At 47.7% G+C, this 115,343-nt stretch carries 93 protein-coding genes and 1 riboswitch (2 of these 94 cut by a window edge); of the genes, 46 read left to right on the top strand and 47 right to left on the bottom strand.

The window, feature by feature from the left end; translation table 11 throughout:
* Together BCT27_RS09775 and BCT27_RS09770 are read left to right on the top strand one after the other, a co-directional pair.
* Positions 1-70 carry the end of a class II aldolase/adducin family protein gene (locus BCT27_RS09775; RefSeq protein ID WP_198597535.1) on the top strand. It extends 704 nt beyond the left edge of the window, so the window shows 70 of its 774 coding nt (coding positions 705-774); its start codon lies off the left edge, out of view; it ends in the stop codon at positions 68-70.
* Positions 71-129: 59 nt separating this feature from the next.
* Positions 130-1,305 (top strand): mandelate racemase/muconate lactonizing enzyme family protein, encoded by a 1,176-nt coding sequence (locus BCT27_RS09770; RefSeq protein ID WP_017010089.1) that lies wholly within the window; start codon positions 130-132, stop codon positions 1,303-1,305.
* Positions 1,306-1,417: 112 nt separating this feature from the next.
* Here BCT27_RS09770 and BCT27_RS09765 read toward each other — a convergent pair whose 3' ends face one another.
* Together BCT27_RS09765 and BCT27_RS09760 are read right to left on the bottom strand one after the other, a co-directional pair.
* Positions 1,418-2,263, bottom strand: a complete 846-nt coding sequence (locus tag BCT27_RS09765) for an amidohydrolase family protein (RefSeq protein ID WP_102317773.1) — start codon at positions 2,261-2,263, stop codon at positions 1,418-1,420.
* A gap of 2 nt (positions 2,264-2,265) precedes the next feature.
* A complete protein-coding gene (locus BCT27_RS09760; protein WP_102260298.1) occupies positions 2,266-2,994 on the bottom strand; it encodes an SDR family NAD(P)-dependent oxidoreductase in 729 nt (242 codons plus the stop codon).
* 194 nt (positions 2,995-3,188) lie between these two features.
* Between BCT27_RS09760 and uvrB the strand changes: the two genes are divergently transcribed.
* The 3 genes from uvrB (at position 3,189) to BCT27_RS09745 (ending at position 7,325) form a co-directional block, all read left to right on the top strand.
* Positions 3,189-5,213 carry an excinuclease ABC subunit UvrB gene (gene uvrB / locus BCT27_RS09755; RefSeq protein WP_017010086.1) on the top strand — a complete coding sequence of 675 codons (2,025 nt, stop codon included), beginning with the start codon at positions 3,189-3,191 and terminating at the stop codon, positions 5,211-5,213.
* A 304-nt stretch (positions 5,214-5,517) separates the two neighbouring features.
* Complete coding sequence (gene luxO, locus BCT27_RS09750) at positions 5,518-6,972, top strand: quorum-sensing sigma-54 dependent transcriptional regulator LuxO (protein WP_017010085.1); 1,455 nt, start codon at positions 5,518-5,520, stop codon at positions 6,970-6,972.
* Positions 6,973-6,974: 2 nt separating this feature from the next.
* Entirely contained in the window at positions 6,975-7,325 is a 351-nt protein-coding gene (locus tag BCT27_RS09745; protein ID WP_102395663.1) for an Hpt domain-containing protein, read from the top strand.
* Here BCT27_RS09745 and yvcK read toward each other — a convergent pair.
* Positions 7,318-8,208: a uridine diphosphate-N-acetylglucosamine-binding protein YvcK gene (yvcK, locus tag BCT27_RS09740; RefSeq protein ID WP_017010083.1), complete on the bottom strand. Its 891-nt coding sequence runs from the start codon at positions 8,206-8,208 to the stop codon at positions 7,318-7,320. The genes BCT27_RS09745 and yvcK overlap by 8 nt on opposite strands.
* Before the next feature lie 184 nt (positions 8,209-8,392).
* On the bottom strand, positions 8,393-8,959 hold the full coding sequence (locus tag BCT27_RS09735) for an LON peptidase substrate-binding domain-containing protein (protein WP_026024593.1): 567 nt from the start codon (positions 8,957-8,959) through the stop codon (positions 8,393-8,395).
* A 500-nt stretch (positions 8,960-9,459) separates the two neighbouring features.
* Positions 9,460-9,595: riboswitch (molybdenum cofactor riboswitch) on the top strand.
* Between BCT27_RS09735 and moaA the strand changes: the two genes are divergently transcribed.
* The 5 genes from moaA (at position 9,584) to moaE (ending at position 12,288) form a co-directional block, all read left to right on the top strand.
* Positions 9,584-10,570: a GTP 3',8-cyclase MoaA gene (gene moaA / locus BCT27_RS09730; RefSeq protein ID WP_102395673.1), complete on the top strand. Its 987-nt coding sequence runs from the start codon at positions 9,584-9,586 to the stop codon at positions 10,568-10,570. (Overlaps the previous riboswitch by 12 nt.)
* Positions 10,571-10,608: 38 nt before the next feature.
* Positions 10,609-11,121 (top strand): molybdenum cofactor biosynthesis protein B, encoded by a 513-nt coding sequence (gene moaB, locus BCT27_RS09725; protein WP_017010079.1) that lies wholly within the window; start codon positions 10,609-10,611, stop codon positions 11,119-11,121.
* A gap of 3 nt (positions 11,122-11,124) precedes the next feature.
* A complete protein-coding gene (gene moaC / locus BCT27_RS09720) occupies positions 11,125-11,604 on the top strand; it encodes a cyclic pyranopterin monophosphate synthase MoaC (RefSeq protein WP_017010078.1) in 480 nt (159 codons plus the stop codon).
* On the top strand, positions 11,601-11,846 hold the full coding sequence (gene moaD / locus BCT27_RS09715; protein WP_017012809.1) for a molybdopterin synthase sulfur carrier subunit: 246 nt from the start codon (positions 11,601-11,603) through the stop codon (positions 11,844-11,846). The genes moaC and moaD overlap by 4 nt, the downstream gene beginning before the upstream one ends.
* A gap of 1 nt (position 11,847) precedes the next feature.
* Entirely contained in the window at positions 11,848-12,288 is a 441-nt protein-coding gene (moaE, locus tag BCT27_RS09710) for a molybdopterin synthase catalytic subunit MoaE (RefSeq protein ID WP_102395662.1), read from the top strand.
* Between the two features lie 142 nt (positions 12,289-12,430).
* Here moaE and BCT27_RS09705 read toward each other — a convergent pair whose 3' ends face one another.
* Positions 12,431-14,944 carry a glycosyl hydrolase family 18 protein gene (locus BCT27_RS09705; RefSeq protein WP_102395661.1) on the bottom strand — a complete coding sequence of 838 codons (2,514 nt, stop codon included), beginning with the start codon at positions 14,942-14,944 and terminating at the stop codon, positions 12,431-12,433.
* Positions 14,945-15,783: 839 nt separating this feature from the next.
* Between BCT27_RS09705 and BCT27_RS25645 the strand changes: the two genes are divergently transcribed.
* The 6 genes from BCT27_RS25645 (at position 15,784) to oppF (ending at position 22,063) form a co-directional block, all read left to right on the top strand.
* Positions 15,784-15,942: a hypothetical protein gene (locus tag BCT27_RS25645; RefSeq protein ID WP_017010074.1), complete on the top strand. Its 159-nt coding sequence runs from the start codon at positions 15,784-15,786 to the stop codon at positions 15,940-15,942.
* Between the two features lie 594 nt (positions 15,943-16,536).
* Complete coding sequence (locus tag BCT27_RS09700) at positions 16,537-18,174, top strand: ABC transporter substrate-binding protein (protein ID WP_102317769.1); 1,638 nt, start codon at positions 16,537-16,539, stop codon at positions 18,172-18,174.
* Between the two features lie 72 nt (positions 18,175-18,246).
* Complete coding sequence (oppB, locus tag BCT27_RS09695; RefSeq protein ID WP_102317768.1) at positions 18,247-19,167, top strand: oligopeptide ABC transporter permease OppB; 921 nt, start codon at positions 18,247-18,249, stop codon at positions 19,165-19,167.
* A gap of 11 nt (positions 19,168-19,178) precedes the next feature.
* Positions 19,179-20,093, top strand: coding sequence for an oligopeptide ABC transporter permease OppC (gene oppC, locus BCT27_RS09690; RefSeq protein WP_017015927.1), 915 nt, complete (start codon positions 19,179-19,181; stop codon positions 20,091-20,093).
* Between the two features lie 9 nt (positions 20,094-20,102).
* Positions 20,103-21,068: an ABC transporter ATP-binding protein gene (gene oppD, locus BCT27_RS09685; RefSeq protein ID WP_102391142.1), complete on the top strand. Its 966-nt coding sequence runs from the start codon at positions 20,103-20,105 to the stop codon at positions 21,066-21,068.
* Positions 21,068-22,063 carry a murein tripeptide/oligopeptide ABC transporter ATP binding protein OppF gene (gene oppF / locus BCT27_RS09680; RefSeq protein ID WP_017015928.1) on the top strand — a complete coding sequence of 332 codons (996 nt, stop codon included), beginning with the start codon at positions 21,068-21,070 and terminating at the stop codon, positions 22,061-22,063. The genes oppD and oppF overlap by 1 nt, the downstream gene beginning before the upstream one ends.
* A 97-nt stretch (positions 22,064-22,160) precedes the next feature.
* Here the strand turns inward: oppF and BCT27_RS09675 are convergent, their stop codons facing one another.
* The 5 genes from BCT27_RS09675 to BCT27_RS09655 form a co-directional block, all read right to left on the bottom strand.
* Entirely contained in the window at positions 22,161-23,294 is a 1,134-nt protein-coding gene (locus tag BCT27_RS09675) for a ribosomal protein uL16 3-hydroxylase (protein WP_102391143.1), read from the bottom strand.
* A 137-nt stretch (positions 23,295-23,431) separates the two neighbouring features.
* Positions 23,432-24,802, bottom strand: coding sequence for an adenylosuccinate lyase (gene purB, locus BCT27_RS09670; RefSeq protein ID WP_102395660.1), 1,371 nt, complete (start codon positions 24,800-24,802; stop codon positions 23,432-23,434).
* Between the two features lie 21 nt (positions 24,803-24,823).
* Positions 24,824-25,444, bottom strand: a complete 621-nt coding sequence (hflD, locus tag BCT27_RS09665) for a high frequency lysogenization protein HflD (protein WP_102317763.1) — start codon at positions 25,442-25,444, stop codon at positions 24,824-24,826.
* A gap of 13 nt (positions 25,445-25,457) precedes the next feature.
* A complete protein-coding gene (gene mnmA, locus BCT27_RS09660) occupies positions 25,458-26,570 on the bottom strand; it encodes a tRNA 2-thiouridine(34) synthase MnmA (RefSeq protein ID WP_102395659.1) in 1,113 nt (370 codons plus the stop codon).
* Between the two features lie 85 nt (positions 26,571-26,655).
* Positions 26,656-27,315, bottom strand: a complete 660-nt coding sequence (locus BCT27_RS09655) for a pseudouridine synthase (protein ID WP_102395658.1) — start codon at positions 27,313-27,315, stop codon at positions 26,656-26,658.
* 224 nt (positions 27,316-27,539) lie between these two features.
* Here BCT27_RS09655 and icd point away from each other — a divergent pair, with 224 nt between their 5' ends.
* Positions 27,540-28,790 carry an NADP-dependent isocitrate dehydrogenase gene (icd, locus tag BCT27_RS09650; protein ID WP_102395657.1) on the top strand — a complete coding sequence of 417 codons (1,251 nt, stop codon included), beginning with the start codon at positions 27,540-27,542 and terminating at the stop codon, positions 28,788-28,790.
* Between the two features lie 236 nt (positions 28,791-29,026).
* On the opposite strand, the gene BCT27_RS09645 is transcribed toward icd, so the two are convergent.
* Both BCT27_RS09645 and cspD read right to left on the bottom strand, forming a co-directional pair.
* On the bottom strand, positions 29,027-30,514 hold the full coding sequence (locus BCT27_RS09645) for a cytochrome-c peroxidase (protein WP_102395656.1): 1,488 nt from the start codon (positions 30,512-30,514) through the stop codon (positions 29,027-29,029).
* A 453-nt stretch (positions 30,515-30,967) separates the two neighbouring features.
* A complete protein-coding gene (gene cspD, locus BCT27_RS09640; RefSeq protein ID WP_017012120.1) occupies positions 30,968-31,189 on the bottom strand; it encodes a cold shock domain-containing protein CspD in 222 nt (73 codons plus the stop codon).
* 825 nt (positions 31,190-32,014) lie between these two features.
* Between cspD and clpS the strand changes: the two genes are divergently transcribed.
* A complete protein-coding gene (clpS, locus tag BCT27_RS09635; protein WP_017012119.1) occupies positions 32,015-32,335 on the top strand; it encodes an ATP-dependent Clp protease adapter ClpS in 321 nt (106 codons plus the stop codon).
* Between the two features lie 58 nt (positions 32,336-32,393).
* Positions 32,394-34,655 carry an ATP-dependent Clp protease ATP-binding subunit ClpA gene (clpA, locus tag BCT27_RS09630; protein ID WP_102395655.1) on the top strand — a complete coding sequence of 754 codons (2,262 nt, stop codon included), beginning with the start codon at positions 32,394-32,396 and terminating at the stop codon, positions 34,653-34,655.
* A gap of 72 nt (positions 34,656-34,727) precedes the next feature.
* Here clpA and infA read toward each other — a convergent pair whose 3' ends face one another.
* The 7 genes from infA to ald form a co-directional block, all read right to left on the bottom strand.
* Complete coding sequence (infA, locus tag BCT27_RS09625) at positions 34,728-34,946, bottom strand: translation initiation factor IF-1 (protein WP_016961517.1); 219 nt, start codon at positions 34,944-34,946, stop codon at positions 34,728-34,730.
* Positions 34,947-35,179: 233 nt separating this feature from the next.
* Positions 35,180-35,881 carry an arginyltransferase gene (locus BCT27_RS09620; protein WP_102395654.1) on the bottom strand — a complete coding sequence of 234 codons (702 nt, stop codon included), beginning with the start codon at positions 35,879-35,881 and terminating at the stop codon, positions 35,180-35,182.
* Positions 35,874-36,590, bottom strand: a complete 717-nt coding sequence (aat, locus tag BCT27_RS09615; RefSeq protein WP_102395653.1) for a leucyl/phenylalanyl-tRNA--protein transferase — start codon at positions 36,588-36,590, stop codon at positions 35,874-35,876. The genes BCT27_RS09620 and aat overlap by 8 nt, the downstream gene beginning before the upstream one ends.
* A 102-nt stretch (positions 36,591-36,692) precedes the next feature.
* A complete protein-coding gene (gene cydC, locus BCT27_RS09610) occupies positions 36,693-38,414 on the bottom strand; it encodes a heme ABC transporter ATP-binding protein/permease CydC (RefSeq protein ID WP_102395652.1) in 1,722 nt (573 codons plus the stop codon).
* Positions 38,407-40,176 (bottom strand): heme ABC transporter permease/ATP-binding protein CydD, encoded by a 1,770-nt coding sequence (gene cydD / locus BCT27_RS09605; RefSeq protein ID WP_102391150.1) that lies wholly within the window; start codon positions 40,174-40,176, stop codon positions 38,407-38,409. Before cydD ends, cydC begins: the two co-directional genes overlap by 8 nt.
* A gap of 80 nt (positions 40,177-40,256) precedes the next feature.
* Positions 40,257-41,219, bottom strand: coding sequence for a thioredoxin-disulfide reductase (trxB, locus tag BCT27_RS09600; protein ID WP_102395651.1), 963 nt, complete (start codon positions 41,217-41,219; stop codon positions 40,257-40,259).
* Positions 41,220-41,339: 120 nt separating this feature from the next.
* Entirely contained in the window at positions 41,340-42,455 is a 1,116-nt protein-coding gene (gene ald / locus BCT27_RS09595) for an alanine dehydrogenase (protein ID WP_017015938.1), read from the bottom strand.
* Between the two features lie 165 nt (positions 42,456-42,620).
* On the opposite strand from ald, the gene lrp reads away from it, so the two are divergent.
* From lrp to BCT27_RS09565, 6 genes are all read left to right on the top strand, one after another.
* A complete protein-coding gene (lrp, locus tag BCT27_RS09590) occupies positions 42,621-43,115 on the top strand; it encodes a leucine-responsive transcriptional regulator Lrp (RefSeq protein ID WP_016961524.1) in 495 nt (164 codons plus the stop codon).
* Between the two features lie 259 nt (positions 43,116-43,374).
* A complete protein-coding gene (locus BCT27_RS09585) occupies positions 43,375-46,344 on the top strand; it encodes a DNA translocase FtsK (protein WP_102395650.1) in 2,970 nt (989 codons plus the stop codon).
* Between the two features lie 14 nt (positions 46,345-46,358).
* On the top strand, positions 46,359-46,955 hold the full coding sequence (lolA, locus tag BCT27_RS09580) for an outer membrane lipoprotein periplasmic chaperone LolA (protein WP_102391152.1): 597 nt from the start codon (positions 46,359-46,361) through the stop codon (positions 46,953-46,955).
* Between the two features lie 15 nt (positions 46,956-46,970).
* A complete protein-coding gene (locus BCT27_RS09575) occupies positions 46,971-48,305 on the top strand; it encodes a replication-associated recombination protein A (protein ID WP_102395649.1) in 1,335 nt (444 codons plus the stop codon).
* A 172-nt stretch (positions 48,306-48,477) separates the two neighbouring features.
* Positions 48,478-49,764, top strand: a complete 1,287-nt coding sequence (serS, locus tag BCT27_RS09570) for a serine--tRNA ligase (protein ID WP_017012108.1) — start codon at positions 48,478-48,480, stop codon at positions 49,762-49,764.
* Between the two features lie 326 nt (positions 49,765-50,090).
* Complete coding sequence (locus tag BCT27_RS09565) at positions 50,091-51,653, top strand: methyl-accepting chemotaxis protein (RefSeq protein ID WP_102317749.1); 1,563 nt, start codon at positions 50,091-50,093, stop codon at positions 51,651-51,653.
* 122 nt (positions 51,654-51,775) lie between these two features.
* Here BCT27_RS09565 and BCT27_RS09560 read toward each other — a convergent pair whose 3' ends face one another.
* Together BCT27_RS09560 and metG are read right to left on the bottom strand one after the other, a co-directional pair.
* A complete protein-coding gene (locus tag BCT27_RS09560) occupies positions 51,776-52,576 on the bottom strand; it encodes a hypothetical protein (RefSeq protein WP_102395648.1) in 801 nt (266 codons plus the stop codon).
* Between the two features lie 264 nt (positions 52,577-52,840).
* A complete protein-coding gene (gene metG / locus BCT27_RS09555; RefSeq protein WP_102395647.1) occupies positions 52,841-54,886 on the bottom strand; it encodes a methionine--tRNA ligase in 2,046 nt (681 codons plus the stop codon).
* A gap of 217 nt (positions 54,887-55,103) precedes the next feature.
* Between metG and apbC the strand changes: the two genes are divergently transcribed.
* The 4 genes from apbC to BCT27_RS09535 all read left to right on the top strand — a co-directional run bounded on the left by apbC (position 55,104) and on the right by BCT27_RS09535 (position 60,247).
* Positions 55,104-56,195 (top strand): iron-sulfur cluster carrier protein ApbC, encoded by a 1,092-nt coding sequence (gene apbC, locus BCT27_RS09550; protein ID WP_102317774.1) that lies wholly within the window; start codon positions 55,104-55,106, stop codon positions 56,193-56,195.
* Between the two features lie 176 nt (positions 56,196-56,371).
* Complete coding sequence (gene udk / locus BCT27_RS09545; RefSeq protein ID WP_102317746.1) at positions 56,372-57,013, top strand: uridine kinase; 642 nt, start codon at positions 56,372-56,374, stop codon at positions 57,011-57,013.
* Between the two features lie 205 nt (positions 57,014-57,218).
* The gene (gene dcd, locus BCT27_RS09540) at positions 57,219-57,806 is read left to right on the top strand and encodes a dCTP deaminase (protein WP_017011610.1); all 588 of its coding nucleotides are present in this window, start codon (positions 57,219-57,221) and stop codon (positions 57,804-57,806) included.
* A gap of 284 nt (positions 57,807-58,090) precedes the next feature.
* Positions 58,091-60,247 (top strand): AsmA family protein, encoded by a 2,157-nt coding sequence (locus tag BCT27_RS09535; RefSeq protein ID WP_102395646.1) that lies wholly within the window; start codon positions 58,091-58,093, stop codon positions 60,245-60,247.
* Between the two features lie 93 nt (positions 60,248-60,340).
* Here the strand turns inward: BCT27_RS09535 and BCT27_RS09530 are convergent, their stop codons facing one another.
* Positions 60,341-60,784 (bottom strand): CBS domain-containing protein, encoded by a 444-nt coding sequence (locus BCT27_RS09530; RefSeq protein WP_102395645.1) that lies wholly within the window; start codon positions 60,782-60,784, stop codon positions 60,341-60,343.
* 236 nt (positions 60,785-61,020) lie between these two features.
* Between BCT27_RS09530 and BCT27_RS09525 the strand changes: the two genes are divergently transcribed.
* Positions 61,021-62,055: a metal-dependent hydrolase gene (locus BCT27_RS09525; RefSeq protein ID WP_102395644.1), complete on the top strand. Its 1,035-nt coding sequence runs from the start codon at positions 61,021-61,023 to the stop codon at positions 62,053-62,055.
* A 79-nt stretch (positions 62,056-62,134) separates the two neighbouring features.
* Here the strand turns inward: BCT27_RS09525 and cobO are convergent, their stop codons facing one another.
* Positions 62,135-62,725, bottom strand: coding sequence for a cob(I)yrinic acid a,c-diamide adenosyltransferase (gene cobO / locus BCT27_RS09520; RefSeq protein ID WP_102317742.1), 591 nt, complete (start codon positions 62,723-62,725; stop codon positions 62,135-62,137).
* A 246-nt stretch (positions 62,726-62,971) separates the two neighbouring features.
* Here cobO and BCT27_RS09515 point away from each other — a divergent pair, with 246 nt between their 5' ends.
* From BCT27_RS09515 to BCT27_RS09505, 3 genes are all read left to right on the top strand, one after another.
* Entirely contained in the window at positions 62,972-63,706 is a 735-nt protein-coding gene (locus tag BCT27_RS09515) for a dienelactone hydrolase family protein (RefSeq protein ID WP_102317741.1), read from the top strand.
* Positions 63,707-63,843: 137 nt separating this feature from the next.
* Positions 63,844-64,335: a low molecular weight protein-tyrosine-phosphatase gene (locus BCT27_RS09510; protein ID WP_102395643.1), complete on the top strand. Its 492-nt coding sequence runs from the start codon at positions 63,844-63,846 to the stop codon at positions 64,333-64,335.
* 199 nt (positions 64,336-64,534) lie between these two features.
* Positions 64,535-65,509, top strand: a complete 975-nt coding sequence (locus BCT27_RS09505) for a LysR substrate-binding domain-containing protein (protein WP_017011603.1) — start codon at positions 64,535-64,537, stop codon at positions 65,507-65,509.
* Positions 65,510-65,581: 72 nt separating this feature from the next.
* On the opposite strand, the gene BCT27_RS09500 is transcribed toward BCT27_RS09505, so the two are convergent.
* Positions 65,582-65,989 (bottom strand): hypothetical protein, encoded by a 408-nt coding sequence (locus tag BCT27_RS09500; RefSeq protein WP_102395642.1) that lies wholly within the window; start codon positions 65,987-65,989, stop codon positions 65,582-65,584.
* Between the two features lie 9 nt (positions 65,990-65,998).
* The gene (potE, locus tag BCT27_RS09495; RefSeq protein WP_102395641.1) at positions 65,999-67,318 is read right to left on the bottom strand and encodes a putrescine-ornithine antiporter; all 1,320 of its coding nucleotides are present in this window, start codon (positions 67,316-67,318) and stop codon (positions 65,999-66,001) included.
* A gap of 529 nt (positions 67,319-67,847) precedes the next feature.
* On the opposite strand from potE, the gene adiA reads away from it, so the two are divergent.
* Positions 67,848-70,142, top strand: coding sequence for an arginine decarboxylase (adiA, locus tag BCT27_RS09490; RefSeq protein WP_102317737.1), 2,295 nt, complete (start codon positions 67,848-67,850; stop codon positions 70,140-70,142).
* 53 nt (positions 70,143-70,195) lie between these two features.
* Here adiA and BCT27_RS09485 read toward each other — a convergent pair whose 3' ends face one another.
* The 9 genes from BCT27_RS09485 to BCT27_RS09445 form a co-directional block, all read right to left on the bottom strand.
* Positions 70,196-71,662, bottom strand: a complete 1,467-nt coding sequence (locus tag BCT27_RS09485) for a multicopper oxidase domain-containing protein (RefSeq protein WP_102395640.1) — start codon at positions 71,660-71,662, stop codon at positions 70,196-70,198.
* A gap of 260 nt (positions 71,663-71,922) precedes the next feature.
* Positions 71,923-73,110: a M20 metallopeptidase family protein gene (locus BCT27_RS09480; protein WP_102317735.1), complete on the bottom strand. Its 1,188-nt coding sequence runs from the start codon at positions 73,108-73,110 to the stop codon at positions 71,923-71,925.
* Positions 73,111-73,560, bottom strand: a complete 450-nt coding sequence (locus tag BCT27_RS09475) for a hypothetical protein (protein ID WP_017011598.1) — start codon at positions 73,558-73,560, stop codon at positions 73,111-73,113.
* A gap of 3 nt (positions 73,561-73,563) precedes the next feature.
* Positions 73,564-74,388, bottom strand: coding sequence for a DUF3100 domain-containing protein (locus tag BCT27_RS09470; RefSeq protein WP_102260279.1), 825 nt, complete (start codon positions 74,386-74,388; stop codon positions 73,564-73,566).
* A gap of 354 nt (positions 74,389-74,742) precedes the next feature.
* Positions 74,743-76,047: an ABC transporter substrate-binding protein gene (locus BCT27_RS09465; protein ID WP_102317734.1), complete on the bottom strand. Its 1,305-nt coding sequence runs from the start codon at positions 76,045-76,047 to the stop codon at positions 74,743-74,745.
* 10 nt (positions 76,048-76,057) lie between these two features.
* Positions 76,058-78,031, bottom strand: a complete 1,974-nt coding sequence (locus tag BCT27_RS09460) for a methyl-accepting chemotaxis protein (protein WP_102317733.1) — start codon at positions 78,029-78,031, stop codon at positions 76,058-76,060.
* A gap of 403 nt (positions 78,032-78,434) precedes the next feature.
* Positions 78,435-79,721 (bottom strand): ABC transporter substrate-binding protein, encoded by a 1,287-nt coding sequence (locus tag BCT27_RS09455; RefSeq protein WP_102317732.1) that lies wholly within the window; start codon positions 79,719-79,721, stop codon positions 78,435-78,437.
* A 10-nt stretch (positions 79,722-79,731) separates the two neighbouring features.
* Complete coding sequence (locus tag BCT27_RS09450) at positions 79,732-81,705, bottom strand: methyl-accepting chemotaxis protein (protein ID WP_102317731.1); 1,974 nt, start codon at positions 81,703-81,705, stop codon at positions 79,732-79,734.
* 674 nt (positions 81,706-82,379) lie between these two features.
* The gene (locus BCT27_RS09445) at positions 82,380-83,135 is read right to left on the bottom strand and encodes a DNA repair protein (protein WP_102317730.1); all 756 of its coding nucleotides are present in this window, start codon (positions 83,133-83,135) and stop codon (positions 82,380-82,382) included.
* Positions 83,136-83,463: 328 nt separating this feature from the next.
* Between BCT27_RS09445 and cysB the strand changes: the two genes are divergently transcribed.
* The 3 genes from cysB to BCT27_RS09430 all read left to right on the top strand — a co-directional run bounded on the left by cysB (position 83,464) and on the right by BCT27_RS09430 (position 86,548).
* Positions 83,464-84,438 (top strand): HTH-type transcriptional regulator CysB, encoded by a 975-nt coding sequence (cysB, locus tag BCT27_RS09440; protein WP_102395639.1) that lies wholly within the window; start codon positions 83,464-83,466, stop codon positions 84,436-84,438.
* Between the two features lie 98 nt (positions 84,439-84,536).
* Positions 84,537-85,757: a methyltransferase gene (locus tag BCT27_RS09435; protein ID WP_102395638.1), complete on the top strand. Its 1,221-nt coding sequence runs from the start codon at positions 84,537-84,539 to the stop codon at positions 85,755-85,757.
* 65 nt (positions 85,758-85,822) lie between these two features.
* Entirely contained in the window at positions 85,823-86,548 is a 726-nt protein-coding gene (locus BCT27_RS09430) for a sulfite exporter TauE/SafE family protein (RefSeq protein WP_102317728.1), read from the top strand.
* A gap of 112 nt (positions 86,549-86,660) precedes the next feature.
* On the opposite strand, the gene BCT27_RS09425 is transcribed toward BCT27_RS09430, so the two are convergent.
* Complete coding sequence (locus BCT27_RS09425; RefSeq protein WP_102317727.1) at positions 86,661-87,545, bottom strand: DUF3943 domain-containing protein; 885 nt, start codon at positions 87,543-87,545, stop codon at positions 86,661-86,663.
* Between the two features lie 149 nt (positions 87,546-87,694).
* Positions 87,695-88,879 (bottom strand): aromatic amino acid transport family protein, encoded by a 1,185-nt coding sequence (locus BCT27_RS09420; RefSeq protein WP_102395637.1) that lies wholly within the window; start codon positions 88,877-88,879, stop codon positions 87,695-87,697.
* 242 nt (positions 88,880-89,121) lie between these two features.
* Here BCT27_RS09420 and BCT27_RS09415 point away from each other — a divergent pair, with 242 nt between their 5' ends.
* Positions 89,122-90,381 carry a CinA family nicotinamide mononucleotide deamidase-related protein gene (locus BCT27_RS09415; protein ID WP_241908544.1) on the top strand — a complete coding sequence of 420 codons (1,260 nt, stop codon included), beginning with the start codon at positions 89,122-89,124 and terminating at the stop codon, positions 90,379-90,381.
* 106 nt (positions 90,382-90,487) lie between these two features.
* On the opposite strand, the gene glsA is transcribed toward BCT27_RS09415, so the two are convergent.
* From glsA to BCT27_RS09385, 6 genes are all read right to left on the bottom strand, one after another.
* Positions 90,488-91,429 carry a glutaminase A gene (gene glsA, locus BCT27_RS09410; RefSeq protein WP_017011587.1) on the bottom strand — a complete coding sequence of 314 codons (942 nt, stop codon included), beginning with the start codon at positions 91,427-91,429 and terminating at the stop codon, positions 90,488-90,490.
* Positions 91,429-92,985: a glutamine/gamma-aminobutyrate antiporter GadC gene (gene gadC, locus BCT27_RS09405; protein WP_017012843.1), complete on the bottom strand. Its 1,557-nt coding sequence runs from the start codon at positions 92,983-92,985 to the stop codon at positions 91,429-91,431. The genes glsA and gadC overlap by 1 nt, the downstream gene beginning before the upstream one ends.
* A gap of 154 nt (positions 92,986-93,139) precedes the next feature.
* On the bottom strand, positions 93,140-94,519 hold the full coding sequence (gene gad / locus BCT27_RS09400; protein ID WP_102395636.1) for a glutamate decarboxylase: 1,380 nt from the start codon (positions 94,517-94,519) through the stop codon (positions 93,140-93,142).
* A 306-nt stretch (positions 94,520-94,825) separates the two neighbouring features.
* The gene (locus BCT27_RS09395; protein WP_198597534.1) at positions 94,826-96,112 is read right to left on the bottom strand and encodes a TRAP transporter large permease; all 1,287 of its coding nucleotides are present in this window, start codon (positions 96,110-96,112) and stop codon (positions 94,826-94,828) included.
* A gap of 9 nt (positions 96,113-96,121) precedes the next feature.
* Positions 96,122-96,598, bottom strand: coding sequence for a TRAP transporter small permease (locus tag BCT27_RS09390; protein ID WP_102317721.1), 477 nt, complete (start codon positions 96,596-96,598; stop codon positions 96,122-96,124).
* Positions 96,599-96,665: 67 nt separating this feature from the next.
* Positions 96,666-97,679, bottom strand: a complete 1,014-nt coding sequence (locus tag BCT27_RS09385; RefSeq protein ID WP_102317720.1) for a C4-dicarboxylate TRAP transporter substrate-binding protein — start codon at positions 97,677-97,679, stop codon at positions 96,666-96,668.
* Between the two features lie 282 nt (positions 97,680-97,961).
* Between BCT27_RS09385 and BCT27_RS09380 the strand changes: the two genes are divergently transcribed.
* Together BCT27_RS09380 and BCT27_RS09375 are read left to right on the top strand one after the other, a co-directional pair.
* The gene (locus BCT27_RS09380) at positions 97,962-98,675 is read left to right on the top strand and encodes a glycerophosphodiester phosphodiesterase family protein (RefSeq protein WP_102395635.1); all 714 of its coding nucleotides are present in this window, start codon (positions 97,962-97,964) and stop codon (positions 98,673-98,675) included.
* A gap of 8 nt (positions 98,676-98,683) precedes the next feature.
* Positions 98,684-99,430: a DeoR/GlpR family DNA-binding transcription regulator gene (locus BCT27_RS09375; protein ID WP_102317718.1), complete on the top strand. Its 747-nt coding sequence runs from the start codon at positions 98,684-98,686 to the stop codon at positions 99,428-99,430.
* 74 nt (positions 99,431-99,504) lie between these two features.
* Here the strand turns inward: BCT27_RS09375 and yfaE are convergent, their stop codons facing one another.
* The 5 genes from yfaE to ubiG all read right to left on the bottom strand — a co-directional run bounded on the left by yfaE (position 99,505) and on the right by ubiG (position 105,126).
* Entirely contained in the window at positions 99,505-99,795 is a 291-nt protein-coding gene (gene yfaE, locus BCT27_RS09370) for a class I ribonucleotide reductase maintenance protein YfaE (RefSeq protein WP_017009632.1), read from the bottom strand.
* Positions 99,792-100,925 (bottom strand): class Ia ribonucleoside-diphosphate reductase subunit beta, encoded by a 1,134-nt coding sequence (nrdB, locus tag BCT27_RS09365; RefSeq protein WP_017009633.1) that lies wholly within the window; start codon positions 100,923-100,925, stop codon positions 99,792-99,794. Before nrdB ends, yfaE begins: the two co-directional genes overlap by 4 nt.
* Positions 100,926-100,992: 67 nt before the next feature.
* Positions 100,993-103,272, bottom strand: coding sequence for a class 1a ribonucleoside-diphosphate reductase subunit alpha (nrdA, locus tag BCT27_RS09360; protein ID WP_102395634.1), 2,280 nt, complete (start codon positions 103,270-103,272; stop codon positions 100,993-100,995).
* A 401-nt stretch (positions 103,273-103,673) separates the two neighbouring features.
* Entirely contained in the window at positions 103,674-104,330 is a 657-nt protein-coding gene (locus tag BCT27_RS09355) for an HAD family hydrolase (protein WP_102391176.1), read from the bottom strand.
* Positions 104,331-104,412: 82 nt separating this feature from the next.
* Positions 104,413-105,126 carry a bifunctional 2-polyprenyl-6-hydroxyphenol methylase/3-demethylubiquinol 3-O-methyltransferase UbiG gene (ubiG, locus tag BCT27_RS09350; protein WP_017015949.1) on the bottom strand — a complete coding sequence of 238 codons (714 nt, stop codon included), beginning with the start codon at positions 105,124-105,126 and terminating at the stop codon, positions 104,413-104,415.
* Positions 105,127-105,850: 724 nt separating this feature from the next.
* Between ubiG and BCT27_RS25405 the strand changes: the two genes are divergently transcribed.
* From BCT27_RS25405 to aroA, 6 genes are all read left to right on the top strand, one after another.
* Entirely contained in the window at positions 105,851-106,297 is a 447-nt protein-coding gene (locus BCT27_RS25405) for a hypothetical protein (RefSeq protein WP_133153377.1), read from the top strand.
* A gap of 736 nt (positions 106,298-107,033) precedes the next feature.
* Positions 107,034-109,733, top strand: coding sequence for a DNA topoisomerase (ATP-hydrolyzing) subunit A (gene gyrA, locus BCT27_RS09340; RefSeq protein ID WP_102317714.1), 2,700 nt, complete (start codon positions 107,034-107,036; stop codon positions 109,731-109,733).
* 236 nt (positions 109,734-109,969) lie between these two features.
* Positions 109,970-111,052 carry a 3-phosphoserine/phosphohydroxythreonine transaminase gene (gene serC / locus BCT27_RS09335; protein ID WP_102317713.1) on the top strand — a complete coding sequence of 361 codons (1,083 nt, stop codon included), beginning with the start codon at positions 109,970-109,972 and terminating at the stop codon, positions 111,050-111,052.
* A gap of 321 nt (positions 111,053-111,373) precedes the next feature.
* The gene (locus tag BCT27_RS09330; protein ID WP_017009641.1) at positions 111,374-112,750 is read left to right on the top strand and encodes a uracil-xanthine permease family protein; all 1,377 of its coding nucleotides are present in this window, start codon (positions 111,374-111,376) and stop codon (positions 112,748-112,750) included.
* A gap of 227 nt (positions 112,751-112,977) precedes the next feature.
* The gene (locus BCT27_RS09325; RefSeq protein ID WP_102391178.1) at positions 112,978-114,105 is read left to right on the top strand and encodes an ion channel; all 1,128 of its coding nucleotides are present in this window, start codon (positions 112,978-112,980) and stop codon (positions 114,103-114,105) included.
* A 115-nt stretch (positions 114,106-114,220) separates the two neighbouring features.
* Positions 114,221-115,343: the 5' portion of a 3-phosphoshikimate 1-carboxyvinyltransferase gene (aroA, locus tag BCT27_RS09320; protein ID WP_102317711.1), read on the top strand. The gene runs 161 nt beyond the window's last position; only the first 1,123 of its 1,284 coding nucleotides appear in the window; its start codon is at positions 114,221-114,223; its stop codon lies beyond the right edge, outside the window.

The following is a 115,343-nucleotide window of genomic DNA, read 5'->3' as shown; positions in this document are numbered from 1 at the left end:
AGGGGGGCAAAAAGCATGGCCTTCCTTACTGCGCAAAGCGTGGCGTCTCGACCCAAGTTTTATGGAATAAGAATCTATACCCATCGTATTGTGTGGGTGTAGAAATTGATGAATTCAAGGAGAGAATAAATGAAAGTCACGTCAGTAGAAGTGTTTGATATTCATTGCCCAGAACGCCCACCGTGGAACCCGGTGTTTGTGCGTATACATACCGACGAAGGGATCAGTGGTGTGGGTGAAGCTGGCCTTGCTTACGATCTAGGCCACAGTGCTGCTGCACATATGATAAAAGAAATGGCGGAAGCCTTCTTGATTGGCCATGATCCTTTCCAAACCGAACAGCTTTGGGCGCGTATGTTGCGTGAAAGCTTTTGGGGATTAGGCGGTGGCCCAGTGGTTTATGCCGCAATGAGTGCCATTGATACCGCACTTTGGGACATCAAAGGTAAAGCACTGAATCTACCTGTCTACCAACTGTTGGGTGGTAAGGTAAATGACAAACTTCGTACCTATGCTTCCCAACTTCAGTTTGATTGGGATAAAGACTTCAAAGCACTTTCAAAGCCAGAAGAATACGCAGAAGCGGCATTAAAGGCCGTGGCAGAAGGCTATGACGCGGTGAAAGTCGATCCGATCATGTACGACAAAGATGGAAACACGTATTACGAACGTACAAAAATCATCTCGCGCGCTGAAATGAAGCTTTATCGTTCTCGAATGAAAGCCATTCGTGATGCGGTTGGCGATGAAGTAGACATCATCTTTGAATGTCATAGCTTACCGGGTGCGACAACGGCGATTCAGTTGGGAGCGATTGCGGAAGAGTTCGACTGTATGTACTACGAAGAGCCAGTGAATTACCTCAATCACTCATTGCATGCGAAAGTCGCTGACAAAGTAAATGTGCCTATTGCGGGTGGCGAACGTCTTTATAACCGCTGGCAAGTAAGACCGTACCTAGAAGACCAAAGTGTTGATGTGTTACAGCCTGACATTGGTTTGTGTGGCGGTTTCACGGAAACCAAAAAAGTGTGTGATTACGCTGATATCTTTGATGTTCGCATTCAAGCGCACGTATGTGGTGGCCCGGTGGCTACGGCGGCGTCATTGCACCTTGAAACCGCGATTCCTAACTTTTTAATCCACGAGCACCACACCTATGCGATCAAATCGTGGAACCGTGAATTGTGCCTTCAAGATCCGCAGCCGAAAAATGGCTTCTTTGAAGTCTCTGAAGCGCCGGGTATTGGCATTGAGTTGAACGACGAGATTGTAATGCGATCGCCAAGATTGACGATTAAATAAATCATATAGCACCAACCACTGAGTGCGACATATTAAAAGCCCCTGCCAAACTGGCGGGGGCTTTTTGTTTTATTTCCCGAAGACGGATAACGCAGAGAAGACGGGATCTGAACTAAAAACGATAGAACTGTTGAGCGTTAGAAAAGCAAAGCTTCGCCATGACTTCTTTCGTGAACGGTAAAGATGCATATTCCTGCCATACCTCTTTGTATGTCATACGCAGCTCGCTCAGTGGGAAATTACTTGCAAGCATGACTTTATCTTCACCAAACCAATTCATCAGTTCTGTGATGCGATTCGCCACAGCTTCTACGCCATAGGTGCGGTTCGTCATCTCCCAGCCAGACGCTTTGATATACACGTTAGGTTGAATGGCAAGACTTTGAAGATTCTTAGCCCATTGTTCATGATCGTTTTCAGGTGGGAAACCAGCATGGTTAAAGGCAGTACGTAGTTTGGGCGTTTCATTGCAAAGAGACAGGAAAGCATCCATGGCATTGCCATCTGCACCGTCAAACTGGGCTTCAAATATCAAGCCTGAATCCGCGATAACACGAAGGTTGCTTATCACCTGAGGGTCTCGGAGTAACTGTGCGGCATCTTCATCAAGGATATGGCGAACACCTGCCGCTGATTTGTGGCGCCTTAGCTTTGCGAGGTGCTGAGTGAATGTGTCTGAATCTAACGTCAGGTCAACACAACCGATGCTTCGAAAAGGCATGCGTACAGTGTCTTCCAGCCATGCGATCTCTCGCCACGGCTCTTCATTGTCAAAGCCAGCTTCCACGTGGAGAAAACCTTCGATCTTGTGATCGTTGTTCAAGACCAAATCAGTTTCCGCCCAATCACGGCAAATCGTGACTTTGTCATCCCAGTTGGGTGGATTTCCTTCCCTAAGCCAACCGTATTTACCGCGCTGTAAATCAATAAGATGGAGATGAGCGTCAATTATTCGCATTATTATTGTGCCGTATAGCCGCCATCTGCGGCATGTAAACTGCCCGTAATAAAGCTGGCTTTATCACTGGCCAAGAACACAACCAAGTGGGCAATCTCTTCTGGTTGAGCAATTCGCCCTAATGGTTGAAGCTTGCCTTCTTCTTTATGTATTTCTTCTTTATCTGCACCAGACCGTGCGCAGTAAGCATTTATTGCATTGTGGTAGAGCGGCGTTTCCGTTGTGCCAGCGCATACAGCGTTGGCGCGAATATTATATTTCGCATAGTCAATCGCGGTTGTTTTCGCCATTGATGCAATTGCGTGCTTACTTAAGTTGTAGGCAAAAGAGTTAGGTTTCGCCACAGTGCATTGATCTGACCCAAGTAAAACAATGCTCCCTTTTTCAGCCACTTTCATGGCTGGGAGGCAGGCGCGGATAGCGTGATATGCGCCTTTCACATTGATATCTAGCACACGGTCCAAATCCGCTTCTTCGGTGTTTTCAATGGTTGAGCTGAAGTGAATGCCAGCATTGCATACGAGCGCATCCAGTTGCCCTTCGTTTTCCATCAGTGTCTCCACTGCGTGTTGCAACGCTGTCGCGTCCGTTACATCGCACGCCAGCCAGTGTCCCTTCGGGCCTTCTTGACGGTCAGCGTTGTAAACGGCGTAACCTTCTTCAATGAACCCCTCGACGATGGCAAGACCAATGCCTGCGGAACCGCCGGTCACGAGTGCGACTTTTTTCATTTTTATTTTCCTCAACACTGATGCGCTACGTGAGCGCGAGATGTTTGGATCATCCTTGGTAATAAAAATATGTCAATAAAGGAGAGAGAGCAGAGAAAATCGAAGCCACTGATGCACTTGCTGGCTTTGTCAGTTGACTTACCTCGACGAGGGCGCAAAATGGGAGGTTTGGTAAGCATTGTCACGGACGCGTCATGGGCAAGAATTTCAAACTCCATTCCCCCTTTAAACCCTCAGGTGATCAGCCGACGGCGATTAACCAACTGCTTGAAGGCTTGGATTCCGGTCTCGCGCATCAAACGCTATTGGGCGTAACGGGTTCAGGTAAGACCTATACGATTGCGAATGTGATTGCGACGGCTGATAGGCCGACTATGATCATGGCGCCCAATAAAACCTTGGCCGCTCAGTTATACGGTGAAATGCGTGAGTTTTTCCCAGATAACGCGGTTGAGTATTTCGTGTCTTACTACGATTACTATCAACCTGAGGCGTATGTTGCGTCGACCGATACATTCATCGAGAAAGATGCGTCGATCAATGAATATGTCGAGCAAATGCGTCTGTCGGCGACGAAAGCACTGTTGGAAAGACGCGATGTGATCATTGTTGCATCGGTGTCTGCGATTTATGGTTTGGGTGATCCTGATTCTTACTTGAAGATGATGCTGCACTTGCGCCGAGGTGATGTGATTGACCAGCGCAGCATACTGCGACGTTTGGCTGAGATTCAGTACACCCGAAATGACCAAGCCTTCACGCGAGGTACGTTTCGTGTTCGTGGCGAAGTGATTGATGTCTTCCCTGCCGAATCTGATCGTGATGCCGTGCGCATCGAGCTGTTTGATGATGAAGTGGAAAACATCAGCATTTTTGATCCACTGACGGGATCCATTTCTGAGCGAAACTTACCGCGCTGTACGATTTATCCGAAAACACACTATGTGACGCCGAGAGAGCGTATTTTGGAGGCGATCGAGCACATCAAAGAAGAGCTGGTTGATCGCAAGAAGGTACTGTTAGAAAACAACAAACTCATCGAAGAACAGCGCATCTCCCAACGTACCCAGTTTGATATCGAAATGATGACTGAGCTAGGTTATTGCTCTGGCATCGAAAACTACTCGCGCTATTTGAGTGGTCGTGCGAATGGCGAGCCGCCTCCGACCTTGTTTGACTACCTGCCCTCTGATGGTTTGCTGATCATCGACGAATCGCACGTCACCGTGCCTCAGATTGGCGCAATGTATAAAGGTGACCGATCTCGAAAGGAAACGTTGGTGGAGTATGGTTTCCGTCTTCCTTCTGCGCTCGACAATCGCCCAATGAAGTTCGATGAGTTTGAAGCGCTCGCACCGCAGAGCATTTATGTTTCCGCTACGCCTGGTAAGTATGAAATAGAAAAATCAGACGGCGAGATTGCGGATCAGGTTGTGCGTCCAACAGGCTTGCTTGATCCTTTGATTGAAGTACGCCCAGTGGCAACACAAGTGGACGATTTGCTGTCAGAGATCCGAATTCGAGAGAAGATCAATGAACGCGTATTGGTCACGACACTGACTAAACGTATGGCGGAAGACCTGACCGAATACCTTGAAGAGCATGGTGTACGCGTCCGTTATCTTCACTCTGACATTGATACCGTTGAACGTGTCGAAATTATTCGCGATTTACGTCTTGGTGAGTTTGATGTGTTGGTCGGCATCAACTTGCTTCGTGAAGGTTTGGACATGCCAGAAGTGTCGCTGGTGGCGATTCTGGATGCTGACAAAGAAGGTTTCTTGCGTTCTGAGCGTTCACTGATTCAGACGATTGGTCGTGCCGCAAGGAACTTAAATGGCCGCGCCATACTCTATGGTGACAAGATCACAGGCTCAATGGCCAGAGCCATTGACGAAACAGAGCGTCGTCGTGTCAAACAGGAAGCGTACAATGAAGCGCATGGTATTACGCCACAACGCTTGAACAAGAAAATCATGGATGTGATGGAAATGGGCGGCAAGCGTAAGTCGCATAAGCCAAAAGTCAGCACAAACTTGAAAGCCGTTGCAGAAGCGGATGCGGAATACAGTACCAAGTCGCCACAGCAGATTGACGCACAGATACAATTACTAGAAAGCAAAATGTACGAAGCTGCACAAAATTTAGAGTTCGAAACGGCGGCATCACTGCGTGATGAGATTGCGGCGTTGAGGAATCTGTTTATTCAAAACAGCTAAAAAAAAAGCCAACCGGAAAGCATTCGGTTGGCTATCTTGTTTCAGTGAACGAAGTGCTCACAAACAACGTCAGTTGGCTAGGTGACCCCGAAGGGTCGATGTATATAAAGCACATACCGTGCCAGCTTTAATTATCAAAGAATCAGTCAATATATTGCGGATTTTGTTCATTTATTTGCAAAACCTTTTGCAATTTGCAATGCAAAACGCACCCAAAACAACGTTGTGAGAGAAAATCAGCGTTATACTTGGGCAGTATTTTAAATATTAGAAACAGTTTTTAGGGATCTAAGCCGAGGATCGAATGCAAGAATCTGGCGCTAAAAAGCGAATTTTGATGGTAGAAGATACTGCCTCTGTCGCCGCACTGTATAAGTCCTATTTGAATCCACTCGACGTCGATGTCGAGATAGCAAGCACAGGCCAACAAGCGATAGAGCATTTTGCAGCAGGGCATCAGTTCGCCTTGATACTGCTTGACCTTCGCCTGCCTGATATTTCTGGTTTTGAGGTATTGGCGGAAATCCGTAAACACCAACCAGACATTCCTGTGGTGATCATGACAGCCCATGGCTCTATTGATGCTGCGGTGGAAGCGCTACGCTATGGTGCGAGCGACTTTTTGATCAAACCTTGCGAAGCAGACTTGTTGCGTGTCACGGTCAACAAGGCGCTTAAACCGAAGAGCATTGTCGACGGTAATAAACCGGAGGGTGCTTACTACGGATTCATAGGCCGAAGTGTGCCTATGCAGGCCGTGTATCGCGTTATCGATTCTGCAGCGCCGAGTAAGGCGACCGTCTTTATTACGGGCGAGAGCGGTACAGGTAAGGAAGTGTGTGCCGAAGCGATTCATGCGGCCAGCACACGCGCGAAGCATCCGTTTGTCGCGATTAACTGTGCTGCCATTCCAAAAGACCTCATTGAGAGTGAGTTGTTTGGTCACGTGAAAGGTGCCTTTACCGGTGCGGCGGCAGAACGCGAAGGTGCGGCTGAAATGGCCGACGGCGGTACCTTGTTCCTTGATGAGATCTGTGAAATGGACTTGGATCTTCAATCCAAGTTATTACGCTTCATTCAGACGGGCACGTTCCAAAAAGTGGGTTCTTCCAAGGTCAAACAGGTCGACGTTCGCTTTATTTGTGCAACGAACCGAGACCCTTGGAAAGAAGTGGTAGCAGGAAACTTCCGCGAAGATCTTTACTACCGCCTCCACGTTATTCCTCTGTCTTTGCCGCCACTGCGTGAGCGTGGGGCCGATGTTGTTGAGATTGCTCAATCCTTATTAGTCATGTTCGCGATGGAAGAGGGGAAGGACTTCCGCGAATTCAACGACGAAGTCACACAACGCCTGTTGACCTATGATTGGCCCGGCAATGTGCGCCAGCTTCAGAACGTGATCCGTAATACTGTTGTGCTTCATAATGCACGTGAAGTCACAGAAGAAATGCTTCCTCCACCGCTTTCTAACGTTTCTGGTGTCAAAATTGCATCTCCTTTCGTGAGAAGTAACGCCACATCGACGATTGCACCTGCTCACGATGACAATGTCGCATTTAATTCGACCCTGCCAAAGCAAGGTTCAGTGACTAAAGCAGACATTGAGCCTCTATGGCTTACTGAGAAACGTGCAATCCAGATTGCGATAGATGCCTGTGATGGCAACATCCCACAAGCCGCTGGTTTGTTGGAAGTCAGTCCATCCACCATTTACCGTAAACTGCAGAGTTGGCAAGAATCACAAGAAAAAAGGAACTAGGTATGGCGACGACAGTGAATCATGAAACATTACGGCGATTGGCTGTTGAAGTTGGCGAAGAAACGGTATCAAGCCTTCTCGTTGTCTTTAGCGATGAGCTTAGCCGTTATTATGATCAACTCGCAGAAACGCCAAGTACGAACCAAGTTCGTGAAATCAGCCATGCAATTAAAAGCAGTGCTGCCAGCTTTGGCGCTGATGAATTGGCAGAGCTAGCCCGTGAATGTGAATCACGCGTAAAGCTCGGGCAGGAATCGTGGGTGCATGAACAGCTTCCTCGACTAACGTCAATGCTTCAAGGGACAGCCTCTGAATACAAAGCGTTAGCCGATCGGGAAAATTTGTTCAACTAACCATGATGTCTTTAATGGCCTGCGACAACCTGTCGCGGTCATGACGCCACTGGTGGTTTGCAGACGCTAATTCTGCATCCACCTGTTGGTAAACCTCGTCTAATGTGTCATCGGTGTTCGGACCGAGAACAACATCAATCTTTCTCCCACCCATCGAACGTTCGCACCACGTTAACATTGTGTCTAACGACATTTTCCCTGCAGGTCCTGCTTCTTTCCCCAAATTTCTAACGAACACTATCTTTGCAGTTGTGGTTTTGAGTGCGCGATTTATTTCGGGTAAAAGAAGGGGTGGCATGATGCTCGTTAAAAAGCTACCTGGCCCTAAAATTACAATGTCTGCTTCTTGAATCGCGCAGACCGCTTCGCGCGTTGCTGGAACAACAGGCTCAAGCATCAAACGCGCTGGTGGCTCGTCCAAATCATCAACATCCGTTTCACCAGATATCATCAAGCCTGAATGGGTTTGTGCGGCGAGATCGGCCGGGTGTTCTGACATGGGAACGATTTGTGTGGAAACCTTGAGCATGTCTCGAATCAAGTTGATTGCTTCAAGAGGGCGAATCGACAAGTTGTCTAAGGCGGTCAGCATAAGGTTGCCGAGGTTATGGCCATTGAGTTCGCCATTTCCTCTAAATCGGTATTCGAAAATCATAGAGCCGATAGACGGTTCGGTGATGAGCTGATTAATGCAATTACGTGTGTCGCCCCAAGCAATACCACCTTGGCAGGCACGAATGCGACCTGTTGAGCCACCATTATCTGTGGTGGTGACAATGCCAGTCACATTATCGCCAAATTCACTAAGTGCAGAAAGAATGCGGCCAAGCCCGTGTCCGCCGCCGATGGCGACGATTTTTTGTTGTTGGTTGTTATTGTTCATTGAGTGCCATTAACCGTAGAACCTATTAAAAATAATAAGGTATAACTCGAAGAAACATGACAATCTTCTTCCTTTAGACTGTGTTTTTTGAACGGGTGGTCACGCGGAGAATAAAAAAAGACCAGCGAAAGGCTGATCTTTTTGGGTTTTTTAGCTGTGAGATTAACGTGTTGATGTAAGCAAATTAATGCGGGTCTTTCATAAGGCTCAACAAGTATTCACAGGTATCGCTGCACGAATTTGCCGCCATGAGCACTTGTTTTTCGCTGGCCGGAATGGGAAGCAATTCTAACCAGCGTTGGCACAACCAAGTAAGGCTCTCAAAGTGCGGACGCTTGTGCAATGAACTCAGTTCAGGGTAACGATCGAACATGATTTGTAAACGCTCTGCCAGTGGTGCAGCATCGTTGCTCACTTCACGCTCTGGCCATGTTGGTAAGGTCTGACAGACTGCAACAACAACGCCTTCTTCATTTTCTTTGATACTGTCGATAACAAAACTTTCGTGTCCACAAACGGTGATGGTTAGTACGCCATCTTCGCCTGAGGTATTAAAGTCTTCAACAGTGACACGCGTACCGATTCCTGCACCAATCGGACTCGTTTCATCCATGCATACTCCAATATCCAATCCATGCTGCATTGCATATTTCACGGTATTGAGTTGCTCTCCCGGCACCACACGCAGTGGAAGTCGGCCAGAAGGGAGGATATGACGATTATTGAAAAGTATAGGTAGAGTAATGGTCATAGTGAGCTCCCAGTCAATTTTTGTCTGAGCGTGTGACTGCCGTGGCAATGGTCTTTGTGATTGCCCCTACACGCTTCCTTCGTTATTCATTTTTCATTCGGAACTGCTTGTGTACCCATCACTGCAAATTCGATGCCTATTTTTTTTAACGCAAGACGGCTGGTTTAACAGACGACGTTTGCATTTTGCATTTCGAAATTGCGATACCTTTGTCATTTGACACGCAAAGGCCATCTACCTTGTCTATCAATCATAGAGGTTTAAACCCGTGCGTGTATGAGTACAATCCGTTTTATTGTTTTGGTATGTCCTTAACGGCAATAAGAAACTGCCGCAATTCGATTGTGCTTTAAGGTTAATGGTCAGATCTGTATGTGTTTTGAGACGGTAACAAAATAGTTATTGTTCGATAATATAATGAGAAAAGCGTCACCAATTCTTGTTTGCTCACCCCAAGGTTTGCTAAATTGGTGGAGATTGCTGACGCTTTTTGATTTTTTCAGCAGTCGTAACTCCGAAGCCTCTGTCCCTAAGTTCACCAGAATACGGGGCATTGGCCGTGACATAAGGTCACCAGGGCGGTCATAGAAATGTGCCCGTCTCCCGATATTGGAAAGGTGTTTCGTGACAGTACAATTTGAAGATTCCTACAGCCGTAAGTTTTATTACTTACGTTTGTCTATTACTGATGTTTGTAACTTCAGGTGCACCTATTGTTTGCCTGATGGTTATAAGCCTGCCCATAAGAATTCTGGCTTTCTGTCCATTGACGAACTGAAACGTGTTGTTTCAGCGTTCGCGCATTGTGGTACGTCAAAGGTACGTATTACTGGCGGTGAGCCATCACTTCGCAAAGATTTCACAGATATCCTTTCGATGATTTCTTCTCAAGAAGGCATTGAAAAGGTCGCCATGACCACCAATGGATATCGACTTGCAAAACATGCGCAATCTTGGCGTGACGCGGGACTGACGAACCTTAATGTCAGTGTCGATAGTCTAGACGCTCGCATGTTCCACCAAATCACCGGTGAGAATAAATTCCGCGAGGTGATGGCGGGCATTGATGCAGCATTCGATGCAGGTTTTGAACAAGTCAAAGTGAATGCGGTTCTGCTGAAAGATCTCAATAGCAGTGAATTGCCTGCTTTTCTCCGTTGGATCAAAGACAAACCTATCCAGCTTCGTTTCATCGAACTGATGCAAACGGGCGACATGACTTCGCTTTTTGGAAAACATCACCAATCGGGTGTTTCTATCCGGAACCATCTCATTGCGAATGGTTGGCTAATGAAAGTCCGAGAGCGCAGTGATGGGCCTGCGGAAGTATTTTGCCACCCAGACTATGTGGGAGAGATCGGCCTGATCATGCCGTACAAAAAAGATTTCTGTGATTCTTGTAACCGTCTGCGAGTGTCGGCGCTTGGCAAACTGCACATGTGTTTGTTTGGTGATTATGGTGTTGAACTGCGCGATTTGTTGCAAGAAGACAAGCAAGAAGCGGAATTGATCGCGCGTATTCAAGGTCAACTTGCAGATAAGAAACAAAGTCATTTTCTCGACCAGGGACATACCGGCATGACGCCGCACCTGGCATCCATCGGCGGTTAATACCGTTAATAGACATTACTCGTTGAGGTTCACATTTTATGGGTCACGCTGTCACTGAATTTTCGCCAGCTAACATTGCCGTATTAACCGTTTCAGATACGCGCACAGAAGAGAATGACACGTCGGGTCAGTTCTTGGTGGATGCATTAAAAGAAGCCGGGCACACACTGGCAGACAAGAAAATTGTTATCGATGATATCTATCAACTCCGTGCGATTGTGTCGCAATGGATTGCAGATCAAAACGTGCAAGCTATCTTGATCACCGGCGGTACAGGCTTTACGTCTCGTGATAGCACGCCAGAAGCGATCAAACCACTTTTCGACAAAGAAGTGGAAGGCTTTGGTGAATTGTTCCGTGCTATCTCATTCCAAGAAATTGGCACATCTACCATTCAATCTCGCGCGATTGCGGGCTTTGCTAACCACACAGTTATCTTCGGTATGCCTGGTTCTACGGGTGCGTGCCGTACGGGTTGGAACGGCATCATCAAGCAACAGCTTGATGCGAGCCATCGCCCATGCAACTTCATGCCGCACTTAGGTCAATAACCCATGAGTCAGTTCACGCACATTAATGCTTCTGGTGAAGCCAACATGGTGGATGTGTCTGCAAAAGCAGAAACCGTTAGAGAAGCGCGCGCTGAAGCTTACATCGATATGGCACCAGAAACCCTTGAACTGATTGTTTCGGGTTCGCACCACAAAGGCGATGTGTTCGCGACTGCCCGTATTGCGGGTATTCAAGCAGCAAAACGCACGTGGGATTTGATCCCGCTTTGTCATCCACTGATGCTGACGAAAGTGGAAGTGCAGCTTGAAGCCTTACCCGAAACGTCACAGGTGCGTATTGAATCTGTGTGTAAGTTAAGCGGTAAAACCGGTGTTGAAATGGAAGCACTGACGGCTGCATCTGTCGCGGCATTAACCATTTATGACATGTGTAAAGCCGTGCAAAAAGACATGGTCATTGGCCAAGTACGTCTGCTTGAGAAAACAGGCGGTAAATCAGGACACTTTAAGGTAGAACAATGATACGAGTGCTTTTTTTTGCGCAAGTAAAAGAACTGGTCGGCATGGGTTCTCTGGAACTTGAAGGCACATTTTCTACCGCAGAAGAGATTCGCTCGCATCTTGCGACTCAAGGCGACAAATGGTCACTTGCGCTAGAATCGGGCAAATTGCTGGTGGCCATTAACCAGACGATTTCTCCGCTAACAACCGCGGTTTCTGATGGTGATGAAGTGGCATTCTTCCCGCCAGTCACCGGAGGTTAATATGATTTCAGTGCAGTGTGACGACTTCTCTGTTGCAGAGGAATACCAATGGTTGAACGACAATGCCAGTGATGGTGCTGTTGTCACTTTTGTCGGCAAAGTGCGAGACATGAACCTGGGTGACAATGTGACAGGCTTGACCCTAGAGCATTACCCGGGCATGACCGAAAAGTCACTTGAAGAAATCTGCAACGACGCCAAAGCGCGCTGGCCGTTAGGTAAGGTGCGTGTGATTCACCGTGTAGGTGCGTTGAATCTGGGTGACCAGATTGTGTTTGTTGGTGTGAGCAGTGCTCACCGCAAAGCCGCGTTTGATGCGTGTGAGTTCATCATGGATTTTCTAAAAACCCGAGCACCGTTCTGGAAGAAAGAAAAATTGGTTGATGACGAGCGTTGGATCGAAGCGCGCGACAGCGACGATGAAGCCGCGAACCGTTGGTGATTCAACGATCCTGAACTGAGTTACGACGGAATAAACAATAAAAAGGGATGCAGTTGCATCCCTTTTGCTTTGTGGTTCTCTAGAGAAAGTTACCTGAGCAAGACGACGCTCTCTAGGTAACAGCCTTCAGTTCTAAGTACCATTACTGACAGTTAGCAGCACCTAACTCTTTCCAAACACCCCATTGACCGGTTGTGCCTGGCTCTTCGTTTTGCGTCCACCATTTCGCCGAGTATTCTTTGCCGTTGTGAGTCACGACATCACCAGAGTTATATACAACACCTTCTTTCCAAGCATTTGCACACACAGGATCATTCGTGTTTTTCGCGACAGTGACTGTCACTGAAGCACCATCGTCCAATTTTCCATCAGACACGGTAACAGCAAAGGTGAAGTTCTTCGTTGTTGCATAGCTGTCGGCAACAAAAGTAAGAGACGCACCGTTAACCGTCGCGTTTACGCCTTCTGGGATGTACCAGTTATACGTTAGGGTATCGTTTTCAGCATCGGTTGAAGCACTTGCATCAACAAGGACAACATCGCCCGCTTTTACTACGCCAGGGGCCGAAACCACAGCAACAGGTGCAGTGTTAACTGGATCAGTGCCACCTTGTTTCTTCGCGGTGACTGTCACAACGTCTGATGCTTTCGCACCTTCGTTGTCAGTCACGGTCAGCGTGAAAATAAACTGCGTATCAACGGTGACAGCAGGAATCTCCGCAGAAGCGACTGATGCGCTCGCATTGGTCAACGAAACACTTGGACCGGACGTTTGTGCCCAGCTGTATGAAACAACCTGACCGTCTGCATCCGAAGAGTTTGAACCATCCAGAGCAACAGCGCTTGCTGCATCGACGGCAACGTCAGCGCCAGCATTTGCTACAGGTTTCTTGTTCAATACTGGTGGTGTGCCAGTCAAAGACTCTTGCATCGCGTTAAGAATATCGCCGTTATCCGCATCGATTTCCCATGCGAACAGACCAGCAAGACCCAATGAGCGCACGTAAGCACCTTTTGCCATGACAGAACGCTTATTGTCATAGGTGACTAGGTCGCCGTTCGACGGATCCCATGCCCATGGTGCTTCAGCGATTTCGTCATAACCGACAACAACACCTGCTTTGTTCTCATAGTCTGAAACAATGTCTTTGTAATCGATGACACCCGCTTCCCACGAACCTGCAATTTTGCCATTACCTACGCCCGTCATTGGGTTTGAAGGATCAGTCATGCTTGCTTCAGTTACACCCGTCCAGCCTCGGCCATACATCGCTGCACCAACAACAAGCTTGTCTGCAGGCACACCTTTTTCCATGAGTAAGTTGATGCCGTTAACGGTTGAGTAAGCAGGGCCTTTACGTGGTTTGCCTTCGTCGTCAAGACCGATGCCAGCACATTCGTCAGCACTGATGTGGCTACCACAGTTAAGGGCAGTCTGGTGACCTACCACGTTGTTCCAACCACCGTAGTAGTCGTAAGTCATTGCGAAGATGTAATCCATGTACGGTACAGCTTCCGCATAGTTGACGTCTTCAATCTTGTCGTAACCCACACCCACGGCAGAGGTTAGTTCGTACGTACGACCTGTATCGGCGGAAAGCTCATCCAACATGGCACGCAGTTCGCGCATCAGAATGGCATAGGCATCACCGTCTGACGGATCGCCAAGATTAGGGTTAGCGCCTTGGCCACCTGGATATTCCCAGTCAATGTCTACACCGTCATAGAATTTCCACGTTTGAAGGAAGTTCTTCACAGAGGCTACGAAAACATCACGGTTCGCTTTTACGCCAAAATCATAGAACGGGTCTGAAAGTGTCCAACCACCAATAGAAGGGAGGATTTTCAGGTCGGGATAGCGCTGCTTTAGCGCCATGATCTGACCGTAAGTACCTTTGTAAGACGAAGAGTGGCTTTGACCTGATTGTGGGTGAGGCATTTGAACCGCCGCCCATGGGTCATGGATAACCACTTCATAGTCAGGCATACCTGCACATGCACGGTTCAATGCGGCAAGTGGGCCATCTTCTAAAGAGGGGTTGTTCCCACAGATTGGCACGAAGCCATAAATGATGTGAGTCAGATTCTGAGCGGGTATTTTGTCGACAGGGAATTTCCGGCCGTACACGCCCCATTCCACAAAGTAAGCACCAACGACAGTATCAGCGGGTGTTACATAACTGCCGTTGTTCGGATCGACATTCATGGCGAGTGGTTCGAGGTGGCTACCATCAGTGTCAGCAACAAGAATTTGTTTTGGCGCACTTGGCGTACAGGCCTGTGCTGCGCCAGTGCCGCTACAAAGTTCGACAACCATGTCGTATTTGCCGCCTTTTGCGACTTGCAGAACAGTTGATTCTTTTTGGCTGGCGGATGGTGTCACGCTGGCTTCATGCGCAACGACGCCGTTCAATAATACACGCCACGTATCGCCAGGTTCGCCTGACCAACGATCCCAAGTGACAGGCACTTCTGCGAAAGGTTTTACAGTAACAAGATCTTTGTATGCAGAGGCAGCGTCGTTCACTTCGATGATGGAGAAGTTCGATTCCATCCAAGAAATCTGAGGAGCACCAGGCGCAGCGATTGCGGGCAATGCTAAGGCGCTCGCAATTGATGCAGAGGCTAGTCCTCTAAGAAATACACGTTTGTTCATCCTTTTTATCCCTCAAAAATTTATATCGCGAAATATCTATTCACCGCGTAAATATGAGCCGTGTTTAATAAGCTCATCACAGATACTTGTTCTGAATGGGAAATATGGCAAAAAATCTCGACGAGGATTTAGAAGCAACAGAGATAAAGGATTAACAATCTCGTTACATTGCGGTTATTTTTCGGACAGGATGTCACAAAAAAACAGGACTTATTCACCGAGTGAAATTAAGAGGCAACACTTCAATGGCCGCTTTTTCAGTGAGGCGTTGGCATGTCAGACGTACTTTTTTTAGCGGGTTTTATTGAGTTTAAGATGAAAAAATAGCCTCTCAAAGAGAGGCTATCAGTCGATGTCTGGCTGTGTTTCAACGGCTACCTAGTTGCTTTTCTTCTTTTACCTGCTTCTTGGGAGCAGTGGGAATAAAGCCGTGTCGGACGCGAGAGCACAGGGGTCTTGAGTTGGCACCAGCGGGTCTCATTTTATCGTTTCTCTTTCTCTGATCGTTAATATAGTTAGTTGTTTTTTGCGAACAATGCACCTCTGTGACGAAAAAGCGAGGCTTCATTACATCGATACAGGCGCTATATTGCTCAAAAAATAAGACTTTAACAATTGAAACAGAGTCACTTTTGTGTTGATCGTGAATATATTCTAACCAGCAAAATTTTTATTCCGTTTAGTTATTAAAAACTTACCGATTGGGGGGAGTATGGCGTTGTTGTGGTCGACCTCTCAATGTGTCAAATGTGGATCAATCATGATCCTAGGCTTTGCTACGCTTAGTAAGCACTAGCAGTATTTGTGCCTGAGAGGACATTACAATCAGGAGGATCGCTATGGGACACAAACGCATTAGTAATAAACGTATGAAGCAAATGATGGATGACATCTTGCCGGAAGAGATGAAGCATCAAAAAGATGACTCGCTCGTAGAAGGGAAGAGTCAGAGCAAATCGGACGACAATGCGCTCGAACTTCAGGACCAGCAGAAATAGTTCTGTCGTCACATTCCAGAATGACATTCATAAAGAGCCAGTTAATCACTGGCTTTTCTTTTTATACGCAGAATGAAATGTTACGAGTTGTGTGTGTTTGTTGTTAATGCGCGCGGCGTTAATTAATTGAGTAAAAAATCAATATCCCTCCTTTAAATGCGTGTTCTACGCTAAATCCCCCTAATAACTATGCGTAAAAAATGATTTATTAGACATTTTTATTATCTTCCTGATATCGAGTTGTTAACGATTTTTGTTGTAAATAATTCATTCAATTGCAGTTTTTAATGCTTAATTAATGCGCTGATTAGGTTTTTTGTACGATTTTTCTCTTTGAATATGTGTTCGGTTGAAGTTTATGTTCACTTGTTGAAGATGAATTGGAGTTATGTGCTGGTATTTCGTCTAATGTTGGGTTTATGTGACTTTTATTGTGTATTTTGTGGCAAATTAATTTGATGCTTGGTAATGTTTCAAACAATTCTCCGTACAGTGTGCGAATTAGAATCGGCTCATTTGCTTCATTAAGACGATTTTTTTCATGCTGACAGAGAGTGCCATGGATGCAACTTAAGGATAGATTGGAGTATCTGCATGTATAAGAACAAAATCACTCAGGCGCTGTTATTGGGCGCAGGTATGGCAGTCACCGCCACGTCATTCACCGCAGTAGCAGATGTGCCTGCTGATGTGAAATTGGCTCCTCAACAAGAGCTAGTTCGTGGTAACGGTACCGAAGTCGCTTCACTTGACCCTCATAAAGTGGAAGGTGTGCCGGAGTCTCACGTTCTTCGTGACCTGATGGAAGGTCTTGTGATTCAAGATGCTTTGGGGAATACCATTCCGGGTACCGCTGAATCTTGGTCAACAGAAGATAACCAAACCTTTACCTTTAAAATTCGCAAAGACGCGAAATGGTCAAATGGTGATCCTGTCACTGCGCAAGATTTCGAATACAGTTTCAAACGTGCAGCTGATCCGGCAACGGCATCGCCATATGCTTGGTACATTGAATACACCAAGATGAAGAATGCGAAAGACGTGACTTCTGGCAAAAAGCCTTCGAGTGAGCTGGGTGTGAAAGCGATTGATGACCACACACTGGTTCTTGAAACAGATGTCCCATTGCCCTATTTCGTTAAGATGATGGCGCATACCACTATGTACCCAGTACACAAAGCGACCCTTGATAAGTTTGGCGATAGCTGGACGAAACCGGGTAACTTCGTCGGTAACGGCGCGTTTGTGATGAGCGATTGGGTGGTGAACGAAAAAATCGTTCTAGAACGTAATGAAAACTATTGGGATAACGCAGATACCGTTATCGACAAAGTGACCTTCCTGCCGATCGAAAACCAGAATGCGGAAATGAATCGTTTTCTTTCTGGTGAAATCGACATTACCTATGAAGTACCAAACGAACAATACCGTCGTCTTGCAAAGCAATATCCAGACAACATCGTCGTGTCGCCAAACCTGTGTACCTATTACTACGGTTTCAATACACAACGTGCACCGTTTGACGACGTTCGTGTTCGTAAAGCCCTGTCTTACACCATTGATCGTGACATCGTTGCGAATGCCATCCTAGGACAAGGCCAAAAGCCTGCATATGCACTGACGCATAGCGGTATCACAGGGTTTAACCCTGAGAAACCTGAATACGCGACAATGACGCAAAAAGAGCGTATCGCGAAAGCCAAAGAGTTGTTGGCAGAAGCCGGCTTCGGTGCAGATAATCCACTTGATTTCACACTGCTCTACAACACCAGTGAGAACCACAAAAAGATTGCTGTAGCAGCACAATCTATGTGGAAAAAATCGCTGGGCAACTTCGTTAGCGTGAATCTCGAAAACCAAGAGTGGAAAACCTACCTAGACAGCAGCAAGCAAGGCGACTTTGATGTTCGTCGTGCAGGTTGGTGTGCGGATTACAACGAAGCATCTACTTTCCTTGCCATTGCAATGACAGGAAATGGCTCGAACGATCAGAAGTATTCGAGCGCTGTCTTTGACAAAGCGATGAATGACGCGGTGAAAGTAGCGAAAACTGAAGAAGAACGTAACAAGTTCTATGCGATTGCCGAAGCGCAATTGGCGCAGGATATGCCGATTGCCCCTATCTACCAGTATGTTCAACCACGCTTGGTGAGCACGGCAGTAGGTGGCTACCCAGATCAAAACCCTCAGGACAATATCTACTCGAAAGATATGTACATTATCGCAGAATAATAGAGGGCTGTTCTCCATGCGCCTGTAGCCCAACTGCGGGCGCATGTTTTTTTGAGCATAGTGAGATGCTTTATGTTTAGATTGATTTTTACGCGAACTTTGGAAGCAATACCGACCTTGCTGGTATTGATCACCATCTCTTTTTTCCTCATGCGTTTTGCACCCGGCAACCCATTCTCTTCAGAAAAAACACTGCCGCCGGAAGTCATGCAAAACATCAATGCAAAATATGGTCTAGACAAGCCTTTGCATGAGCAATACACCACGTATTTAGGAAACATTCTTCAAGGCGATTTTGGGCCTTCCTTTAAATACAAAGATTACACCGTTAATGAGCTCGTCGCCTCTGCGCTGCCTGTGTCTGCCAAAGTGGGTTTCTATGCTTTTTTGCTTACAGTGGTGGCAGGCGTTGCCATCGGAACGTTTGCAGCGTTGCGGCAAAACAGTTGGGTGGACTATGTGGTGATGTCGACCTCCATGCTCGGGGTCGTGCTGCCTTCCTTTGTGTTGGCTCCCGTTCTTATCTATATCTTCTCGATTGGTCTGGGTTGGTTACCTGCCGGTGGATGGAACGGCGGCGCTATTGAATACATCATCTTGCCCGTATTAGGCATGTCATTTCTGTACATCGCGACGTTTGCGCGTATTACCCGCGGAAGCATGATTGAAACCTTGAACAGTAACTTTATCCGCACCGCGAAAGCGAAAGGGTTAAGCATGCCTTACATCATCATGAAGCATGCGCTACGCCCTGCAATGTTACCGGTTGTTTCTTATATGGGGCCTGCATTTGTCGGCATCATCACGGGCTCAGTGGTTATCGAAACCATCTTTGGTCTGCCAGGCATCGGTAAATTGTTTGTGAATGCCGCTTTCAACCGCGACTACTCGTTGGTGATGGGCATTACCATCCTGATTGGTGCGTTGTTCATCATCTTCAATGCCATCGTCGACATCTTGTTAGCGTGGCTAGATCCGAAGATTCGTTATTGAGGTTTTGAAATATGCTATTGAACAAAGAACAAAATAACGAAGCTATCGATAACTTCTCTGCTCAGCTGGAAGTCGAGGGCCGAAGCCTTTGGCAAGATGCTCGCCTTCGCTTTATGCGAAACAAAGCGGCAATGACGAGCTTGTTTATTCTTGCGGTTATTACCCTTTGGGTGATTGTTGGTCCGTTCTTTGCGACTTACGCCTTTGATGATACAGATTGGTATGCCATGCATGCAGCGCCTTCACTGGGTGCTGAAGGACACGTTTTTGGTACCGATGCCCTTGGCCGTGACATATATGTCCGTACCCTTGTGGGTGGCCAGATATCACTGATGGTGGGTTTGATGGGGGCTTTCGTGGCCGTCATTATTGGTACCGTGTATGGTGCGACGTCGGGCTATATCGGTGGCCGCACTGACCGTGTGATGATGCGTATTCTGGAAATTCTGAACGCCATTCCTTTCATGTTCTTGGTGATCGTATTAGTCACCTTCTTTGGCCGAAACATTGTTCTGATTTTCGTTGCCATCGGTGCCATTGCTTGGCTAGACATGGCGCGGATTGTGCGTGGTCAAACCTTGAGTTTACGTAATAAGGAATTTATCGAAGCGGCACACGTCAGTGGCGTGAGCACGCGAAATATTATTCTCCGACATATCGTGCCAAACGTTTTGGGTATTGTTGCGGTGTATTCAACGCTGCTTATTCCAAGCATGATCTTGATTGAGTCTTTCTTGAGCTTCCTTGGCTTAGGTGTGCAAGAGCCGATGACGAGCTGGGGTGCGTTGTTGCAAGAAGGGTCGCAAACCATGGAGTTGGCCATTTGGCAGCTCATTTTCCCAACATTGTTCATGGTCACCACCTTGTTGTGCTTCAACTACGTGGGTGATGGTTTGCGTGACGCGCTGGATCCGAAGGATCGATAAGGAGGAAGTATGAGCCTATTAGATGTAAAAGATCTGCGCGTGGAATTTAAAACTCAAGATGGGTTTGTCACCGCAGTGAATGACTTGAACTTCTCCCTCGATCGCGGCGAAACGCTGGGTATCGTTGGTGAGTCTGGTTCAGGTAAGAGCCAAACCGTGTTTTCTATCATGGGTCTATTGGCGAAAAACGGCATTGTTAAAGGCAGTGCCAAGTTCGAAGGCAATGAGATTCTGAATTTGCCTGAGAAGGAACTGAATAAGATCCGCGCTGAGCAGATCGCGATGATTTTCCAAGACCCAATGACGTCATTGAACCCTTACATGAAAGTCAGTGACCAGTTAACCGAAGTGCTTATGTTGCACAAGGGAATGGGGAAAACGGAGGCATTTGAAGAATCCATTCGTATGCTTGAAGCGGTGAAAATCCCGGAAGCGCGAAAACGCATTCATATGTATCCTCATGAGTTCTCAGGCGGTATGCGCCAGCGAGTCATGATTGCGATGGCACTGCTGTGTCGACCAAAACTGTTGATCGCGGATGAACCCACCACCGCATTAGATGTCACGATACAAGCACAAATCATGCAGCTATTGAACGAGCTGAAATCTGAGTTCAATACCGCCATTATCATGATTACTCATGATTTGGGCGTCGTTGCCGGCTCGTGTGACAAAGTGTTGGTGATGTATGCTGGCCGAACGATGGAGTACGGCAGTGTTAACGAAATTTTCTACACGCCAAGCCACCCTTACACAGAGGGACTGTTGAAGGCGATTCCACGTTTGGACACGGAAGGTGAGGTGTTGCCAACCATTCCAGGGAATCCACCGAACTTGCTGAAACTACCACCGGGCTGTCCGTATCAAGATCGTTGTCACCGTGTGAGTGATCACTGTAAGCAAGAATCTCCGATTCTGACGCCGTTTGGCGAGGGCCGTCTTCGTGCGTGTTTTTCTGATCAGGAGGCGTGGTAATGGGTGTGATGGATAAAAAACTCTTATTGGATATTGAAGACCTAAAAGTGCATTTCAATATCGCTTCCAAATCAATGTGGCCTTGGGCGAAACCTGCGGTATTGAAAGCGGTTGATGGCGTCAATATTCGCCTTTATGAAGGTGAGACGCTGGGCGTTGTGGGCGAGTCGGGTTGTGGTAAATCCACTTTTGCGCGCGCAGTCATTGGTCTTGTAGAAGCCACTGACGGGCAAGTGGTTTGGCTAGGCAAAGACTTAACCAAGCTGCATGGCAACGAAATGCGTGAGAAGCGCAAAGAGATCCAAATGATATTTCAGGATCCTCTCGCGTCGTTGAACCCACGAATGACCGTTGGGGACATCATTGCTGAGCCGTTGAAAACCTTCTACCCAGAGTTGTCGAAAGACGAGGTAAAAGCGCAAGTTCAAACCATGATGACGCGCGTGGGTTTATTGCCTAATGTGATCAACCGCTACCCGCATGAATTCTCCGGTGGTCAGTGTCAGCGTATTGGTATTGCGCGTGCTTTGATCTTAAAGCCAAAGCTGGTGATTTGTGACGAACCGGTGTCGGCATTGGATGTGTCTATCCAAGCACAGGTGGTGAACCTTCTGAAAGAACTGCAAAAAGAGATGGGCTTGAGCCTTATCTTTATTGCGCACGACCTGTCAGTGGTGAAGCACATTTCCGACCGCGTACTTGTTATGTACTTGGGGAATTCGGTCGAGCTTGCTGAGAGCAAAGCACTGTTTGATAACCCTCAACACCCTTATACCAAAGCTTTGATGTCTGCGGTGCCGATTCCCGATCCAGACAAAGAACGAAACAAAGAGATTCAATTGCTAGAAGGTGAATTGCCTTCTCCGATGAATCCGCCGTCGGGTTGTGTATTTCGAACACGTTGTCCGCAAGCAAATGAAGCGTGTGCGCAAAGAAAGCCTGCATTGGAAGGGACAGATCACCATTCGGTGTCATGCCTTCAAGTGTCGTTGTAAACGTCGTTTTTCCAAGCAAGGAAAACAAAAAAGCCTTCCATCTGGAAGGCTTTTTACTGGCTATGCCGTATGAGTATTTAACGCAATACAGGGTCGATTAAGCCTGCGGGTACCAATAACCTTGGTTGCAAAGGTCGAGCAACAACGCGAGCAATGCAGGGTTGTTGGCAATCGGGCCTAAATCTTCACCCGTAAAAGCTTCTTGGTCACACAACACACGCGCCGCAGCTTCACAACCTTCAGGCAGTTCGATTGATTCGCCGTTCAGGAAAATCACTGACAGGTCGTCCTCGTGGTAAAGCGCTTTTAGGCCTGAAACTTTCTCAAGCACCAAGTTCTCTTCCATGAATTGGAAAAGCTCATCCGCCGCCCATGGTGGCTCTGCTGGCATGATGTCTAGCTCATGGCGTGACTGGCTGAGTTGCTCGCCCATCCAGCGTGATTTCGCTTTCGGATCGTTCAACAATTTCATCAGCATGTTGTTCAACGCGTCAAACTCAGCGGTTGGGATCATGCCGTGTTCTTCACGGGTTTGCAGGTTGGGATCGTAGTAGTGAATGTCACCCAACTCATTCGTCAGCACGTAGTCTGCAAAGCCGCTCAGTAGCTCTAGCTTCTTCGGAGAACGGTAACCAATGGAGTAGCTCATCGACACATCGATGGTGTTCCCTTCATGCGGGAAACCTGGCGGGATATACAGAATATCGCCCGGCTCGAGTACTTCATCAATGATCGGATCAAAGCCTTCAATTTGACGCAATCCCGTGTGGTGGTTAGCGTCTTTGTAATCGCCTTTGTCACCCACGCGCCAACGACGTTTACCCATCCCTTGAATGATAAACACATCGTATTGGTCGATATGTGGGCCTACGCCGCCATTTGGCATAGATAGGCAGATCATCACATCATCAAACAACCAATTTGGTAGAACACGGAAGGGTTCTGCCAATTCGCGTAACCCTGGGTGCCAGTGGTTTGCCGCTTGAATAATCAGTTGAGAGTGGGTGTCAGGGAAGTCGTCGAAATTTTCGAAAGGGCCATGCTGGGCTTGCCAGTTGCCATCCAGGTTCGTGACGAAGCGCGAATCAATGTCTTCTTCCATCGCCAATCCCGCCAATTCATCTGGCGTGATTGGATCATCAAATTCAACGAAGCCGTTGCGAATGATGGTTGGCTTTTTGTGCCAATGCGTAGAAAGGAAGCTGTTTAGGTCGAAATTTAACTGATACATAAGGGTGTGCAGTTTTCTAAGAATGGGCTCAAGTATATACCCAAGCATGGTGAATATGCAGAGACGCGAGAGAAATAAAAAGCCCGGCAGAACCGGGCTTCAATCATTCTGCACGCTGTGGCAGAAAGAACAATCGCTTACAGCTGATCGGTCAGCTTAATCGCATCGCCGATGTAGTTCGCTGGGGTCATTTGCTTCAGACGTACTTTCTCGTCTTCAGGCAGATCCAGGCCATCGATGAATGCACGCATGCCTTCGCCGTCTACACGCTTACCGCGCGTTAGCTCTTTCAGCTTTTCGTATGGCTTCTCGATACCGTAACGACGCATCACGGTTTGTACTGGCTCTGCCAATACTTCCCAGTTTCTGTCGAGTTCAGCTTCAAGCGCAGCTTGGTTAACTTCCAGCTTGCTAATGCCTTTTAGGGTCGAGGTGTATGCAATGATTGCGTAACCCACGCCAACGCCAAGGTTACGAAGAACCGTTGAGTCAGTCAGATCGCGCTGCCAGCGAGAGATTGGCAGTTTTTGCGCCAAGTGGCCAAATACTGCGTTCGCTAGACCCAGGTTACCTTCTGAGTTTTCAAAGTCGATTGGGTTCACTTTGTGCGGCATGGTTGAAGAACCAATTTCGCCAGCAATGGTTTTTTGCTTGAAGTGACCCAGTGCAATGTAGCCCCACACATCGCGATCGAAGTCGATCAAGATAGTGTTGAAACGCGCAATCGCATCGAACAATTCTGCGATGTAGTCGTGAGGTTCGATTTGCGTTGTGTAAGGGTTCCACGTTACGCCAAGCGATTCAGTGATGAACTCTTCACTGAAACCATGCCAATCCACTTCAGGGTAAGCAGAGATGTGTGCGTTGTAGTTACCAACCGCACCGTTGATTTTCGCGAGGATTTCAACGTTTTCGATTTGCTTGTACTGACGTTCCATGCGGTATGCAACGTTAGCCATCTCTTTACCCATGGTAGAAGGAGACGCTGGTTGACCGTGTGTACGAGACAGAAGAGGCACTTCACGATATTCAAGAGCCAGTGCTTTAATCGCATCAATAACGTTGCGAATTTCTGGCAGAATCACTTCATCACGTGCTTCTTTAAGCATCAATGCGTGAGACGTGTTGTTGATGTCTTCTGAAGTACATGCAAAGTGGATGAACTCGTTAACAGCGTTCAGCTCGGCATTGCCAGCGACTTTTTCTTTCAGGAAATACTCAACCGCTTTAACGTCGTGGTTGGTGGTGCGCTCGATGTCTTTGATGCGTTGTGCATCAGCTTCGCTGAACTCGGCAGCGATTTGGTCTAAAAGCGCGTTTGCTTCTGCGCTGAACGCAGGTACTTCCTTGATAGCATCTGTTGCTGCCAGTTTTTGCAACCAACGAACTTCAACGATCGTGCGGTACTTCAATAAGCCAAACTCACTGAAGATTGAACGCAACGCAATCGTTTTCGTTCCGTAACGGCCATCCACCGGTGAAACAGCTGTCAGTGCTGACAGTTCCATGGTCTCTCTCCTGAATTAAAATTACGAATTTCGGGCTAAGATGATTTTGGCCTGCTCGATCATTTGTTTACGACCAAAGATAAGATGACGGCGTTTGCCGCCAACCTGACGCCAAAGCACGGCGCTTCGGATACCCGAAAGCAATAACGCACGTACTTTATGTTGTACGCCAGTGATTTGAAGCTGTGCTGGTGTGCCAGTCACTTGGATCCTTGGCCCTAGCGGGCTAATAGTATCCAAGTAAACACTGGCAAGGTTGCTTACCATTTGTTCATCAAGCAGGTCAAAGTGTTGAACCTGACGTTGGATGGTATCTAAGCGATCACCAAGCTGTGCGAGACTGTCGCGACGGCCGGATAGCTTACGTTCCAATGCCAGTATATTGATCAGATAACGAGTGAGCTCACTGCCACCAGGGCTGTTGTCTAACTCGTTAATGAGGGTCGTTAAACCAAGATTGAGGTTTTCTTCTTTACCGTAAACCTCAATGGTTGAAGCAGGGTTGGTGACGATAATACTGTTTAAGCTTGCGCCGAGCGTATCGCGATCACAGGTGCCTGTGCGAGCGACCTCTTGAACAAGTTTGACAGATTGACAGATACTCGCGAATGCGATGGTACGATCAAACAAAGTATTAGCCACTGACGATTGCTCCTTAAATACGCGCTTCGATGATGCCGCCGCCTAGACACACATCACCGGAATAAAATACGGCTGATTGACCAGGGGTAACCGCAGCTTGCGGTTCATCAAAGATGACTTTGATCTGGTCTCCATCAATTGGCTCGATGGTACATGATATGTCTGTTTGGCGGTATCGCGTTTTTACGGTGCACTTCAATGGTTCTGTCATTGTTGCGCGATCAACCCAATGAAGTTGAGCGGCGATCAAACCCTTTGAGAATAGACGTGGGTGATCATGGCCTTGAGCAACAATCAACACATTGCGTTCTACATCTTTATCAACCACATACCAAGCAGCTTCTAGGCCGCCACCGCCTTTTTGACCACCGATGTGTAGGCCTTTACGTTGACCCAGCGTGTGGTACATCAAGCCTTGGTGTTCGCCAATGGCATCCCCTTCGGTGGTTTCAATCACACCAGGTTGTGCTGGCAGGTATTTTGATAAGAAATCAGTGAATTTACGTTCACCGATGAAGCAAATACCGGTCGAATCTTTCTTCTTCGCGGTGATCAGGTCTTGTTCTTCTGCGATACGGCGAACTTCTGGTTTTTCTAACTCACCCACAGGGAACAGGCTGCGTGCAACTTGCTCGTGGCTTAGGGTGTACAAGAAGTAGCTTTGGTCTTTGTTGTTATCCACGCCGCGCAGCATTTGTGCGTTTTCGCCTTCCTGAGTTGGGAAGGTGCGACGTACATAGTGACCCATGGCAATGTAGTCAGCTTCAAGCACTTCATCAGCAAACTCTAAGAAGGCTTTAAACTTGATTTCTTTGTTACAAAGAATGTCTGGGTTAGGTGTGCGACCTGCTTTGTACTCTTTAAGAAAGTGTTCAAAGACGTTGTCCCAGTATTCAGCTGCAAAGTTAATGGTGTGCATCTCAATACCAAGCTTGTCGCAGACTGCTTGTGCATCGGCCAGATCTTCCGCTGCCGAACAGTACTCGTCGCTATCGTCTTCTTCCCAGTTTTTCATGAAAAGGCCCTCTACCTGATAGCCTTGCTGCTTCAGTAGATAAGCTGATACTGAGGAATCGACGCCGCCGGACATACCGACGATAACTTTTTTGCTGCTGTTATCTGACATGACGAAATTTCAAGCTCCAATTAAATCGGTGGCAGAGTTTACCAGAAACCTTCGCGCTGTTACAGATGAGAACTCAATCACATTTTCATTGTTTTTGAGGAAGAGAAACCTCTTTCCATTCACCCGGTTGCAGATCGTCGACCGTCCATTCTCCCATTCGATGACGAATCAAGCGCAGAGTAGGGTGGCCAACGGCTGCCGTCATTCTGCGTACTTGGCGGTTACGGCCTTCTTCCAAGGTGATCGCGATCCAACTTGTGGGGATGGAAGGGCGGTGGCGGATCGGCGGATTGCGATCCCAAATGGTCGGTTCTTGCATGAGCTCGATGCCTGCTGGCAATGTCCACCCATCGTTTAATTCGACACCGTCGCGCAGGCGGTTGAGAGAATCCTCACTTGGGATACCTTCAACTTGCACCCAGTAGGTTTTTGGTGATTTAGATTTTGGCTGCGTTAATCGTGCTTGAAGAATGCCGTCATTGGTCAGCACTAAAAGTCCTTCACTGTCTTTGTCGAGGCGGCCAGCGGCATAGACATCCTTCACAGGAATAAAGTCGGCTAACGTCGAATCTCTCGGTTCACCTGTGAACTGCGTCAAGGTGTTAAATGGCTTGTTGAAAAGGATGATTTTCGTCTGGCCTTTCGAGCGCGCAGGTTTATTGGAACGCAAGCGTGAAGTGCGTCGAGAATTTGGCTTAGAAGCGGATGTTTTTGCGCTTCTTTTTGTGGTGGTTTTAAACGTCATTAAATACTGTCAATCAGGTCAGGTAACAAATGAGACCTCCGTATTATACATGGAATAATGTGATTGGCGTGTTGCATGATTTACAGTATTCTTTTGCCCGCATGTTATACCAAACAGAACAATTACCTGTTGCACCAATTTGGAACAAATGGACGTTTCCGGTGTGCCAGAAAATTGCTCTGTTTGGTGAGCAAAAGATAACAAATGGACGCTAGGAGAATTAAATGGAAAGTAAAGTAGTCGTGCCAGCTGATGGTCAGAAAATTGCAGTAGAAAACGGCAAGCTGGTCGTTCCTAATAACCCTGTCATTCCTTACATTGAAGGTGACGGTATTGGCGTTGATGTTAGCCCTGCGATGATCAAAGTTGTCGATGCTGCGGTTGAAAAGGCTTACGGCGGTGACCGTAAGATCTCCTGGATGGAAATCTATACCGGTGAGAAATCAACCCAGATCTACGGCGAAGATGAGTGGTTACCTACTGAAACCCTCGATTTTATCCGTGATTACAAAGTAGCAATTAAAGGTCCTCTAACGACGCCAGTAGGCGGCGGTATCCGTTCTTTGAACGTAGCCCTTCGTCAAGAGCTTGACCTGTATATCTGTGCTCGCCCTGTTCGTTATTTTGAAGGCGTTCCAAGCCCGCTAAAACAACCTGAACTGACTGACATGGTTATCTACCGTGAAAACTCAGAAGATATCTACGCAGGTGTTGAATTCAAAGCAGGCACTGCTGAAGCAGACAAAATCATTAAATTCCTAAAAGAAGAAATGGGCGCAACCAAAATCCGTTTCGACGAGGAATGTGGTATCGGTATCAAGCCTGTTTCTGAGGAAGGTACTAAGCGTCTTGTTCGTGCAGCAATCCAGTACACTATCGACAACGATCGTGACTCAATGACGCTGGTTCACAAAGGCAACATCATGAAGTTCACCGAAGGTGCCTTCAAAGATTGGGGCTATGAAGTAGCAAAAGAAGAGTTCGGTGCTGAGTTGTTGGACGGTGGTCCATGGATGACGTTGAAAAACCCGAACACGGGCAAAGAAATCATCATCAAAGATGTCATTGCTGATGCATTCCTTCAGCAAATCCTTCTTCGTCCTGCTGAGTACGATGTGATTGCCACCATGAACCTTAATGGTGACTACGTGTCTGATGCACTTGCTGCACAGGTTGGTGGTATCGGTATCGCACCGGGTGCAAACATCGGTGATGGCATTGCACTGTTTGAAGCAACGCACGGTACTGCACCTAAGTATGCAGGTCAGGACAAGGTTAACCCTGGTTCACTGATCCTTTCTGCAGAAATGATGCTTCGTCACCTAGGTTGGATTGAAGCAGCAGACCTGATCATTTCTTCTATGGAAAAAGCGATCGCTAACAAGACTGTAACGTACGATTTCGAACGTCTCATGGACGGCGCAACGCTACGTAAGTGTTCTGAGTTTGCAGAAGACATGATTCAACAAATGTAATCCATAGGATTCACTTGTTTCTAAGCCCGGCAATCGCCGGGCTTTTTTATATTTAGGGTCTCGCTGTCTTAGCCTCGATTCCCATCTTGTTTCACTTCTTTGGCTCAATGCATCTCTTCGACTGGCGCATTTACTCAGTCTGATACAAAACCCTCGTCTTACTTCAATCACCCTTTCGATGTACACCTCATGTTGGATGTGCACAGAGGTGTTTGATGTACACAGAAGTGTTGGGTTTAGAGTGGTTGCAAGCTGATGTCGATTGCTTCAATGCGCAGGCCATCAGGGTCGATGTCATTATCGACGAGCCATGGCAACACACATTGGCGATCTTTCACGCAAGGGTCGGTCAAGGCGCGAAGAAAAGCGGCCAAGTCTTGAATATCTTCCTCATTGTAAGCGTGATTGTTGAGTTTACTGACACCAACAATTTGCTGAACAAACAAGATGTTTATTGCTTCTTGCGAATTGTTTTGCATATCACTTTGCTGAACAGAAGGCTGTGTACCGTCATATTGATAACGTGCTATGGCTACCGCAGGGTTCATATGATGGCGTATGGTGTCCTCTAAGGTGCTATATGCACCTGCGTGACCATAGGGGCCAGTGACCTCTACATTGAGCAGTGACGGCGTCCTGAAGGCGAATAAATCGTTAAAACGGTTGGTCTCTCGGTAACGTCCAAAATCATTTGTACGTGTATAGCTATCACCTTTACCTCGTCCTAGCTGTGGCATGGCGAGGTTATGAAAGCCTTCATCCGTCATCAAATTGCCGCTGTGGCAGTTTTGACAATTAAACCCGCCGACACTTTTACGAGAAAGAAATTTAAAAGCACCGCGTTTTTCCTGTGGCGTGAGTGCATCGGTATTGCCTTGAACATAGCCAAACCAAGGATTGTCCACAAAGACTTGAGATCGCATGTATTCAGCAAGTACTTCTCGAATTGACGCAGGGGTAATCACGTCGCCTAGTGGTGCATTAGGAAGGTTGAATGCTTGTCGAAAAAGCGTTGGCCAAAGGTTTAATGCTAACGGCTCACCTTCTCCTCGCATCCTCGCTGCCACGAGTTCTCGTGTGTCTTGATTTGATAATCCCTCTGCAAAGGTGAACCCTCGCATTTCTTCAAGCGTGATTTGTGGGAAGGCTGCTTGCGCGGTGCTGAGGTTGTTGCCGGCATCGGGATCTGGCAAGTCTTTGCCTGAATCCGGCGTACTCATGCCGCCAATCGCACCATGTTGGAAGGGGAGAGGCAGCAAGGCTTCAACACGTCCATCGTGGAATATGTGTTTGTCCCAAAAGCCAAGATTGAAACTTGTTGGGACATTTCGGGGCATCGTAGGGCCACCATCGTAGAAAGGCGCAGTTGCTCTGTGCTCACGCCCAGGGCCGAGCAGATTAGGATTTACTGTATCGACGCCTATTGCGATCGAGAGTGCATCAGCGCCGCCTAACATGGGGTGATGGCAAGAGACGCATGCAGTGTCGAAATTACCGCTTTGGATTTTACTGAAAAACAGCAGTTTCCCGAGTTGTGCTTTGGGTGTGGTAATGGAAGGCAGTGAGCGCGGAGAGCGCGGATCCCCCGTGAGGCTTAGTTGAGAAATTCGTTGTCCGAGTGCTGCGTCCAGCTCGGATTCAGAAGCGAAATTGAGGTTACCAGCGTTGGTAGGGATGGAAAAAAGGAATAGGAATCCCGCCAACCATAAGTCGGATATTTTCATCGAATAGCCCTTTGTCTAACAGATATGTAGCCCCAAGCATTATAAAAATGCTCGAGTATGTACCCAAACAATGAGATGGCCTTGTTTCGGTAGCGCTTACGAACGATGAGAGAGGTGTGCTTTTTGCGAATAGTGCTGAGTGATGAGAGCACTGTCTGAAAGAGAGCCTTTGCGTATCGTTGTAAATCTCACGGAATCCTGCATCTTCAAACTGCTTGAGCGTTTGTCTGAGCGATGTGTATAGAAAATTGGCCTCGCCCTAAGGTGAAATTAGACTTTTGCGTGAGGGAGTACTTTCTCAGTATTGATAATCTAGGATGTTTTTTGTGGGGTTGAGGAGGCTAGACGCCTTTTAGAATCTGGGCTGGAGCGTATAAAACAAAAGAGCGAACAAAATGTTCGCTCTTTCAAACTTCGACCTTACGGCAGCAAAAAGATTTGTAGCAACACTAATTATTTTAAGGCTTCGCTTTCTATTGGAACAATCTGGCTAGCGTGGTAACCCTTAGGACCTTCCAGCACTTCATAGTTCACGGTCTGTCCGGCTTTCAATGTCCGGTAACCATCCATTTGAATCGTAGAGTAATGAGCAAAAATATCACCATCACCTTCATCAGGGCATATGAAGCCAAACCCTTTAGCGTTGTTAAACCATTTAACTGTACCACTTGCCATGCGAAACATCCCTCTTGCATTCAAATTGCATAACTATGAGTAAAACTAACATCTGCAATCACGTTACTCATTGGTAATTGATGCTGTATGTTTTTACTTCAATTCACACTCTAGTAGAAAGATTTAGGCAGTCAAGCCCCTTAGAAGCCATATAACAACATTTTAATAAAAATAACTGAAGATGTTCGCGAAGGATGATGTGTGTACCATTATGTGTCATTTTGTTTCATGAATAAGTCAATCGAATCAATGTCAAAGGTCGGATGTGTTAAGTTGATTTTAAGGGTTCTTAAAAAATAGCTTCAAAGCTGTTAATCCCTGTCATCAAGGCTCCAATTGTAACATCATGATAATTAAGGCTTGAGAAACCGTTTTTTTTTTACTTTTGTCAGTGTATTAATACACGCATTGCAAAGTATCTGATTGGTGAATAGTTAATGAATGAATATTAACGAAGAGAATTAAGTTTTTGTGCTGTTCAACAAAGTGAAAGTAAGATGATGGTTGTGGTAATCCAAACAAGTGTATGGATATTCTTACATTGTGGGTTCTGTCTGTAATACGCAGGGTGTTTTGACGGTCTGATTGATTGACAAAGTGATTTGAGATTGAAACGGCGAGGAGGGATTGGTGAACTATGGCACTATTTCTGCATCGCAAAGATTGCTCAACATAGCATTGTCACGGTTGCTGGAATACAATCTGTGAATTACGTTTTAAGTATCGGTAGCGTTTCTTGTGTATGATATCCCAATATACAAAACACCTAGATAAATAATTGTTTTGTAAGGAACACTTGAGCTACCTTAAAGATTGTAAGCAGTTATGAGCAAAATGTACGAATGGATAGTTCCGGATTCTGACGTTAAAGAAGCGGAAGAAACCAAAGTAAAACCGCCATCATTATACAAAGTGCTATTGAATAATGATGATTACACCCCCATGGAGTTTGTAGTGGAGGTGTTACAGCGATTCTTTTCCATGGATTTGGAAAAAGCGACACAGTTGATGCTAGCTGTTCACTATGAAGGAAAGGCTGTCTGTGGCATTTATTCCTCGGAAGTTGCCGAGATGAAAGTCGCACAGGTAATGATGTATGCAAAAGAACATCAGCACCCACTACTGTGCACAATGGAGAAAGCCTAAGCGATAGAAAAAGGATTTCTCCGGCACACCAGAATGTGGTTATTGAGGGAGGTGCCTTATGCTAAACAAAGAACTTGAAGCGAGCCTGAACGGGGCGTTCGCAAGAGCACGTGAGAAACGTCATGAGTTTATGACTGTGGAACACCTGTTACTCGCGTTGTTAGAAAACGTTGCCGCTCGAGAAGCGCTACTCGCTTGCCGCGCCGATCTTGATGCCTTGCGCAAAGAATTGGAAGCATTCATCGAACAAACAACGCCGTTGATTCCTGTTGATGATGACAATCGAGAAACCCAACCAACGCTGAGTTTTCAGCGAGTACTTCAACGTGCCGTCTTCCACGTCCAATCATCGGGTCGTAGTGAAGTAAGTGGCGCTAACGTGCTGGTGGCCATTTTTAGTGAGCAAGAATCCCACGCGGCTTATCTGCTTAAGAAAAATGATATTAGCCGTCTTGATGTCGTTAACTACATTTCACACGGTACAACCAAATCTGCAAGCAGCGATGAAGAACTGCCGGGTGCGGACCTTTCTTCTGAAGAAGCGGCCGTTGAAGGTGGTGAAGAGCGCTTAGAGAACTTCGCAACCAACCTTAACCAACTTGCTCGTGTTGGCGGTATTGACCCACTTATCGGCCGTGACAAAGAGCTTGAGCGTACTATCCAAGTCCTTTGCCGTCGTCGTAAGAACAACCCACTTTTGGTTGGCGAAGCTGGGGTCGGTAAAACAGCGATTGCAGAAGGCCTCGCTTGGCGCATCGTTGAAGGCCAAGTGCCAGAAATCATTGAAAACTGTGTTATTTACTCTCTCGATATTGGTTCGCTTCTTGCGGGAACCAAATACCGTGGTGATTTTGAGAAGCGCTTCAAGACCATTCTGAAGCAGCTTGAGAAAGAAGAGCATGCGGTTCTGTTCATTGATGAAATTCATACCATCATTGGTGCAGGTGCGGCATCAGGCGGTCAAGTAGACGCCGCTAACTTGATCAAACCGTTACTTTCGAGCGGTAAACTCCGCTGTATCGGTTCGACCACCTATCAGGAATACAGCAGCATCTTTGAAAAAGAGCGCGCGCTGGCTCGTCGTTTCCAAAAAATCGATGTTGTGGAGCCATCTATTGATGACACCACGAAGATCCTGATGGGGTTGAAACCGAAGTACGAAGCTCACCATGAAGTTCGCTATACCAATAAGGCCATCCGAGCTGCGGTTGAGCTTTCAGCCAAATACATTAATGACCGTCATCTACCAGATAAAGCCATTGATGTGATTGATGAAGCCGGTGCGCGCTGTCGCCTTGCACCAGCAAACAAGCGTAAGAAAACCGTTGGCGTTGGTGATATTGAAGCCATGATTGCGAAGATGGCGCGTATCCCTGAGAAGTCCGTGTCGTCAACTGACCGCGAAGTGCTTCAGTCGCTTGAGCAGAAACTCAAGATGCTGGTCTTCGGACAAGATGATGCCATTGGTGCATTGTGTGAAGCGATTAAACTTAGCCGCGCAGGCTTGGGCGCAGAGAATAAACCAGTGGGTTCGTTCTTGTTTGCAGGTCCAACGGGCGTGGGTAAAACCGAGGTCACCGTTCAACTTGCCCGTGCTATGGGTATCGAGCTGCAACGCTTCGATATGTCAGAGTACATGGAGCGCCATACCGTCAGCCGTTTGATTGGTGCGCCTCCTGGCTATGTGGGTTATGACCAAGGTGGTTTGCTGACTGATGCAGTCATTAAACATCCACACAGTGTGGTGCTGCTTGATGAAATCGAAAAAGCACACCCTGATGTCTTCAACCTGCTTCTTCAGGTAATGGATAACGGGACACTGACGGACAACAACGGTCGTAAGGCTGATTTCAGAAACGTGATCCTCGTGATGACAACCAACGCGGGCGTAACGGAAACCATTCGTAAATCGATCGGCTTGATCCAACAAGATCACAGCCACGATGCGATGGCTGAGATTAAGAAGGTATTTGCACCTGAGTTCCGAAACCGTCTTGATAACATCATTTGGTTTAACAACTTGGATAAAGAAATCATTCTTCAAGTTGTCGACAAGTTTGTTGTCGAGCTTCAAGCTCAATTGGATGCGCGTGGCGTTTCTCTTGAAGTGACAGATAAAGCGAAACTGTGGCTGGCAGAGAAAGGGTATGACAAGTCTATGGGTGCACGTCCAATGGCGCGTGTCATGCAAGAGCATGTGAAGAAGAACTTGGCGAACGAACTGCTGTTCGGTTGTTTGGTGAATGGCGGCACAGTGAAAGTAGGTGTGAAGAACGACACGCTTACCTTCAGCTTTAGTGATGAGATGGAACCTGCTTGATTCGTTAAAAAGCAGGAACCAAAAAACCCGGCGCATGCGCCGGGTTTTTTTTGTGTTCGCGAGACGTGAGGATTAACGCGCGCGGAAGATAATGCGACCTTTCGACAAATCGTAAGGTGTCATTTCAACAGTAACTTTGTCACCCGTTAGGATGCGGATGTAGTTTTTACGCATCTTACCAGAGATGTGAGCAGTAACTACGTGGCCGTTCTCAAGTTCTACGCGAAACATAGTGTTTGGCAGGGTGTCCAATACGGTACCTTGCAGTTCAATTACGTCTTCTTTTGCCATTTAATCCTCTTAGGCTATCTCTCAGCCATTTTTTGACTGGCAGATAATGCCTTGATTGTTTGAGTCTGTAAAGTTCAGGGCCGAAATTTTACCCCTTTGTATTCACAGTGACCAGCAAAAATCCGCCAGAGGTCTAAGTTTGACGTGATTCAGGCCAGAATTTATGGGGTATTGGCGAAATCTATGATGATAAATCAGGCGTATACAGTGCCAGATACACAAAGGGTGGCGGATCATTTTTCGAAAGAAACCCATTCACCGGCAATGTAACGCTGATTAGGTTTGAATTTTTCTTTGTAGCGCATTGCGCTGCAAGCATCGATTTGGAAGCCAAGATAGAGCCAAGGCTTCTGATTTTTGTTTGCCAGCGTTAGCTGGGCGAGCACACACAGCGAACCCAGCGACCATGAATGGTCAGGGGCGAAGAAGCTGTAAATGGCACTGTATCCTGCATCAACATCGTCTGTCACCGCGATGGCAATCAATCGACCTTGGTCATAAACATGGAGGTAGCGCACCGTTAGCCAGTCACTTTGCACGAATGACAGGAAGTCGTCCTTTCGTGCGGGATACATGGAGCCGTCGCGATGGCGCGCGGAAATGTATCGGTCATAGAGTTCAAACCAATTGTCATCGAGCGTGTCTTTTAATTGAAGGTCGAGCCGCTTTAATTGGTTGAGTTGTCGCTTCTGACTCTTGGACGGTTGGAAATGTTCCACCGACACCCGCAATGAGTGGCAGGCAGTGCACGCGCCACAATGTGGACGATAAATATTGTTGCCGCTGCGTCGAAAACCCGCTTGGACGAGATAGTTGTAGCCTTCGCTTGATAACAAATCATCATCCATCACAATGGCGATGGACTCTTTTTCTGAGGGTAAGTAGTTGCAAGGGGATGCCGCCATGACACCGAGTTTGATGGCATGTTTAATCATCCTGCACTCCTAGGCGCTGTGGCTTATATACTGACGCGTCGAGCGTGATGTGCTTAAGCTGGTCTAATTCAGTCAAGAATGTGTCTCTCGATACGGCGTGTGCGCCCATAGAAGCCAAGTGCTCTGTCATCATCTGACAATCTATCCATTGACCACCATGTCGGCGAAAGTGCTCACAGAAGAACCACAGCGCCGTTTTAGAGGCATTGGGTTTAAGTGAAAACATGGATTCGCCACAAAACATTGCACCGACGCTCACACCATACAGTCCGCCAACGAGTTCATCGCCTTGCCACACCTCTACGCTGTGCGCGCCACCTTGACGGTGAAGCGCTTTGTAAGCGTTACGCATTTCAGGCGTGATCCATACCATGTCTTCGCCTCGAATCAAGGCGCAGTGTTGGATGACGTCGTCAAAACATTGATTAATCGACACGCGATACCCGTTTTTACGCACAAACTTTCGCAGACTTTTTTGAGGTGTAAACGTGGCAGGGTTGATCACTGCTCGCTCAGAAGGGGACCACCACAAAATAGGTTCATCGACACCAAACCATGGAAAGATCCCTTGTCGGTAGGCTGATGCCAATCGACGAGGAGAAAGGTCGCCGCCTATCGCGAGCAATCCGTCAGGATCATCGAGTGCTGATGAGATAGGAGGGAAATGCTCAGGCTTATTGTCATCCAGTGGCGGTAAATAGATGGTCATTCAATGATCCGATATTCCAAGGTGAACGGTTGGGTTGAGAAGCAGCAAGGCCATTAACAAAAAGGGAGCCGAAGCTCCCTTAAGTATACAATCTGAAACGCATTACTGAATACGTTGCAACAAACTTGTGTAGCGCCCACCTGCAGCTTTTAAGTCGCTGTGAGAGCCTTGCTCGATGATGCCACCTTCGTCCATTAGACAAATGGTATCCATATCTTTCAAGCCAACCAATCTGTGCGTAATGAACAACACGGTTTTGCCTTGGCTGTGCTCAAGCAGCAAAGACAAGATCTGTTGTTCCGTTTTCACGTCGAGCCCTTCGGTAGGTTCATCCAGCAACAAGATAGGCGCATCACGCAACAAGGCGCGTGCAATGCCAACACGACGGCGTTCACCGCCAGAAAGCTGGCGACCACCATCTCCTAGCCACGTATCCAATCCTGGCCCATCGAGTAGGGCGGAGAGCCCCACTTTATGGATAACATCGAGCAGCTCCTCATCAGTCGCTGCTGGTTTTGCCATCGCAAGGTTGTTACGCAGGGCACCATTGAAAATATCCACGCGCTGACTGACGACGGCCACGGACGAACGCAATGCGGATTCTCGCCACGTTGAAAGCGGCACGTTGTCGATGCGTATTTCACCTTCTGTTGGATCCCAAGCACGGGTAATCAGTTGTAACAAGGTAGATTTACCACAGCCTGTTCTGCCTAGCAGTGCCACTTTTTCTCCAGCTTTGATGTGAAGAGACACATTGTCGACAGCAGCCTGATCTGCACCATGATAGCGATATGTCACGGCATCAAAGGTGATATCGCCTTTTGCGGTGTTGTTATAACCCAAGGGATCAAACGGTGTTTCTGGCGTCGCCTCAATGATTTCGTTCAGGCGCTTTGCCGACGTCACTGTTTGGCTTAGATACTGGAACGCGCCTGCGACAGGCATCATCAGTTCGAAGCTTGCCATGGTGGCAAAGGCAACCATAGCAACCATTGGATTGGGATAGTCCCCACCCACGCCATCCGCGGCAAGCCAAAGCATAAGTACCAGAGTTAAGCCGTTTGCCGCTAGGAGTACGCCATTTGCGAGGCCCGTTATCCCTGCCATTTGACGTTGTGCGTGAAGCAGGCTTTTTTCATCGTTATTCGCTTGTTCGCGGTAACGCTCTGCGGCACCGAAAATCTGCAGCTCAGCATGACCTTGAAGCCAATCAAGGAGAGAAGTGCGCAAACGCGACTTTGCATGGGTGATTTCCGCGCCATGTGGACGACCAAGAACGAAGAACACCACAGGCAAGATAAACATGAGTGCGAAAAGTATGCTGCCGAGTGTTAAACCGATAGCAGGGTCGAACCAATACAGAAAACCACTGATGCTGAGAATGCCTAACACGCCCACAATCATCGGGCTGACGAGACGCAAATAGACGTGGTCCATTGCATCAACATCGGCCACTAATCGGTTGAGGATATCGGCATCACGTAGGTTGCCGACTTTTCCTGGGATCAGTGGGGTCAGTTTCTCAAAGAAGAAAATACGGAGATCAGCAAGCAACTTGAATGTTGCGTTGTGACTCACCACGCGCTCACCCCAACGCCCAGCAGTTCGCGCAATGGAGAAACCACGAACACCTGCGGCAGGAAGCATGTAATTGAAGTTTTGTGTTGCAGCAAGGCCTGCAACAGCCGATGCAGCAATGAACCAGCCTGACAGGGTCAGCAAGCCAATTGCGGCAGCGAGGGTAGCGAATGACAACAACATGCCCAAAGACAGGCCGAACCAATGCTTTTTGTAGAGTTTCAGGAAAGGAATGAGATCACGCATCTAAGTCACTCCTGTCTACGGCATGGATCATTTCTGCAAATACGCCCACGTCTTTGAGCGTATCGAAGGTGCCCTGTTGAACCAGCTTACCCTTGTCCATCACGAGGATTTGATCGCTCTCTCCCAGTTGGTCAATGCGATGAGTGATCAACAAGGTTGTTGCGTCTTTTGTTGCTTGGCTCAAGCTCGCCATCACCAATTTTTCGCTAGCAGCGTCAAGGCTCGCTGTCGGTTCATCAAGTACCCAGAATTTGCCGTTTTGCAGCAATGCGCGAGCAACGGCGATGCGCTGTGCCTGACCAACAGAAAGACCTGCGGCGCGATCGCCTACATGGTGGTCGTAGCCGTTTTCTAGCTTAGAAATAAATTCATCAGCATAGGCGGCTTTCGCCATTGTGTGCATATCAGCGTCTGAGGTGAGCGTTGATGCTAAGCAGATATTGTCTCGAATGGTGCCGTGGAACAGTTGTGGGTTTTGCCCAACCCAACTGACCTGCTTGCGCCAATGTGAAAGATCGGCAGAGTTTAGCTCAATATCATTCATTTTAAGACTGCCTCGGTAAGGCAGGAAGCCGAGTAGAGCATTGATTAAACTGGTTTTGCCTGCGCCGCTTTGTCCAACGAGAGCCACTTTTTGTCCGGCTCGAATTGAGAAGCTAAGAGGGCCGGCTAGCACAGCACCATCGGGGCTCAGTACTTCGAGGTCTGTTGCTTCAAGCGTGATGACGTCAGACGCAATCTTTGCATCTCCCGAAGACTGATGTTCAGGCGTTGAGTCTAAGAAGTTCACGATGGATTCTGCTGCACCAATGGCTTGGGCTTTTGCGTGGTAATAGGTGCCCAGATCTCGCAGTGGTTGATAGAACTCAGGGGCAAGCACCAAGACAAACACACCAATAAAGAGCGTGATGCCGATACCATAATGGCCGAAATTCAGTTCACCAATGTAACTAAAACCGAAGTAGACGGCGGTGACCGCAATCGACAACGCTGTGAAGAATTCAAGCACCGCGGACGACAAGAATGCAAGGCGCAACACTTCCATGGTGCGTTTGCGAAAATCTTCAGAGGCCAAGCGAAGGTGTTTGCTTTCTGCTTCCGCTTGGTCAAATAAACGGATGGTTGATAAGCCGCGAAGGCGATCGTAGAAATGCCCAGACAGGCGTTGTAACGCTTTAAAGTTACGGCGGTTTGCATCTGCTGCACCCATGCCGACCAGTGCCATAAAAAAGGGCACCAGCGGGGCAGTAACAAGGAAGATCAACCCTGCCGCCCAGTTAAGTGGAAAAACGACGATAAGAATCACAAACGGAATAAGAACGGCAATGGCCATTTGAGGCAGATAGCGAGCAAAGAAATCCTGCATCTCCTCAACTTGTTCAAGCACAAGACTTGCCCACGTACCGGCGGGTTTTCCTTGGATAGTCGCAGGACCTAGGGTTTCTAACTTATCCATAATGAGATGACGGATGTGCAAGCGAACTGCTTCCCCCGCACGGTAGCCGGCTTGTTCTTTGCCCCAGCTACAAACGGCACGAAGGCAAACGATAACGGCGAGACCGACGAAAGAGAGCCAAAGATCGGCTTTGTCGGTATGTTCAATAATAAGTTCATGCAGAATGTTGGCTAGCAGAGCCGCTTGTGCGACTAAAAACAAACCTGACAAAAATGCCAAGCCGATAGCTGTCATGAGCCACGTTTTGCCTAGCTTGCTCTGCCCCTTAAGCCATTGGGCGAGAGAGCGCTGTTTCTTTTTATCCATAAAACTTCATTGGTATAGGTATGGGAAGGCGGGTATGGCAAAGCAAAGGCCTGCAAGTGAGCAGGCCTAGAAGTCGTGTTTTACTTGGTTTTTTCTTTTGCATCCAGGAAGCGTTCAGCATCAAGTGCTGCCATACAACCTGTGCCCGCAGACGTGATAGCCTGACGGTAGATGTGATCCATGACGTCACCCGCCGCGAAAACACCTTCAATGCTGGTTTGTGTCGCGTTACCTTCAAGGCCCGACTGCACTTTAATGTAGCCATTGTGCATGTCGAGTTGGCCTTCAAAAATGCCAGTGTTAGGTTTGTGACCAATCGCCACGAACAGACCCATTACGTCGACTTCTTCTGTTTCATCAGATTGCGTGTCTTTAATGCGAACGCCTGTCACGCCCATGTCGTCACCCAGCACTTCATCAAGCACACGATCTGTGTGCAGAACGATGTTGCCGTTCTCTACTTTGTCCATCAGACGGCTGATCAAAATTTTCTCAGCGCGGAATGTGTCACGACGGTGGATAAGGTGAACTTCAGAGGCAATGTTTGCAAGGTACAATGCTTCTTCTACTGCGGTGTTACCACCACCGATAACCGCCACTTTTTGGTTGCGGTAGAAGAAACCATCACATGTCGCACACGCTGATACGCCGCGACCTTTGAAGTTTTCTTCTGATTCCATACCTAAGTATTGTGCAGACGCGCCAGTTGCAATGATCAATGCATCACATGTGTATTCGCCGTTGTCACCTTTCAAGCGAAAAGGACGTTGCGTCAGGTCGGTTTCGTTGATGTGGTCGAACAGGATTTCTGTGTCGAACTTCTCTGCATGTTCTTTCATGCGTTCCATCAATGCAGGGCCTGTTAGTCCTTCTGCATCACCCGGCCAATTCTCAACCTCAGTCGTGGTCGTTAGCTGACCGCCCTGTTGAATACCCGTTACCATTACCGGGTTAAGGTTTGCGCGCGCAGCATAAACTGCGGCGGTGTAACCAGCAGGACCAGAACCTAAGATAAGAAGGCTTGCATGCTTTACGTTGCTCATTATTTCTCCGGGTGGATTTTGTATTTATATTGAAGCTGATTGTAGGGAAAATAAGAAGCTAAAGAAAGGGCACCGTGCGGTGCCCTTAATCTAAAAATGTTATCACTTATTACTTATCGATTACGCAAGCGCCGCTCGCGGATCAACAAATTCTAAGTCGAAAGATTCTGCGACCTCTTTAATGGTCACTTTCCCATCGATGACGTTCAAGCCATTTAGCAGGTTATCGTCAGTTAATAATGCCTCGCGGTAGCCTTGGTTTGCCAGTTTAACGATATAAGGAAGTGTCGCGTTATTGAGGGCAAAAGTAGACGTTCGTGCTACAGCGCCAGGCATGTTTGCGACACAGTAGTGAACAACATCATCAACGATGTAGGTTGGATCGGCATGGGTGGTGGCGTGAGACGTTTCGAAACAACCGCCTTGGTCAATGGCGACATCCACCACGGCCGCGCCCGGTTTCATACGCTTGATATGACCAGCGTTTACCAATTTTGGTGCTGCTGCACCAGGGATGAGTACTGCTCCGATGACCAAATCTGCGGCGAGAACGTGCTTTTCGAGAATTTCTTCCGTTGAGTAGAGCACTTTAGCGCGTCCTTGGAACTCTTCATCGAGGGCGCGTAGTGTATCAATGTTGCGATCTAAGATGGTTACGTCAGCGCGCATGCCAACGGCCATTCTTGCTGCATTTGAACCAACAACACCACCACCCAACACGACGATTTTCGCGGGTTCAACGCCAGGAACGCCGCCTAGCAACATTCCTGCACCGCCACGGGATTTTTCAAGCGCCTGCGCACCTGCTTGGATCGACATTCGACCAGCAACTTCGGACATAGGGGCAAGGAGTGGCAATCTACCCTTAGAATCTGTTACGGTTTCATAGGCTATACAGACAGCTTTGCTCTTGATAAGGTCTTGTGTCTGTGGAAAATCTGGTGCAAGGTGCAAATAAGTAAACAAAATTTGCCCTTCGCGAAGCATGGCACGTTCAACAGCCTGCGGCTCTTTAACTTTTACAATCATTTCGGCGATCGCGAAGACGTCTTCAGCAGTGGGCAATATTGTTGCGCCTGCTTGAACATAGTCATCGTCGCTGAAGCCGATTCCCATGCCTGCCTGTGACTGGACGTTAACAGAGTGGCCACGGGAAGTGAGTTCTCGAACGCTAGCAGGGACCATGCCTACACGGTACTCGTGGTTTTTGATTTCTTTAGGTACACCAATGATCATCCTGATTCCTCGATTCTTTGTAGAGTTATTAGCTAGTGTTTTGTGTTATTGTTGTATTTAGAGCTAGTATAGTTCGCAAAAAGCCAGATTTGATGCTAAATATTAAAGTTATGTTAGGAAAAATGGCATTTAACATTGCAAGGACGTAAGAAGGTGGAATAAAAAATGGTTGACGCCAAAAAGAAACCCTCCAAGGAATTGGACCGTATAGATAGAAATATTCTTAATGAGCTACAAAAGGATGGGCGTGTATCTAACGTCGAGTTGTCGAAGCGTGTAGGCCTGTCGCCAACACCGTGTCTAGAGCGTGTTAGACGTCTAGAGAGACAAGGTTACATCAGCGGGTATACCGCGTTACTTAACCCTCAGTTCCTTGACGCTTCTCTGCTCGTTTTCGTTGAAATCACGCTTAACCGTGGTGCGCCGGATGTTTTCGAGCAATTCAACAAAGCTGTTCAGCAGTTAGAAGACATTCAGGAGTGTCACCTTGTATCCGGTGACTTCGATTACCTTTTGAAAACCCGCGTTTCTGATATGTCCGCATACCGTAAGTTGTTAGGCGAAACATTGCTTCGTCTTCCAGGTGTGAATGACACCCGCACCTACGTGGTGATGGAAGAGGTTAAGCAGACCAATCATTTGGTCATTAAAACGCGTTAGCAACCTCACACCGCTCGGACACATTGGGCTTAGAAGAGTGTTATATTCGACAAACCGAGTAGCTTGCTGCTCGGTTTGTTTTTTTGTTTGGTGTACACTTTTGCAAAAGGCTGATGTGTTGAGTGATTTATGCTTTGTAACTCAACAATTCACCAACATAAACAATCGTAACCCTTCACCGATGGTATGGGATGGCAAAAACGTAGAATAACGAAGCCAACATACGCAGATCGGAATAAGATTAAATAGATAGGTGATAATGGAGTTTTCCTTGCGTCAGGAGCACAAACAGACAGAGACCCCGCGTCGATTAAACGGTAGGCAGCGCTTGAAAGAAACCGCGCTCATTCTCGCTTTGCTGTCAGCCGTGTTTATCCTAGTTTCTCTCCTTAGTTATGATTCAGCAGATCCATCATGGTCTCAAACCGCGTGGGATGGCCCTGTTCAAAACGCCGCAGGCACATTTGGTGCTTGGGTAGCAGATACCTTCTTTTTCTCTCTAGGCACATTAGCGTACCCACTTCCACTATTGCTGGTGCTGGGTGGTTGGGTGTTTTTCCGCCGTCGTGGAGAGTCTGAACCTTTAAACTACACCATCCTCGCCACACGCATCCTCGGTGTGGTGCTGTTGTTCTTGACCAGTTGTGGCCTTGCCGATCTGAATTTCGATGATTTCTGGTATTTCTCATCCGGTGGGGTAGTGGGGGATGTGCTGTCAGGCATAGCGCTTCCTCTGTTTAATATTCTGGGAACAACGCTCGTGTTTCTGTTCTTATGGGCAGCAGGTTTTACGCTATTCACGGGCATTTCATGGTTGACCATTGTGGATACCTTGGGCGAAAAGACGTTATTTGCGGCGACTTGGGTTGTTAACCGAGCGCGTGGCGATAAACCGCAGATGCTTGGCTCAACGGTTGATACCTCAGAAAACGTTGAATTGTCGGATGCCGATAAAGACGATCCATTGTTCGTGCAACAAACCAAAACGGATGGCCGTGAACTCGCCGATCTGACGGCACTGAACAAGGTGCAACGCGTTGAATCGCAAGAGGGCGCGCCTGCGCCTATTATCCATGCTACTCCGACAACGTCACTTAGCCCCGTGAGCCCGATACCTGTAACAGCAGCCATTGCCGCCACTGTCTCTGGTGCAGCATTGGCGGGTGAATCCGCTGAGCGAAAAGAACCGACCATCAGCTTTGACGATGCCCAGCTTGAGGATGATATCTTGCTATCACCGTCTTCGTCGGTGGTTGAACAAAGACCAGTCTCAGACGACAGTGTGTTGGGTGATAGCGCCGCATCATTTGAAATGAATGATCGCGATGAACCGCCGTTCGATATTGATGAAAACGAAGGCTTCACACCGAATTTAGCACCAAGTGTTGATGCCGTGCCGCAAAGCGTTTCTCAGAACGCAGCGTTGAACGATGCACTTGAGCAAGACGACGATGGTGTTCGTGCGACAAAAGAGAGTGCAAACGGCGAGTCGGTCGACGCGCAAGCAGAATGGGAAGTCGTTGAAGAGTCACAAAGTGAAGCTGAAGCGCGCGAGATTGCGATTGGTAATACCGATGGCTTATCCGAGCTTGACCGTGCCCAAGCACAATCCGTGATCCCTGATGAGGAAGATCCTTTCCTTGAAACCATTCGCGAAGCACAAAAAAATGCCGCAGGCGCAACGCACCCATTTTTGATCAAAGACGAGCCAAACCTGCCAAAACCGGCAGAGCCTTTACCTACGTTGGATTTGCTCGATCCGGCGCGTAAAACAGCGACACGTGCTTCTGACGAAGAGTTGCAATACCAAGCGAGGCTGATTGAAACGCGCCTTGAAGATTACAAAATCAAGGTCACTGTAAAAGGTATCTTCCCTGGTCCCGTTATTACACGCTTCGAGCTTGAGCTTGCGCCGGGTGTGAAAGTAAGCCGCATCATGGGCTTGTCAAAAGACATCGCACGTTCGCTGTCTACCAGTGCGGTGCGCGTTGTAGACGTTATCCCTGGTAAGCCTTACATCGGTCTTGAGCTTCCAAACACGAGCCGTGAAACCGTCTTTATGTCAGAAGTCGTCGCGAGTGAACGCTTCCAAACCTCTAAGTCGCCGCTTTCTGTGGTGCTGGGCAAAGACATCGCCGGTGAAGCGGTTGTGACAGACCTAGCGAAAGCCCCGCACATGCTGGTGGCGGGTACGACAGGTTCTGGTAAATCCGTGGGCGTAAACGTCATGATTGTCAGCATGCTGTACAAAGCGGGCCCAGAAGATGTTCGCTTCATCATGATTGACCCGAAAATGTTGGAACTTTCGGTTTATGAAGGTATTCCACACCTTCTCACCGAAGTGGTGACCGACATGAAAGATGCCGGTAACGCGCTACGTTGGTGTGTGGCCGAAATGGAACGTCGTTATAAACTGATGTCAGCCCTTGGTGTACGTAACATCGGCGGCTTTAACGATAAGGTTAAAGAAGCCAATGACGCGAACCATCCTATTCCTGATCCGCTCTGGAAACCGGGCGACAGCATGGATGAAACAGCCCCTGTTTTAGAAAAACTTCCCTACATTGTTGTCATTGTCGATGAATTTGCTGACTTAATGATGGTCGTAGGTAAGAAGGTAGAAGAATTGATTGCTCGCTTGGCGCAAAAAGCGCGTGCGGCAGGTATTCACCTTGTACTGGCAACACAACGCCCATCGGTTGATGTAATTACTGGTTTGATTAAAGCCAATATTCCAACTCGAATGGCGTTTACGGTTTCCACCAAAACCGACTCCCGCACCATTCTTGACCAAGGTGGCGCAGAGTCGCTGCTGGGTATGGGTGATATGTTGTTCATGCCGAATGGCTCTAACCATCCTGCACGTGTGCATGGTGCGTTTGTAAACGATGACGAAGTTCACCGCGTAGTCAGTAACTGGAAAGCGCGTGGTAAGCCGCAGTACATCACCGACATTACGAATGGCGACCAAGGCTCTGAAGGTCTGTTACCGGGCGAAGCTGCCGAAGGTGCAGATGGTGATGAGCTGGATCAACTGTTTGATCAGGTCGTCGAGTTTGTGACTGAATCGCGCAGAGCGTCAGTCTCCGGCGTACAGCGCCGATTTAAAATTGGTTATAACCGCGCTGCACGAATTGTTGAACAACTCGAAGTGCAGGGCATAGTGAGTCCACCCGGACATAACTCAAATCGCGAAGTGTTGGCACCGCCACCCCCTTCGAGAGATTGATTGGAATGATACGAATGAAGAAGATGTTGTTGTCTCTACTGCTGATTGCACCTGCCGTGTTTGCGTCTCCTCAGCAAGAGTTGAATACGCGTCTTGATAAGCTAAACAGTTTCACTGCTGCGTTTAATCAAACCGTTACCAGCCCAGAAGGTGACGTGATCAGCGAAGGTGAAGGCACCTTAGCCATGAAGCGTCCGAACCTGTTTAACTGGGAAACGGTAACGCCTGATGAGAACCTACTGATCTCAGACGGTAAAACCTTGTGGTATTACAGCCCGTTTATTGAGCAAGTCACCGCGATGTGGTTAGACGATGCAACGTCTCAGACCCCATTTGTCTTGCTCACGCGTAATGACCCTGCGGATTGGCAGAACTACAATGTGAGCCAAGACGGTGACAAGTTTGTGTTGTCGCCAAAGCAAGCGTCTAACTTGGGTGAGTTCGTTGTGACTGTTCGTCCTGATGGCCGCATTTCTGAATTTGCAGTGGTTGAACAAGATGGCCAAATGAGCCGTTTTGCCCTCGACAATGTCAAAAATGCGTCGCCAAGCGCATCACTTTTCAGCTTTACTGTTCCTGAAGGCGTAGAGCTGGACGACCAACGACAGTAAAACGAGTATTTCCTCTTGAGCAATTTAAGTCTCGATTTCGCCGATGACTTTCGTCCATTGGCCGCGCGTATGCGGCCAACAAACTTGGCCGAATACATCGGACAAAAACACCTGTTGAGTGAAGGCAAACCGCTTCGACGCGCGTTAGAGAGTGGCCAACTGCATTCCATGATTTTATGGGGCCCACCGGGAACAGGGAAAACCACGTTAGCGGAAGTCGCTGCAGGTTATTCGAACGCGGAAATTGAACGCGTGTCTGCGGTTACCTCAGGGGTGAAAGACATTCGTCTTGCCATTGAAAAAGCACGAGAGAACCAGCTGGTAGGACGCCGCACCATCCTGTTTGTGGATGAGGTGCATCGCTTCAACAAAAGCCAGCAAGACGCGTTCTTGCCGCATATCGAAGATGGCACCATCACGTTTATCGGTGCGACGACAGAAAACCCTTCCTTCGAATTAAACAACGCACTGTTGTCTCGAGCGCGTGTTTACAAGCTGAAATCGCTAGACAAAGACGACATCCTTGACGTTATCGAGCAAGCGCTGACGGATGACACTCGAGGTCTTGGCGCGGAGAAGCTCCATTTCCTAGAGGATGTCAAAGAACAACTGGCGAACTTCACGTCTGGTGATGCACGCATGACGTTGAACTATCTTGAGCTGCTGTCAGACATGGCAGAACCAGATAGCAAAGGCCAGAAGAACATTTCACTTGAATTGTTGGCGGAAGTCGCGGGTGAAAAAATCGCGCGCTTCGATAACAAGGGCGATCTTTGGTACGACTTGATTTCTGCCTTCCATAAATCAGTGCGTGGTTCAGACCCAGATGCTGCCCTTTATTGGTATGCACGCATTATCACCGCAGGTGGTGATCCACTTTATGTGGCAAGACGATTATTAGCCATTGCCTCCGAAGACATTGGTAATGCCGATCCTCGTGCAATGGAAATCGCGATCAATGCGTGGGATTGCTTTACACGTGTTGGCCCTTCTGAAGGCGAACGCGCTATCGCACAGGCAACGGTTTACCTCGCGTGTGCTCCCAAAAGCAACGCTGTTTATACCGCATGGAAACAAGCCTTACGTGATGCGCAGATGCACCCTGATTTTGAAGTGCCGAACCATCTTCGTAACGCCCCGACCACATTGATGAAAGAAATGGGGTACGGCGATGGGTATCGCTATGCCCATGACGAACCAAACGCTTATGCGGCAGGAGAAAGCTATTTCCCAGCTGAAATGAAAGGAACGCGGTATTACGAACCCGTAAATCGTGGACTGGAAATTAAAATCGCTGAGAAGTTGGCATTTCTTGAACAATTGGACGCAAATAGCCCTCAAAAACGCTAGGAAAAAAGGGGTATTTTGGGTATTGTTTAAACCCATAAATACCCACTGTCTGCGATACAAATATCTCTCGATTTAGCGGGTACAGATCCTTTCATATTGGCGCTGTCATATTAGTGCGTGGCAGCGTTAAGTCTTTTTCAGGCACTGTTAGATAACGATTCACAGGATTAACATGCTGGATTCTAAACTACTTCGTACCGAGCTGGACGCAACAGCTGAAAAACTGGCGCGTCGTGGCTTTAAGCTTGACGTCGATACACTTCGCGACCTTGAAGAAAAACGCAAATCGCTACAAGTTCGCACAGAAGAGCTGCAAGCAGAGCGTAACTCTCGTTCCAAGTCCATCGGTCAAGCGAAAGCGAAAGGCGAAGACATCCAGCCACTGCTGGCAGAAGTTGAAAACCTTGGCGACGAGCTGAACAAAGCAAAAGCAGAATTGGCTGATCTTCAAAACGAATTGAACGCCATTGTTCAATCTGTGCCAAACGTCGCTGATGATGCAGTGCCGGTTGGTAAAGACGAATCTGAAAACGTTGAAATCTCTGTTTGGGGTGAACCTAAATCTTACGATTTCGACGTGAAAGACCACGTTGATCTTGGCGAGCTTTCTGGCGGCCTAGATTTCGCAAGCGCCGTTAAATTGTCTGGTTCACGTTTCATCGTGATGAAAGGCCAAATGGCGCGTCTGCACCGTGCAATTGCACAGTTCATGCTAGATCTTCACACCACTGAGCACGGCTACACTGAAATGTATGTGCCTTACTTGGTGAACGCTGACAGCTTGTTTGGTACAGGTCAATTGCCGAAGTTCGGTGAAGATTTGTTCCACACGCAACCAGCGACAGAAGAAGGCGTTGGCATGTCGTTGATCCCAACGGCTGAAGTACCGTTGACCAATATGGTTCGCGATACCATTGTCGATGAAGCTGATTTGCCAATTCGCATGACTGCTCATACACCATGTTTCCGCTCAGAAGCGGGTTCTTACGGTCGTGATACACGCGGTCTTATCCGTATGCACCAGTTCGATAAAGTGGAATTGGTTCAAATCGTGAAGCCAGAAGATTCAATGGCAGCACTGGAAGAATTGACGGGCCATGCTGAAAAAGTTCTGCAACTGCTGAATCTTCCATACCGTAAAGTGATCCTGTGTACCGGTGACATGGGCTTCGGCGCAGCGAAAACGTACGACCTAGAAGTATGGGTTCCAGCGCAGGCAACGTATCGCGAGATTTCTTCATGTTCAAACATGACCGACTTCCAAGCGCGTCGTATGCAAGCTCGCTTCCGTCGTAAGTCAGAGAAGAAGCCTGAGCTTCTTCATACGTTGAATGGCTCTGGTTTGGCTGTTGGCCGTACTATGGTAGCAATCCTAGAAAACTACCAGCTTGAAGATGGCCGCATTGAGGTGCCTGAAGTACTTCGTCCGTACATGGGTGGCCTTGCTCACATCGGCTAAGCATATAAGACACGATATTGAAAACCGGCCCTCATTGGCCGGTTTTTTATGTCTTTTTATCTGTAAAACGTCAAATCCACATCACACGCTAAACCTCAGAGATTGCTGAGAATCTGATGCTTTGCCGCCGTCCTCTTAGCAAGCTGTATCGTTGCAGTAATGCACTACTGGCAAAGTTATCAACAGTTATTCTATTGAATAAAAAGGAAAATCTTATTTTTAACACGTAAGTGATTAATTAATCAGAACCTTGCCCTTACAGATGGAATATTTCGTCTAGTATTAATTACTAGAAAGATGTCTCATTAAACAAAGGGTAGTGCCGTATGCGAGTCAATAATCCTGTAACGGACAAGGAAATCCGATTTCCGGTCGATTACAACTTACTATCCACGACGGATACACGCGGGATCATCAAATACGTGAGTGATGAATTCTGCGAAGTAGCAGGTTACACGCGCGACGAATTGATTGGTCAGCCACATAACATGGTCCGTCACCCGTCTATGCCACCAGCAGCATTCCAGAATATGTGGGACTTTATAAAGTCCGGCAAGTCGTGGATGGGCATGGTAAAAAACCGTTCCCAAAATGGTGATCACTACTGGGTAAATGCGTTTGCATCACCGATTAAATCGAACGGACAGATTGTTGAGTATCAATCAGTGCGTATGGTTCCTGATAGGAAAGCGGTAGACCGCGCAGAAAAATTGTATCCGCAGCTTTTAGCCGGCAAGACACCATCAGCTTTGAAAATGCCAAGAAGTCGACTGTGGCAGCGTGCGTCAATGTGGTTTGGTCTTTCTGCTGTACTTGCTGGCGGTGCAGGGTTCTTCGGTGGTTTTATCGCCTCTGTCGCCGTACAGCTTGTCGTTTCAATTGTTGCGATATACATGCTGACGCGTCGTCTTGAGCGAGTGACGTCGAGAGCAAGAAGTGCTTATGACAACCCGTTAATGGAATTCGTCTACAACGGCGCAATTGATGATGTGTCTGAAATCGAGTTGGCGCTGAAAATGCGTGAAGCTGAATTGAATGCTGTTGTTGGTCGTATCATGGATGGCAGTGATCAGGTGCTTGCAGCTGCAAACCTTGCGAAAGAGAACGGTCAACGTACATCGTCGAACCTAGACCGACAAAATGCAGAAACCGATCAAATTGCAGCAGCGATTAATGAAATGTCTGCAACTGCCAATGATATGTCAGGGAACACACAGAGTGCCTCTGATGCGGCGATGGAAGCCCAAGAAGCGACCCTTGCAGGGATGGAAACCGTCGGTAAAACGGTTGATGCCATTCAACACCTTGCTAAACAATTGGATACGGCATCGAGTGTTATTTCTGAACTAGAAGAACACGGTAAGCGCATTGGTGCTGTGTCTGATGTCATCCAAGGTATTGCTGAGCAAACTAACTTGCTGGCGTTGAACGCCGCGATTGAGGCTGCACGAGCCGGTGAACAAGGGCGTGGTTTTGCGGTGGTTGCTGATGAAGTTCGGGCTCTGGCTCAACGAACTCAAGAATCAACCTCTGAAATCCAAGACGTTATCTCGCAGATTCAGAACGGCACTAAGCAAGCGGTTGAATCCATGGAACGTGGCACGGCATTGTCTGTTGATTGTGTATCAAGCGCTGAGCAAGCAGGCGAGGTGTTGAGACGTTCTCAAGAGTTGGTGACTGACATCAATGATAGAAATCACCAAATCGCGACAGCTGTTCAAGAGCAAGCCGCGGTGTCCAATGAAATGAATGGCAATATCCAGTCTGTTTCTGAGGTATCTCAAGAAACGATCAACATTGCCCGTGAATCAGTAGATGAAGCGGAAACACTCTATCAAGCCCTTCAAGAGCAAAAACGCTTGGTTAAGCAGTTCCGTCGAACTGGCTAACGCCTTTGTGTTTGGAATACATTGTTTGAGACAAAAAAACCGCCATCACTGGCGGTTTTTCTTTTTCTATTGGGTGTTTAACGTGATGCATTCTCTTGATACATGTTGCGGCTCAGGCCATCCTATTGAGAAGCCAAGGCAACCGTGGAGACTTTGTATTCGTTGGTTTCGGCGGTGCGTATTGATAGCTCTTGGTCGAAGAGGTGAAGCAATACTACGCTCAAATCTGTGCTGATCTTTGTCAGAGACTCCGCGGGAATTTGCCCATCTTCTGCGTTAATGATCGAATCAAAGCGATTATCAATACGCTCGAATGCCATCGATGCTTCGGAAGATGTCATCAAAGAAAGTTGGTGCATGCGTTTTTGCAGTATGCGGCTTTGAAGGTTCACCGATTGCCATGCTGCCGTTTTACCTTCTGAAAAACGCATGGTGGCTTGTTCAAAGCGGAGCTGCGCTTCTTTGGTATCAATCCAAATTTGCCAGAACGCTTGATACTCTTCGTACGACGTGTCTGCCATGTTTTCGCTGAAATACGCACGGGTTACTTCATCAATAATATAAACAAGATGATCTGATGCACGGGCGTGAATCGCATACCATGCGGCTTTCGATTGGTTAGGCAGGGCAGAGAGCGCATTTTCCATGCGGCTGTTGAGTACGCGAAAGAGAGGCCGTTGAGGGGCTGCACATTCGCGCTGTATTTTCAGACAATGTTTATAAATGTCTGAACGTGCCTCTGATGCTTTTGGTGACTGAGGGGTGAGCACAAAACGCGCGTTGTGTTCATGCAGCATCCACAGCAACGCCCGCAGTGACGAGATTTGAGTGCGATAGTGTTCCTGCTTTAAATCACGTGAACGCGTAAAACTTTTAGCGAACTGACGAAACCAGTTTGGCGTGATGGACGTTAGCATTGTCATAGCATTTTCCTCGATAGAGAACCTGTCTGACAATTGCAGGGGTTGTGCCAATTTTTATGGGCGATATTTCAATGGCTTACAATATTCATATGCAACCAGTGATACGTGTTGATGCAAGCATGACCTAACGTGGTGCAAGTTAGGAGGCTGTTAAGCAGAAAAGACGAGGAATAGGCGAGAGAAAAACAAGCAATAAAAAAGAGAGCCGGAGCTCTCTTTTCAATGGTGTTAGCGCGATAAGGCTATGCGTTGGCGAGTGCCAAATTACATGACGCGCATACCCGCTTGTGCACCTTCGTGTGGCTCAAGCAACCATAGGTCTTTACCACCAGGGCCAGCCGCTAGGATCATGCCTTCAGACATGCCAAACTTCATTTTGCGAGGCTTCAGGTTGGCAACTACTACGGTGTACTTACCGACAAGGTCTTCTGCTTTGTACGCAGACTTAATGCCAGAGAACACTTGGCGCGTTTCGCCGCCGATGTCCAACTGGAACTTAAGTAGCTTGTCAGCTTTTGGCACTTCTTCACATGAAATGATTTTCGCGATACGAAGATCAACTTTTGCGAAGTCGTCGAATTCGATTTCTGCAGCAATGGGTTCTGCAGCCAATGGACTCGTGTTTGCGTTCGCTTTATCCGCCAGCGCTTTTTCAGCGGCTGCATCTTCTTTCGATGATTCAACCATTGCTTCAACGTGTTTAGGATCAATACGGCTGAACAAGGCTTTGAACGGGCTAACTGTGTGATCGGTCAGCGGCTGCGCGATGCCTTCCCACGTTAGGGTTTCATTCAAGAACGCTTCTGTGCGTTTTGCAAGTTCTGGCATTACTGGTTTTAGGTAAGCCATTAATACGCGGAACAGGTTGATACCCATTGAGCAGATCGCTTGAAGTTCAGCATCTTTGCCTTCTTCTTTCGCAACAACCCATGGGGCTTTTTCGTCAACGTATTGGTTGGCTTTGTCTGCCAGCGCCATGATTTCACGAATCGCACGGCTAAACTCGCGCTTCTCGAACATGTCACCAATGCGATCTGCTGCGTTAGCAAATTCTGCATACAGTGCAGGCTCTGCACATTCAGCAGACAGTTTGCCTTCGAAACGCTTCGCAATGAAACCTGCGTTACGTGATGCAAGGTTAACCACCTTGTTCACGATGTCAGAGTTTACACGCTGAACGAAATCTTCAAGATTCAAATCCAGATCGTCGATGCGGTTGTTGAGTTTCGCCGCGTAGTAATAACGCAGGCATTCCGGGTCTAAGTGCTTCAGGTAAGTGCTTGCTTTAACGAAAGTGCCTTTTGATTTCGACATTTTCGCACCGTTAACGGTCACGTAACCATGAACGAACACATTGGTAGGTTTGCGGAAACCAGACCCTTCAAGCATTGCAGGCCAGAACAGGCTGTGGAAATACACGATGTCTTTACCGATGAAGTGGTAAAGCTCGGTCGTTGAATCTTTTTTCCAGTATTCGTCAAAATCAACGTGGCTGTTTTTGTCACAAAAGTTCTTGAATGAACCCATGTAGCCAATCGGTGCATCTAGCCATACGTAGAAGTATTTGCCTGGCTCACCTGGGATTTCGAAACCGAAGTAAGGGGCATCGCGAGAAATATCCCACTGTTGCAGACCTGTTTCGAACCACTCTGCCATTTTGTTTGCGGTTTCTTCTTGAAGCGCACCAGAGGTGGTCCAGTCTTTCAACATGCCCGCGAATTGTGGCAAGTCAAAGAAGAAGTGTACGGAGTCTTTCATGACTGGCGTCGCACCGCTTACCGCTGATTTAGGGTTGATCAGTTCGGTAGGGCTGTAGGTTGCGCCACAGTTATCACAGTTGTCGCCGTATTGGTCTTCAGACTTACAGCTCGGGCAAGTGCCTTTCACGAAACGGTCTGGCAAGAACATTTCTTTTTCTGGGTCAAACAGTTGAGAAATGCTGCGGCTGTTGATGAAACCATTGTTTTTCAGTTGCGTGTAGATGTGCGACGCAAGTTCACGGTTCTCATCACTGTGGGTGCTGTGGTAGTTGTCAAAACTGATATCGAAGCCTGCGAAATCTGTTTCATGCTCTTTTTGCATTTCCGCAATCATGGCTTCCGGTTCAATACCCAACTGCTGAGCTTTCAGCATGATCGGCGTACCGTGCGCATCGTCTGCACAGATGAAGTTAACCGTGTTGCCACGCAGGCGCTGATAACGCACCCACACGTCTGCCTGAATATGCTCGAGCATATGACCCAAATGAATAGAACCATTTGCGTAAGGCAGGGCACAGGTAACCAGAATTTTTCGTTGGTTTGCAGCCATAATCTAGATCGTTCGCTTTTGACAGAATGAATCGGAAGAATGCCGCAAATCTTACCTGATAGACGCTGGATTGCCTAGCGTGTGGTGTGAATCACTCACTTTCACGGATTCTCGTTACTTGGTTATTCAAAGCGTGTAAAAACCGTGTGAATTGGTGTGATTTTCATTAGGCTAAGGAAAACCGCAATGGTATTCGAACGAGGAGACGGTGCTCACCATGATATTTGGTCGTAGTAAAAATAAGGATGCGGATTTATCTGCCGCGATAGCCTTCTTGAATCAATTTGAACATCCGGCACTTATTGGTGACTGGGCGAGCCAACATGGCATGGTGGCGCAATCTGACGATAAGGCGTTTACCGTGACGTTTCCGTTTGCGGCCAGTGAACTGGCGTCTGAGCTTGATGCGTGGATAGAAGCGCAGATTGAACGGGACATTTCGCTCCCTCGTTTCAAAGTAACGCAAAGCGTTGTGCCGTTAAAAGCGGGCGACAAAGCGTTATTGAAAGGCGTGAAGAATCTGATTGTCGTCAGTTCTGCAAAAGGGGGCGTGGGCAAATCGACCACGTCGGTAAACCTTGCGCTGGCATTGCGAGCACAAGGCGCGAAAGTGGGCGTGCTTGATGCCGATATCTACGGGCCCTCGTTACCGCTTATGTTAGGAACCAAAGGCAAACAGCCGCATTCACTCGATGGCAAAACCATGGAACCGATTGAAGCCCATGGGCTGTTCAGCAATTCCATTGGTTATCTCGTGCCGGATGAAAACGCGATGGTATGGCGCGGGCCAATGGCATCGAAAGCGTTCGCACAGTTGGTGAATGAAACGCGATGGCCTGATTTGGACTATTTGGTGGTGGACATGCCGCCGGGCACGGGTGACATTCAGCTGAGCTTGGCGCAGCAATTTCCCGTGACAGCGGCGATCGTCGTGACAACCCCGCAAGATCTTGCGTTGGCAGATGCCATAAAGGGTGTCGCGATGTTTGAGAAAGTCGCGGTTCCTGTACTCGGTGTGGTGGAAAACATGAGCTACCATATTTGTAGTCAGTGTGGGCACCACGAAGCCATTTTTGGTGAGGGTGGCGCACAAAAAATGGCCGCGCAATATGGATTGTCTTTGCTTGGGCAAGTGCCGCTTCATATTCGTATTCGTGAAGACATTGATGCCGGCGCGCCGACAGTGGCGAGTCAACCAGATAGCGAACATTCGGCGATTTATCGTCAGATGGCCTTGGGTGTGGCGAGTAAGTTGTACTGGAATGGTGAGGCTGCACCTGCTCAAATTTCCATTACAACAGTAGAGTGATCTACGTCACAAGCCTGAAGTGCAGAGAAAAAGCGGATAAAGTAACGTCACATTGATGAAGCTTTGTCCGCTTTACGTTTCAAATGGGCGCTTTTCCTAATTTTAGTTGGCACCTGAGAGCTCAACTCCCTATAATCAGGCGGTTTATTTCTCGCCAAATTTCCGGGTATTCATTTATGAGTGACAACAACCAATGTGTCATTATCGGTATCGCAGGCGCATCTGCATCCGGTAAAAGTCTGATCGCCAGTACGATTTATCAGGAACTAAAAGAGAAAGTTGGCGACCACCAGATCGGTGTTATCACGGAAGACCGCTACTATCGCGACCAAGGTCACCTCAGCATGGATGAGCGTGTCAAAACGAACTATGACCACCCACAGGCGCTAGACCACGATTTACTTTGCCAACATCTTCAAGCGCTGACTGAAGGTAAAGCTGTAGATGTACCTCAGTACAGCTACTCAGAGCATACTCGCATGACGGAAACCACCAAGCTGACACCGAAGAAGGTGATCATCCTTGAAGGTATTTTGTTGCTTACCGATCCGCGTCTACGTGACTTGATGCACGCGAGTATCTTTATGGATACTCCACTAGATATCTGTTTGCTTCGTCGTGTTAAACGCGATGTAGCAGAACGTGGCCGTACCATGGAATCTGTGCTTCAACAGTACCAAAACACGGTTCGCCCAATGTTCATGCAGTTCATTGAACCATCCAAACAGTATGCAGACATCATTGTTCCTCGCGGCGGTAAAAACCGCATCGCGATTGATGTTCTCAAGGCGCATATCGCCAAACTACTGAAAGATTAATAAAAAGCCGGCTGAGTCCGGCTTTTTTTCTATCTGTCCTTCGATAAAATACCCAGCACCTGAGGTTTCACTCGGGCGAGTGCGTGTGTAAGTCCAACGGCTTCAATATGAGGGTTTGAAACCTCGAAGAAGGGTGTTTGGGCGAAGAATGACAAAGACAGAGAACACGTCACACCATTGAATAGCCTGCGAAAGGGAATGCGCGATGAGATTGAGCGATAAACACATCATCGATTATTTGGATGAAGGCAAGATAGTGATCGACCCGCGTCCAAGCGATGAAGATATTTCCGGGGTGACAGCAGATGTGACCTTGGGGAACAAATTTAGAGTCTTCAGTGATCACGGTGCACCGTATATTGATTTGTCAGGGCCAAAAGACGAAGTCTCGTCTCAAGTCGATAAAATCATGAGTGAAGAAATCCACATTGCAGATGGTGAAGCGTTTTATCTTCACCCTGGGCAATTGGCGCTAGCTGTTACGCAGGAAATCGTGACACTGCCAGATGATATCGTAGGTTGGCTCGATGGCCGTTCATCTTTGGCGAGATTGGGGCTGATGGTGCATGTCACCGCGCACCGTATCGACCCTGGCTGGAAAGGCCGTATCGTATTGGAGTTTTTCAACAGCGGGCGTTTACCCCTTGCGTTAAGGCCGGGTATGCCTATTGGTGCGCTTAGCTTTGAAACAATGAGCGGGCCTGCTGATCGCCCTTATAACAAGCGCGAAAATGCCAAATACAAAAACCAACAAGGTGCAGTGGCATCACGCATCGAAGATGACGGTGTGTAGCCACACAACGATAACGACAAAGATACAACGGTAACGACACAATATTGACCATGGATGGCGCTAGCGGACGAAAGTGATTTTCCGTCAACGTTCAGCAGGAAGGTTGGAATTATGCTGAATCTGCATTGTCTACTACAGCAATTGCAGAGAGATTTCGCTAGGCTTCCACACATCTCGTTATACCGCCTCATATGCGCTATGCCTTTGAGAAGTTCATGTCATTGAGAACATGGCACTCATCGAAGGTGAAGAGGCAAGCTCTAAAAAAGGGACGACACATTATTATGAAAAAAATCCTCTACATACTTCTTGGCTTGGTACTGCTCGTTGTGGTTGCCATCGGTGTGCTTGTCACCGTCATCAACCCGAACGACTTTAAGCCCCTGATCACAGAAGAAGTGAAGAAAACGACGGGTCGTGAATTGATCATCGACGGTGATATCAGTTGGCGATTCTGGCCAAGTCTTGGCTTGTCTGTTGAAAAGCTTCAATTTAAAAACCCTGAAGGTTTTGCGGAACCGAATCTGGTGAGTTTGGATAAGGCGGAAATGTCTGTTTCCGTGATGCCATTGCTGTCAGACACTCTGGATATCGGTCTTGTTAGCCTTTATGGCGCGCACGTCTTTATCCAAACACTGCCAAACGGCACCACAAACCTTGATGGTCTAACGGGTGGCGAAGAAGCTGCCGCGCCAGCAGATACCGCAGAAACAACAGCACCAGCATCAGAAACACCGCAAGAAGGCACAACGCCTGCTGATCCAGCAACAGCATGGACTATCGCGATTGGCGGGTTGGATCTCGTGGATGCAAGCGCAACGGTTCGTGATGACAAAGCTGGCACAGTGAGCGAAATTAGCACATTGAACCTGAATGTAGGTAAATTGGAAACGGGCCTTTGGGTGCCGATTGAATTCAATGTGCAAGGTAAGCAAAACGCGATGGCATTTACTGCCCGTGGCACAACGGAAGCGATGCTGGCAAAAGACGCCATCAAATCTCAGCTTCGTAAACTGTCAGTGTCTGCCACTTTGAACGATCCGCAACTGACGCTTGAAAGTGTCAGTGTTACCGCTGACCAAGCGGGTATTGCGATTCCTGCGAACATTGGCTTTTCGGTTAAAGGCAAAGCGAATGACTTGGCGTTTGATACGTCGGGTACTGCAGAGTTGTTGGTTGATGAAACCATGCAGCAAATTGCGGTAAAAGGCATTGATGTGGCAACCGCATTGGTGGGATCAGCACTTCCTCGTCCGAAAATGAACGTCGGTTTTAAAGGCGATGTTGACTATAACGGCGCAGTGCAGAAAGTGTCGTTAGCGAATCTTGTTGCAAACGTGGATGAGCTTGTTGTTGATGGCAATGCATCTGTTGTATTGGCGGATATTCCTGCGGTGCGTTTTGACCTTCACAGCAAGAAGATTAACGTTGATGCGTTCCTTGGCGGAAAAGAAGGGTCAGCCCCTGCCTCTGATGACAATGCATCAAAAGGCGAAGCACCTAAACCGTCCGCACCTGCGAAGAAAGCCCCATTGAGCGATGTTGAACCTGATCTGTCGGCCCTGAAAGGGTTAGACATTGCAGGTAAGATCCTCATTGAAGAGTTCATCGCGAATAACGTTGAAGTGACTGACGTGACAACGGCGTTTGCGGTAAACCGAGGCAAAGCAACGCTTAAACAGTTTGACGCTAAGCTGTATGACGGCACCATTGCTGCGACAGGTTCATTGAACGCGACGACATCACCTGCCCGTTACCAAGTGAAGAAAGTGATTAAGAACGTCAATGTTCAGCCTTTGCTTAAAGCGGCGGCGAACGAAGACATGCTTTCTGGTAAAGGTAACATTGACGCTAACCTAAGCGGTGTTGGTCTGTCTGAGAAGCGCTTGCGCGCTGGCATCACGGGTACTATCGCGATTAACTTTGCAGACGGCTCTGTGGATGGCATTAACATTCCAGAAATGATCCGCGAAGCCAAAGCCACGCTCAAAGGTAAGCGTGCAGAGTATGTTGAAGAGACCAAGAAAACGGACTTTAGCGCGCTTACGGCGACTTTTAACTTGGGCGGTGGCAATGCATCAACGCGAAACCTGAAGCTCGAAGCGCCTGCGATTCGCGTTCGTGGGGAAGGTTCAACAAACCTGATTGCTGAAACGATCGACTTTGATATCGTCACATCGGTTGTGGGCACCAGTAAAGGACAGGGCGGTAAAGACATTGACGAGCTGAACGACGTGTCGATTCCTGTCGCATTGGGCGGAACATGGCAAGCACCGACGTACGAGTTGGATGTCAAAGCGCTGCTTTCAAACAATAAAGTATTGGAAGAGAAAGCACGTAAAGAAGCGGAGCGTGGTTTGAAGAAACTGCTTGGTGATAAAGCCGATGACGACAACGTAAAACAAGTGGCAGACAAATTGCTCAAAGGCTTGTTTAACTAACTGCGAACATCAGCTTGCACCAAACTAAAAAAAAGCCGCTAAATGCGGCTTTTTTTCATCGTGTGTTTTCATCGCACACTTGTCTCCGCCTGACTAGGCGCGTTGTTTCTTCTGATTCTTTTCTTTGTTTAACAAATCTTGTAGCGCGCCTAATAAATCCACAGCAGACAAAATGCCCACGAGGGTATCTGTTTTATCAAGCACAGGCATTGCGCCAACATTGGCGTTTAAAAGGGCCTTGTTTGCTTTGGAAAGGGTTTCATAGGTTCGGCAAGTAACGACGTTTCGTTCCATCACATCACCCACGGTGAGATCGTCGGACAGTAAATAAGGGTGTTCGATGTCAGGGGATTCGTCAGCCCAATTGGGTCTGCGGAGTTGGCGGTCGCTGATAATGCCGACGAGTTCATCGCCATCCATCACCGGTAAGTGGCGAATTTCCTCATCACGCATGGTGAAGTAGGCCTCTCTGACACCCATTTGTGGGGCAACAGTAATGAGTTTTTGCGTCATGTAATCTGAAACTTTTCCTGGCATCTTTACGATCCCTCCTCTTCGTCATCATGTCTATCTATAAACCTACAGAAAATAGGGACTAATACTGAGAGGTATGCCTAGGAATTTTGTGGCGCTTTCAGAAAAATTCTGTAATAAAACGGGGAATTACTTTCACAATTGATGTTGTTCGATAGAATCGAGTCTTTTGTCAGCGAGTGTCTTTCTATAGGCTGACACGGCAAAGATACAATAGAGATGCAATAAGGAACGCGTTAATGGATTCAATTTCTCAAGCTGCTTTAGGTGCAGCGGTAGCAGGTGCTGTCGCAGGCAGACGCTGTACACCAAAAGTATTGCTTGCTGGAGCGGCACTCGGCACCTTGCCTGACCTCGATGTTCTGTTGGACTACGGTGACCCGATTTCAAACATGGTCAAGCATCGCGGTTTTAGTCACTCTTTGTTTGTATTGCTGCCATTTGCAGCAGTGCTTGCCGTGCTTTGGAAACGTGTTGTCGCGAAAGACTGGCCACTTTGGCAGTTAATGGCATTGATTGGACTGTCGCTGATCACGCACCCATTGTTGGATTCGTTTACTAGCTATGGTACCCAGCTTTTCTGGCCTTTTGCGGTGCCACCTGTCGCCATTTCCAGTATGTTCATTATTGATCCGGCTTACACCATACCGCTTTTAGTGCCTGTTCTTGCTGCGTTTATCTGGAAAAGCCGTGCCGCAAAACTTTGCGCGGCGGGTTTAACGATGTCGAGCTTGTATCTGGTTTGGTCTTTGGTCGCCCTTGGCATGATGCAAGATCGAGTAGAAGAGAACGTGGCAGGAACACATTTAGAAGGCCAGCCTGTGTTTATGGCACCGTCGCCACTTAACACCGTACTATGGCGCATTGTTATCTTAGACGGTAACACATACTGGGAAGGGCTCGCTTCCTTGATGGATGAAGACCCAGCGATCGATTGGCTGCCAATGGTAAGAGGGGAATGGCCGTTTCCAGCACCGCCGCCATTGCTGATCGATTTAGAACGGTTTACGAATGGTTTTGTCAGTTTCGAGCAGAAAGACGAGGACTTAATTGTGACTGACTTACGTTTAGGCATGGCGACATACCACCCGTTTAGTTTCGTCATGGCGACGCAATCAGAAAATGGTGTTTGGGCACTTACCGAGCCAACCCAGCTTGACCCTGGTCCTGTTCTTCCTCGCACCATTCCCGCGCTTTGGTTGAGATTGCTTGGTTCTCAGCACATTGATGCCATGTTATGTAATGAAAATGATTGTTTCCGTGACGAACCCTAAATCGGCAAAGACGGAGAGATAAAAAACGCCCCGCAAAAAAGCGGGGCGTTTTCGAATCGGCTCTATTTGCGAGTAATGATTACCAGTCGACGCCTTTACGCACCTTCACACCTGATTCAAAGGCATGTTTTACATTGCGCACTTCCGATACGGTATCGGCCATATCCGTCAGCGAGCGGTGTGCTGCACGTCCTGTGATGACCACAGACTGCTCACTCGGGCGATTCTCAAGCGCAGTGACAACCTCTTCCAGCTCAATGTAGCCATAGGTGACCATGTAGGTCATTTCGTCCAGCAATACAACGTCATAGCTTGGGTCTGCCAGCATGCGTTTACATTCTTGCCATACCTCTTGTGCGGCTTGTGTATCCCCCGTTTTGTCTTGCGTGTCCCACGTGAAACCCGTCGCCATCACATGAAATTCAACACCGCACTTTTCGAGCAGATTACGTTCACCACATGCCCATGTACCTTTAATGAATTGAGCAACGCCACACTTTTGGCCATGGCCCGTCGCACGAGTGACAACGCCGAACCCTGCGGTGGATTTGCCTTTTCCATTGCCTGTAATGACGAGCAACAACCCTTTTTCGATTTGGGCGGCAGCGACGCGTTCATCTACTTGTTCTTTTACTTTTTGTTGTCGTGCTTTATAGCGCTCGTCGCTCATATCAGATCCTTTTGTGTACTCATGCGTATATTTCAGTCGGGAGGGTATGTTGAGCCTCGAAGATTGGATCACAACATACCAAAACTCTCTCTATTTGGAAGCTTTCATCGCACGTCGTCGTGTTTGTAAAGCGAGGTAAAGCGCTGGAGTGATGAAGCCATTTTTACTATTGAGCAGCTACACTTTTAGGCTTACACGAGCGGAATTGAACACGATGAACATCGACAAGCAAACGAGGGAAAGAACATGAAACGATTAGGATTAGCGCTTCTAGGGTTGTCATTCAATGCATTTGCCGGGCAAGTCGTGGATTACAGTGCAGATGGTATGGACTTAGAAGGCTACTACGCGAAAGCACAAGGCACGCCGAAAGGGTCAGTGATCTTGATTCATGATTGGGATGGCCTGACAGGGTATGAACAAAAGCGTGTGAGCATGCTTTCGACAATGGGATACAACACGTTTGCAGTCGATTTGTACGGTAAAGGCAATCGCCCAACAGACACCAACGCCAAAAAAGCGGAAGTGGGTAAACTGTATAAAGACCGAGAAAAAATGCGTAGCTTGATCCTCGCAGGTTTAGACAAAGCCAGAGCGATGGGGATCGATGACGTGGTTGTTGCCGGTTACTGCTTTGGCGGTGCAGCCACACTGGAACTTGCCCGCTCTGGAGAAGGGGAAGGTGTGTTGGGCTATGCAACGTTTCATGGTGGTTTGAAAACGCCAAACGCCCAGTCTTACCCAGAAAATACCCCACCGATCTTTATTGCCCATGGCGGCGCAGATTCCAGCATTCCTATGGCTGATGTCGCCATGCTGTCAGAGCAACTTGAAGGGGCCAAAGTGCCTTACCTGATTGAAGTTTACTCCGGTGCACCTCATGCGTTCACCGTGTTTGAATCGCCACGCTACCGTGAGATCGCAGACACGCGTTCTTGGGAAACCTTCGGCACGTTCTTGAATGATAAGTTCAGCAAGTAGCGGTTGAGAGTGAGTACATAGCCGACTTCGCATGGCACTGAGTGTTGTGTTAAGTCGGCAATTTAAAGGATGTTTTTTGCGCAAAAGTGCGTGTTTCGTTAGAGTGTGGACTCACAGTATCGCTTTATGGAAAGCCAATGTCCTTTCAATCCCAATCTGCTGCACACAACACGCCTCGCATCCTCGTTGTTTGTATGGGCAACATTTGTCGTTCACCCACAGGCGAAGCGATTTTGCGTGCAAAAGCCGCTGAAAGAGGCGTCAACGTTGAGATTGATTCGGCGGGAACCATTGGCTATCACACGGGAAGCAAGCCTGATCCTCGCAGTCAGCAAGCCGGTGAGGCCAGAGGGTATAGTTTCGCGGGTATTCGCTCCCGACAAGTGGCTATCGATGACTTTGAGACGTTTGATCTCGTGCTTGCGGCTGATAAAGCTAACCTTGCCGATTTGATTGATATTTGTCCCCCTGAGTACCGACACAAAGTGTCTCTGTTCCTCAGCCATGGCGATGTTGCCCTTGATGAGATCCCTGATCCTTACTTTGGCGGCAGCCGTGGATTTGAGCGTGTGTTGGATTTGATTGAAGAAGCCAGCGACAGCATTCTCGATGTGTTCGACAAAGCCTGAACGCCTATTCTTAAGCAAAGCAAAGCAAAGCAAAGCAAAAGACACGGTAAAGCAAAGACACGGCCAACCACATTCGCTATTGCTCGTTTATTCAATAATTGCATCCTTTCAGTCATTTTCACGCACTTATACTTGTCTAAAGCGGAATGCTCTTATAAATTCAGGATCTATAGCTGTATTCTATGTGTGAGGTAAGGGATTGAAACTTCAACAGCTCAAATACCTAAAAGCGATAAAGGACAACAATCTTAATGTGTCCGCGGCTTCGCAATCGCTTTTTACAACGCAACCGGGCGTCAGCAAACAAGTGGGTTTGCTGGAAAAAGAATTAGGCGTTCGGATTTTTGAGCGACGCGGTAAGAACCTCAGTGGTGTTACGCCCATTGGAGAACGTATCCTTGAGCAGGTAGAGCGCATGTTGGCGCTTGAACAAAAAATCAAAGCGCTGGCCAACGAGCATTTAGACCCAAGTGTAGGGACGCTCAATATTTACACCACCCACACGATCGCGCGCTATTTGCTGCCAAACAGTGTGTCTTATTTCACGCAGAAATATCCCAATATCAATTTCCATCTTCAGCCGACGTTACCACTCCAAACCAAAGGGGTGATCAGCAAAGGGCATTCAGATTTCTCTATTGTTGCGCATGACATTGGTGCAGATAACGACTTGATCGTATTGCCTGCCTACCTTTGGACATTGGGTCTTGTTGTGCCTGATTCTCATCCATTGGCCGACGTGAAAATGCCGACACTCAAGCAATTGGCAGAATACCCAATCCTGAGTTACGAGCCGGGTTCTACGGGCCGACAAACGCAAGATGAAGCGTTCGCGCGTGTTGGTATTTCGCCGAACTACTTCATGACCGTGATGGATGCTGATGTGATTAAGCGTTACGTTCAATTGGGCTTCGGCATTGGCATTATTTCGACGCTTGCGGCGCGAGATATTGAAAATAGCGGCCTGACGTACATCAATCTTGATCATCTGTTTGCACCATCCAACGCCTGGATTTGTTTCTCAAAAGACATCTTGCTGCAGAATTATATGTATGACTTCCTCACATCGTTCTCGCCGCATTTGACGAAAACCTTGATGGAAAATGTGTTGATGCAAAACAGCAGTGACAAAGTCGACAAGCTGTTTGATGGCTTAGAACTGCCTGTCTACTGACACACAAACCTGTTGTGACCAAACACAAACGCCAGCTTTCATGCTGGCGTTTTTTATGCGGACATCCCAGCTTCAAGGGGTTGAGTCGCTCTCTACCTTGGTATCGTTCACACTGATTGGGGGTCTGACTTTACGGCCCTGATTGTTATTAAGTTCAGGATGATCCACCAGCAAATGCTTTCTTATTTCAGGTTCGACGGGCTTGTTCTCTGGGTGATGATGGTGAAATATTGGCGTGCGAGGCCGATAAACATGGGGAGGACGATCGCCTTGTATCACCGTTGCAGGGATCCGCTTACCAATAATGATTTCTATGGCAGTCATTGGATTTGACTCGCTGATGGTATCAACCTCGACGACCTCCGTGATGTTCACCTCTTCCGACGTAAATGCAGGCGCACTAATGACAAGCATCAATACGGCGGAAAAGACAGTGGCAGAACGAAAGGCCAACCTATCAAGTGCTGCATGGTTGCACATTTTGTCCTCCTAGGCGGCTGCGCCATTGTTGTTGTCTCGTGCGGCGACAAAACCATAGAATATGTAGCCAATGAAGGTCACGATTGCGCCGTAGAAAACAGCAGACTGTCCGCAGGCGTAAACGCCATAAATACTGTAAGCCACCGCGAATGTGCCGATCACCGCACTGGTTTCATACTCTTTCCGACTGACATTTTTCTTGCGTAGAATCACTTCAAGCCCCGTCAACGACAGGATGTAAGGCACCATGTTGATAAATACCGCCAGGTTAAGCAGCACGTTGAATTGCTTGACCAGGTTTGGCGAAATGGTCATCAGTGCCAATCCAAGCTCAAGGGCAAGCATGATCATCATGCCTTTTATGGGGGCATTGGATTTATTTATATCACCAAAGACTTTTGGAAACAGGCGGATATCTGCTGCGGCTTTAGAGACTTGTGCATTGGTGAACTGCCAGCCAAGGAGTGAGCCAATGCAGGCGATAACTGCCAGTGCCGTAATCACTTGTCCGACGGTTTCATTAAACATGTATGAATACACTAACCCAAACGGTGCATCGGACTTGGCCAATTCCGCATTGGGAATGATGCCCTGAATGACGGATGTTGACGTGATGTACACAACCGCGGTGAAGCTGGTGGCGAGCATACAGGCTAAGGGGACGTTCTTTTCTGGGTTTTCCACGGCCCCCGAGTTTGCCCCTGCGGATTCAATACCGAGAAAAGCCCAAAGCGTTAAGGCAATCCCTGAAGAAATGGCCGTGACTGTGGTGTCTTGGTGGGGATTCCACGCCTCTGAAAATAGCTCCGGTTGAAACCAAAACCAGCCACCAACCGACAGACCGACTACCGGAATAATGATCCCCCAAACAGTAATGGCAGAAATTTGTCCTGTGATTTTTGGTCCCCAAAAGTTGGCGACCATGGTGACGACGAGAATGCCGACCACCGCGATAAAGGTATGTATCGGCGTGGTTTTTATCCATGGGAAGAAGGGCACCAAATAGCCCGCGGCAGATACAGCAATGGCCACCGCGCTGATCACCAAACAGACATAGTAGGTGTAAGAGGCGATGAAAAAGGACGACTTACCGTGGGCTTCTGCCGCGTAAGCTGACATGCCTCCCTCTCTGTTGCAGTACATCCCACATTTTGCGAAGGCATAGGCAATACACATCGCACCAATGGCCGTCACAATCCATGACAACAGAGAAATTGCCCCTGTTTGCGCCAAACTGGCCGGCAGCATAATGATACCTGATCCCATCATGTTGACCGTCACTATGGTCGTGAGGCCAACCAATCCCATTTTGTTTTGTTCTGAAGCCATGCTAATTCTCCACCTCATTTATCCTAGTGTCATGTCAGTAGGTTTCGCTTCGCTTGGCCTTTTCCTGCTTAAACGGCAACGCATCGTTTTGCATGCTTTTTAGTACATGCACCATGCCGAAATAAAAACGCCAAAACCTACGTGAAAACAGACTTATCCGCCAAGGCACAAGCTCTACAAGTGGAGAGCGCGCAAGGGCTGATAATCGAAAAATTATCGTGTCGTCGAATTGAACTTAGATGTTGCGCTTAAGGGGAAATGGTTCTTTTCCAAGACATGCACACTTTAAAGTGAGTGTGATGAAAGGATGTGGAAATGAAATTGAGTGCTATGAAAGGTTATGCATTTTTGAAGGCTGATTTTTGAGACTTTTCCTATCTATTTTTTTCGCGGTGTTTTTCTTCGTTTATGTCTTTTTTGCGACTTTCTCTGTCTGAGTGCTCTTCTATGGTGAATATACCCAGCAGCCTGAAAATGCAGGATTCAGAGCGCTTTTTCTTGTTCACAATAACCGTGCCGGAGCAGGGCTATGAAAAAATATGGAAAGAAATACAACGTCTTAATTTTAGAGGAAGCCCATCGACAGGGCATTGTCGGTAACGCGATAGAACGGCTCATTTCAGAGCTTGAGGCGAGCGGCGCGAACGTGACAGTAGCGAACAGTTTTGATGATTGCTATTCGATCATTTTTACGAACACTGCCATCGATTGTTTGATGCTGACATCCGCCATGAGTGGATCGCAATCGGAAGAAAATGATCGTTTCTATGTGCTGATAGATAAGCTGAATCGACGCCAAGAAAATGTGCCTGTTTTCTTGCTGGCAGAGCGCAAGAAAATCACGCTTCACGTCACCCGCGAGATGATGGAGAAGGTCGATGAGTTCGCGTGGATAATGGAAGACACCCCTGACTTTATCGCAGGGCGCGCCGTTGCTGCGATGACACGTTATCGTTCTAAATTGCTTCCACCATTGATGGCAGCATTGATGCGATATGATGATATCCATGAATATTCATGGGCGGCACCTGGGCACCAAGGTGGGGTAGGTTTTACCAAAACCCCCGCTGGGCAGCGTTTCTACAATTACTATGGTGAAGGTATTTTTCGTACCGACATGGGGATTGAGCGCGGCTCATTAGGTTCGTTGCTTGATCATACCGGGGCATTTGGTGAAAGTGAGAAATACGCCGCCAAAGTGTTTGGTGCGCATCAATCCTATTCGTTGGTGACAGGCACATCAGGTTCTAACCGCACCATCATGTCTGCCTGTATGAACGAAGACGATATCGTGATTTGTGACCGCAACTGCCATAAATCCATCGAGCAAGGGCTCATGTTGTCTGGCGCACGACCTGTCTACCTGCTGCCAACACGTAATCGCTACGGTATTATTGGCCCGATTTATCCTGATCAACTTGCGAAACCTGTTCTGCAAAAACGCGCAGAAGACACAGCATTGACCAAAGATCATGCCCACAAGCGTGCGGTTTACTCGGTACTGACGAACTGTACCTATGACGGCTTGTGCTACAACGCCAAACAGGCACAAGACATTTTGGCAGAGAGCAGTGACCGCATTCACTTTGATGAAGCGTGGTACGGCTACGCGCGTTTTAACCCCATTTATGAAAATCACTTCGCAATGCGCGGTGAACCTGTAGAAGACCCTGATGGCCCAACAGTGTTCGCTACCCATTCCACACACAAGCTATTAAACGCATTGTCACAAGCGTCATTCCTTCATGTGAGAAACGGGAAAGGAGCGATCAGTTTTGAGCGCTTCAATCAAGCGTACATGATGCACGCTACAACGTCACCTTTGTATGCTATTTGTGCATCTAACGACATTGCTGCGTCGATGATGGATGGCAACCGAGGTCACTCGCTAACGCTTGAAGTGATCCGCGAAGCGGTGGATTTCCGTCAAGCGATGGGACGGCTAAACCGAGAGTTCAATGATGCAGGAGATTGGTTCTTCAAACCGTGGAACGCAGAATCAGTCAAAGACCCAGAAACAGGTCAGTCTTACGCGTTTGAAGATGCGCCTGCAGATCTGCTTTGTGAAAGCCAAGATGCGTGGGTGATGCACCCTAACGATGATTGGCATGGCTTCAAAGACATGCCTGCTGACTGGTGTATGTTAGATCCCATCAAAGTCAGTATTCTTGCACCGGGTATGGGGGATGATGGCAACCTATTAGACACAGGTGTGCCAGCAGCACTCGTGACTTTGTACCTTGGACGCTTCGGTATTGTGCCAACACGTACCACGGATTTCCAAGTCATGTTCCTCTTCTCGATGGGTGTAACGAAAGGGAAGTGGGCAACTTTGGTGAACACCTTAATGGGTTTCAAGCGTCATTATGATGCCAATACGCCATTGTCTGAGTCACTCCCTGATTTGGTGGCGGATTTCCCTGAGGTTTATGGCGACCTAGGTATGAAAGACTTGGGTGATAAGATCTTCAAATACCTGCAAAAACACAACCCGGGCGAGTTGCTTAATGCAGCGTATGAAAACCTGCCTGAAGCCATCATCACGCCGAGAGCGGCGTTCCAAGCTATTGTTGCTGACAATGTTGAAATGGTGCCCTCGCATCAACTTGAAGGGCGTGTGGCAGCGAATGCCGTTATCCCTTACCCACCGGGTATTCCAATGCTGATGTCAGGCGAAAGCTTTGGTGACGAAACCAGTGCACAGATTAAATACCTGAAAGGGCTCGAAGTGTGGGATGAGGAATTCCCAGGCTTTGAGAAAGAAACAGAAGGCACTGAGCTGCATGATGGCGTTTATCACGTCATGTGTGTGAAGTCGGTTTAAAGAAAAAGAAAGGGGAGCGAATCGCCCCCCTTTCTTGTCTTGCTCAATCGAGGTTATTTGACGGTAAATTGCCCCATCATTCCCATGTCTTCATGCTCCAGAATATGGCAGTGGTACATGTATGGCCATTGTTCGGGAGCCTCATATTCGAACTTCAGCAGAATTTCCGCGCTACCATTTGGATAAATGGTGTCTTTCCAGCCTTGGTCTTCGGGGGCTGGTGGGTTTCCATTCATCGACAGAATCAGAAAAGACGTGCCATGCATGTGGAAGGGGTGTCTGCCTGAATCAATGGTCCATTTTTCCAGTTGCCCTAGTTTGGATTCATGATTAATGACCTTCATGTTCATTTGTTGACCATTAATCGACATGTCACCCAGCTCAAAAACGCGTTCAACCTCAACATCCTTTTCAAGATAAGGTGTGATGGTATTGAGTTGTGTAGGCAGCTCGGACGCAAGTGCTTCAAGAGAGCCATCAGCCCTTAGCTCAAGAACAGGTTGGCTTTCAGAGAATGGAATGAGAGCAGCGTTGAACCCGTTGTAGCTCTTCGGCAGAAACCTTGCTAACAGCTTTTGGTTTTCGATGACTGACATGTCAACGACGATGTCATTACGTTCTCCTGGCGCCATTTTCAGCGTTGTTATCTCCACTGGCGACGGGAGTAATCCGCCTTCCGTCGCTATTTTATAGAAAGGTTGTTCGCCTTCGAGATAGAACTCATAAGAGCGGGCATTGGAGCCGTTGAGTAGACGTAATCTGACAAAAGATTTGGGTACCAAAGTATAGGGGTTGATGGTGCCATTGACCACGAGCGTATCTTCTCTTAAGTCTTCCGGCATGTTACCAGCGGGGTATGGTGTCATTTTTCCATCAACAAAGTTTCTGTCCTGAATCACCAATGGAATATCATCAATGCCATAGGTGTTTGGCAAACCTAAAGACAATGAATGACCATCTTCAATCAGATAAAAACCCGCCAGTCCGGAATGAACCTGCTTGGCAGTGGAGCCTTTAAGGTGAGGGTGGTACCAGTTGGTCGATGCCTGTTGCGAGACCGGAATGGTCACGTTCCATGTTTCTCCGGGTAGGATTTTGTTTTGAGGCCCGCCATCAATCTTTCCTACAACGTGTAAGCCATGACCGTGAATGTTCGTTGGTTCATCAAGATGGTTGGTGAATGAAATATCTGTGCTTTCGCCTTTGTACAATTTTATTGTTGGGCCGAGATATCCACCATTGTAGCCACTGGTTTTACTCTTAACCCCAGGGTAAAACGCGTGCTCGCCTTCTTTAATATCGATGACTATCGGGCCATTTTGCGTTTTGCTGTCAATGAGTGTCGGCACATTCAAGGGTGTCACTGCTGCTGAAGTGGGTGGAGAAGCGCGCAGCGCAGTGCTAGCGACAATGGCGGTAATAAGAAGTGAGGAGACCAAAAGCATGACGAAGGTCACACGTCGGCGGGCAAAACCCTTCTGGCGCTTAAATACACCTTTCTTATGTCTGAAGCAGGTCATCCTTTTTCCCTAATTTACTTAAATATGTTTTGGTGGCGGATTATTTAATATCAGACTGTGTTCGTCCATTTAGAGCCTAGCTCAAAAGTGATACAAACAAGAAAAGACGATGGATTGTCCAGATTCCCATGTCTTCAGGTATAAGAAATTGTTGAGAATAGAAAAAGGCCAGAGCGAAAAGCGTCTGGCCTTTGGTGTTTATACCCAAACTCGCTGAATCCAGCCTCTTCAAGTTGTTTGGGTTTTTAGGGAAACAATCTTCAGTGGCAAGCGATACGAATGAAGATCTGTGCGCCGATCAGCAGGAAGTCGTCATCCACGTAGTAAGGACTTGAGTGCAGGTAGTTACAAATGCCCGCCTCTTTGTTGCCACTACCAAGGAAGAACATCGCGCCTTTTTTGTTTTGTGCGGCGTTCACCATCAAGCTGAAATCCTCAGAACCCGTCATTGGGTTGCCGTTTGGATCGAGGCGATCGGCTGGCACGGTTTCACGTGCGGCATTCACCACGCGTTGGTACGCGTCTGGGTGGTTGATGACCGCAGGGTAGCCTTCGCATTCCATGGTGGTCTTGAAGCCACGGATTTCACTTTCCTTCACGAACATGCTGAAGCTGTCTTTCAGGATCTGATCCGTTTCAGCGTCCATCGCACGAATGGTACCGCGCGCCTGAACATAATCAGGGATCGCGTTTGGAATGGTGCCGCCATTGAACATGCCACAGCCAAACACTGCAGGGCTGAATGGGTTGGTGCGTTTAGCAACAACGTAATCCATGTCCATGATGATACGGGTTGCTTCGCGAATCGCGTCTAGGCCTTTCTGTGGCGTAGAGCCGTGCGCTGATACACCGTGCACGTCAAGCGTCCACGCTGAGCCGTAAGAAGACATGATGCCGTTGTTGATCTTCACCATGCCGTATTCCAGCGCCGCGTCGTTATGCAGTGCATACACTTCCGCCACGCCTTCCATGCAACCCAGCTCAACCATTTTATTGGCACCAGGTACGCGCATGTCTTCTTCGGCCATTTGGAATGCGAAACGCACGTTGTGTTTCAGCTCGCCTTGGTTTTCCGCCAGGTATTTTGCCGTGGTCAGCATGATTGCCATGTGGGTGTCATGACCGCAGTTGTGTGAACACCCCGCGTGTTGAGAGCGGTAGTCGTTCTCTGTCATGTCTTCCATTTCCAGTGCGTCCATGTCCGCACGGAACGCCACGCGATCCCAATTGTCATTGATGGTGAGGTCTGCAATGAAACCGGTGTAGCCTTCATAGGTCGTCAGGGTGTAACCCATCTCGGTCATCAATGCCTGACAGTAGGCCGTGGTTTTCAGTTCTACGCCCGATGCTTCTGGGATCTGGTGTAAATCACGGCGAGTGTTCACGCTGAAAGCGTGTAGCTCCAGCAGTTTGCCGTCTAGATTAAAGCGGCTGTATTTGTCAGACATTTAGATAATCCCTTTCATTTGGAAACCGATTTGCGCAATCATCGATGCGCCGAAGAAGCAGCTTGTTGCCACAATTAGGAAGATGACGATCACTTTCCATGACATCTTCTTCAGTTCTTCCATTTGGCCACCCACAGACAAACCTGCGAATGCGAGCAATGGTACACACACGGATAAGAACTGGATTTTACCCACAGAGTCTAGGAAGTAGGTGCGAACCGCTGTTTCAGGCAGACAAATCAAAATACCGATGATGGTCGCGTACGCAAAGGTTGGCAGAGAAGATGGAAGGAACTTCTTCGCGACCAGTGACAAGAAAACGATCACGGACATCGCGATAAAGCTGTCGACCATTTCCAACGGCGCAGTGCCATTGGTCAAAAATTGGGTGAAACCTGCCAGTACAATCGCAAGCGAGACCAGCTTCATATCAGTCAGAATGGCTTTCATGGCTTATTTACCCTTGTTGCAAAGTTTGTAAGTGAGTTCAGCAAGTGGCAGACCTAGGAAGGTCAGTGACAATGCACCAAGTACAGAAGAAAGCAGGTTTGATGCCGCTGCAATACTCAGTACTTGTTTTGCCATTTCTGGCTCAAGACCGGAGACCAGTGCGCCTGAAGCAGCACTTAGCATCGAACCACTGCCAACACCAGAACCGGCAGCCAGTGCCAATGGGTGAAGGCCAGTCAACGGCGCGATACTGCCCAGTACGCTGAACCACAAGGTACCGATAACAGAACCACACAGGTAAATCGCCAGCACGCCAACATACTCTGGGCTGCCTGTACCGAATTTACCTTGGATAACCGCGATGGAAGGTTCACGGCTGATAGAAGAACATGCGCCGATGGCTTTACGACCAAATTGGAATTTCACTGCCAGTGGAACGGCAATCAAAATTGGGAGTAGGTTACCCAATTCTTGGAAAAGCAGAGGGATACCCGCGTCGATGATCATTTCTAAGTTAGGAATGATCATGCCCGCATATTGTGTGCCCAATACAAGTAGGCAGTAACCCACCATCTTGCCGCAGAAACCTTCTTCTTTCTCTGTGAAGGTTTTGCCCCACACTTTGATTTTTGACTTGGTCCAGTTGACAGAAAGTGCCATACCGAACATCACCGCGAATAACATTGGAAGGATAGAGATGGTCGCGAAGCCAAGATCAATTTTTTGGGTGCCGATCAGTGCCTGAGAAACAAAAATCAGTGCAGCAACGGCGAGTGCGCTCGTGATGACGACGCGCGCTTGGCCTGCTTTGTTTTCTTCTGTGTTCATACTTCTTCATCGAGTAAGGAGGGAATTCGTGGCGATTATAGGGCGTTGTGAAAAGCGAAACGTGAATGAGATCAACACTTGTATGCGGTGACTAGATGAAAACTAACTATCATATTCCCATATGGAATTAGTGGTTATTAGAGTGTAAATGGAGGGGGTTTTCCGTGCTTCATCTGTTGTGAGAAAGAGGCAAAACGTAACGATTTGCGGTGGAAGTTGTAGGGGAATATCACCGCGCACTTTTTGATGTGCGGTGTGCTTGATGGGTGTTGAATGTGTATCGATGCTTGGCAAAAAAGAAAGCCCGGCGTGAGAGCCGGGCCTTGATGCTATTCGCGTAACAACCGAACTGCGTTATTGCATCAATGGTGAGCAATTGCACAAGGCGCTGCTTGATGCTGATTTCTTGCTGTCTTTTTGAGGCTGGTACCAGCTTTCTAAACCACTTTGTAGCTGGTTCACGGCTTGTGTAGGTGTCATGGAACCGCCCATCACGGACGTGGTGGTATCCCACACTTCCATCTCAAGATCTGGCTTGCCGCGGGTTAGCACTTGTGCGGTATTGCGAATCGTGGAATCACACTTATCACGCCATGACATCATTTCTTGGGCGATAGGGTTTTTCACGTCAAAGAAATGGTTTGAGAGTGAGAAGAAACCCGAAATCTCGTTGGTCAACAACTCTGCAAATTCTGCGGTCGTCATCCATTTCAGAAAGGCTTCTGCGGCTGCTGGGTGCTTTGAATTGGCATTGATGCCCATGCCGAGATCGGTATGGTCACTGAAATAACAAGCGTCCCCCTTTTTCTCGACGGGTGGTGGGAAAACCCCCATGTTCACCTTGTCGTTGAAACTCATGATGTCCCATGACCCTGCGGGATAGACCGCAGCTTTACCATTCGCAAAAAGACTGATGGCATCGTTATAGCCGCGCTGGTCGAAATCGTCACCCATGTATTTGGCCCACTTTTCCAACTGGCGGAACGTGTCGCGGTAAGGTTTGCTGTCCATGCGTTCTTCGCCGTTAAGCAGAGCGCCACGGCCATCTTCGCCTTTCCAATAGGTTGGGCCAATGTTTTGAAAGCCCATGGTGGCCGCTTCCCATTTGTCTTTGGTGCCCATGGCGAGTGGCAGGTAGCCGCCGCGTTTTGCTTTTTCGAGCACCCAGTAGAAATCTGCGTTAGTCACTGGTTCATTTACACCCAGTTCTTTGAAGATATCTTTGTTGTAGAAAAAGCCATGGATCACGGATGCCATTGGTAAGCAGAAAGTCTGTGCGCCAGAGTCAGTCTGCCAAGGTGCTTGCGCAAAGCTTGGGAAGTTTTCCATGCCTTCCATTTCGGTGACTTCTTTAAAGATGCCACGTTTGAATAGCGCCAGTGAGCCATCAAATGGACGGCACGCAATCAAATCGCCAGCGGTTTGGCTCTTAAAGCGGGCTTCCATGTCGCCGTTCCATTTAGACGCATCTAAATCTGGCGGAGACCGGTATTCCACTTTGATGTTTGGGTAATGCTTGTTGAACGCGGGAATGATTTTTTCATTCCAAACCGCGTCGTCGCTACGCCATGAATCAATCACGAGCGTGGTTTGTGCGCTAGCGAAAGCAGAAGCGGCTAGCATTGCCGCCGCGAATGGCATAAGTATCGATTTTTTCATAGTCATGTCCTCACACGCGGAAGTTGGCAATCAGGTTTTGTTGGTCTTGCGCCAAGTCAGCCAAAGATTCGCTGCTTGCCGCTGAAGCACGCGCTTCTTTCTCCGCTTCATACGCAACGTGTGCAATGCCGTTGATGTGTTCAGCCACATCGATACTGACTTTGATTTGCTCTTCCGTCGCCTGTGCAACATGAACTGCCATCTCTTGAATGGCTTCCATGCGTGACACGATATCTTGCAAGGTTTCATCAGTCAGACGTGTTTGCGTTAAACACTCTTCCATCTGCTTTTGGCTCACGTTCATGGTTTCGGCCATGCGTGAAGCGTTGCCTTGCAGGTTGTTGATCATTTGCTGAATTTCTTCCGTGGAGCTTTGAGTCCGTGTCGCCAGTGCGCGTACTTCATCAGCAACCACGGCGAAACCACGACCATGAGAACCTGCACGCGCTGCTTCGATGGCAGCATTCAGAGCAAGCAAATTGGTTTGCTCAGCAATTTCTTGAATTACATGCAAAATAGAACCAATGTTGCTGGAATAGTGGTTCAACTGCTGGGTGTTCGATACGGCTTCACTGATATTGCCCGAGAGTTGCTCGGTGAGCGCTCGGTTGCGCGAAACCTGCGCACGACCACTGTTAGCGGCTTGGTTGGTGTTTTCCACTTCCACCACGGTGAGCTCTGTTGAACGGGAAATCTCTTTCGCACTGACTTCCATTTCAGAAATCGCAGCTGCAACCTGATCGGTGCGCGATTTTTGGTCTTCTACGCGAGACATCGCGCTGTCACTCACCGATGCGGCACGGCTCGCTTCGTCGAGCAGATGAGAAGCTCCATCACCAAACTTCGATAGGGTTTGTGACATGGTGTCAGCCAACATATCGATAGAGCGGCTGAGGTCGCCAAACTCATCATTAGCAACATAGTTAGCGCGTGTACGCATGTCACCGCTGGTCATTTTCTCAAGCACGTTAGTGATCACTGCCAACGGCTTTTGGATACTGCGTGTGATGCTAAAGCCAACCACGAGGCTGATCACTGCGGCGATCGAGGTCATCACAATGATGTAGAACAACGCTTCATTCACCGCATTCTCCGCATCAACACGACTTGTTGCAGCAAGTTGTTGTGCGTATTTTGCATGGTCTTCTAACAGCGACTGAATGTTCTCGGTCTGTTCTGTGGTTCTTTCGCGCTCGAAATACAGTTGGCTGTTCACGGATTGCTGTTGTGCAAGCACATCCAGTAAGCCATTGTTATCTAAAGTGAGCACCTCAACTTTCTTCAAGTTACGTGCATAGCGTGCTTTTACATCGTCTTCAACCGAGATGAGCTCTAGACGTTTAAATGCGATTTCGATGTCTTTAGAAAGGGCTTTACGGAGTGCAACCAGGTCAGTGCTTTGATCGGCACGGCGAACCAGTTTCAAGTCTCGTGCGATACCACTGGTGATCAATTCTGCTCGGTTGTGCAATGAGCGCTTCACGGAGGCTTTTTGCAACAAAAGGTTTGCTGCCCATTGGTAGGTGTCTTCGAGGCGCAGGAATTTAAGATCGAGCGCTTCGCGTTGATCAACTAAACGATCGGATTGCTGTTGCAAATCAATCAGGATGGAAGCTTGCTCGAAATAGCGCGTAGACGCTGCAGAAATCTGTCGAATCTGCTGACGTTCTTCTTCGAGGTTTGCATTGAGCTGTGCATTGTTCAGCGTGTCGAAGAAGCCTTGTTTCTGACGTTCGAATCGCTCGTCGATGTTTGCTGCAATGGCTGGGTTATCTTGGAACGTGCTCACGAGAAGGTTCGTGTGCATCAACTGGGTGATAAGGTTGCCAGAGGTAACAACCATTGGCGTGGTTTGATCGGTGATTTGCTCGACTTTGCTTTGAAGTGTATTGGCGTTGAACAAACTGACACTGCTTAGCAATGCAATCAACACGAACATCAAGGCGAAACCCGCTATCGTTCTTTGTACGACGGACAACTTCATTGTTCTCTCACTCTACAATAGCCTGCGATGGAAAGATGGATGCCACAGCTTGGCTAAAATTCGCGCTTCTAAAAAATGGAGTTAAAGCGTGAAAAATTGGTCGTGAATTGTGACATCAAACGTACTTGTCGGCACGTGAGTTGATTGTCTTTAGCTGTTTTTTGTTATCGAACGCACAAATAATTCGCGATGAAAAATAAATGGAATGAAGATCTAAATTACACGTGTGTACTTGGTGAAGGCATCTCAGAGAAAGCAGTGCCTAAAAGAGGGAAGGGGGAGCCCTAAGGTGAATGGTTGTTTACTTTAATCTAGCGTTGGTGTTTCTGAATACAGGGCGACACAAGAAAGCCCAGTTTGGCACTGGGCTTTAGCGGTATTGCCTTTGACCTTTATTGTGGGTTTACAAACTTAATGCTGAACATGTGTCAGTGTTGAGTCTTACACTGTCTTTTTGAGGCTGATACCAACTTTCTAAACCACTTTGTAACTGACTGATGGCTTGTGTCGGTGTCATTGAACCTGCCATCACTGATGTCGATGCGTTCCACATTTCGATTTCTAAATTGGGTTCGCCGCGAGAGAGCATCTGAGCGGTATTGCGGATGGTAGAGTCACACTTGTCGCGCCAAGACATCATTTCTTGCGCAATAGGGTTCCTCAAGTTAAAAAAGTGGTTTGATAGAGAAAAAAAACCAGAGAGCTCGTTGGTCATCGATTCTGCGAATTCTGAGGTCGTCATCCATTCTAAGAAAAGTTCTGCTGCTTTTTGGTTTTTAGAGTTAGCATTGATACCCATGCCAATGTCGGTGTGATCGCTAAAGAAGCAGGCATCGCCTTCCTTTTTAACTGGGGGAGGAAAAACGCCCATGTTTACCTTACCATTGAAATTCATGATGTCCCAAGATCCGGCTGGGTAGACAGCCGCATTGCCGCTAGCAAATAAGTCCACTGCATCACCGTAGCTTCGTTGGTCAAAGTTCTCGCCCATGAATTCTCCCCATTTAGCCAGTTGAAGGAACGTCTCTCTATAGGGCGCGCTGTCAAGGCGCTCTTCACCATTTAACAGAGCATCACGTCCATCTTCGCCTTTCCAGTAGGTGGGCCCTATGTTTTGGAACCCCATGGTTGCGGCTTCCCATCTATCTTTGGTGCCTAATGCGAGGGGCAAGTAACCTTCGCGTTTTACTTTCTCTAACGCCGCGTAAAAATCGGCATTAGTGATAATAGGCTCAGAGATACCTACCTTTTCGAATATGTCTTTGTTGTAGAAAAAGCCATGGATCACGGAGGCCATCGGCAAACAATAGTTCTGCGCACCAGAATCAGTTTGCCAAGGTGCTTGTGCGAAGCTTGGAAAATTTTCCATGCCGTCGAGATCGGTGATCTCCTTGTAAATACCACGATTGAACAATGCGAGAGAGCGATCAAATGGGCGGCAAGCGATAAGATCTCCTGCCGTTTGATTTTTGTAGCGACTCTCCATTTCTTGCTCCCATTGCGTGGTGCCTGTTGGAGAGCGATATTCAATGTGAATGTCTGGATAGTGCTTATTAAATGCGGGGATGATCTTTTCATTCCAGACCGCATCGTCGCTACGCCAAGAATCAATCACTAGCGTAGTATTTGCATTGGCGAATGGGGAGATAGCCAGCACGGCGAATGTCATTATTTTTAGTAACTTCTTCATATTCTTACCCTTAGACGCGGAAATTAGAAATTAGGTTTTGCTGTTCTTGTGCCATATTCGCCAGTGACTCGCTACTCAACTTGGACGCACGTGCATCTTCCTGTGCTTCATGTGCCACGTGGGCGATGCCATTTATATGCTCGGCAACATCAATGCTGACCTTGATTTGTTCTTCTGTTGCCTGAGCAATGTGCACGGTCATTTCCTGAATCGACTGCATGCGCGATGCAATGTCTTGCAAGGTATCGTCTGTCAGCCGTGTTTGCATTAAACACTCTTTCATTTGCTTCTGGCTCGCGTTCATGGTTTCTGCCATGCGCGAAGCGTTACCTTGTAAGTTGTTGATCATTTCTTGAATTTCTTCTGTTGAACTTTGGGTTCGTGTGGCAAGTGCGCGAACCTCATCTGCGACCACAGCAAAGCCCCGACCATGTGAACCCGCTCTTGCCGCTTCAATCGCCGCATTTAACGCTAATAGGTTGGTTTGCTCAGCAATGTCTTGAATCACATGTAGGATCGAGCCGATGTTATTTGAATATTTGTTCAACTGCTGTGTGTTCGAGACGGCTTCACCTATGTTATCCGAGAGCTGCTCCGTCAAAGAGCGGTTGAGGGAGACCTGACTCCGGCCATTGGCAGTCGCCGCATTGGTATTTTCTACTTCCGTGACGGTTAAGTCTGTTGAGCGTGATATCTCTTTTGCACTCACTTCCATTTGCGAGATTGCGGCAGCAACTTGATCTGTCCGCAACTTTTGGTCTTCAACTCTCTGCATGGCAGTCTCAGTGACAGCGGTTGAGTTATTCGTCTCGTTTAGTAGATGGGAAGCGCCATCATCGAATCGCCCAAGCGTATGTGACATCGTTTCAGCTAGCGTATCGATAGACCTGCTTAGCTCGCCAAATTCATCTTTTGCTACGTAGTTTGCTCGGGTTCTCATGTCACCATCGGTCATTTTCTCAAGTACATTTTTTATTAATATCAATGGCTTTTGAATACTACGAGTAATGCTGAAGCCAACAATGATGCTACTAACTGCCGCGATGGATGTCATGACTATGATGTATATCATCGCATCGTGTATCGATTGCTTCGCTTCTGCACTGCTCTTGTGCGCAAGTTGCTGAGCGTAGTGCTCTAGCTCTTCCAAAAGAGACTGAATGTCATCGGTCAGTTCAAGGTTAACTTCACGTTCGAAGAGGAGTTGTGCGTTGACGACATTTTGCTTTTCCACGACATCCAAAAGCCCATCAGGATCCAATATGAGAGCTTTGAAATTCTTTAAATTACGCGTGTAGCGTGCTTTTACATCCTCGGCGATGGGGATGAAATTTATGCGCTTAAGTGTGATTTCGCTGTCTTTCGTTAGGGCTAATCTCAGCAGTCCGATGGGCGTGTCTTCTTTTATTCGGCGAACAAGCTTAAGGTCTCTTCTTATTCCGCTTGTGATGAGTTCAGCACGATTACGCAATGAGCGGCCTGTTGATGCTTTTTGAAGGAAAAGAGAAGCGGCTCGTTGGTAAGAATCTTCCATCTGTAAAAACGAGAGATTGAGTTGCTGGCGTTGTTGTCTCAGCTTTTCAGCTTGATGTTGGAGCGCAATCAATTTTGACGCTTGGTCAAAATAGCGTACGGAGGCGTCGTTAATCGTTCGGAGTGTTGAGCGCTCTTGCTCTAGGCTCGTCTCTTGTTGAGCGTTATTTAGCGTATTGAAAAAATCCGAACGTTGTTGCTCGAATATTGAATTTACATTCGAATTTATTTGGGGATTAGTTTGAAACGAGCTAACGAGAAGGTTCGTATGCATAAGTTGGGTGATGAGATTACCCGATGTAATCACCATAGGAGTGGTTTGCTCTGTGATTTGTTCAACCTTGTTTTGAAGTGTTTTCGCGTTGAACAAACTGACACTGCTCAATAACGCGATAAGGATAAACATCAGAGAAAACCCTGCTATCGTTCTTTGTACGACGGACAACTTCATTAACTTCTCTCCCTCTTCAGCAATCTAAATTGGATAATGGACTCACAACTTGGCGAACGTTTGTGCATTCAAAAATGTGACATGTGATGCATGTGTATTACTTGGGACTGTGACAGTAAAGATGCTTATTTATGCAATCGCTGGTTTTGGAGAGCATTTTTTTGTCGTAGGCCGCACAAATGCTTTTTGACGGAAAATGGGGTGGAAAAAATAAATTTTTATGCATTTACGGTCATTCATGCGGAAAAAATGGTCGGCATGGAATGTGAAAATGAGTGCTACTGACTGTTTTTAACACAATTATTGATGTAGCTATCTTTCCAGTTAAACGTTCGCCGCTTTCTCTAATTTCGCTATTTCAACTGACCGTTACGCATTTTGTTCTGGCAGAGGGAGTTGCCTGTTTGGACACGCAAAAAAGCTGTTTTTGGTGTGTTGGTCGCGGTCGAAAAAAAACAAATCTGTGTTGGATTTTGATGAGTTAGGTAGCACCTATATACGTGTGCTACCTAAAGGATGATACAAGGGCTGGCGTTGTTAAAAGAGTTGAAGAGCATGGGGAAGGTGCTTAAGCGGGGAGTGTCAACGTGAGTCGCTAAAGGTGAGTTACTGATTCGATAAGCACAAAAAAAGCCCCTTGTGGGGCTTTTTTGGGAATCGACAAAGTAAGGGGATTACCACTTCTTTTTTGGGGCAAAAAGCTCATCGAGCTCGTCGTTGTCATTGTCTTTTGGTTTGGCAATTTCATGGGTTTTATTCAATGACTGCGTGATTTCTTCAAGCATGGCATTGAGCGATTCCTTTGCTGATTGGCAGTAAGGATCGTTTTTTGAACTGACCACGTCGATTGCTTTCTTCAAAAGCTGTTGAGCTGTGCCCATTTGGCCTTTGATTTTGGCATCGTTAACACGCTTGAGCACGTTCTCGATGTTAATTTTCATCTGCATCTGTTCGAGGCGTGTATTTTCAGCCACAAACTGTTGTGTTGGCATACGACCTTTGGTGTGCTCCGCTTTAATCACGGCACGCAGGCGCTTCACCAACTTCAACATAGAAATTGCTTCTCTGTCGCTGTCTGGAACGCGAAAAGAGGTTGAGTCTTTGTTTTGGTATGTCTGCTTGATTTGATTAATTTGCCCTTGAACATCGGCAATTCGATTCTGCAAGGAGCGATCGGACTTGTCGAATTCATGCATTGTCTTCAACGCATCGAGGATTTTGTTGTTTAAACAAACAAGCAAAGACCCACTGTAGGGTAAGTTATGTGCATTACCGATCAGCTCTTCAGTGGCATCAATAACTGCAATATATTTTGCCATTTCTTGGCGCTTTGTTGACTCAACGCGTTGTTTCTGCTGAGCAATGATGTTGTAACCAACAATCAGGCCGAGCAAGATGACACATAAGCCAGCAACGAGGGCGATATTCATAAGCGAGCGTCGATATTCCCGGTTAAAACTAAGACGGCATAAGATACACGATCTGCTACTATGGTCATAGTTTGTTAATGCTATTTTCGATCTTAGCTAAGATCTGGCGCTTCGTAATGTATTTCTGGTACTTAGTGCGTAATGACGCACGTTTATCGTCTGCATTTTCATTGCGTTATCTAGGTTTAAAAAATTTCATCATCACACTAAAGAAAAGAAAGCCTTAACAATTTCTGAGCGCTATGTGGCGGTTATCGGCACGAACGCTACTCTCTTTGAGCGGAAGGCGATATAAATTCACCTGTCCCTTTGTTTTCCTGCGTTTTCTATGAAATTACAACAACTAAAATACATCGTTGAAGTCGTGAATAACGATCTAAATGTGTCTTCGACCGCAGAAAGTCTTTTTACGTCTCAGCCTGGTATCAGTAAGCAGATTCGTGCGCTAGAGGATGAGCTGGGCGTTAAAATTTTCGGCCGCAGTGGCAAACACCTCACCAAGCTAACCCCTGCAGGCGAACAGATTGTCGAGATTTCACGCGATATCTTATCTCGTGTAAACAGTATTAAGTCGGTCGCGCTTGAATATACCAACCCAGAAATGGGGCAACTGAACATCGCGACCACGCATACACAAGCACGCTATGCGCTACCAACCGTGATTTCAGAATTTGTTCAGCGCTATCCGAAAGTGTCTTTGCACATGCACCAAGGCGCGCCAAGCCAAATTGCGGATTTCGTTTTAAAAGGGACGTCGGAATTTGCCATCGCCACCGAAGCCTCACACCTTTACGACGATCTGGTGATGCTGCCTTGTTATCATTGGACCCGCTCCCTGATTGTGCGTAAAGATCACCCTCTGGCAAACAGAACCACCATTTCTATTCATGATATTGCACGTTATTCGCTGGTGACGTATGTGTTTGGCTTTACGGGCAGATCCAGTCTCGATTCCGCCTTTGAACGCGCAAAACTCAAGCCAAAAATCGTGTTCACTGCCACCGATGCTGACGTGATCAAAACTTATGTCAGGTTAGGCGTCGGCATTGGTGTTATGGCAACCATGGCGTACGACAAAGAGCTTGATAATGATTTGGTGGCCATTGATGCCAGTCATATCTTTGATGCGAGCACGACGCGTATCGGCTTCCGTCGAGGCACAGCGCTGCGAAGCTATATGTATGACTTCATCGAGAGCTTTGCGCCGCATTTGACCCGTGAGAGGGTCGATCTCGCCATGACGCTCAAAGATGGTCATGAGATTGAAAAACTGTTCGCGAATATCGAACTCCCCGTAAGATAAAAAGTCCCGATAGTCAGCGTAGAATGCACGCTTAGGTATATACTGGTCGCCAACTGACGTGGTTCTTCCCGCATTTTTGTTGGCGATTGGAGTTAGCTTTGCCTCATCCCTGTTTTTCTCTTGCAGAACGTTTCCTCGCACTGGACGGTGCGTTGGAGCGACACCGTCCTTTTTGGCAAGGAATGCCGTTTGATTTTGCCGATTTGCCTTGGCGAAATACGCATCCTGAACTGTGTGATTGGTTGGATGACCAAACCTTAGCGTCTCTTTCGACACTTAAAGCGTCTCCAGAACAACTGACTGCCATGGTGAAGCAATGGCTACCAGAAGCCGAATCCTGGCTTACGTTATGTCACGTCAAAGAAAGTCACCATGCAGATCTGTATTGTGATCCTCATTGGTCTACAGGTATCCCAGGGCGCAAATGGTCTCAAATTGCGGCGTTCAATGCCGCTATGCCTAAAGCAAATGGACAACATTGGCTGGAATGGTGTGCAGGGAAAGGGTATCTGGGGCGGGTTTTGTCGGTTTCTCGTCAATCCAATGTCACTAGCTTGGAATGGCAAGAGGCGCTCTGTCGTGATGGTCAACAATACGCGGAAAAGCACAATTTAACCATGCACTTTGTTCAAGGTGATGCGTTTGCTCCTGAGAGTCAGCACTTGGTTGACGATTGTGACCATGCTGTCGCGTTGCACGCATGTGGTGATCTCCATGTGACCTTGCTGAAACACAGCGTGGCCGCAGAGAAGCAATCAGGTCCATCAACCGTCACGGTATCACCGTGTTGTTATCACCTGATTCAAGATAAGTGTTACCAGCCGCTTTCAACCTTGGCGAAAAAGTCGACATTATCTCTTAGCAAGCATGATTTAAAACTGCCGCTACAAGAAACAGTAACGGCGGGTCAAACGGTACAAAATAAACGCTATGTCGAAGTGACGTTTCGACTGGGTTTTGATTCCTTGCAGCGGGCGATTACCGGTGGCGCGGCCTATTTGCCCGTTCCGAATGTGCAAAAATCGCTGTTGAATGAGGGGTTTGAAGCGTTTTGTTACTGGGCGGCGGAACAAAAAGGGATCGTTATCCCTACTGATACCGATTTTGCTGAGTACCAAACATTGGGTGAAGCGCGTTTTCTATTGGTAGAAAAAATGGAAACGCTGCGTACCTTGTTCCGTCGTCCACTGGAAATGTGGTTGGTGTTAGATCGCGCACTGTATCTAACAGACAATGGCTTTGATGCGAATGTTTCAACGTTCTGTGAACGCGCACTAACACCAAGAAACTTACTCATACACGCGACGCGGATCCAGTGACATGGGTGGCGACGTGAAGGTTTCCTTTTTACTGAGATGATGACTGTGATGGAAAGAAACCACTGATGGAAATGACGTTCGAACAAACCCTTTTTGTCATGCTGGCATTGGGGGCGGGTGCATTTGTGCAAAGCTTGATTGGTTTTGGCTTGGCCATCGTAGCCGCGCCTATCGTGATGATGATTGAGCCGACGCTTGTGCCGAGTGCAGTCACTATGGTGACCTTGTGTCTTGCCAGTATTAATACGTGGCAATATCGCCGACAAATTTCATTGAAGGGATTGGGTTGGGCGTTTATTGGGCGTATTCCGGGTACGTTTGTCGCCGGCGTGATGCTGATTTACTTATCACTGAATGTGCTCGAAATAGCAATGGGTGTGGCAGTGTTATTCGCTGTCGTGGCAAGTGTGTTTAAGTTCTCTGTCGAACCCAATAACAAAAACATGTTTTGGGCAGGTTTTACTGCAGCGGTAATGGGTACCACTACCAGTATCGGAGGGCCGCCAATGGCATTGGTTCTGCAAAAAATGGACGTGGCGATGATGCGCGCAAACCTTGCAGGCTACTTCGTGTTTAGCTGTGTGATTTCGTTGGTGGTTCTCGCCATGACAGGGTATTTCAATCTTTGGCATGTGAAGGTCAGTTTGATGTCGTTGCCGATCGTGTTTGTCTCGTCTTGGGTCGCGTTTCGCATCGCTCCGCACATTCGTGCTGAATGGGTAAGATATGGACTTTTGGTGCTTTGTTCGTTCGCGGGTATCACGACGCTAATTCGTGGTATTTCAGCGTAAGCAGTTAAACCCCACTTATCTTCTCTTCCTATGAGATACAACAAGATCAAAAAAGCCGACATGATGTCGGCTTTTTCATTTCTTCGACACGCTGTTTTGGTAACGCGTCGAATTAAAACTTCAGGCTAACCTGCATACCGATGAACTGATGGTCATACGGTGCGCCAGCATCTAGAGCAAACTGAGCAGCGTCTTGGTTATCAAACCAAGGGTTGTAGTTCATGTTCACTTCCGTATCACCTTGCCACACGCCGGTGATCCAATGGTGAATGTGTCCTACTGGGTTCAGGAAGAACAAGCTCACACCGCCCAGCGTATCTGAACCAAGCACTTCGCCGCCATCTGCAACGATGTCTTGCTCAGTGAGGTACATCCATTCACCCACCGCCGCACCAAATAGAGGTGTCACAATAATGTCTTGGATAGACGGTACTTCTGCGAAGGACTCTACACCGTATTCCCAGAAAAACGTGGACATGGTGAAGGAGTAAACGAAGGATTCCCACTCGTTAAAGCCTGAGTGACGTGCTGCGGTGTAGTAAACACCACCAAAGTACGGATGCATCACATAGTTGAGGTAGTGATCATCTTTATCCCATACAGGGCCTTCAGAGACGTTGTCCCACCATTTGCTTGCCAAGTTACTGAAATCGCGGTCTTCCGCTGTCCAGTTAGTCACGCTTTCCGGCAGCAGAGTCATCATACCCACAGTGGCAACGCTCAAACCCAGGATTGTATAGGTTTGACCCATCAAGTAGTCCCAGTCTTTTTCAGGTGCTGTTGATAGGTATTTTGGCAAAGCGTGTCTTGGTTGATCGTGGAAGCCTAGTGTATTCGCAGACTCCAAAGGTTGTTCGCTCAGCGATGCGGGTGCAAAGCCATAGCTGTTAGCGTAAACGCTAGCTTGCTGTTCAAAATTGATGGTCGTTGAGTCAAAAGCAAAAGCAGATTGAGCACAAAGTAAAGCGGCCGCAGCCACGGTTGAGCAATAGCGCACGTAGGATCTCCCACACAACAAAATGCCAAACCTAATGGCCTCTCGAAGAGGGATAGGCTTGGCATCAAAAATTTAGGTCATGAAAGCGTTAACTAAGCGAGTGCTACGCGAAACATCCTTGCTCAAGACACCGCTAGGGGCGTTTTCTCTCAATTGATACTGATTACCAATTGTGATGCAACCACAGTAAAGCCGCCAATCATAGCAAGTGATAGGCCAATATTTCCACCAAAAACTTGATACTTGTCGCGGTTTAATTCTGCTTGGCGGACCTTACGTGCCATTAAAACGGGAAGTACGACAGCAAGCAGGACAAGCGCGATGGCAGCATACCCTAAAGCAGCAACGAACCCTTGCGGATAGAACAATGCAATGAGCATAGGTGGAACGAAGGTCATTAAACCTGTTTGTAAACGACCACTTACGGTGTTATTTCGCTTTAACGCATCAGACAGAAAATCAAACAAACCGAGACTGACACCTAAAAACGATGTGGCGAGTGCAAGATCTGCGAACAACGAAATGACTGAGGCAATGTAGGGAGAAGTCACCACTTGGCTCATTGCGTTAATAAATTCAGGCAGTTGGTCGTTGTTGAGTAACGAGTTTTGGCTTAGTACGCCAAAGCTTACGCCTTGCCACAACAAATAAATGATGAGCGGAAGCGAAGAACCAAACAGCATGACTTTTCGCAGGGTACGAATGTTTAACCCTGTGTAAGCCACCACTGAAGGAATGCTACCGTGAAAGCCAAACGACGTGAACATCACGGGAATGGCGGCGATGGCAAGGCCTTGGTCGATAGGAAGCTCTGTGAGATGCAGCATAGAGATGTGTGGCGTGAGAAGGCCGAGTGACACGCAGAGCAGTACAATTTTGAGCAGAAACAGGCATCGGTTAATCAGATCTACCTTGTGTGTGCCAAGCATCACCGCGCCTGCAATGATGAAGGTAAACAAGAAGGTACCCGTCGAATTTGGCAACACGCCGTTAGAGAAAGCAATAAGTTTGGCGTTCAATTGGCTGCCGCCGCCTGCAATGTAAGCTGCACAAAGTGCATACAAGAGAAACAAAGTTGCAAAGGTCGCGAGGATTTGGCCTTTACGACCCAGAAATTGACGCGCCAGACTGTTGAGGGTCGCACCTTCATGTGCGTGCTGGTGGATTTCTAACATAAGTAGTGCTGTGTAACTCATGAGTAGCCACATAGCGACCATAATGAAAGAGGATTGAACGAATCCTAACCCTGCTGATGCAAGGGGGAGAGCGAGCATGCCAGCACCTATGGTCGTGCCAGCGATAATGAGGGTACTTCCGACTAATTTACTGCGCATAATGTCGACTTTAATAAATGTAAATTAATATTTACATGATGGGTTTTGTTTGGGTGGGCATGAATGAGGCCAGCCAAAGACTATGCTTAATGAATCTGGCCTGTGACGCTGGGGCAGATTTTGAATGAGTGTAACAGATGTAAAACACAGGGTGTAACTATATATGTACAATTATGCAAGTTGCGGTGTGGGTCAGCTTCTGGGCATAATGAAATAAGTTGAACGCACACAAGGAGATAGCGGTGGGTCAGAGTAAACTTCGGGTTGCCATATTAAGTACGGGAGAAGAAGTACTGCATGGAGATATCACTGATACCAATGCTGCATGGCTTTCAAGACGTTGCTTTGAAGAAGGCTTTGCCATGCATCGACGCGTGACGGTGGGGGATTCCTTAGATGAACTTGCGATTGAATTGGTGCGTTGTAGCCAGGTTTCAGACATCGTGTTCGTGAACGGTGGGCTTGGTCCCACCACTGACGATCTCACCACAGAAGCCATGGCGATGGCGATGAATGTGGATGTTGAACTCAATGCGCATTGGCTTTCTGAAATGAAAGCACGCTTTGAGAAAAACGGGAAAACCATGCCCAAGAGCAACATCAAACAAGCGATGTTGCCCGAAGGTGCTGAGCTCATCGATAACCCCGTTGGCAGTGCATGTGGATTTGTGGCCACTTTAAATGATTGCTTATTCTTCTTTACGCCCGGTGTGCCGAGCGAATTCAAGCAAATGTTCGATAATGAAATTCTGCCGCAACTGCAAACGCAATTCCCTAATAACCTCAAACTAGAAATTCAGCGTCTTTACACGTTTGGACTTTCTGAGTCCTTGTTGAATGACAGGCTGGAGCCGCTAGAACTGCCTGATCTCTTCGAGATTGGCTATCGTTCCGCGTTGCCGTTCATTGAAGTGAAGTTGTTTTCTCCTCGCCAACACTCTGACATTTCCTTCGTCACGGATGCGATACGTAAGATTTTAGCGGATCACATGGTGGGCGATGGCATTCCCATGCTGGAGTCCGTTGGCGGTATGCTCGCGCAGAGCGGTCAAACCGTGGCGGTGGCAGAAAAATTCACAGGTGGGTATCTAGCAAACTGGTTCAATCAATCTGCCATGACGAAAGATGCCTTGGTGCAAGGTTGGGTGTTGAACGAAAATGCGTTGAATACTGATGGCGACTATAACCCGCTTGCAGCGGTGTTAGCGATGGCGACCGCGTCTCGAGAAAATGCGGGTGCCCACCTTGGCCTCGCTTGTGGGAATGCAGCTAACGGCGAAGTGGCGCTTGGATTGTCGACCGTCGAAGGGGACTGGGGGATGATCGTTAAAACCCGTCGTTCACTCACCCATGAAGATTTTCGTTGTTATGCCTCTACCATGCTGATGGATATGTTACGCCGTTACTTGCAAGGCAAAGAGGTGTTTGGCGACATTAGCTCTCTGATAACACTTGAATCGCTGTTTATTCCCGCAGAGGATGAGCCAGCTGACGCACAATAATGGTTCGACATAGAAACGAATACACATAAAAAAGTGAGGCTGTAAGCCTCACTTTTTCGTTTGTTAGCATGGCGATTCTCAATCTCTTCCCTGTAAAGAGAAATAATCAAGCCGCGTAAATATTGAGATCCAGTGCCTTCGCTACTTCTGCAATCATGCGTTGGGCGCGGACACTGTTCCCCGACTCATCGAGAGGTGGCGAAAAGGCCGCAATGCCAAGTTTGCCCGGACAGACGGCGAGTAAGCCGCCACCCACGCCACTTTTCCCCGGCAACCCGACTTCAAACGCCCAGTCTCCCGAATAGTCGTAAAGCCCTTCCATGGTCATCTCTGCCAGAATATGTGGAACATTTTCTGGGGTAAGTACCTGCTCGCCAGAAAGCGGGTTTTGGCCATGATTAGCCAGCGTTGCGCTCATTGCGGCGAGATCTTTGCAGGTCACCAATGTAGAGCATTGTCGGGTGTAGACCTCACACGCCTCCATCGGATCGCAGAAACAATTTCCTGCAGCATATAAAAGCCATGCGATGCCGCGATTATGAAAATTCGTGGTTTGTTCGGATTCATTAATGGCATCGGAAAGCACCACGTTGCCTGCTGTCATTCGCCGTTGGATATCAAGGATGCGTGCCCAACGTTCTTCACCCGATGACGCATTTAATAAGCTTACACTGGCCATTGCTCCGGCGTTAACGAGTGGGGAGAGAGGCTTGTCTTGGTGCTCGCACAACGCAAGTACTGAGTTGAAAGGTAAGCCTGTGGGCTCAGCGCCGATTTTCTCTCTGACCGTTTCTGGGCCTACGTCTTCCATCAACAAAGATAGGGTCGCGACTTTCGAAATGGATTCGATCGCAAAGCCATAGTCACTGTCTCCCGCTTTATAGATTTCACCCTTTGCCGTGACGATAACGAGAGCAGCAAGCCGAGATGGCACTGAGTCCAAATAGGGAATATAGCTCGCGTTCTCACCACCAGGTAAGGAGTGATAGAGAGAGAAGGTTTTATCCACGAGTGCTTGAAGCTCTGTGGCGGAAAGAGGCACGCTCATTATTGTGCTCCTTGGTTTTCTTTGTGGTTCGCAGTCACTGACTCTGTGTGTAAGTCTGAATGATTTTGCACTCCAGGATGCACCCCTTCAATTTGCCACGTGAAGGGCGCAAAGTCGGAATTTTCTTCACGCCAATGGGGTTTTCGAATGGCATAAATCACCAGAGGAATCGTGATGAACACGGCACTCAAGCCAACAAGAATCGAAATGAACACCGTCGGGCTACCAACTGCAATTTGGCTCGGCGGGATAAAGCTGAACGCGAAAGCCGTCAAAGATGCGGTGAAACCCACGCCGGCAATGATATAGAGACCAGTTTTACCGCCCGGCACATTGTAGGGACGTGGGCGATTTGGCTGGCTGAATCTGAGGTAAATCGCAGAGGAGAACATCAACATATACAGGATGAGGTAAATCACCGCGGCGAGCTGGCTTAAAATCTGGTAAGCCGCTTCTACTGAGGGCAACACCACAAAGGTGACCGCAAGGAAACTCACTATGATGCCTTGCACCAAAAGAATGTGTGTTGCCATGCCATTCTTGTTGGTGTGCTGCCAAAAGCGCGGCATGTACCCAGCCTTTGCTACTTCAAGTAACCCTGTTGAAGGCCCAGCAACCCACGTCACGATGCCCGCGAGAACACCAATGGCTAAGCAAATGGCCATCACGGGCGCGAGGAAGCCCAAGCCTGCCCAATGGAACATATCGAAGTACGCCACCAACAAACTCTGTGTGAGGTTGATTTCAGTGCTTGGGATAACAAACGCAATGGCGAGCGTACCCATGATGAATATCACCACTGTGCCCAATGCTGCCATGCCGATGGCGAGCGGGTATGAGCGAGTAGGGTTATCAAGGTCTTTCACGTGGATCGCGTTCATTTCCATGCCAGCGTAGAACAGGAAAATACTGGCGGCGAGCACCACATTGTTGAAGTTGGAGAAATCAGGGATCAGTTCTGACCACGAGAGATCGATTTGGATCTTCGCGCCACTAAAGTAAAACGCAAAACCCAAAATGATCAGAATAATGGCGGGAATAATTGTCCCAATGATGCCGCCCCATTTTGAAAGCAAGGTGAACGCCGACACACCTTTGAATGCAACGAAGGTCGCGAACCAATAGATGGCCAACACGATAGCGAGGACGAAGAACTTGTTCTGCGACAAGGCGGCATCAAAGGTTTGATCGGGCCCAATGAACGCGAGGGAGACTGCGCCAAACGTCAGGGCGGTGGGGAACCACACGCACACCTGCACAAAAAGTAAAAACATCGCCATAAATGCCAAACGAGGACCAAAGGCTTCGCCAACCCATCGGAAGATACCGCCTTTTTCGGGCCAGCCTGTGGCGAGTTCAGCCGCCACTAAAGAGACGGGCACCAAAAAAAATGCAGCCGCAAACACGTAGTAGAAAACTGAACTCAGGCCATACTCTGCTTCTGCTGGTAAACCACGAAGACTCACGACAGCCACGATGTTCATGATGGCGAAGGTGAAAACGCTAATTTTTCCTGCTTGTTTTAAATTCGCAGTGGAAGGGGCTTTCTTATTCATACGAGTCGTCCTTCAATCATTCTGACCATCTTGGTGATGGTCAGGCGTGATCAAATAAGAGTGTGTTGTTAACGGTTACCCGTTGTTGAACTTAGTTAGCTATGTAAGTCAGATTTGCGCGGTAAGTCAGGTCTGCGCGCTTTCACTAAGGCGTTCATCCATGATGGAATGTGGAGGTTGCGCCAGAGTGAACCTGCGGGTACTGCTCGAAGTATTCGACACAACGCTTGAGATCTTCGAGCATAAGCGATGCCATATCGAGGCTAACACCGTGTCGGATCATGATGCGTTGAATCACGGTATCCTGTCGGTTACCGGGGAGTGGATAGGAAGCAATCTGCCAACCCCGCATGCGCATGCGGTCTGAAAGGTCATAGAGCGTAAACCCCCAATCGCCTTCTTTTAGGCTGTAGCTAAGCGCGGGCAGTCCGCCCCGACCATCGTAGAAAAGATCGAAAGGTCCGATTTTGGCGATTTCATCGGCCAGCCATTGTGCGGTGCTGAGGCAGGCCTCTTGAATGCCTTTATAGCCATCAAAACCTAGGCGAAGGAAGTTATAGTATTGCGCGACGATTTGTCCGCCAGGGCGTGAGAAATTGAGGGCGAAAGTTGGCATATGGCCCCCTAAATAATCCACATCAAAGACGAGTTCATCAGGAAGGTGTGCGGCGTCACGCCATACCACCCAGCCCACACCTAGCGGGGCGAGACCATATTTGTGCCCTGAGCTATTGATAGAGACAACACGAGGGAGCCTAAAATCCCATTTCAATTCGGGGTTAACGAAAGGTGCGATGAATCCCCCGGATGCGCCATCAACATGAATGGGCACATCAATGCCTTTCTCGGCGTGCAGTTCATCGAGTTTTTGCGAGATCACTTCAACGGGTTCAAACACACAGGTGTAGGTCACGCCAAGCGTCGGTACAACGCCTATGGTGTTTTCATCGACATATTCTGCGAGCTTGTCGGGGTTCATGCAGACTTCGTCACCATCGAGCGGAATTTCACGCATTTCAACGTCAAAGTAGCGGGCAAATTTGTGCCAGCAAATCTGAACAGGGCCACATACAATGTTGGGTTTGTCGGTGGCGAGGCCTTGTGCTTCACGCTGTTTCCGCCAACGCCATTTCATGGCAAGGCCACCCAACATGGCCGCTTCAGAGGAACCTGTGGTTGAGCAACCCACCGTGGTTTCGCTTTCTTGGCTATTCCAAAGCTTGGCAAGAATGTGTACGCAACGTGATTCAATTTCGGCAGTTTGAGGATATTCGTCTTTATCGATCATGTTTTTATCGATACAAACATCCATGATTTCGTGAACACTGGGCTCCATCCATGTCGAGCAAAACGTCGCGAGATTTTGGCGTGCATTACCATCCATCAGAAGCTCATCTTTCAATAATTGTGCGACAAGATCAGCAGGCTGGCTTTCTTCGGGGAGTGAGAACTTAGGTAGCTGTTTGCGAGAGAGGACTTCTTCGTAGAGGTCTTCGCAGTTATCGCCTTTTTCTTTCCCGTAGTGCAGTCCCATCTTTGGTGCTCCTTAATGTGCTTATTATTAGGTGTTTCGGTAAACCCTTGGAGAGATGCTTTTGTATAAGGTAGATACAAGCGGTTTAAGCACAGATAGGTATAGTCAAAAAATACCGTGACGGATGTCCTTTGTTTTAGCGACAACCCTCATTGGGGGAGGAAAACGGCGGTGTGTGAATGTTTTAATCTTTGCTTTCAAACAGTTTGAACTGAGAAGCAAGGTAAGCCTTCCTTTTCGAAAATGAGGGCTTGATGCAAGAAAAAAGCGCGCCTATGGAAGGCGCGCTTTGCGGATTTCATCTGATTACTTAAAGAGATTCGGCAAGAACATCACCAAGCCTTCGAAGTAGGTCAAAATCATTAAGACAGTGAACAGTGCCGCGAGTAAAGGAGCGGCTTCACGGACAAAGTCGACCATCCTTACCTTCAATATCGAACAGACGGTAAACATCATGGAACCGAATGGCGGTGTCACCCCCCCAATCATGATGTTCACGATAATGATGATACCGAAGTGAACAGGATTCACCCCAAGGTTCAACACTGCTGGCAGCAAGAGAGGCGTCAAGATAATCATCGCCGCGCCGCCCTCAATAAACATACCCACCACAATCAGCAGTATGTTGATGATGAGCAGGAGCACGTTCTTGTCGTCGGTCAGGCTAATGAGCATGGACGCCACGTTCTGTGGAATCTGTTCCAGCGTCATGTAATAGCCAAACACCATTGCCCCGATGATGATAAACATCACACTGCTTGTGCCTTGAATGGTTTCACGCAATATCGCGGCAAAGTGGTGGATTTTTAATTCTCGATAAATCGCAAAGCCAATGATGGAACACAGTAAGACTGCAATTGCCCCAGCCTCAGTCGGCGTGAACAAACCAAATCGCATGCCCAAAATAATACCAAACGGAATGAGCAGCGCAGGCACGGCTTTGCCGAAATAGCTGAGCCTTTCCTTACCAGTTGCTGGATGAACACGAGACGGTTTGTATTTCCGTTTTTTCGAGATAAATGCAATCGTGATCATCAAAGACGCAGCCATCATAAACGCAGGGACATACCCAGCGATAAACATGGAGTGAACGGAAACATTGGCCAGTAATGCGAAGATGATGAGATTGATACCCGGCGGAATGACAGGGCTGATACTGGATGACGCAGCGGTGACGGCTGCGGTAAACGGCAGGTCATAACCACGTTTCGTCATCTCTGGTGCAAGGATCTTTGATTGCATTGCAGCATCTGCGTTCGCTGAGCCTGAAATGCCGCCCATTAAGGTGCTCAGCAACACATTGACGTGCGCTAAACCACCCACCCTATGTCCAATCAGTGAGTCGGCAAATGCCAACAGGTTTCGGCTTATTCCCGCATAGTTCATGATTGAACCAACCATGATGAAAAACGGGATAGCGAGAAGAGGGAATGAAGAAACGGTAGAAATAAACCGCTGCATCACCAAGCTGACAGGGATTGAGTCGTTGATAAACAGGAAGTAGTACATCGACGAAGCGATCAACGAAAAGGCAATCGGTATGTTAAGTAGGAACAGTATGAAGAGCAGAATAATAGGTATATAGATATCCACAGCGATCACCTATTGTGTTTCATTTAACGTGTTGTTGTCTGACGGCTTCAAATCATCAATGATGAATCTGATGGTATGAATTGCCATCAAAGAAAAGCAGATAACCAACACACTGTTGATTGGAAAATATGACATCCCCATGACGGGGGTGACTTTTGTCGAAAGCATGGTGTAGCTGACGCTGAGGTAGGCCATTGTGACGTTCAATGCCAAAAGGAAAAGCGAAATAAGCAGTCTGAAATATCGCTGTCCACTTTGAGGGATGAAACTCATGATGACATCGACGCCCATGTGTAACTTGTGCTTGTAGCAAGAGCTGATACCGAAGTAGACAGACCAGGTAAAACAGATGACCGAAAGTTCTTCGCTCCAAGGCACGACAAACCCAAGGCAGTAGCGAAGAAAGACATTAACGATGACGACCACGACCGTAACGGAAATGGCTATCGACGCTAAGATTTCTTCTAAGTTAGCTAAAAGCCGCATTGTAACTCCAGAACAGTGGGGCAGATGAAACTTGCCCCAGCATGGCGCCGGGGCAACGATGAGGTGTTTACTTGGCTGCGCGGATTTTTTCTAGTTCAGCGTTGATTGTGCCGTGGACACCCTTGCTCCAAGATGGGAACTGGTTGTAAACGTCAGCCGTGAGTGCATTGAACGCAGCGGTGTCGACGTCGTTGAACGTCACGCCTTGTTCTTTCAGCTTTTGCTCGTACTCAGCGTCAAGCTTCACCAGTGATTTGGTGTTCGATTTTGCACCTGCGTTGATTTCTTCCATGACGATTTTTTGTTGCTCGTCAGACAGTTTGTCCCAAACGCTTGGTGAAATGTACAAACCTACAGTGCCTAGGAAGTGACCTGTCTTAGACATGTTTTTTGCCACTTCGTAAATCTTGGTCGAATACATGGTCAGAATTGAACCTTCTAAACCATCAACAACGCCTTGCTGAACGCCTGCGTATGTTTCAGGGAAAGGAAGTGCCGCTGGTGATGCGCCCATCGAAGAAAGGGTGTTAATAAACAGCTGGCTGCCTGGAACACGAATGCGCATGCCATTCATGTCTTCTGGCGTTTTGATCTCTTTGTTTGTGATCATGTGGCGGAAGCCGAAGATGTAGTCGGCACTCAATACCTTGATGCCTTTCTTCTCAACTTGCTCAGTGAGGTTAGCGACGTAATCAGAATCCATCATGGCGAGGTATTCATCGTACGAGGTGTAAAGCATCGGGCCTGCTAGTGCTGCGAAATCTGGCACGTAATCGCCGAGGTAGCTTAAATCTTCAACTGCAATCCAGTTTGCACCATTCACAACCTGTTCAAGGTTATCTTTGTAAACGGGTAATTGCCCACCAGGGAATACCTTGATATTTACGCCGCCGTCTGTACGTTCTTTGATCTTGTCAGCCACTTTGATCAGCTCTTGTGTGAGCAGTTCATTTTGGGTGAAGACAAGACTCATGTTGATTTTTACAGGGTCGTTATCGCTTGCGATAGCGGCAGTTGATGCCATGCCAAATCCGAATAACGTTGAGGCAGAAAGCATGGTACCAAGTAGTAATTTTTTCATATTGTTCATTCCCTTCTTATTTTAGAAAGTCCGTTTCTATCTTCACTCAGCACGAAAAATGTGACATGCATCGAGAAGGTGTAACGATCTCTATCGCAAGATATAGCAATCGCAGGGAGTTTCAAATGAACATTTTAATGTTCATACGAATGCTGTGATCATGTTAACAAAGGCAAATTGTCAGTGCTCCTCGCGCTAAAATCCCTACTTTTAGAATGCTCTGGTCGCTATGATACTTACCATGGCAGTTTGGTTTTCATATGAACATAAATGGGAAGGAAGATGATCATTGGACATAGAGGCGTGGCGGCGTTAGCACCGGAAAATACGCTGTCTGGTATTCGCAAGGCGGCTGAGTGTGGGCTTGATTGGGTTGAAATTGACACACAACTCAGCGCTGATGGGATCCCTGTTATTTTCCATGACGATACTGTTGAACGCTGCACAGATGGAAATGGAAAGTTAGAAACCTTTAATGTCTCTGCGCTGAAAAACTTGGATGCAGGAAGTTGGTTCGATAAAGCACATAGCGACGAAAGAATTCCGACGTTAGAGGAAACCTTGGCTTTTTGTTTAGACGAGGGGGTGAGCATAAACCTAGAGATCAAAGTATACCGTGACGCTCAGGTAGCGCCGCTGGTTGAAGCGGTGTCGGCGGTGTTGGCGTCTTCGGCGTTTCCTGCTGAAAAGCTATTAATCAGCAGTTTCTCTAAAAACGCGCTGATGCGTTGTAAAACAGCGATACCGCAGTGTCGATTTGGGTTTATTGCCGACAAGCGCAACATCAGCGATCTTGATGCATTTGATGATGTTGGGTTGTATAGCGTACATGTTGATCATCGCATGCTGACGTCTGAGTTGGCGAAAGAGATCAAAAGCAAAGGGTATATTCTGAACATTTGGACGTTGAATGAATGCGAGAAAGCGGATGCGTTCATCGGGATGGGGGTGGATAATATCATTACTGATGACCCAACGCTGTTTAACCTAAAGTAGAGTAGATAATGGAAGTAACCGACCGCCAACGTCAGATCCTTGATTACATTCATCGCAATGGCAACGTTCAGGTTGAGGAGCTTGCAGAGATGTTTTCGATTACGACGCAAACGGTGCGTCGTGACGTTAATGCATTGTCTGAAAAGGGGCTTGCTCGACGGGTTCACGGTGGCGTGAGTTTGCCAGCGGTGCTGACCAATACAACATACCAATTTCGTTACGATCTTGAATCTGGTGTGAAAAAGGCGTTGGCACATCGTGTGGCTTCTGAGATACCAGATGGGGCGACGGTGTTCATTGGTATTGGTACTTCTGCGACCTACGTGGCGCAGTATTTGTCTGGTATGAAGCAGCTAAGGGTGGTGACAAACAACCTTCAGGTTTTGCGAATTTTAGAAAATGCGCCCGGTGTTGAAGTGCTCATTACAGGTGGCCTCGTGCGAAGCGATCACCAAGACGTTGTGGGTTCGAGTGTTTTGCAATTTTTCGATGCGTTTGAGGCGGACATTGGCATCGTCGGATGCGGCTCTATATCGTCAACGCAGGTTGCCATGGAACATGAGATCCAAGAGGCGGATGTTTCAAAGGCGATTATCGCGAATGCGCGTGAGTGTTGGCTGATGGCGGATGCGAGTAAGTGGGAGCGGTTTGCTTCAGTCAAAGTCGCGTCGCTTTCGTGCTTTTCTCGTATTTTTACCAACAAGGCTGGGCTGAGTGCTGAGTTGCCCGTAAGCATGGTGGAATCAGACGCGTAGTATCTACGTCAACAATCTCATGAAGCATAAAGCTGAATAAAGAGAGGCTGCAAAAAGAGCGCCGCGAGACCGAGTCAGAGGTTCGCGGCTTTTTTTGCTACAAAGGAAAGCTGGTAGTCGAATTCCAATTCAACGTTGCCAGAAGGCACGGACGCGCAGGTCAGAATTTCGCCTGCGGCGACGTAAGCCATCGTATCTTGTTTTGATACGGTGCCTTTGTCGAGTTTGCAGCGGCAAGCGCCGCACACGCCGTTACGGCATTGGAACTCAGGCTGAAGTCCTGATTGTTCAAGTTGTTCAAGCAGAGGCTGGTGGGTATTTCCCACCAGCATTTCGCCATTCACTTTGATAGTGATTTGACTCATAGTTCGAAGTCACCCAAATCATCGATGTTCATGTCGTTATCAATTTGGCCAACAAGGTATGAACTGATTTCTGCTTCTTGTGGCGCAACCTGAACGTTGTCAGAAGACAACCACGCGTTAATCCAAGGAATCGGGTTCTGAGAGGCGTTAGCGTACGCAGGTTTCAGGCCAACTGCAGACATGCGTAGGTTGGAAATGTATTCCACATACTGACAAAGAATGTCTTTGTTCAAGCCAATCATTGAGCCGTCTTTGAACAGGTATTCTGCCCATTCTTTCTCTTGCTCAGCCGCCGCTTTGAACAGTTCAAAACACTCCTGCTCACACTCTTTTGCGATGTCAGCCATTTCTGGATCGTCTTCGCCGCTTCGCAGAATGTTTAGCATGTGCTGTGTACTGGTTAGGTGCAGTGATTCATCACGTGCAATCAGTTTGATGATTTTCGCGTTACCTTCCATCAATTCACGTTCTGCGAACGCAAATGAACACGCAAAGCTGACATAAAAACGAATGGCTTCTAGCGCATTCACCGACATCAGACACACATACAGTTTCTTCTTCAATTCACGCAGAGAAACCACGACGGTTTCGCCGTTGATGGTGTGTTCACCTTCACCTAAACGGTGGTAGTCGCTGGTGGCTTGAATCAAGTCATCGTAGTACTTAGCGATATCGCCAGCACGCTTGATGATGTGCTCATTATCAACGATGTCATCGAATACCACGGCAGGGTTGTTAACGATGTTTCGGATAATGTGCGTGTAAGAACGTGAGTGGATCGTTTCAGAAAACGACCACGTTTCAATCCATGTTTCCAACTCTGGAATAGACACCAGTGGAAGCAGTGCCACGTTCGGGCTGCGACCTTGGATTGAATCCAATAGCGTTTGATACTTCAAGTTGCTGATGAAGATATGCTTCTCGTGCTCAGGCAGCTTGTTGTAATCGATACGGTCGCCAGACACATCCACTTCTTCTGGACGCCAAAAGAAACTCAGTTGCTTCTCAATCAAGCGTTCGAAGATTTCGTACTTTTGTTGATCGTAGCGAGCAACGTTAACTGGCTGGCCAAAAAACATCGGTTCTTTGAGCGCATTATTGTTTTCTTTAGAAAAAGTACTGTAAGCCATTACCGTAAATATACCGTTTCGAATTAAACCTTGAAGAGGGAGCTATCGCTCCCTCCCGAATGTAGCTTTAGATTTTACAAGCGCCGCCTGCACAATCATCATCTTGTGCTGCCAAATCTTGTTGTGCATCGTCTGCACCATCACGCGTGTTGTGATAATACAGGGTTTTCACACCCAGTTTGTACGCCGTCAGCAAATCTTTTAGCAGCAGCTTCATCGGTGTTTTACCGCCTGCTTGTTTGCTTGGGTCGTAGTTGGTGTTGGCAGAGATCGCTTGGTCGATAAATTTCTGCATGATGCCGACCAACTGCAAGTAGCCGTCGTTCGATTCGATGTTCCAAAGCAACTCGTAGTTTTCTTTGTACTTGTCATACTCAGGCACAACTTGCTTCAAGATACCGTCTTTCGATGCTTTGACAGAAACGAAACCACGAGGAGGCTCAATGCCGTTTGTCGCGTTCGAAATCTGTGACGATGTTTCTGATGGCATCAATGCAGATAGGGTTGAGTTACGCAGACCGTGTTCAACGATTTCGCCGCGCAATGTTTCCCAATCGTAGTGAAGAGGTTCTTCACACACGTTATCCAAATCGCGCTTGTAGCTGTCGATTGGAAGAGTGCCTTTCGAGTACGTTGTTTCGTTGAACAACGGACACGCACCTTTTTCTTTCGCCAAACCGACAGAGGCTTTCAATAGGTAGTATTGAATCGCTTCAAACGTACGGTGCGTTAGGCCATTCGCGCTGCCGTCTGAGTAGCGCACGCCGTTCTTCGCGAGGTAGTAGGCGTAGTTGATAACACCAACACCCAAGGTACGACGGTTCATGGTCGCTTTGTAAGCGGCTGGCAATGGGTAATCTTGGTAATCAAGCAGCGAATCCAACGCGCGGATTGTCAGGTCTGCCAGATCTTCTAATTCATCAAGGTTATTCAATGCGCCAAGGTTGAACGCTGACAGCGTACACAATGCGATTTCGCCTTGGTCATCCTCCACGTTGGTCAACGGCTTGGTTGGCAATGCGATTTCAAGACACAAGTTAGATTGGCGAATCGGTGCAACAGCAGGGTCAAACGGGCTGTGCGTATTACAGTGGTCAACGTTTTGAATGTAGATACGGCCGGTAGAAGCACGTTCTTGCATCATCAGAGAGAAAAGCTCAACCGCTTTCACGGTTTCACGTTGCACTGAGCTGTCTTGTTCATATTGCGTGTACAGACGTTCGAATTCTTCTTGGTTCGCGAAGAAGGCGTCGTACAGCCCTGGAACATCTGACGGTGAGAACAATGAAATGTTCTCGCCTTTGATAAGACGGGTGTACATCAGTTTGTTGATTTGAACGCCGTAGTCCATGTGACGAACACGGTTTTCTTCAACACCACGGTTATTCTTCAATACCAACAGGTTTTGTACTTCACGGTGCCACATTGGGTAGAACAGTGTCGCAGCACCACCACGTACGCCGCCTTGAGAGCAACACTTAACGGCTGTTTGGAAGTATTTGTAGAACGGGATACAACCGGTGTGGAATGCTTCGCCGCCGCGGATTGGGCTACCCAATGCGCGGATTCGACCTGCATTGATACCGATGCCTGCGCGCTGGCTTACGTAGCGTACAATCGCACTTGCGGTCGCGTTGATGGAATCAAGGCTGTCATCACATTCGATCAGTACACATGAGCTGAACTGACGGGTTGGTGTGCGAACACCGGACATGATTGGCGTTGGCAAAGAAATCTTGAATTGAGACACCGCATCGTAGAAGCGACGAATGTAATCTAAGCGGGTCTCTTTCGGGTAGTTTGCAAATAGACATGCTGCAACCATCATGTACAAAAACTGTGCGCTTTCGTAGATTTCGCCCGTAACACGGTTCTGTACTAAGTATTTACCTTCAAGCTGTTTCACTGCGGCATAGGAAAAGTTCATGTCACGCCAGTGATCAATGTAGCTATCGAGGATGTTCAGCTCTTCGGTCGAATAGTCTTCGGTGATGTGCTTGTCGTACTTGCCCATGTCGATCATTTTGTTGACATGGTCAGCCAGCGTTGGCGGCTCAAACTGGCCGTAAGCCTTTTTGCGTAGGTGGAAAATCGCAAGACGCGCGGCGAGATATTGGTAGTCTGGGGTTTGTTCAGAGATCAAATCAGCAGCAGCTTTGATGATGGTCTCATGAATGTCTTCTGTTTTGATACCGTCGTAAAATTGGATATGAGAACGAAGTTCGACTTGTGAAACAGAGACGTTGTCTAGGCCCTCAGCAGCCCAGTCGATAACGCGGTGGATTTTGTCTAGATCGATGTTTTCCTTCACGCCACTGCGCTTTTGAACGGTAATTTGTTGGTTCATTTATCTTGTTCCTGGTGTATCCATGCCTGAAGACGTGTTTTTCGCAATTCTCACTGTTCACGCAAATTTTTTGTGACCAATGTTAAACTAATGAAGTAGATGCTCAAACACTACATATAGGGCTGCTGCCTGACTTGAGTAACAAGATAGTGTTGAAGGGAGGATATTGCAAGTTGCCCGAAATGGGCGTTCTGTGGATATCTTGGGGATTAGAAATACATTGTTAGTGGTCACTCACCCCTTTATCCCAATAACGGCAACAGCATAGAGAAAATCAATCATTTTTCTGTCATCGATTCGAAATAAAAAAAGATTTTTATCTTGCCTCTACACACAAACAGTGAAACGAGATAACCCTCTGTTATTAGGTTAAATTGTGTTCAAAGCGGGTGTGATAGGGATCAGAATAATGACAGAATCTCTTCAGGTTTGTTAAAAACCAGATCTGCATCCCACTCGAGTGGTTTGTGCTCGCTGCCGATATAACCCCATGCTGCAACAGCGGAAATCATATTCGCGGCATTGGCCGCAATGATGTCTCCTTCAATGTCCCCTATATATAGACAAGCTTGATTGTCGATACCGAGTTCCATGGCTGCATGAAGAAGTGGCTCAGGATGAGGCTTGGCTTTGCTGAGGGTATCCGCGCACACCAAGGTGCCGGTTGAAAGAAGGCGAGGAAAGTAAGGAAGTAGCATTTCAGTGAGAAAGCCTGGCTTGTTTGTCACAATGCCCCACGGCACGTTCATGGCCTCTAAGCCATCAAGCAAGGTAACGACACCCGCGTAGAGTTGTGTCGTGGTACATATACTGTTGGCGTAATGGTGCAGGAATGACTGTCTCAACGCATCAAGGTCTTTGCCTTCGATTTGGTTTCCAAAGCCTGCACGTAACAACCCGCGCGCCCCATAACTGGTGTTGGCTTTAATTTGGCGTTCGTTAAGGGGAGAGAGTCCATAATCAGCCAGCACACAGTTGGCGGCATGTGCCATGTCGGGTGCGGTGTCTAAAAGAGTGCCATCCAAATCAAACAGTACCGCTTTTACGTTAACGTCCATGTGCTTTCTCTACTCAGCTGTGGGTTGGGTTTAGCTATTACAGTGTCATCAGTGATTATTATCAGGCAAAAAAATACCCGGGTTAAGCCGGGTATTGAGTATGTACGATGTAATTCACGTCTACATTCTTCGGAGACAACCAATACTGTTCTGTCAGCGGGTTGTAATGAAGACCTGTCATTGCGCGTTCTTGCAAAGGTGTGGCATCCACCATGCGCAGTAACTCAGACGGACGAATGAACTTGTTGTGATCGTGCGTGCCCTTTGGCACGACTTTCATGATGTGTTCAGCACCGACAATCGCAAACAGCCACGATTTGGTATTTCGGTTTAACGTCGAAAAGAAAACATGACCGCCTGGTTTTACCATGCGCGCGCACGATGCAATGACAGATGCAGGGTCGGGGACATGCTCAAGCATCTCCATACATGTCACGATGTCATACTGTGCTTCATTGCTCGCCGCGTGTTCTTCTGCCGTTGATTGGATGTACTTTACTTTGGTGTCCGTTTCGAGGGCATGCAGACGAGCAACGGTAAGCGGTTCTTTGCCCATATCTAGGCCCGTCACGTCTGCGCCTTCTCTCGCCATGCTCTCGGCTAAGATGCCGCCGCCACATCCTACATCAAGGATTTTTTTGCCGAAGACGCCATTACTACGTTCAATGACGTAATCCAAACGAAGAGGGTTGATCTGGTGAAGAGGTTTAAACTCGCCTTCAAGATCCCACCATCGAGACGCCATGTCTTCGAATTTCTTAATTTCTGCCGGATCGACATTGGCCTGATTTGTCATCGAATGTTTGTCCCTAACTCTTACTTATAGTGTCTGAGTACAAATATATGGGAAATGCAGATCATTGAGAAGCATGAAGATCTGATTCGGTGTTTGTGATTGTGTGGAGCAAGGTAATGTAAAAGTCGAAACTGGTGGCTGTCGCAGTTACCAAAGCCTCTTAATTTTTCGCCAACATGATAATCGTCTACTTTTTTAATCTCGCAGGAGGTCCATCTTCCAGCTCTGTGAACCACCCAAAAATCCTTCTCGCTTCATTAGATTTGTAATAAATATCTTAATTACTTATAAATTCCGCCACTAAAAGATGGTTAATTTGATTACAAATCAATGCTTTAAATGCTATTAGATTTTTATAATTAAATGTAACGCGCTGCTTTGAATTGAGCGCACTTAAACTTCGACACCTTGTCCACCATTAATAAAACCAAGAAAAAATTAAATGAAAAAATCAATCGTTGCTCTGACTATCCTATTTGCCTTGTCTTCTGCCGCGGCTGTAGCCGCTCCTACGGACGGACTTGAGATTGGTGTTAGTTATGGCTCTCAAACTCAAGAGATGTCTAGTGAAGGTTATGTGTATGCTCAAGAGTATATCGGCAGTATCTATGGAACTCCTTACTATGAGTGGGCTAGTGCCTCATATGCTACAGTCCCGTTTGATGCTGAGCTTTCTGCCGCTAGTGTATCTGTCGGTTACTCTTGGTTCACACAAGGTGGCACTATGTTTAACATGAATGTTGAGATGGGAGCTGCGGAACTTGGTGACGCTGGTCTAGAGATGGACGATCATCTGTCAGTCGGTTTCGACTGGGGTCATAAGATCTTTACTGACATGACTTTTGTCGGTTTGACTGTTGATTACGTACAGTCTTCTGCTGAAGATTCCGCGACTGGCTACGGTTACAACTCCTACCTGGGCCGTGTTCAGACTGCTGCTGAAGTCTCTTTCGAAACCAAGACTGTTAATGCAGGCCTGTTCCTTAAGCACTACTTCAACGATCACTTCTGGGTTATGGCAGAAGCTGGTGCTGCTATCGATGCAGGCTCGGAATACCGAATTGCTGCTGCTATGGCTAACAGTGATTACTCAGGCGCTCGTGTAGACGAAATCTCTACAGCAGAAGGCGCTGGCGTATTCTACGGGGTAAGTGCTGGCGTTAAGTTCTAAGATTTTGAGCAGGGCTTTCAAAGAGAGCCTTGCCATTCAAAATTAATAATAAAAACAAAGACATAAAATATTAAACGACTTGTGGGTGAGTACAAATATATGGGAAATGCAGATCATTGAGAAGCATGAAGATCTGATTCGGTGTTTGTATCTGAGAGATGCTTTGTGGCGACCGAAGTCATATAAGCGGTGATAAAGGTGGCTTTACCGGAGTAACAAGGTTCGGCAAAGCCGATGGTACGGTACGTGGTGAATGGTCAGTGAAACTTATGTTGCATTGGTGATGGTCACAGCCGCCAATAGCCCAAGTAAAATGTATTTACCGACAATAATCGCCACCCCAACAGCGTTGATTGCTTGAGAAATCATAGCGCCCCCTTATGAACACAACAGTGTGTCATGCGTCATTTGACCTTATTTAAGATATGGTTATTGAGGCCTGTTTCTCACTGTATTCGTCCTTCCTTTATTACATGTGGAACCGTGAACTGGGCAGGTTTCATACCCGGGAGGCAAAAATTGACTCAGTGCCTCTGTAAGCAATGATCATGAAAATATCAACCTACACCTTGAACTTGAGCATTTTTTCGCCCTGTTGAGCCTTAGAGCGCCAAAATAAGAGTAATCCGTGATTTATCTCTGGTTTAGACTGTGACTCTTTGGCTGCTTTTATGATATTATTTACGGTCTTGCACGTAGTCATCTTTGACATACTTACCTGAGGGATATTGGCTCCATGAGCGATCTTGCTAAAGAGATCACGCCCGTCAACATTGAAGAGGAGCTGAAAAGCTCTTATCTCGACTATGCGATGTCAGTTATCGTTGGTCGTGCTCTTCCAGACGTTCGTGATGGTCTGAAGCCAGTACACCGCCGCGTTTTATTCGCGATGAATGTACTAGGCAATGACTGGAACAAAGCATACAAAAAATCTGCCCGTGTTGTTGGCGATGTGATCGGTAAATACCACCCACACGGTGACAGCGCTGTTTATGACACCATCGTCCGTATGGCACAGCCTTTCTCGCTGCGCTATATGCTGGTTGATGGACAAGGCAACTTCGGTTCAATTGACGGCGACTCTGCGGCGGCAATGCGTTACACCGAAGTTCGCATGTCAAAAATTGCCCACGAACTATTGGCGGATCTCGACAAAGACACTGTCGATTACGTACCTAACTATGACGGTACTGAACAGATCCCAGAAGTCATGCCGACTCGAATTCCTAACCTTTTGGTTAATGGTTCTTCGGGTATTGCTGTGGGTATGGCAACCAATATTCCTCCGCATAACTTAACGGAAGTTGTTAGCGGTTGTTTGGCATACATTGAGAATGAAGACATCACTATCGAAGAGTTGATGACGCACATTCCAGGTCCAGACTTCCCAACAGCTGCAATGATCAATGGCCGTAAGGGCATTGAAGATGCTTACCGTACTGGTCGCGGCAAGATTTACCTGCGCTCTCGCGCGGAAATCGAAGTCGAGAAGAACGGTAAAGAAACGATCGTTGTTACTGAAATCCCTTATCAAGTAAACAAAGCACGTTTGATCGAGAAGATCGCCGAGCTGGTGAAAGATAAGAAGATTGAAGGCATCAGCGCACTGCGTGACGAGTCTGATAAAGACGGTATGCGTATTGTTGTTGAATGTAAGCGTGATGCAGTCGGTGAGGTTATCCTCAACAACCTATACTCGCAAACGCAACTTCAGACGTCTTTCGGTATCAACATGGTTGCGCTGGACAATAACCAGCCACGCCTGTTCGGCCTAAAAGACATGCTGAAGTGCTTCGTGAATCACCGCCGTGAAGTGGTGACACGTCGTACTATTTACGAATTGCGCAAAGCGCGTGATCGTGCCCATATCTTGGAAGGTTTGGCGATTGCATTGGCGAACATCGATGAAATCATCGAAATGATTCGTAATGCGCAAACCCCTGCGATTGCACGTGAGCAACTACAACAACGTGGTTGGGATCTTGGTACTGTTGCTGCAATGCTTGAAGCAACAGGTGTTGATGCTGCGCGTCCAGAATGGCTAGAAGATGAGTATGGTGTTCGTGATGGAAAATACTTCCTGACTGAGCAACAAGCACAAGCTATCTTGGACTTGCGTCTACACAAACTTACCGGTCTTGAGCACGAGAAGATCCTCGATGAATACAAAGAGCTGCTGCAACTTATCGGCGAATTGATGTTCATCCTGTCAAACCCTGAGCGCCTCATGGAAGTTATCCGTGAAGAGCTTGAAGCTGTGCGTGATGGCTATGGCGACGAACGTCGTACTGAAATCACAGCGGCTAGTCATGACATCGACATCGAAGATCTGATCAACCAAGAAGACGTGGTTGTTACATTGTCTCACGAAGGCTATGTGAAATATCAACCGCTGAACGACTACGAAGCACAACGCCGTGGTGGTAAAGGCAAATCTGCAACGCGCATGAAGCAAGAAGACTTCATTGAACGTTTGTTGGTTGCTAACACGCACGACACCATTTTGTGTTTCTCAAGCCGTGGCCGTATGTACTGGATGAAGGTATATCAATTACCTCTCGCATCTCGTACTGCACGTGGTAAACCGATTGTTAACTTGCTTCCTCTTGAGCCAAACGAACGCATCACTGCGATCCTTCCGGTGAAAGAATATGCAGACGACAAGTTTGTCTTCATGGCGACCGCTGATGGTACCGTGAAGAAAACACCATTGACTGATTTCAGCCGTCCACGTAGCGCGGGCATCATTGCCGTGAACCTACGCGAAGGCGATTCGTTGATTGGTGTTGATATTACTGATGGCACGCGCGACATCATGTTGTTCTCTTCATTCGGCAAGGTTGTTCGTTTCTACGAAAGCCCAGTGTTTGATGAAGAAGGCAACGCGAAAGGTGGTGTTCGTGGTATGGGTCGTACTGCTGCAGGTGTACGCGGTATCAAGTTGGCGCCAAACGATAAAGTGGTGTCACTGATTGTTCCGCACACTGATGGCGATATTCTTACAGTGACGGTTAACGGTTACGGTAAGCGTACGTCACTTGCAGAATACCCAGCGAAGAGCCGTGCGACACAAGGTGTTGTGTCTATCAAGGTTTCTGAGCGTAATGGCCCAGTGGTTGGTGCGGTTCAAGTGAGCGAAGGTGACGAGTTCATGATGATCACCAACGCAGGTACGCTTGTACGTACGCGTGCTTCTGAAGTGAGTCAGGTTGGTCGTAACACCCAAGGTGTTACACTTATCCGCACAAGCAAAGACGAAGCGGTTGTAGGTCTGCAACGTATCGAAGAGCCGGATGAAGATGAACTGCTGAACAGCATCGAAGACGGTGAAGTATCAGAAGGTTCAGAAGCACCAGCAGATGCGCCAACAGCAGAATCTGCACCAGAAGCGCCGGAAGGTGAAGACAACGCTGAAAGCGAGTCTGACGAAGAGTAATCTTCACGTCCTTTCTAGACGCCTTATAAAAACGCAGCATTCGCTGCGTTTTTTTATGCCTGTAATCATGTCATGTCCCGCTTTTCTCGTTTCAATTACGGTGGTAAGGTGATGAAACATATTTATTCTAGTCTTTCCGAACACCGCGCAGTGCGCGCGATTTGGGTTCAGGGATAATTCAATCGTATTTGGAAACGCTACAGTCTCGCGATGTAACGCAGGAGCATTCAATAATCATGGAAAAGGTATACAACTTCTCAGCTGGCCCCGCGATGTTGCCACAAGAAGTCTTAGCAAACGTTCAATCTGAGTTAATCAATTGGAATGGCATTGGCTCTTCCGTCATGGAAATCTCCCACCGTAGCAAAGAGTTTTTGGCGGTAGTGGCAGATGCAGAGAAAAACCTCCGTGAATTGCTTTCTATCCCAGAGAACTACCACATTCTGTATTGTCAGGGTGGGGCGCGTGCACAATTTGCTGCTGTGCCAATGAACTTGCTGGGCAGCAATACCATTGCTGATTACATTGATGCTGGCTTCTGGGCAAACAGTGCTGTTAAAGAAGCGAAGAAATATTGCACCCCACACGTAGTGAATGTGCTGACAACGATCGACGGTAAGCGCGGCGTATTGCCTGCGAAAGATTGGAAATTGAGTTCAGATGCCGCGTATGTGCATTTTTGTCCGAACGAAACGATCGATGGTGTTGAAATTCGTGACTTGCCAGAAACGAATAAGCCTATCGTTGCTGACATGTCTTCTACTATTTTGTCCCGTCCAATCGATGTATCAAAATACGGCGTGATTTACGCGGGCGCACAGAAGAACATTGGCCCCGCCGGCATTACCTTGGTGATCGTGCGTGATGATCTGCTGGGCAAAGCGAAAGAGTTCCTACCAAACATTCTGAATTACACCACGCTGGTGGACAAAGAATCGATGTTCAACACGCCACCAACCTTTGGTTGGTATCTTGCTGGCGAAGTCTACAAATGGCTTCTCGCTCAAGGCGGTGTTGAAGCAATGCGAGTGAAGAACGAAGAAAAAGCTGCGCTACTTTACGGCTGCATCGATGCATCGAATTTCTACGTGAATAACATCCATGAAGGTAACCGTTCGTTAATGAACGTGCCTTTCCAGCTTACTAACCCTGAGCTTGATGCCGCTTTCTTAGAAGAAGCAGCAGCGCTAGGTTTAGTCGCATTGAAAGGTCACCGTGAAGTAGGTGGTATGCGCGCTTCTATCTACAACGCGATGTCGTTGGAAGGTGTTCAAGCGCTGGTTGCATTCATGAAAGCGTTTGAAGCAAAACATGCTTAAGCGATAATGGGCAGCCAACCTATTGAAGAGCCGTCGAAAGACGGCTTTTTTGTGCCAGTACGCTTGCCTTACACCCAAAATTACCACCTTTCCACTACAAGATTTTAACGATTGATTAAGCCGTGAACACTTACGCGGCTCGGCTTGCGCAAACGTTTGCTATTTTGTTTTCTGACTATAGAATGACGCGAAATTTCCCTTACATCAGACGTTTATCCTTTCAGGTGTTCTGAGTAACAGCAATCACAGATCAAGATGCCTGCAGGGCCTATTACCCATTCAGCGTAATAGTGAACGTTCCACCTTCAAAGGTAGAGTAGTATGAGTGTTTCCCATTCTTCGAATGCGCCCGTTAGAAATTCTGAACTTGTTTATCGCCTTGATGACAAGCCACCGCTACCACAAACACTTTTCGCCGCCGTTCAGCACTTGCTTGCGATGTTCGTTGCCGTTGTGACGCCGTCTCTTATTATCTGCCAAGCACTAGGATTGCCTGCCTCAGACACCAACACCATTGTTAGCATGTCTCTTTTTGCTTCTGGTCTGGCTTCCTTTATCCAGATTCGGACCATCGGTCCACTAGGCTCAGGTCTGCTTTCTATCCAAGGGACGAGCTTTAATTTCCTTGGGCCAATCATTGGTACGGGCTTAGCCATGAAGGCGGGCGGTGCGAGTGTAGAAACCATGATGGCTGCGATTTTCGGTACCATCATGGTTGCATCCATGGCAGAGGTGATGCTTTCGCGTGTTCTTGAACATGCACAGCGTGTGATCACGCCATTGGTGTCAGGCATTGTGGTTACCTTGATTGGTTTGACGCTTATCCAAGTCGGTTTAACGTCGATGGGTGGCGGCTATGCAGCGATTGAAAACGGCACGTTTGGCAGTTTTGAGAACCTGACCCTTGCGGGCACAGTGCTGGGCGTGATTGTTCTGCTTAACCGCATTGATAACCCATACTTGCGCGTGTCTTCTATCGTGATTGCTATGGCATCAGGCACCTTGGTGGCTTTCTTCTTTGGCATGGTAAACACAACACCGGCAGAAACGGTGGAATGGATTGCGATTCCTCAACCAATGCAATATGGCTTGTCGTTTGATTGGGGCTTACTGATCCCACTCGTTATTGTTTTCTTGGTGACATCGTTAGAAGCGATTGGCGATATTACCGCGACATCGGAAACCTCCGAGCAACCCGTTTCTGGCCCAATCTACATGAAGCGCATTAAAGGCGGTGTACTGGCTGATGGTGTTAACTCCGCGTTGGCAGCCATATTGAACAGCTTCCCGAACTCTACGTTTAGCCAGAATAACGGCATCATCCAATTGACGGGTGTAGCGAGTCGCCACATTGGTTACTTCATTGCAGGTATGTTGGTGCTGTTGGGCCTACTGCCGGGTGTGGCAACCTTGGTTCAGTTGATCCCTGAACCTGTTCTAGGCGGCGCGACCATTGTGATGTTTGGTACCATTGCGGCGTCAGGTATCCGTATTATTTCCCGCTGTGAATTGAACCGTCGTGCGATTCTTATCATGGCATTGTCTTTCTCAATGGGACTAGGGATCGCTCAGAAACCTGAAATTCTTCAATTTATGCCTGAATGGATCCGCAACATTCTTTCATCGGGCATGGCTGCTGGCGGTATCACGGCCATCATTTTGAATCTTGTGCTGCCACAAGAACAAAAAGACGACTAGACCGCAGTACAAACAAATAAACACAAGTAACCTGACGTTCTGATGGCCTCTGACATCGAGCTACTTCAGGTCTCTTGGGTATAGAAGGCGACGCACTCTGTATAGAGTTTGTTGAAGGCGTTAACTTGCTGCTTCAACGCGTCGCCTTTTTTATATGCATACAATGGCGTTGATTTATCTCAATTCTCACCTCTTGTTTCTATACTGAGAAAGTTGGAGGTGCAGTTATGTCAAACCGTTCTGAAGCTGCTCAAGAAAAAGGAGCAGCCATTGTGTCAGATTCTACATCGAGTAAAACGCAAGATTCCCTCGAAAGTCCGGGCGCTATCTCCTCGGACAACGTGCCGTTGAACATCAGTGAAAATCCAGAACCCCATCACCACACATGCCAATATCTCGACCCTGATGGTAAGACCCATGCCTGCTCTGGAGCTGCTGGAGAATCGGGCTTTTGTTTTTGGCATGATGAAAATCAGCCAAAAGACCAAGAAGATATCAAAGAGCAGCTTGAAGCTTATGCGAAACAAGGCGGGCAGCTGCGAGGCATCATTGTTAAACGTGCTGACTTGAAAGACGTGAATTTAGTCCGTCACGGATCAGGCGGTGGCTATGATCTTAGCTATGCCAATTTCTACCGCTCGAACATGACAAATGCACACCTCTTTAATGCAAAGTTTGATAACGGTAGCTTAATGAAGGCAGACCTTCATGATGCGAATATCCACTGTGCCAGTTTCATTAACTGCAACCTTTTGGGTGTAAAACTTACTGATACTAAAATCGACAACATTAAAATTGGCACCTTACTCCAACAAGAATCTGAAGGCAGGGTTGCTGAACGGAAAGGAGATTCAGAGAAAGCCCTCGATCTCTATGAACAATCAGAAGAAATCTATCGTGACTTGCGTAAAGCATCAGAAGCGCAGGGCATCTTTACAATGGCGGGATACTTCTTGCAAAAAGAACTCACCATGCGCCGCTTCCAAATGCCGATGTTTTCTACGCAACGCGCCATGTCAAAAACCGTTGATTTGTTTTGTGGTTATGGTGAAAGTCCAATCCGCGTCATCTTCTTTTCGTTAGCACTGATTTTGTGGTGTGCGATTATTTACTTCTATATGGGCATACAATTCGCGGGTGAAACCGTTGCGTACTCTGCGCAGCAAACGTTCGCAGATAATTTTTGGGCGTTTTCAGATTGCCTTTATTACAGCGTGGTCACTTTTACGACCTTGGGGTATGGGGATTTTATTCCCATAGGCATGTCGAGATTGATCGCTGCTACTGAAGCATTTACGGGCAGCTTTACCATTGCGCTCTTCGTGGTGGTGTTCGTTAAGAAAATGACGCGCTAGCTGCAAATCATTCTGAAAAACAGTAAAACGAAACATCCGAACAGCTGGGGGTAGCCCCTCGGCTGCTTTTTCGTTACTCTCAGGGTACGAAAAATAAAGGATCTCAGAAGTTCAGATGGAGCAATTGACGTTACAACCCATTTCAAAGATTAGCGGCACCGTTAATCTTCCTGGTTCAAAAAGCGTGTCTAACCGTGCACTGCTATTGGCAGCACTTGCCAACGGAACCACCCGCCTAACCAATCTTCTCGATAGCGATGACATTCGCCACATGCTAACAGCATTGGCAAAACTGGGTGTTACCTACCGTTTGTCAGATGACAAAACAGAGTGTGAAGTTGTCGGTTTAGGCGGTGCATTTAATACGTCTGAATCTATGGAGCTGTTCCTTGGCAATGCGGGAACGGCGATGCGCCCCCTTGCTGCAGCGCTGTGTCTGGGTAAAGGCGAATACGTCTTGACGGGCGAGCCTCGGATGAAAGAACGTCCTATTGGTCACCTGGTTGATGCGCTAAAAACCGTTGGGGCAGACGTTACTTACCTAGAAAATGAAAACTACCCACCATTGAAAATTGTCGGTCGTGAGATCGCAGGTGGACGTGTTGAAATTGATGGTTCTATCTCAAGTCAGTTTCTGACGGCCTTTTTGATGACAGCACCTTTGTTTAGTGGTGATACTGATATTCATATCAAAGGTGATTTGGTTTCGAAGCCTTACATTGATATTACATTGCATATCATGGCGCAATTTGGCGTGTCGGTTGACAACGATAACTACCAAGTCTTCAAAGTGAAAGGCAACCAGTCCTATCAAGCGCCTGGTGATTTCTTGGTGGAAGGCGATGCATCATCAGCGTCTTACTTCCTCGCCGCGGCTGCCATTAAAGGTGGCGAAGTCAAAGTGACAGGCATTGGTAAAAAGAGCATTCAAGGTGATGTTCAATTTGCTGATGCACTTGCTGCCATGGGCGCAGAGATTGAATGGGGCGATGACTATGTGATCGCGCGTTGTGGCACTCTGAATGCGGTTGATTTGGATTTTAACCACATTCCTGATGCAGCCATGACCATTGCCACGACAGCGTTGTTTGCCAAAGGCACGACGGCGATTCGCAATGTTTACAACTGGCGAGTGAAGGAAACAGACCGACTTGCGGCCATGGCGACAGAGTTACGCAAAGTGGGCGCGGAAGTGGAAGAGGGTGAAGATTACATCACCATCACACCAACGGATAACC

Source organism: Enterovibrio norvegicus (assembly GCF_002876705.1).
GTDB classification, from domain to species: Bacteria; Pseudomonadota; Gammaproteobacteria; order Enterobacterales; family Vibrionaceae; genus Enterovibrio; species Enterovibrio norvegicus_B.
This window is presented reverse-complemented; position numbering and strand designations above follow the sequence as displayed.

Bases quoted from the DNA above. Each gene is read 5' to 3' on its own strand.
- moaC (WP_017010078.1), top strand. From the start codon at position 11,125: ATGAGTCAGTTCACGCACATTAATGCTTCTGGTGAAGCCAACATGGTG.
- potE (WP_102395641.1), bottom strand. From the start codon at position 67,318: ATGGCTTCAGAACAAAACAAAATGGGATTGGTTGGCCTCACGACCATA.
- BCT27_RS09455 (WP_102317732.1), bottom strand. From the start codon at position 79,721: ATGAAGAAGTTACTAAAAATAATGACATTCGCCGTGCTGGCTATCTCC.
- BCT27_RS09645 (WP_102395656.1), bottom strand. From the start codon at position 30,514: ATGAAAATATCCGACTTATGGTTGGCGGGATTCCTATTCCTTTTTTCC.
- BCT27_RS09765 (WP_102317773.1), bottom strand. From the start codon at position 2,263: ATGCGAATAATTGACGCTCATCTCCATCTTATTGATTTACAGCGCGGT.
- BCT27_RS09475 (WP_017011598.1), bottom strand. From the start codon at position 73,560: ATGAAAGCCATTCTGACTGATATGAAGCTGGTCTCGCTTGCGATTGTA.
- moaE (WP_102395662.1), top strand. From the start codon at position 11,848: ATGATTTCAGTGCAGTGTGACGACTTCTCTGTTGCAGAGGAATACCAA.
- lrp (WP_016961524.1), top strand. From the start codon at position 42,621: ATGGTTGACGCCAAAAAGAAACCCTCCAAGGAATTGGACCGTATAGAT.
- yfaE (WP_017009632.1), bottom strand. From the start codon at position 99,795: ATGAGTCAAATCACTATCAAAGTGAATGGCGAAATGCTGGTGGGAAAT.
- BCT27_RS09655 (WP_102395658.1), bottom strand. From the start codon at position 27,315: ATGACGTTTAAAACCACCACAAAAAGAAGCGCAAAAACATCCGCTTCT.
- BCT27_RS09560 (WP_102395648.1), bottom strand. From the start codon at position 52,576: ATGACAATGCTAACGTCCATCACGCCAAACTGGTTTCGTCAGTTCGCT.
- BCT27_RS09445 (WP_102317730.1), bottom strand. From the start codon at position 83,135: ATGAATATCGCCCTCGTTGCTGGCTTATGTGTCATCTTGCTCGGCCTG.
- ald (WP_017015938.1), bottom strand. From the start codon at position 42,455: ATGATCATTGGTGTACCTAAAGAAATCAAAAACCACGAGTACCGTGTA.
- oppF (WP_017015928.1), top strand. From the start codon at position 21,068: ATGGGTGTGATGGATAAAAAACTCTTATTGGATATTGAAGACCTAAAA.
- cydD (WP_102391150.1), bottom strand. From the start codon at position 40,176: ATGGATAAAAAGAAACAGCGCTCTCTCGCCCAATGGCTTAAGGGGCAG.
- nrdA (WP_102395634.1), bottom strand. From the start codon at position 103,272: ATGAACCAACAAATTACCGTTCAAAAGCGCAGTGGCGTGAAGGAAAAC.
- BCT27_RS09420 (WP_102395637.1), bottom strand. From the start codon at position 88,879: ATGCGCAGTAAATTAGTCGGAAGTACCCTCATTATCGCTGGCACGACC.
- yvcK (WP_017010083.1), bottom strand. From the start codon at position 8,208: ATGAACAATAACAACCAACAACAAAAAATCGTCGCCATCGGCGGCGGA.
- BCT27_RS09430 (WP_102317728.1), top strand. From the start codon at position 85,823: ATGGAAATGACGTTCGAACAAACCCTTTTTGTCATGCTGGCATTGGGG.
- BCT27_RS09330 (WP_017009641.1), top strand. From the start codon at position 111,374: ATGAGTGTTTCCCATTCTTCGAATGCGCCCGTTAGAAATTCTGAACTT.
- BCT27_RS09480 (WP_102317735.1), bottom strand. From the start codon at position 73,110: ATGTCTGACAAATACAGCCGCTTTAATCTAGACGGCAAACTGCTGGAG.
- BCT27_RS09500 (WP_102395642.1), bottom strand. From the start codon at position 65,989: ATGTGCAACCATGCAGCACTTGATAGGTTGGCCTTTCGTTCTGCCACT.
- BCT27_RS09700 (WP_102317769.1), top strand. From the start codon at position 16,537: ATGTATAAGAACAAAATCACTCAGGCGCTGTTATTGGGCGCAGGTATG.
- BCT27_RS09515 (WP_102317741.1), top strand. From the start codon at position 62,972: ATGAAACGATTAGGATTAGCGCTTCTAGGGTTGTCATTCAATGCATTT.
- mnmA (WP_102395659.1), bottom strand. From the start codon at position 26,570: ATGTCAGATAACAGCAGCAAAAAAGTTATCGTCGGTATGTCCGGCGGC.
- BCT27_RS09450 (WP_102317731.1), bottom strand. From the start codon at position 81,705: ATGAAGTTGTCCGTCGTACAAAGAACGATAGCAGGGTTTTCTCTGATG.
- BCT27_RS09385 (WP_102317720.1), bottom strand. From the start codon at position 97,679: ATGAAAAAATTACTACTTGGTACCATGCTTTCTGCCTCAACGTTATTC.
- gadC (WP_017012843.1), bottom strand. From the start codon at position 92,985: ATGAATAAGAAAGCCCCTTCCACTGCGAATTTAAAACAAGCAGGAAAA.
- lolA (WP_102391152.1), top strand. From the start codon at position 46,359: ATGAAGAAGATGTTGTTGTCTCTACTGCTGATTGCACCTGCCGTGTTT.
- dcd (WP_017011610.1), top strand. From the start codon at position 57,219: ATGAGATTGAGCGATAAACACATCATCGATTATTTGGATGAAGGCAAG.
- oppD (WP_102391142.1), top strand. From the start codon at position 20,103: ATGAGCCTATTAGATGTAAAAGATCTGCGCGTGGAATTTAAAACTCAA.
- BCT27_RS09530 (WP_102395645.1), bottom strand. From the start codon at position 60,784: ATGCCAGGAAAAGTTTCAGATTACATGACGCAAAAACTCATTACTGTT.
- BCT27_RS09760 (WP_102260298.1), bottom strand. From the start codon at position 2,994: ATGAAAAAAGTCGCACTCGTGACCGGCGGTTCCGCAGGCATTGGTCTT.
- BCT27_RS09620 (WP_102395654.1), bottom strand. From the start codon at position 35,881: ATGATTAAACATGCCATCAAACTCGGTGTCATGGCGGCATCCCCTTGC.
- BCT27_RS09355 (WP_102391176.1), bottom strand. From the start codon at position 104,330: ATGGACGTTAACGTAAAAGCGGTACTGTTTGATTTGGATGGCACTCTT.
- metG (WP_102395647.1), bottom strand. From the start codon at position 54,886: ATGGCTGCAAACCAACGAAAAATTCTGGTTACCTGTGCCCTGCCTTAC.
- serC (WP_102317713.1), top strand. From the start codon at position 109,970: ATGGAAAAGGTATACAACTTCTCAGCTGGCCCCGCGATGTTGCCACAA.
- BCT27_RS09675 (WP_102391143.1), bottom strand. From the start codon at position 23,294: ATGTATCAGTTAAATTTCGACCTAAACAGCTTCCTTTCTACGCATTGG.
- udk (WP_102317746.1), top strand. From the start codon at position 56,372: ATGAGTGACAACAACCAATGTGTCATTATCGGTATCGCAGGCGCATCT.
- BCT27_RS09460 (WP_102317733.1), bottom strand. From the start codon at position 78,031: ATGAAGTTGTCCGTCGTACAAAGAACGATAGCGGGTTTCGCCTTGATG.
- BCT27_RS09770 (WP_017010089.1), top strand. From the start codon at position 130: ATGAAAGTCACGTCAGTAGAAGTGTTTGATATTCATTGCCCAGAACGC.
- luxO (WP_017010085.1), top strand. From the start codon at position 5,518: ATGCAAGAATCTGGCGCTAAAAAGCGAATTTTGATGGTAGAAGATACT.
- BCT27_RS09380 (WP_102395635.1), top strand. From the start codon at position 97,962: ATGATCATTGGACATAGAGGCGTGGCGGCGTTAGCACCGGAAAATACG.
- apbC (WP_102317774.1), top strand. From the start codon at position 55,104: ATGATATTTGGTCGTAGTAAAAATAAGGATGCGGATTTATCTGCCGCG.
- BCT27_RS09485 (WP_102395640.1), bottom strand. From the start codon at position 71,662: ATGACCTGCTTCAGACATAAGAAAGGTGTATTTAAGCGCCAGAAGGGT.
- gyrA (WP_102317714.1), top strand. From the start codon at position 107,034: ATGAGCGATCTTGCTAAAGAGATCACGCCCGTCAACATTGAAGAGGAG.
- clpA (WP_102395655.1), top strand. From the start codon at position 32,394: ATGCTAAACAAAGAACTTGAAGCGAGCCTGAACGGGGCGTTCGCAAGA.
- adiA (WP_102317737.1), top strand. From the start codon at position 67,848: ATGAAAAAATATGGAAAGAAATACAACGTCTTAATTTTAGAGGAAGCC.
- BCT27_RS09745 (WP_102395663.1), top strand. From the start codon at position 6,975: ATGGCGACGACAGTGAATCATGAAACATTACGGCGATTGGCTGTTGAA.
- BCT27_RS09470 (WP_102260279.1), bottom strand. From the start codon at position 74,388: ATGAACACAGAAGAAAACAAAGCAGGCCAAGCGCGCGTCGTCATCACG.
- purB (WP_102395660.1), bottom strand. From the start codon at position 24,802: ATGGAACTGTCAGCACTGACAGCTGTTTCACCGGTGGATGGCCGTTAC.
- clpS (WP_017012119.1), top strand. From the start codon at position 32,015: ATGAGCAAAATGTACGAATGGATAGTTCCGGATTCTGACGTTAAAGAA.
- uvrB (WP_017010086.1), top strand. From the start codon at position 3,189: ATGGGCAAGAATTTCAAACTCCATTCCCCCTTTAAACCCTCAGGTGAT.
- cysB (WP_102395639.1), top strand. From the start codon at position 83,464: ATGAAATTACAACAACTAAAATACATCGTTGAAGTCGTGAATAACGAT.
- cspD (WP_017012120.1), bottom strand. From the start codon at position 31,189: ATGGCAAGTGGTACAGTTAAATGGTTTAACAACGCTAAAGGGTTTGGC.
- serS (WP_017012108.1), top strand. From the start codon at position 48,478: ATGCTGGATTCTAAACTACTTCGTACCGAGCTGGACGCAACAGCTGAA.
- aat (WP_102395653.1), bottom strand. From the start codon at position 36,590: ATGACCATCTATTTACCGCCACTGGATGACAATAAGCCTGAGCATTTC.
- gad (WP_102395636.1), bottom strand. From the start codon at position 94,519: ATGGGACTGCACTACGGGAAAGAAAAAGGCGATAACTGCGAAGACCTC.
- cydC (WP_102395652.1), bottom strand. From the start codon at position 38,414: ATGCGTGATCTCATTCCTTTCCTGAAACTCTACAAAAAGCATTGGTTC.
- BCT27_RS09705 (WP_102395661.1), bottom strand. From the start codon at position 14,944: ATGAACAAACGTGTATTTCTTAGAGGACTAGCCTCTGCATCAATTGCG.
- BCT27_RS09510 (WP_102395643.1), top strand. From the start codon at position 63,844: ATGTCCTTTCAATCCCAATCTGCTGCACACAACACGCCTCGCATCCTC.
- oppC (WP_017015927.1), top strand. From the start codon at position 19,179: ATGCTATTGAACAAAGAACAAAATAACGAAGCTATCGATAACTTCTCT.
- BCT27_RS09325 (WP_102391178.1), top strand. From the start codon at position 112,978: ATGTCAAACCGTTCTGAAGCTGCTCAAGAAAAAGGAGCAGCCATTGTG.
- cobO (WP_102317742.1), bottom strand. From the start codon at position 62,725: ATGAGCGACGAGCGCTATAAAGCACGACAACAAAAAGTAAAAGAACAA.
- BCT27_RS09390 (WP_102317721.1), bottom strand. From the start codon at position 96,598: ATGCGGCTTTTAGCTAACTTAGAAGAAATCTTAGCGTCGATAGCCATT.
- nrdB (WP_017009633.1), bottom strand. From the start codon at position 100,925: ATGGCTTACAGTACTTTTTCTAAAGAAAACAATAATGCGCTCAAAGAA.
- BCT27_RS09375 (WP_102317718.1), top strand. From the start codon at position 98,684: ATGGAAGTAACCGACCGCCAACGTCAGATCCTTGATTACATTCATCGC.
- moaB (WP_017010079.1), top strand. From the start codon at position 10,609: ATGGGTCACGCTGTCACTGAATTTTCGCCAGCTAACATTGCCGTATTA.
- BCT27_RS09565 (WP_102317749.1), top strand. From the start codon at position 50,091: ATGCGAGTCAATAATCCTGTAACGGACAAGGAAATCCGATTTCCGGTC.
- BCT27_RS09525 (WP_102395644.1), top strand. From the start codon at position 61,021: ATGGATTCAATTTCTCAAGCTGCTTTAGGTGCAGCGGTAGCAGGTGCT.
- moaD (WP_017012809.1), top strand. From the start codon at position 11,601: ATGATACGAGTGCTTTTTTTTGCGCAAGTAAAAGAACTGGTCGGCATG.
- glsA (WP_017011587.1), bottom strand. From the start codon at position 91,429: ATGAGCGTGCCTCTTTCCGCCACAGAGCTTCAAGCACTCGTGGATAAA.
- BCT27_RS25645 (WP_017010074.1), top strand. From the start codon at position 15,784: ATGGGACACAAACGCATTAGTAATAAACGTATGAAGCAAATGATGGAT.
- BCT27_RS09735 (WP_026024593.1), bottom strand. From the start codon at position 8,959: ATGACCATTACTCTACCTATACTTTTCAATAATCGTCATATCCTCCCT.
- BCT27_RS09535 (WP_102395646.1), top strand. From the start codon at position 58,091: ATGAAAAAAATCCTCTACATACTTCTTGGCTTGGTACTGCTCGTTGTG.
- trxB (WP_102395651.1), bottom strand. From the start codon at position 41,219: ATGAGCAACGTAAAGCATGCAAGCCTTCTTATCTTAGGTTCTGGTCCT.
- BCT27_RS25405 (WP_133153377.1), top strand. From the start codon at position 105,851: ATGTTTAACATGAATGTTGAGATGGGAGCTGCGGAACTTGGTGACGCT.
- icd (WP_102395657.1), top strand. From the start codon at position 27,540: ATGGAAAGTAAAGTAGTCGTGCCAGCTGATGGTCAGAAAATTGCAGTA.
- infA (WP_016961517.1), bottom strand. From the start codon at position 34,946: ATGGCAAAAGAAGACGTAATTGAACTGCAAGGTACCGTATTGGACACC.
- oppB (WP_102317768.1), top strand. From the start codon at position 18,247: ATGTTTAGATTGATTTTTACGCGAACTTTGGAAGCAATACCGACCTTG.
- BCT27_RS09465 (WP_102317734.1), bottom strand. From the start codon at position 76,047: ATGAAAAAATCGATACTTATGCCATTCGCGGCGGCAATGCTAGCCGCT.
- ubiG (WP_017015949.1), bottom strand. From the start codon at position 105,126: ATGACAAATCAGGCCAATGTCGATCCGGCAGAAATTAAGAAATTCGAA.
- BCT27_RS09585 (WP_102395650.1), top strand. From the start codon at position 43,375: ATGGAGTTTTCCTTGCGTCAGGAGCACAAACAGACAGAGACCCCGCGT.